Source organism: Streptococcus sp. V940 (assembly GCF_054353495.1).
The window spans coordinates 932,035-1,047,377 of sequence record NZ_JBTHHZ010000001.1 but is presented as its reverse complement, the minus strand read 5'-3'; the positions used below and the strand labels follow the sequence as shown (position 1 = coordinate 1,047,377).

Annotated in this window: 100 protein-coding genes, 2 tRNA genes, 1 other RNA gene and 1 other annotated feature (2 of these 104 only partly in view); of the genes, 77 read left to right on the top strand and 26 right to left on the bottom strand. The window is 40.0% G+C overall.

All coding sequences use genetic code 11. The annotated features are described in order from the left end of the window. Positions 1-272 carry the 5' portion of a threonine--tRNA ligase gene (gene thrS, locus ACXYSM_RS05240; RefSeq protein ID WP_458634602.1) on the bottom strand. The gene continues 1,672 nt to the left of window position 1, outside the view, so the window shows 272 of its 1,944 coding nt (coding positions 1-272); it begins with the start codon at positions 270-272; the stop codon falls past the left edge of the window. A gap of 311 nt (positions 273-583) precedes the next feature. Then, the gene (locus ACXYSM_RS05235; protein ID WP_458634601.1) at positions 584-958 is read right to left on the bottom strand and encodes a hypothetical protein; all 375 of its coding nucleotides are present in this window, start codon (positions 956-958) and stop codon (positions 584-586) included. Positions 959-1,163: 205 nt separating this feature from the next. Here ACXYSM_RS05235 and rpsO point away from each other — a divergent pair, with 205 nt between their 5' ends. The 7 genes from rpsO to ACXYSM_RS05200 all read left to right on the top strand — a co-directional run bounded on the left by rpsO (position 1,164) and on the right by ACXYSM_RS05200 (position 8,464). Further along, on the top strand, positions 1,164-1,433 hold the full coding sequence (rpsO, locus tag ACXYSM_RS05230) for a 30S ribosomal protein S15 (RefSeq protein ID WP_458634600.1): 270 nt from the start codon (positions 1,164-1,166) through the stop codon (positions 1,431-1,433). Positions 1,434-1,830: 397 nt separating this feature from the next. Further along, positions 1,831-2,877 (top strand): FecCD family ABC transporter permease, encoded by a 1,047-nt coding sequence (locus ACXYSM_RS05225; RefSeq protein WP_458634599.1) that lies wholly within the window; start codon positions 1,831-1,833, stop codon positions 2,875-2,877. 1 nt (position 2,878) lies between these two features. Next, on the top strand, positions 2,879-3,634 hold the full coding sequence (locus tag ACXYSM_RS05220) for an ABC transporter ATP-binding protein (RefSeq protein ID WP_281137421.1): 756 nt from the start codon (positions 2,879-2,881) through the stop codon (positions 3,632-3,634). 22 nt (positions 3,635-3,656) lie between these two features. Further along, positions 3,657-4,667 carry an ABC transporter substrate-binding protein gene (locus tag ACXYSM_RS05215; RefSeq protein ID WP_458634598.1) on the top strand — a complete coding sequence of 337 codons (1,011 nt, stop codon included), beginning with the start codon at positions 3,657-3,659 and terminating at the stop codon, positions 4,665-4,667. After that, positions 4,648-5,343 carry an alpha/beta hydrolase-fold protein gene (locus ACXYSM_RS05210; protein ID WP_458634597.1) on the top strand — a complete coding sequence of 232 codons (696 nt, stop codon included), beginning with the start codon at positions 4,648-4,650 and terminating at the stop codon, positions 5,341-5,343. Before ACXYSM_RS05215 ends, ACXYSM_RS05210 begins: the two co-directional genes overlap by 20 nt. Before the next feature lie 150 nt (positions 5,344-5,493). Continuing rightward, positions 5,494-6,837 (top strand): DEAD/DEAH box helicase, encoded by a 1,344-nt coding sequence (locus ACXYSM_RS05205; RefSeq protein WP_458634596.1) that lies wholly within the window; start codon positions 5,494-5,496, stop codon positions 6,835-6,837. Positions 6,838-7,078: 241 nt separating this feature from the next. Further along, positions 7,079-8,464, top strand: coding sequence for a VWA domain-containing protein (locus tag ACXYSM_RS05200; protein WP_458634595.1), 1,386 nt, complete (start codon positions 7,079-7,081; stop codon positions 8,462-8,464). Between the two features lie 139 nt (positions 8,465-8,603). Here the strand turns inward: ACXYSM_RS05200 and guaA are convergent, their stop codons facing one another. Continuing rightward, positions 8,604-10,166 (bottom strand): glutamine-hydrolyzing GMP synthase, encoded by a 1,563-nt coding sequence (gene guaA, locus ACXYSM_RS05195; RefSeq protein ID WP_458634594.1) that lies wholly within the window; start codon positions 10,164-10,166, stop codon positions 8,604-8,606. Between the two features lie 140 nt (positions 10,167-10,306). Between guaA and ACXYSM_RS05190 the strand changes: the two genes are divergently transcribed. Together ACXYSM_RS05190 and metK are read left to right on the top strand one after the other, a co-directional pair. Next, on the top strand, positions 10,307-11,005 hold the full coding sequence (locus tag ACXYSM_RS05190) for a GntR family transcriptional regulator (RefSeq protein ID WP_006153641.1): 699 nt from the start codon (positions 10,307-10,309) through the stop codon (positions 11,003-11,005). A gap of 236 nt (positions 11,006-11,241) precedes the next feature. Beyond that, a complete protein-coding gene (gene metK / locus ACXYSM_RS05185) occupies positions 11,242-12,432 on the top strand; it encodes a methionine adenosyltransferase (protein WP_458634593.1) in 1,191 nt (396 codons plus the stop codon). Positions 12,433-12,482: 50 nt separating this feature from the next. On the opposite strand, the gene ACXYSM_RS05180 is transcribed toward metK, so the two are convergent. From ACXYSM_RS05180 to ACXYSM_RS05160, 5 genes are all read right to left on the bottom strand, one after another. Next, positions 12,483-13,112: a GNAT family N-acetyltransferase gene (locus ACXYSM_RS05180; protein WP_458634592.1), complete on the bottom strand. Its 630-nt coding sequence runs from the start codon at positions 13,110-13,112 to the stop codon at positions 12,483-12,485. A gap of 172 nt (positions 13,113-13,284) precedes the next feature. Next, on the bottom strand, positions 13,285-13,584 hold the full coding sequence (locus ACXYSM_RS05175) for a DUF1827 family protein (protein ID WP_458634591.1): 300 nt from the start codon (positions 13,582-13,584) through the stop codon (positions 13,285-13,287). A gap of 63 nt (positions 13,585-13,647) precedes the next feature. Then, entirely contained in the window at positions 13,648-14,097 is a 450-nt protein-coding gene (locus tag ACXYSM_RS05170) for an NUDIX hydrolase (RefSeq protein ID WP_414277103.1), read from the bottom strand. Between the two features lie 89 nt (positions 14,098-14,186). Next, positions 14,187-16,436 carry an ATP-dependent Clp protease ATP-binding subunit gene (locus ACXYSM_RS05165; protein WP_458634590.1) on the bottom strand — a complete coding sequence of 750 codons (2,250 nt, stop codon included), beginning with the start codon at positions 16,434-16,436 and terminating at the stop codon, positions 14,187-14,189. Between the two features lie 240 nt (positions 16,437-16,676). Continuing rightward, entirely contained in the window at positions 16,677-16,907 is a 231-nt protein-coding gene (locus tag ACXYSM_RS05160; RefSeq protein ID WP_004253825.1) for a DUF1797 family protein, read from the bottom strand. A gap of 205 nt (positions 16,908-17,112) precedes the next feature. On the opposite strand from ACXYSM_RS05160, the gene ACXYSM_RS05155 reads away from it, so the two are divergent. The 5 genes from ACXYSM_RS05155 (at position 17,113) to ACXYSM_RS05135 (ending at position 27,974) form a co-directional block, all read left to right on the top strand. After that, positions 17,113-17,796, top strand: a complete 684-nt coding sequence (locus ACXYSM_RS05155) for an amino acid ABC transporter permease (protein WP_004253828.1) — start codon at positions 17,113-17,115, stop codon at positions 17,794-17,796. Next, the gene (locus ACXYSM_RS05150) at positions 17,796-18,530 is read left to right on the top strand and encodes an amino acid ABC transporter ATP-binding protein (protein ID WP_458634589.1); all 735 of its coding nucleotides are present in this window, start codon (positions 17,796-17,798) and stop codon (positions 18,528-18,530) included. The genes ACXYSM_RS05155 and ACXYSM_RS05150 overlap by 1 nt, the downstream gene beginning before the upstream one ends. Positions 18,531-18,662: 132 nt before the next feature. Continuing rightward, positions 18,663-19,520: a bifunctional methylenetetrahydrofolate dehydrogenase/methenyltetrahydrofolate cyclohydrolase gene (locus ACXYSM_RS05145; RefSeq protein WP_458634588.1), complete on the top strand. Its 858-nt coding sequence runs from the start codon at positions 18,663-18,665 to the stop codon at positions 19,518-19,520. A 236-nt stretch (positions 19,521-19,756) separates the two neighbouring features. Next, on the top strand, positions 19,757-26,995 hold the full coding sequence (locus ACXYSM_RS05140) for an SIALI-17 repeat-containing surface protein (RefSeq protein ID WP_458634587.1): 7,239 nt from the start codon (positions 19,757-19,759) through the stop codon (positions 26,993-26,995). Between the two features lie 130 nt (positions 26,996-27,125). Continuing rightward, on the top strand, positions 27,126-27,974 hold the full coding sequence (locus ACXYSM_RS05135; RefSeq protein WP_458634586.1) for an NAD(P)H-hydrate dehydratase: 849 nt from the start codon (positions 27,126-27,128) through the stop codon (positions 27,972-27,974). Between the two features lie 23 nt (positions 27,975-27,997). Here ACXYSM_RS05135 and ACXYSM_RS05130 read toward each other — a convergent pair whose 3' ends face one another. After that, positions 27,998-28,183, bottom strand: coding sequence for a hypothetical protein (locus tag ACXYSM_RS05130; RefSeq protein ID WP_314945719.1), 186 nt, complete (start codon positions 28,181-28,183; stop codon positions 27,998-28,000). A 121-nt stretch (positions 28,184-28,304) separates the two neighbouring features. Between ACXYSM_RS05130 and ACXYSM_RS05125 the strand changes: the two genes are divergently transcribed. From ACXYSM_RS05125 to pyk, 15 genes are all read left to right on the top strand, one after another. Continuing rightward, positions 28,305-30,755 carry a bifunctional DnaQ family exonuclease/ATP-dependent helicase gene (locus ACXYSM_RS05125; protein WP_458634585.1) on the top strand — a complete coding sequence of 817 codons (2,451 nt, stop codon included), beginning with the start codon at positions 28,305-28,307 and terminating at the stop codon, positions 30,753-30,755. 33 nt (positions 30,756-30,788) lie between these two features. Next, entirely contained in the window at positions 30,789-32,012 is a 1,224-nt protein-coding gene (locus ACXYSM_RS05120; protein ID WP_458634584.1) for an FtsW/RodA/SpoVE family cell cycle protein, read from the top strand. 10 nt (positions 32,013-32,022) lie between these two features. Continuing rightward, on the top strand, positions 32,023-32,571 hold the full coding sequence (locus ACXYSM_RS05115; RefSeq protein WP_458634583.1) for a DJ-1 family glyoxalase III: 549 nt from the start codon (positions 32,023-32,025) through the stop codon (positions 32,569-32,571). Between the two features lie 110 nt (positions 32,572-32,681). Then, positions 32,682-33,245 (top strand): HAD family hydrolase, encoded by a 564-nt coding sequence (locus ACXYSM_RS05110; RefSeq protein WP_458634582.1) that lies wholly within the window; start codon positions 32,682-32,684, stop codon positions 33,243-33,245. A gap of 14 nt (positions 33,246-33,259) precedes the next feature. Beyond that, the gene (gyrB, locus tag ACXYSM_RS05105; RefSeq protein WP_458634581.1) at positions 33,260-35,206 is read left to right on the top strand and encodes a DNA topoisomerase (ATP-hydrolyzing) subunit B; all 1,947 of its coding nucleotides are present in this window, start codon (positions 33,260-33,262) and stop codon (positions 35,204-35,206) included. An 80-nt stretch (positions 35,207-35,286) separates the two neighbouring features. Next, entirely contained in the window at positions 35,287-37,014 is a 1,728-nt protein-coding gene (gene ezrA, locus ACXYSM_RS05100; protein ID WP_458634580.1) for a septation ring formation regulator EzrA, read from the top strand. A 115-nt stretch (positions 37,015-37,129) separates the two neighbouring features. Continuing rightward, a complete protein-coding gene (gene pgdA, locus ACXYSM_RS05095; RefSeq protein WP_458634579.1) occupies positions 37,130-38,524 on the top strand; it encodes a peptidoglycan-N-acetylglucosamine deacetylase PgdA in 1,395 nt (464 codons plus the stop codon). Between the two features lie 88 nt (positions 38,525-38,612). Then, positions 38,613-38,743, top strand: a sequence feature (ribosomal protein L20 leader region). Positions 38,744-38,758: 15 nt separating this feature from the next. Further along, positions 38,759-39,289: a translation initiation factor IF-3 gene (gene infC / locus ACXYSM_RS05090; RefSeq protein WP_458634578.1), complete on the top strand. Its 531-nt coding sequence runs from the start codon at positions 38,759-38,761 to the stop codon at positions 39,287-39,289. Between the two features lie 33 nt (positions 39,290-39,322). Next, positions 39,323-39,523, top strand: coding sequence for a 50S ribosomal protein L35 (rpmI, locus tag ACXYSM_RS05085; RefSeq protein ID WP_001125942.1), 201 nt, complete (start codon positions 39,323-39,325; stop codon positions 39,521-39,523). Between the two features lie 49 nt (positions 39,524-39,572). Then, a complete protein-coding gene (gene rplT / locus ACXYSM_RS05080) occupies positions 39,573-39,932 on the top strand; it encodes a 50S ribosomal protein L20 (RefSeq protein ID WP_000124834.1) in 360 nt (119 codons plus the stop codon). 57 nt (positions 39,933-39,989) lie between these two features. After that, positions 39,990-40,370 carry a lactoylglutathione lyase gene (gene gloA, locus ACXYSM_RS05075; RefSeq protein WP_458634577.1) on the top strand — a complete coding sequence of 127 codons (381 nt, stop codon included), beginning with the start codon at positions 39,990-39,992 and terminating at the stop codon, positions 40,368-40,370. Positions 40,371-40,580: 210 nt separating this feature from the next. Further along, entirely contained in the window at positions 40,581-41,012 is a 432-nt protein-coding gene (locus tag ACXYSM_RS05070) for a hypothetical protein (RefSeq protein WP_458634576.1), read from the top strand. Between the two features lie 163 nt (positions 41,013-41,175). Further along, positions 41,176-44,277 (top strand): DNA polymerase III subunit alpha, encoded by a 3,102-nt coding sequence (locus ACXYSM_RS05065; protein WP_458634575.1) that lies wholly within the window; start codon positions 41,176-41,178, stop codon positions 44,275-44,277. Positions 44,278-44,358: 81 nt separating this feature from the next. Then, on the top strand, positions 44,359-45,366 hold the full coding sequence (gene pfkA, locus ACXYSM_RS05060; RefSeq protein WP_303407130.1) for a 6-phosphofructokinase: 1,008 nt from the start codon (positions 44,359-44,361) through the stop codon (positions 45,364-45,366). Positions 45,367-45,431: 65 nt separating this feature from the next. Continuing rightward, complete coding sequence (pyk, locus tag ACXYSM_RS05055; protein ID WP_281137392.1) at positions 45,432-46,937, top strand: pyruvate kinase; 1,506 nt, start codon at positions 45,432-45,434, stop codon at positions 46,935-46,937. A gap of 309 nt (positions 46,938-47,246) precedes the next feature. On the opposite strand, the gene ACXYSM_RS05050 is transcribed toward pyk, so the two are convergent. After that, positions 47,247-47,319, bottom strand: a tRNA-Thr gene (locus tag ACXYSM_RS05050). 106 nt (positions 47,320-47,425) lie between these two features. Further along, a complete protein-coding gene (locus tag ACXYSM_RS05045; RefSeq protein WP_303407134.1) occupies positions 47,426-48,175 on the bottom strand; it encodes a lysophospholipid acyltransferase family protein in 750 nt (249 codons plus the stop codon). Between the two features lie 131 nt (positions 48,176-48,306). Between ACXYSM_RS05045 and ACXYSM_RS05040 the strand changes: the two genes are divergently transcribed. The 5 genes from ACXYSM_RS05040 to galE all read left to right on the top strand — a co-directional run bounded on the left by ACXYSM_RS05040 (position 48,307) and on the right by galE (position 54,443). Continuing rightward, positions 48,307-50,643: a cation-translocating P-type ATPase gene (locus ACXYSM_RS05040; RefSeq protein ID WP_458634574.1), complete on the top strand. Its 2,337-nt coding sequence runs from the start codon at positions 48,307-48,309 to the stop codon at positions 50,641-50,643. A 101-nt stretch (positions 50,644-50,744) separates the two neighbouring features. Beyond that, positions 50,745-51,422 carry a tRNA (adenine(22)-N(1))-methyltransferase gene (locus ACXYSM_RS05035; RefSeq protein ID WP_458634573.1) on the top strand — a complete coding sequence of 226 codons (678 nt, stop codon included), beginning with the start codon at positions 50,745-50,747 and terminating at the stop codon, positions 51,420-51,422. Further along, positions 51,409-52,206, top strand: coding sequence for a Nif3-like dinuclear metal center hexameric protein (locus tag ACXYSM_RS05030; RefSeq protein WP_458634572.1), 798 nt, complete (start codon positions 51,409-51,411; stop codon positions 52,204-52,206). The genes ACXYSM_RS05035 and ACXYSM_RS05030 overlap by 14 nt, the downstream gene beginning before the upstream one ends. 16 nt (positions 52,207-52,222) lie before the next feature. After that, positions 52,223-53,317 (top strand): NAD(P)/FAD-dependent oxidoreductase, encoded by a 1,095-nt coding sequence (locus ACXYSM_RS05025; protein ID WP_458634571.1) that lies wholly within the window; start codon positions 52,223-52,225, stop codon positions 53,315-53,317. A gap of 106 nt (positions 53,318-53,423) precedes the next feature. Beyond that, positions 53,424-54,443, top strand: coding sequence for a UDP-glucose 4-epimerase GalE (gene galE, locus ACXYSM_RS05020; RefSeq protein ID WP_458634570.1), 1,020 nt, complete (start codon positions 53,424-53,426; stop codon positions 54,441-54,443). 250 nt (positions 54,444-54,693) lie between these two features. Here the strand turns inward: galE and ACXYSM_RS05015 are convergent, their stop codons facing one another. Then, positions 54,694-54,897, bottom strand: coding sequence for a ferredoxin (locus ACXYSM_RS05015; protein WP_006148835.1), 204 nt, complete (start codon positions 54,895-54,897; stop codon positions 54,694-54,696). 45 nt (positions 54,898-54,942) lie between these two features. Here ACXYSM_RS05015 and ACXYSM_RS05010 point away from each other — a divergent pair, with 45 nt between their 5' ends. The 6 genes from ACXYSM_RS05010 to pdxT all read left to right on the top strand — a co-directional run bounded on the left by ACXYSM_RS05010 (position 54,943) and on the right by pdxT (position 58,813). Beyond that, positions 54,943-55,434 (top strand): SAG1386/EF1546 family surface-associated protein, encoded by a 492-nt coding sequence (locus ACXYSM_RS05010; RefSeq protein ID WP_458634569.1) that lies wholly within the window; start codon positions 54,943-54,945, stop codon positions 55,432-55,434. Between the two features lie 8 nt (positions 55,435-55,442). Continuing rightward, a complete protein-coding gene (gene cmk, locus ACXYSM_RS05005; RefSeq protein WP_458634568.1) occupies positions 55,443-56,114 on the top strand; it encodes a (d)CMP kinase in 672 nt (223 codons plus the stop codon). A 138-nt stretch (positions 56,115-56,252) separates the two neighbouring features. Beyond that, positions 56,253-56,591: a zinc ribbon domain-containing protein YjdM gene (locus ACXYSM_RS05000; RefSeq protein ID WP_458634567.1), complete on the top strand. Its 339-nt coding sequence runs from the start codon at positions 56,253-56,255 to the stop codon at positions 56,589-56,591. Positions 56,592-56,593: 2 nt separating this feature from the next. Beyond that, entirely contained in the window at positions 56,594-57,226 is a 633-nt protein-coding gene (locus ACXYSM_RS04995) for a Pr6Pr family membrane protein (protein WP_458634708.1), read from the top strand. 138 nt (positions 57,227-57,364) lie between these two features. Then, positions 57,365-58,240 (top strand): pyridoxal 5'-phosphate synthase lyase subunit PdxS, encoded by an 876-nt coding sequence (gene pdxS, locus ACXYSM_RS04990; RefSeq protein WP_458634566.1) that lies wholly within the window; start codon positions 57,365-57,367, stop codon positions 58,238-58,240. Continuing rightward, positions 58,241-58,813, top strand: a complete 573-nt coding sequence (gene pdxT, locus ACXYSM_RS04985; protein WP_458634565.1) for a pyridoxal 5'-phosphate synthase glutaminase subunit PdxT — start codon at positions 58,241-58,243, stop codon at positions 58,811-58,813. It begins immediately after the preceding gene. Between the two features lie 31 nt (positions 58,814-58,844). On the opposite strand, the gene trhA is transcribed toward pdxT, so the two are convergent. Together trhA and ACXYSM_RS04975 are read right to left on the bottom strand one after the other, a co-directional pair. Then, positions 58,845-59,492, bottom strand: coding sequence for a PAQR family membrane homeostasis protein TrhA (gene trhA, locus ACXYSM_RS04980; RefSeq protein WP_458634564.1), 648 nt, complete (start codon positions 59,490-59,492; stop codon positions 58,845-58,847). Next, entirely contained in the window at positions 59,482-59,937 is a 456-nt protein-coding gene (locus tag ACXYSM_RS04975; protein ID WP_458634563.1) for a DUF1836 domain-containing protein, read from the bottom strand. Before ACXYSM_RS04975 ends, trhA begins: the two co-directional genes overlap by 11 nt. A 134-nt stretch (positions 59,938-60,071) precedes the next feature. On the opposite strand from ACXYSM_RS04975, the gene ACXYSM_RS04970 reads away from it, so the two are divergent. From ACXYSM_RS04970 to trxB, 7 genes are all read left to right on the top strand, one after another. Beyond that, positions 60,072-60,572: an N-acetyltransferase family protein gene (locus ACXYSM_RS04970; RefSeq protein WP_458634707.1), complete on the top strand. Its 501-nt coding sequence runs from the start codon at positions 60,072-60,074 to the stop codon at positions 60,570-60,572. Positions 60,573-60,585: 13 nt separating this feature from the next. After that, complete coding sequence (locus tag ACXYSM_RS04965) at positions 60,586-61,077, top strand: methylated-DNA--[protein]-cysteine S-methyltransferase (protein WP_458634562.1); 492 nt, start codon at positions 60,586-60,588, stop codon at positions 61,075-61,077. 12 nt (positions 61,078-61,089) lie between these two features. Further along, on the top strand, positions 61,090-61,446 hold the full coding sequence (locus tag ACXYSM_RS04960) for a Spx/MgsR family RNA polymerase-binding regulatory protein (protein ID WP_006148818.1): 357 nt from the start codon (positions 61,090-61,092) through the stop codon (positions 61,444-61,446). Positions 61,447-61,602: 156 nt separating this feature from the next. After that, entirely contained in the window at positions 61,603-62,403 is an 801-nt protein-coding gene (locus ACXYSM_RS04955; protein ID WP_447264226.1) for an amino acid ABC transporter permease, read from the top strand. Continuing rightward, positions 62,403-63,146 carry an amino acid ABC transporter ATP-binding protein gene (locus ACXYSM_RS04950; RefSeq protein WP_004253930.1) on the top strand — a complete coding sequence of 248 codons (744 nt, stop codon included), beginning with the start codon at positions 62,403-62,405 and terminating at the stop codon, positions 63,144-63,146. Before ACXYSM_RS04955 ends, ACXYSM_RS04950 begins: the two co-directional genes overlap by 1 nt. A 79-nt stretch (positions 63,147-63,225) precedes the next feature. Next, positions 63,226-63,450, top strand: coding sequence for a DUF4059 family protein (locus tag ACXYSM_RS04945; RefSeq protein ID WP_006152536.1), 225 nt, complete (start codon positions 63,226-63,228; stop codon positions 63,448-63,450). A 65-nt stretch (positions 63,451-63,515) separates the two neighbouring features. Beyond that, positions 63,516-64,427 carry a thioredoxin-disulfide reductase gene (trxB, locus tag ACXYSM_RS04940; protein ID WP_458634561.1) on the top strand — a complete coding sequence of 304 codons (912 nt, stop codon included), beginning with the start codon at positions 63,516-63,518 and terminating at the stop codon, positions 64,425-64,427. 33 nt (positions 64,428-64,460) lie between these two features. Here trxB and rlmB read toward each other — a convergent pair whose 3' ends face one another. Together rlmB and def are read right to left on the bottom strand one after the other, a co-directional pair. Continuing rightward, a complete protein-coding gene (gene rlmB, locus ACXYSM_RS04935) occupies positions 64,461-65,189 on the bottom strand; it encodes a 23S rRNA (guanosine(2251)-2'-O)-methyltransferase RlmB (RefSeq protein ID WP_458634560.1) in 729 nt (242 codons plus the stop codon). Between the two features lie 44 nt (positions 65,190-65,233). After that, positions 65,234-65,845 carry a peptide deformylase gene (gene def / locus ACXYSM_RS04930; RefSeq protein ID WP_458634559.1) on the bottom strand — a complete coding sequence of 204 codons (612 nt, stop codon included), beginning with the start codon at positions 65,843-65,845 and terminating at the stop codon, positions 65,234-65,236. A gap of 147 nt (positions 65,846-65,992) precedes the next feature. Here def and ACXYSM_RS04925 point away from each other — a divergent pair, with 147 nt between their 5' ends. The 5 genes from ACXYSM_RS04925 (at position 65,993) to ACXYSM_RS04905 (ending at position 70,845) form a co-directional block, all read left to right on the top strand. Further along, positions 65,993-67,309: a CapA family protein gene (locus ACXYSM_RS04925; RefSeq protein ID WP_458634558.1), complete on the top strand. Its 1,317-nt coding sequence runs from the start codon at positions 65,993-65,995 to the stop codon at positions 67,307-67,309. 23 nt (positions 67,310-67,332) lie between these two features. Further along, complete coding sequence (locus ACXYSM_RS04920; protein WP_458634557.1) at positions 67,333-68,160, top strand: Cof-type HAD-IIB family hydrolase; 828 nt, start codon at positions 67,333-67,335, stop codon at positions 68,158-68,160. A 1-nt stretch (position 68,161) separates the two neighbouring features. Then, entirely contained in the window at positions 68,162-68,797 is a 636-nt protein-coding gene (locus ACXYSM_RS04915) for an SGNH/GDSL hydrolase family protein (RefSeq protein WP_458634556.1), read from the top strand. Positions 68,798-68,857: 60 nt separating this feature from the next. Next, positions 68,858-69,205: a transfer-messenger RNA gene (gene ssrA, locus ACXYSM_RS04910) on the top strand. A 305-nt stretch (positions 69,206-69,510) separates the two neighbouring features. Continuing rightward, positions 69,511-70,845 (top strand): Nramp family divalent metal transporter, encoded by a 1,335-nt coding sequence (locus tag ACXYSM_RS04905; protein WP_458634555.1) that lies wholly within the window; start codon positions 69,511-69,513, stop codon positions 70,843-70,845. A 79-nt stretch (positions 70,846-70,924) separates the two neighbouring features. Here the strand turns inward: ACXYSM_RS04905 and ACXYSM_RS04900 are convergent. Then, positions 70,925-71,012, bottom strand: a tRNA-Ser gene (locus ACXYSM_RS04900). Positions 71,013-71,173: 161 nt separating this feature from the next. On the opposite strand from ACXYSM_RS04900, the gene ACXYSM_RS04895 reads away from it, so the two are divergent. The 6 genes from ACXYSM_RS04895 to ACXYSM_RS04870 all read left to right on the top strand — a co-directional run bounded on the left by ACXYSM_RS04895 (position 71,174) and on the right by ACXYSM_RS04870 (position 93,051). After that, a complete protein-coding gene (locus ACXYSM_RS04895; RefSeq protein WP_458634554.1) occupies positions 71,174-71,914 on the top strand; it encodes a DeoR/GlpR family DNA-binding transcription regulator in 741 nt (246 codons plus the stop codon). Next, entirely contained in the window at positions 71,911-72,822 is a 912-nt protein-coding gene (pfkB, locus tag ACXYSM_RS04890; protein WP_006152496.1) for a 1-phosphofructokinase, read from the top strand. Before ACXYSM_RS04895 ends, pfkB begins: the two co-directional genes overlap by 4 nt. Further along, on the top strand, positions 72,819-74,774 hold the full coding sequence (locus ACXYSM_RS04885; RefSeq protein ID WP_458634553.1) for a fructose-specific PTS transporter subunit EIIC: 1,956 nt from the start codon (positions 72,819-72,821) through the stop codon (positions 74,772-74,774). The genes pfkB and ACXYSM_RS04885 overlap by 4 nt, the downstream gene beginning before the upstream one ends. A gap of 141 nt (positions 74,775-74,915) precedes the next feature. Further along, positions 74,916-77,204: a DNA translocase FtsK gene (locus ACXYSM_RS04880; protein WP_458634706.1), complete on the top strand. Its 2,289-nt coding sequence runs from the start codon at positions 74,916-74,918 to the stop codon at positions 77,202-77,204. A 327-nt stretch (positions 77,205-77,531) separates the two neighbouring features. After that, entirely contained in the window at positions 77,532-84,383 is a 6,852-nt protein-coding gene (locus ACXYSM_RS04875; protein WP_458634552.1) for a SpGH101 family endo-alpha-N-acetylgalactosaminidase, read from the top strand. Positions 84,384-84,537: 154 nt separating this feature from the next. Beyond that, positions 84,538-93,051 carry an SIALI-17 repeat-containing surface protein gene (locus ACXYSM_RS04870; protein ID WP_458634551.1) on the top strand — a complete coding sequence of 2,838 codons (8,514 nt, stop codon included), beginning with the start codon at positions 84,538-84,540 and terminating at the stop codon, positions 93,049-93,051. Positions 93,052-93,195: 144 nt separating this feature from the next. Here the strand turns inward: ACXYSM_RS04870 and ACXYSM_RS04865 are convergent, their stop codons facing one another. Continuing rightward, positions 93,196-93,597, bottom strand: a complete 402-nt coding sequence (locus tag ACXYSM_RS04865) for a DUF6556 family protein (protein ID WP_006153423.1) — start codon at positions 93,595-93,597, stop codon at positions 93,196-93,198. A gap of 136 nt (positions 93,598-93,733) precedes the next feature. On the opposite strand from ACXYSM_RS04865, the gene ACXYSM_RS04860 reads away from it, so the two are divergent. The 10 genes from ACXYSM_RS04860 to ACXYSM_RS04815 all read left to right on the top strand — a co-directional run bounded on the left by ACXYSM_RS04860 (position 93,734) and on the right by ACXYSM_RS04815 (position 103,975). After that, complete coding sequence (locus tag ACXYSM_RS04860) at positions 93,734-94,876, top strand: cysteine desulfurase family protein (protein ID WP_458634550.1); 1,143 nt, start codon at positions 93,734-93,736, stop codon at positions 94,874-94,876. Positions 94,877-94,884: 8 nt separating this feature from the next. Continuing rightward, positions 94,885-96,099 (top strand): tRNA uracil 4-sulfurtransferase ThiI, encoded by a 1,215-nt coding sequence (gene thiI / locus ACXYSM_RS04855; protein ID WP_458634549.1) that lies wholly within the window; start codon positions 94,885-94,887, stop codon positions 96,097-96,099. 122 nt (positions 96,100-96,221) lie between these two features. Next, the gene (locus ACXYSM_RS04850; protein ID WP_458634548.1) at positions 96,222-97,046 is read left to right on the top strand and encodes an alpha/beta hydrolase; all 825 of its coding nucleotides are present in this window, start codon (positions 96,222-96,224) and stop codon (positions 97,044-97,046) included. A gap of 21 nt (positions 97,047-97,067) precedes the next feature. Continuing rightward, the gene (locus ACXYSM_RS04845) at positions 97,068-97,808 is read left to right on the top strand and encodes an esterase family protein (RefSeq protein WP_075567841.1); all 741 of its coding nucleotides are present in this window, start codon (positions 97,068-97,070) and stop codon (positions 97,806-97,808) included. A 12-nt stretch (positions 97,809-97,820) separates the two neighbouring features. Further along, positions 97,821-98,984, top strand: coding sequence for an ATP-grasp domain-containing protein (locus ACXYSM_RS04840; protein ID WP_458634547.1), 1,164 nt, complete (start codon positions 97,821-97,823; stop codon positions 98,982-98,984). Between the two features lie 304 nt (positions 98,985-99,288). Then, positions 99,289-100,158, top strand: a complete 870-nt coding sequence (gene gla / locus ACXYSM_RS04835) for an aquaglyceroporin Gla (RefSeq protein ID WP_458634546.1) — start codon at positions 99,289-99,291, stop codon at positions 100,156-100,158. A 163-nt stretch (positions 100,159-100,321) separates the two neighbouring features. After that, positions 100,322-100,855 carry a YutD family protein gene (locus ACXYSM_RS04830; protein ID WP_006148789.1) on the top strand — a complete coding sequence of 178 codons (534 nt, stop codon included), beginning with the start codon at positions 100,322-100,324 and terminating at the stop codon, positions 100,853-100,855. A 16-nt stretch (positions 100,856-100,871) separates the two neighbouring features. Next, a complete protein-coding gene (gene rlmN, locus ACXYSM_RS04825) occupies positions 100,872-101,957 on the top strand; it encodes a 23S rRNA (adenine(2503)-C(2))-methyltransferase RlmN (RefSeq protein WP_458634545.1) in 1,086 nt (361 codons plus the stop codon). A 1-nt stretch (position 101,958) separates the two neighbouring features. After that, positions 101,959-102,432: a VanZ family protein gene (locus ACXYSM_RS04820; RefSeq protein WP_458634544.1), complete on the top strand. Its 474-nt coding sequence runs from the start codon at positions 101,959-101,961 to the stop codon at positions 102,430-102,432. Between the two features lies 1 nt (position 102,433). Next, positions 102,434-103,975 carry an ABC-F family ATP-binding cassette domain-containing protein gene (locus tag ACXYSM_RS04815; RefSeq protein ID WP_074324219.1) on the top strand — a complete coding sequence of 514 codons (1,542 nt, stop codon included), beginning with the start codon at positions 102,434-102,436 and terminating at the stop codon, positions 103,973-103,975. A gap of 102 nt (positions 103,976-104,077) precedes the next feature. Here ACXYSM_RS04815 and ACXYSM_RS04810 read toward each other — a convergent pair whose 3' ends face one another. From ACXYSM_RS04810 to ACXYSM_RS04790, 5 genes are all read right to left on the bottom strand, one after another. Continuing rightward, on the bottom strand, positions 104,078-105,370 hold the full coding sequence (locus tag ACXYSM_RS04810; protein WP_458634543.1) for a hypothetical protein: 1,293 nt from the start codon (positions 105,368-105,370) through the stop codon (positions 104,078-104,080). A gap of 111 nt (positions 105,371-105,481) precedes the next feature. Then, positions 105,482-105,721 carry a zinc-ribbon domain-containing protein gene (locus ACXYSM_RS04805; RefSeq protein WP_458634542.1) on the bottom strand — a complete coding sequence of 80 codons (240 nt, stop codon included), beginning with the start codon at positions 105,719-105,721 and terminating at the stop codon, positions 105,482-105,484. A gap of 27 nt (positions 105,722-105,748) precedes the next feature. Then, positions 105,749-106,555 carry a peptidylprolyl isomerase gene (locus ACXYSM_RS04800; RefSeq protein ID WP_458634541.1) on the bottom strand — a complete coding sequence of 269 codons (807 nt, stop codon included), beginning with the start codon at positions 106,553-106,555 and terminating at the stop codon, positions 105,749-105,751. Between the two features lie 206 nt (positions 106,556-106,761). Next, positions 106,762-106,986, bottom strand: a complete 225-nt coding sequence (locus tag ACXYSM_RS04795) for a helix-turn-helix transcriptional regulator (protein ID WP_458634540.1) — start codon at positions 106,984-106,986, stop codon at positions 106,762-106,764. Between the two features lie 2 nt (positions 106,987-106,988). Next, positions 106,989-107,585: a DUF3796 domain-containing protein gene (locus ACXYSM_RS04790; RefSeq protein ID WP_458634539.1), complete on the bottom strand. Its 597-nt coding sequence runs from the start codon at positions 107,583-107,585 to the stop codon at positions 106,989-106,991. Positions 107,586-108,064: 479 nt separating this feature from the next. Here ACXYSM_RS04790 and rpsP point away from each other — a divergent pair, with 479 nt between their 5' ends. The 5 genes from rpsP to ACXYSM_RS04765 all read left to right on the top strand — a co-directional run bounded on the left by rpsP (position 108,065) and on the right by ACXYSM_RS04765 (position 110,316). Next, the gene (gene rpsP / locus ACXYSM_RS04785; RefSeq protein WP_006596292.1) at positions 108,065-108,337 is read left to right on the top strand and encodes a 30S ribosomal protein S16; all 273 of its coding nucleotides are present in this window, start codon (positions 108,065-108,067) and stop codon (positions 108,335-108,337) included. A gap of 19 nt (positions 108,338-108,356) precedes the next feature. After that, on the top strand, positions 108,357-108,596 hold the full coding sequence (gene kphA, locus ACXYSM_RS04780) for an RNA-binding protein KphA (RefSeq protein WP_003001620.1): 240 nt from the start codon (positions 108,357-108,359) through the stop codon (positions 108,594-108,596). A 141-nt stretch (positions 108,597-108,737) separates the two neighbouring features. Further along, complete coding sequence (gene rimM, locus ACXYSM_RS04775) at positions 108,738-109,256, top strand: ribosome maturation factor RimM (protein WP_458634538.1); 519 nt, start codon at positions 108,738-108,740, stop codon at positions 109,254-109,256. Then, positions 109,246-109,965, top strand: coding sequence for a tRNA (guanosine(37)-N1)-methyltransferase TrmD (gene trmD / locus ACXYSM_RS04770; protein WP_006148775.1), 720 nt, complete (start codon positions 109,246-109,248; stop codon positions 109,963-109,965). Before rimM ends, trmD begins: the two co-directional genes overlap by 11 nt. A 12-nt stretch (positions 109,966-109,977) precedes the next feature. Beyond that, positions 109,978-110,316, top strand: coding sequence for an ATP cone domain-containing protein (locus ACXYSM_RS04765; RefSeq protein WP_004253071.1), 339 nt, complete (start codon positions 109,978-109,980; stop codon positions 110,314-110,316). Between the two features lie 29 nt (positions 110,317-110,345). Here the strand turns inward: ACXYSM_RS04765 and ACXYSM_RS04760 are convergent, their stop codons facing one another. After that, a complete protein-coding gene (locus tag ACXYSM_RS04760; RefSeq protein WP_458634537.1) occupies positions 110,346-110,666 on the bottom strand; it encodes a hypothetical protein in 321 nt (106 codons plus the stop codon). A gap of 92 nt (positions 110,667-110,758) precedes the next feature. Here ACXYSM_RS04760 and ACXYSM_RS04755 point away from each other — a divergent pair, with 92 nt between their 5' ends. After that, positions 110,759-110,974, top strand: a complete 216-nt coding sequence (locus ACXYSM_RS04755) for a YdbC family protein (protein ID WP_004253080.1) — start codon at positions 110,759-110,761, stop codon at positions 110,972-110,974. 51 nt (positions 110,975-111,025) lie between these two features. Here the strand turns inward: ACXYSM_RS04755 and ACXYSM_RS04750 are convergent, their stop codons facing one another. Together ACXYSM_RS04750 and gor are read right to left on the bottom strand one after the other, a co-directional pair. Beyond that, the gene (locus tag ACXYSM_RS04750; protein ID WP_004253081.1) at positions 111,026-111,565 is read right to left on the bottom strand and encodes a biotin transporter BioY; all 540 of its coding nucleotides are present in this window, start codon (positions 111,563-111,565) and stop codon (positions 111,026-111,028) included. A gap of 140 nt (positions 111,566-111,705) precedes the next feature. Further along, on the bottom strand, positions 111,706-113,052 hold the full coding sequence (gene gor, locus ACXYSM_RS04745; protein WP_458634536.1) for a glutathione-disulfide reductase: 1,347 nt from the start codon (positions 113,050-113,052) through the stop codon (positions 111,706-111,708). A 239-nt stretch (positions 113,053-113,291) separates the two neighbouring features. Here gor and ACXYSM_RS04740 point away from each other — a divergent pair, with 239 nt between their 5' ends. The 3 genes in view from ACXYSM_RS04740 to ACXYSM_RS04730 are tightly spaced (at most 1 nt apart) and all read left to right on the top strand, a layout consistent with a single transcriptional unit that may run on beyond the window. Then, the gene (locus ACXYSM_RS04740; protein ID WP_458634535.1) at positions 113,292-114,479 is read left to right on the top strand and encodes an efflux RND transporter periplasmic adaptor subunit; all 1,188 of its coding nucleotides are present in this window, start codon (positions 113,292-113,294) and stop codon (positions 114,477-114,479) included. Further along, positions 114,463-115,164: an ABC transporter ATP-binding protein gene (locus ACXYSM_RS04735; protein ID WP_458634534.1), complete on the top strand. Its 702-nt coding sequence runs from the start codon at positions 114,463-114,465 to the stop codon at positions 115,162-115,164. Before ACXYSM_RS04740 ends, ACXYSM_RS04735 begins: the two co-directional genes overlap by 17 nt. A gap of 1 nt (position 115,165) precedes the next feature. Continuing rightward, positions 115,166-115,343, top strand: partial view of an ABC transporter permease gene (locus ACXYSM_RS04730; protein WP_458634533.1) — the 5' end (the start) only. 1,082 nt of this gene lie beyond the right edge of the window; 178 of the gene's 1,260 nt are visible here — the first part of the coding sequence; the start codon lies at positions 115,166-115,168; its stop codon lies off the right edge, out of view.

Here is a 115,343-nt window from a genome sequence, read left to right as displayed (position 1 = left end):
TGAATGTCTGGGAAAAGGCGACGAGCAGCTTGAGCGAACAAGTGAGCAGCTGAGTGACGCAAGATTGGAAGAGCATCTTCGTGATCGGGTGTCACGATTTCGATGCTTCCGTCTTCAGTAATAGCACGAGTGGTGTCAATCAATTTGCCGTTAAACTTACCAGCAAGAGCTTTTTTAGCTAGGGAATTGCTGATAGATTGGGCAATTTCAAAAGTAGTAACGCCAGATTCGAATTCACGAACAGCGCCATCTGGGAAAGTAATTTGAATCATGATTTTCTCCTTATAATCTTTTAAATATCTTAGTTATAGTGAAACTCTTTTTGATTTCTTCATCAAAAAAACAAAAAAGCGACATCCTAAAAAGGACGTCGCAACGTGGTTCCACCTTCATTTATGTTCCTCAAAAAAGAGGGACACCTCTGATTGGCTCTAACGTGGCCACCGTTTTATGTTTGCATAAAAGTCAGTAGAGTAGTATCAGTATAGTCTTCCTATGCGTTCTCAGCAACCACGCACTCTCTGGTAAAAAGGTTCTAAGTGACTTGTCTCTATGCATTATTATAGCATGATTGCGAGATTTTTCAAGGTTTTTGTGAAAGTTTTTTATTTTTCAGTTTTTGCACTATATTCTTAATAGCGACACCGACAGCCATACCCGCGAGGGCAAAGATTTCATAGGCTAGGAAGTAGAGAAGGATAAATTCTCCGAAAGTAATGATGGTAAAGCAAAAGAGTAAGCCAACTCCAATTAACCACCAAACTGAGAACTTGAAACGATAAGAGTAGAATAGTGATACTATGAAAGTCACCAGTGGAGAGAAGATAATAACGTTGCCGATGGTGAGCTCCTTTAAGGTAGAGTTGACAGAAATAGTCCATAATAACAACTCATAAAGTGGCCAATAAAAGAATAATATGACCAGATAGTAGGGGAGATATTGCGAGAATTTACGCATGGTAATCACCTCTCTTTTCAAGATGTCAACTTAGATATCCTTCCTATAACTATTATAGCACTTTTGCGGTAAGAATAGTAAATCAGTTGACAAAGAACTTAGTTCTTGGTAGAATAAGAAATGTCGTAAAGACAAATAACTTCTTCTTGGTTACAGGCATGCCAACCTGTCACTCGGATGAAGCCAAATAAAAAGGAGAAACATCATGGCAATCTCAAAAGAGAAAAAAAATGAAATCATTACACAATATGCACGTCACGAAGGTGATACAGGTTCAGTAGAGGTTCAAGTTGCTGTCCTTACTTGGGAAATCAACCACCTTAACGAACACATCAAACAACACAAAAAAGACCACGCTACTTACCGTGGATTGATGAAGAAAATCGGTCGCCGTCGTAACTTGCTTGCATACTTGCGTAAAAACGACGTTAACCGTTACCGTGAGTTGATTAACTCTCTTGGACTTCGTCGCTAATCATGATGCTAAGGGCGTTAAAAATCCGTATGAAAATAGGGAAACGACACCGTGTTCGATGAACACAAGGAGTTTCATCTTTTTCACTAGGATTTTAGCCCGAGCTCAAATCAGCTCTCTGACTTCAGAGGGCTTTTTATTTTCGTCACCATACCTCGATATACTCAAGTATAATCTTCGGTTACGGTTCCTAGAACTGTAAGGTAAAATAAACCAGACATGTCTCCCTTTAGGGAGATTTTTTGTTTCACCAGGATTTTAGCCCGAGCTCAAATCGCCCTCTGACTTCAGAGGGCTTTTTTATGTGCATTTTTCTAGTCTTGCTCATGATTTAGAAATGTGGTATACTATTTATTAAAATTGTCTAAATTTTTAATTTTTGTCAAAGGAGGGTTTCATGCTTTCCAAATTTTCTGGAAGTCATCAAAACCTGAGATATTGTTTTTTACTAGCTATTCTGTTAGGAGCATTGGGAATCTCTCTGTTTCTGGCAGTTTCTATGGGTTCTGTTCAAATTAGTTTGAGTGATACCTATCGGATAATTTTGAGTCAGTTAGGGGCTCCTTTTGAGATAGGAGACATTTCAAAGTCTACGCTTGCTATTGTTTGGAATATGAGATTGCCACGGGTTTTTCTTGCTTTGATTGTGGGTGCAGGCCTTTCCATGTGTGGTAGTGTCATGCAGTCAACTGTCAACAATCCAATAGCAGAGCCCTATGTATTAGGAATTTCAGCCGGGGCAACCTTTGGAGCAACTTTGAGTATTATTCTTGGATTTAAAGTTATGATTGGTCTAGGTTCTTTCCTAGGAGCGATTTTAGCAACAGTTGCAGTTCTTCTCATTGCGTCTATGCAGGGCAGGATGACAACTTCTAGCCTCATTTTATCAGGGACGGTTGTCAATGCACTATTTTTGGCTTTTTCAAACTTTATTATCTCTATTGGGGCCAATGCTGATAGCGTTATGACCATCAAGTTTTGGACCATGGGTTCTTTAGCGGGGACCTCATGGGCTCACTTAACCTTACCAACTATAATCGTGGGAATCGCCTTTTTATTTTTCTCTACACAATACCGTGTTTTCAATGCCATGATGATGGGAGATGAGGCGGCTTTGACTTTGGGAATTCCCTTGCGTTTTTACTGGTATCTCTATGTGACGATTGTAGCTGTGATGACAGCTATCTTGGTATCGACCTGTGGGATTATCGGTTTTGTCGGTTTGATTACACCTCATCTAGCCCGAAGTTTGGTAGGGACAAATTATAGAAGACTTTTTCCGATAGCAACCTTACTAGGCGCCCTCTTTGTCGTCTGGGCAGATGTCTTTGCTCGCGTTCTGATTCAAAATGCTGAACTTCCGATTGGTATTTTCACGGCCCTAGTAGGTGCACCTTTCTTTATCTACATGGTTGCAAGTAGACGAAGGGAGGTGAGAGTCTGATATGGACTTAATGTGCCAGGATATTCACTTTGGAATCGGAGAAAAAAAGATTCTCAAAGGAGTCTCACTTAAACTTGAGGGAAACCAATTTCATACTATTTTGGGACCAAATGGAAGTGGAAAGACCAGCTTGCTGAAACTCTTCTATCGACAGGAAAAGCCGAATCAGGGCTTGATTTCTTTAGATGGGAAGCCTCTAGACCAAATGAGCGTCAAAGAAACGGCAAAGCAGATGGCTGTCATCACGCAGTTTAATCAACTTCAGTTTGATTGTACGGTTGAGGAGATTGTCATGCTGGGTAGAACACCCCATCTCTCTTTCTTGCAAAAGGAAAAAGATAGAGACTTTGCTTTGGTTGAGGATGCTTTGGTCAAGGTAGATCTGCTTGAAAAGAGAAATCGACTCTACTCTTCTTTGTCAGGAGGAGAGAAGCAGCGGGTTCTGTTAGCACGCGCCTTGGCCCAAGAGCCGACCCTCTTGCTCTTAGATGAACCGACCAATCATTTGGATATCAAGTATCAGCTAGACTTATTGACCATTGTCAAAAATCTTCAGATCAATGTGCTAGCTGTCTTGCATGATATTCAGCTAGCTTGTCGCTATTCAGACTATCTCTACCTAATGAAAGAAGGGGAGATTGTTTACCAAGGTTCTCCAAAAGAGACCATCACACCCGAGTCAGTGCAGGCTGTCTATGGCGTTCAAAGTAAGGTAACTTGGACAGAAGATCAGCAAGCCATGATTCACTATTTATAAAAATTAAAAGGAAAATAAAAACATGAAAAAAACACTTAGTATTTTACTTGTAACAGTAGCTACCTTATCTTTGGCAGCTTGTGGTAACGCATCTAAAGAAACAGCAAAGGCACCGGCTACAACAGAAGCTAGTCAAAAAGCTAATACAGAAACCAGCTATCCTGTAACTATCAAAACTTATGATGCTAAAGGAAATGAAGTCGAACAAGTCTTTGAAAAGGCACCTGAAAAGGTCATCACCAACAACCTCTCAACAACTGAAATCCTACTTGAACTCGGTTTGCAAGATAAAATTGCTGGCATGCTCAATCCTGATAATGCTGTAACTGGTAAATACAAGGATGCTATTGAAGCCATCCCTCACATTGGTGATAAAAAATCTGTCTCACAAGAAACAGTTCTTTCTTATGAACCAGATGCCTTGATGGGACGCAACATGATGTTTTCTGAAAAGTCAATGGGAACCATTAGTGCTTGGAATGAAAACAAAATCCCTGTTTATACGCAAAAAGCTTCACTTTCAACTATCCAACAAGATTTAGGAAATATCGTAGAAGATGTGAAGAATCTTGGTACCATTTTCAATGTCCAAGACAAGGCGAATCAATACGCAGAACAATTACAAGCTAAAATCGATGCGGTTAAAAAAGCTAACCCAGAAACACAGGGTGAAAAGAAAAAAGCTTTGATTATGGTGGCCTACAATGACGAAACCTTTGGTGCCTACAAGTCAGCCCTTCAGGAAAGCTTGCTTAACCAACTTGGTTATACCAATGTCGCAACGGGAACTTCTGGTTTGACCTTGGAAAATCTAGTATCAATGGATCCAGAGTTGATTATCTATGTAACTAGTGACCGTAATCAAAAGTTAGATGAAAAAGCAGTGGATTTGATGAAGGCAAATGCTGTTTTGGAAAATGTACCAGCAATCAAGAATCAAAAAATCATGACTATCTCTTACGATGAGTTGATGGACTACGGTCCTGCAGTGATTGATTCCCTTGAAAAAATCAATGACTTTATCAAGAAATAAGGAGTTTAACTGGGAAGGGATTCGAGTTAGGGTCAGTCTTCCTTCAAACTATGATCCTAAACAAGCCTATCCACTTGTGCTTTTAAATGATGGACAATTGGACTATTTGTCAGACTTGTCTCAATCTGTAATTTTAGTGGGTTTGATTCCAGAAAGCCGTCTGAATGACTTTACACCTTGGAAAGCTAGTGCTTTAAAAGAAGGGGCTCCGGATTTTGGTGGGAAGGTAGAAGCCTATCATGAGAAGCTCTTTCAAGGAATTCTAACAACTCTAAAAAAAGCCTACTTGATTGATGAAAATAGGATTGCATATGGTGGTTATTCACTGGGTGGTCTTGCTGCTATCTATAGTCTTTACAGTAATCATCTCCCCTTGGCCTGTATCTTCTCTATCTGTGGTTCTTTCTGGTATCCAGACTTTACAGAATTTTGTAGGGAACATGATTTGATACAGAACCAGAGCCGTATTTATCTGCAAAATGGGCAGACAGAAGGTGCCAATCATTCCAATCGTCTGTCTAAGGCTCCTATTTATGCCAGAGACATTCATGATCTGATTTCAGAGAAAGTGCCTTCGACTTATTGCACATTTGATGCTTATGGGCATCATGAAGCTCTTAAGGAACGTTATCACTATTTTTGTGATTGGCTGAGAGACGAGTGGAAGCTCAAGTAACCCTATAACACTCCTTGTTCATCGCAACGAGGAGTGTTTCTCTTGTATGCTTGTCCTTAGAATTTTCAAGCGATTACCCTTGACGGAAATCCCTCCCTGTAATAAACTAAATTATGGTATAATGAGAAGATAGATAGAATCGAGGAAATTATGTCATTTACACAATTTAAATTTAAAAAATATATAGAAGAAGCCTTGGAGGAGTTGAAGTTTACGACTCCTACCGAGGTTCAGGAAAAGTTGATTCCTATTGTCCTGGCAGGTCGTGACTTGGTTGGTGAATCAAAAACAGGTTCAGGTAAGACTCATACCTTCTTGCTTCCAATTTTCCAACAGTTGGATGAAGAGAGCGATAGCGTGCAGGCAGTTATCACAGCTCCAAGTCGTGAATTAGCGACTCAGATTTACCAAGCTGCTCGTCAGATCGCAGCACATTCAGATGTTGAGATTCGTGTTGTGAACTATGTTGGTGGTACAGATAAGGCTCGCCAAATTGATAAACTGGCAAGCAACCAGCCCCATATCGTTATAGGAACACCAGGTCGTATTTATGACTTGGTCAAGTCTGGTGATTTGGCTATCCATAAGGCTAAGACCTTTGTAGTCGATGAAGCTGATATGACCTTGGATATGGGATTCTTGGAAACAGTTGATAAGATTGCAGGTAGTCTTCCTAAGGACTTGCAGTTTATGGTCTTTTCAGCGACTATCCCACAAAAATTACAACCATTTTTGAAGAAATACTTGTCAAATCCTGTCATGGAGAAAATCAAGACCAAGACAGTTATCTCTGATACCATTGACAACTGGTTGATTTCGACAAAGGGTAGAGACAAGAACGCTCAGATTTATGAGTTGACTCAAGTCATGCAGCCATATCTCGCTATGATTTTTGTCAATACAAAAACTCGTGCGGATGAATTGCACACCTACCTAACAGCTCAAGGCTTGAAGGTGGCTAAGATTCATGGAGACATTGCTCCTCGTGAACGCAAACGGATCATGAATCAGGTGAAAAATCTTGATTTTGAGTATATCGTAGCAACTGACCTGGCTGCGCGTGGGATTGACATCGAAGGTGTCAGCCACGTTATCAATGATGCCATTCCGCAAGACCTGTCTTTCTTTGTTCACCGTGTTGGACGAACTGGACGTAATGGTCTACCAGGTACAGCCATCACCCTCTATCAACCAAGTGATGACTCTGATATTCGTGAGTTGGAGAAATTAGGAATCAAGTTTGTACCTAAGGTTGTTAAAGATGGAGAGTTCCAAGACACTTATGACCGTGACCGTCGTGCCAATCGTGAGAAAAAGCAGGAAAAACTGGATATCGAAATGATTGGGCTGGTCAAAAAGAAAAAGAAAAAAGTCAAACCAGGCTATAAGAAGAAAATCCAGTGGGCGGTCGATGAAAAACGCCGTAAAACCAAGCGTGCTGAAAGTCGTGCCCGTGGACGTGCAGAACGTAAAGCTAAGCGTCAAACGTTTTAGAATTGAGACAGTAGAACCAAGTGGTTTTACTGTTTTTTTTGACTCTTAAAGCCTAAGATAGTATAAGTAAAAATCGCTAATTAATTTGAATAGCAAAAAAAATGTCTTAGAGACTGATGCTATAGGATTTTTAATCAATACTTTGATTCCAGAAAATATTTGAAAATATTCTTAATTTATGTTATTCTAAAAAAAACAGATTTTAAAAAAATATTAAATCTGTTAAAGAAAAGAGGTCATTATGGCAAAAGGAATGTTTAAGCAAGAACGTTTTTCGTTTCGTAAAATGAAAGTTGGATTGGCATCTGTGGCTATCCTCTTTGCTTTTGCACAACTTGGACAAGTTTCGGCTGATGAAACTAGTAAAGTTTCGTCAAGTGAAATTACTAAGGTAACTGAGGCACCAAAAGTAGTTGAAGAAGTCAAATCGCCTATTGAAGTTGCAACTGAAGAAATTGCAGCAGAAAGTGAGAAACCTGTTGTAAAAGAATCAGAAGCAAAACCAGGCGATTTAATTGATGTTTCTACCAAACTATCACCTATTGATGTCAAAGAAAGTCAAGAAGGCAATCAAAAAGTCCATGTAGAAACAGCGACTGCAGAAGTTTCAAAAACAGAAGTGATTGCATCTAAAGATGAGACAATTCCGGCACCAGCAACGACGACTACTGAAGGTACAGTAACTGGCAAGGATGAAAAAGGAAATACATTTACTCAGTACGAACGAGTAGACAAGACAACAACTGTGGAAATAACTAAAACACCACCAACAGTAAAAAAAGCAGGAGCAGCTGATATTGTTTTCGTGGTTGACCGTTCAGGGTCTATGGGTGGAACTATTAATACTGTTCGTAAAAATGTCAATGAGTTTGCAAGAAATCTTGCCAAAGATGGAGTGGCAGCACGTTTTGGATTAGCTACCTTTAGTGATGAAGTTTTTGGACGTAATAGAGGAAAAACAGATGAAGGTACAATTTTAACAAAATTTAACGAATCTTATTTTACATCTGACCCAGCTGAACTTGAAAAAGCCTTAGCAGGCATTAAGATTGCAGATGGTGGAGATTTCGCTGAAACATCTTCACCTGCTCTAACACAAATTGTTTCAACCTATGACTGGTCTAAGTCACCAAAAAATAAAAAGTTTGTCGTATTGTTGACAGATGCTCCAATGAAGCAAGATGCCTCAGTCCCAACTATTGCCGAGACACTTGCGTCTTTAAAAGCAGCAAATATTGAAAGAATTGTTGCAACTTCGACATCTTTTGGGACCGATATTAGCTATAAAGATTTTGTATCTGAAGGTCGATTAATGAAAATTGACAGTAACTTGGCTGACTCTTTAACTAAGGATGCAGCTTCATGGATTGTGGAAACAGTCGGTGAAGGCCGTCAATACAAGGTAACAAAAGACAACTACCAATTCTACTTGGAACGTCGTACAACTGTGCCAGTTTTGGAGCAGAAAGAAACTCCTAAACCAGCACCTACTGCCTACAAACCAGAACCGGCTAAACTTCCTGAAACAGGAAGCAATGATACAAGAAATCAAAGTCTCATGGGACTTGGTCTATTGTTCGCTGGACTTGGATTAGCCCTAGGAAACAGAAAATCTAAAGAACAGTAAGATAAATTAATAAAAACAAAACACCTGAGTAGAGCTATATTGGCTTTTTCAGGTGTTTTTTGATTATGAGTTTTGGTACTAACAAGAAAATAAAAACGCTGAAATCATTGATTTCAAGCGTTTTTTTGAATGACTTACTCTACTCCCACTCAACGGTTGCAGGTGGTTTACTTGTGATATCATAGACGATACGGTTAACGTGGTCGACTTCGTTTACGATACGAACAGAGATTTTTTGGAGAACCTCCCAAGGAATCTTAGCGAAGTCAGCTGTCATACCATCGATAGAAGTGATGGCACGGATAGCGATGGTGTAGTCGTAAGTACGACCGTCACCCATAACACCTACTGAACGAACACCAGTATTAACAGTGAAGTATTGCCAGATGTCGCGGTCAAGGCCAGCTTTAGCGATTTCTTCACGAAGGATAGCATCTGACTCACGAACAGTTTCAAGTTTTTCTTCAGTGATTTCACCCATGACACGGATCGCAAGTCCTGGACCTGGGAATGGTTGGCGCCATACGATGTGGTCTGGCATGCCAAGTTCTGTACCAAGAGCACGAACTTCATCCTTGTAAAGAGTGTTAAGTGGCTCGATGAGTTCAAACTGCATATCTTCTGGAAGTCCACCAACGTTGTGGTGAGACTTGATAGTTTGAGCAGTATCAGTACCTGATTCGATAACGTCTGTGTAAAGTGTTCCTTGAGCCAAGAATTTCACATCTTTTAGCTTGCTTGCTTCGTCATCAAAGACATAAACAAATTCATTACCAATAATCTTACGTTTTTGTTCAGGGTCAGATACACCAGCCAATTTATCAAGGAAACGTTTGGCAGCATCTGCCTTAACGATGTTCAATCCAAACTTACCACCAAGCATATCCATAACTTGGTCAGCTTCCCCTTTACGGAGTAGACCATGGTCTACGAAGATACAGATCAATTGGTCTCCGATAGCTTTTTGGAGAAGAACCCCAACTACAGAAGAGTCAACACCACCAGAAAGTCCGAGAAGAACACGTTTATCTCCAACTTTTTCACGGATTTGTTTGATTTGCATCTCGATGAAGTTATCCATAGTCCAGTCACCTTTGGCACCACAGATATTCAAGGCAAAGTTACGAAGGATATCATAGCCGTAAACTGAATGACGGACCTCTGGGTGGAATTGGATACCATAGATTTTCTTGTCTGGATTTTCAATAGCTGCATAAGGACAGTCGGCTGATGTACCAGTACGGACAAAGTCTGCAGGAATTTCTGTAACAGCATCTCCGTGACTCATTAAGACAAGTTGCTCATCTGGAGTACCCGCAAAAAGAGCTGATTCTGTGTGAGTCAATGTTGATTGACCGTATTCACGGTTACCAGCATCACCTGCAGGAACAACCTTACCACCAAGCTTGTGAGTCAATAGCTGCATACCATAGCAGATTCCCAAAATCGGAATTCCAAGTTCAAAAATCTCTGGATCAATATCAAACGATCCTTCTTCGTAAACAGAGTTTGGACCACCTGAAAGTACAATCCCGATAGGATTGATAGCACGGACTTCGTCAGCCGAAATCTTGTGACTTTTTAGTTCTGAAAAGACACCAATCTCACGGATACGACGTGAGATGAGTTGGTTGTACTGGCTACCATAGTCCAGTACGATGATCTTTTCGACATCTTGCAAATCAGTTGAAATGTTGCTCATCTTTTCCCTTTCTTGAAAGAAATATCTTCTTGAATATTCTATCATAAAAGGGTTAGAATTACCAACCAAACAAGTGCGGTTTGACTTTTCCCTATGAGATAGGGTACAATGGAAAAAATAAAGAAAAGAAGTGATCAAGCATGTTACCAGCTTATATGAAAATCCATGACCAAATCAAGAAAGACATTGATGAGGGAAGTTGGAAAATTGGGGAAAGACTTCCAAGTGAGCGAGATTTAGCAGAAGAATTTGCCGTTAGCCGCATGACCTTACGTCAAGCAATCTCTCTTTTGGTTGAAGAAGGGGTTTTGGAACGACGTGTAGGTAGTGGGACCTTTGTTTCAAGCACACGTGTTCAGGAAAGAATGCGTGGAACAACTAGTTTTACGGAGATTGTTAAAGCTCAAGGGAAAACTCCGTCTAGTCACTTGATTTCTTATCGTCGAACCATTCCAAATGAGCAAGAAGTGGCTAAACTTGGTTTACTGCCAACTGACAATATCATTCGTATGGAGCGTGTTCGTTATGCGGATAAGGTTCCTGTTGTCTATGAAGTGGCGTCGATTCCTGAGAAATTTATCAAAAATTTCAAAAAAGAAGAAGTAACCAAGCACTTCTTTCAAACCTTGCAGAAACATGGTTATCGGATTGGTAAATCTCACCAGACCATATACGCACGTTTAGCCAAAGAAAAGATAGCTCATTACTTAGAAGTTGAAAAAGGGCATGCTATTTTAGGTTTAACTCAGGTTTCTTACTTTGATGACGGAACGGCTTTTGAGTATGTAAAGAGCCAATACGTCGGGGAACGTTTTGAATTTTATCTAGAAAATAATTAGTTTTGACATCACTCTTGAAGTAGCAACCCATCTACTTTAAGAGTTTTTATTTGATTAAGATTGGAAAACATTTTCCGAGTGAGAAAAATAGTAATCCAACGAGTAATTTTTAAAAATTCGTGTTATAATAGTTAAGTTATATGGTCCCGATAAGGTGGTAGGATTGTTTGCAAAGACTCTTCCTACCAGTTCTTTGTAACTCTATAACGAATATTTTTTAAGGGGGGACATTTTTTATGTCAGAACGTAAACTTTTCACGTCTGAATCTGTATCTGAGGGGCATCCAGATAAGATTGCAGACCAAATTTCAGATGCTATATTGGATGCTATTTTAGAGCAAGATCCAGAAGCACACGTTGCTGCTGAAACAGCTGTTTATACTGGTTCAGTACATGTTTTTGGTGAAATTTCAACCAATGCCTATGTCGATATTAACCGAGTGGTTCGTGATACTATTGCAGAAATCGGTTATACCAATACAGAGTACGGTTTTTCTGCGGAGACGGTAGGAGTTCACCCATCCTTGGTAGAACAATCACCAGATATCGCTCAAGGGGTTAATGAAGCCTTGGAAGTTCGTGGGAATGCGGACCAAGATCCACTTGATTTGATTGGAGCTGGAGACCAAGGTCTCATGTTTGGTTTTGCAGTTGATGAAACTGAAGAACTCATGCCATTGCCAATCTCACTCAGCCACAAGTTGGTTCGTCGCTTGGCAGAGCTACGTAAGTCTGGTGAAATTAGCTACCTTCGTCCAGACGCTAAATCTCAAGTTACGGTTGAGTATGATGAAAATGACCAGCCAGTGCGCGTGGATACAGTTGTTATTTCAACCCAACACGATCCAGAAGTCAGCAATGAACAAATCCATAAAGATGTAATCAACAAGGTCATCAAGGAAGTGATTCCAGCTTCTTACCTAGATGATGAGACTAAATTCTTTATCAATCCAACAGGTCGTTTTGTTATCGGAGGTCCTCAAGGGGACTCAGGTTTGACGGGTCGTAAGATCATCGTGGATACCTATGGTGGTTATTCACGTCACGGTGGTGGTGCCTTCTCTGGTAAGGATGCGACTAAGGTTGACCGTTCCGCTTCTTATGCAGCTCGCTACATTGCTAAAAACATTGTTGCTGCAGGTCTTGCTAAGAAAGCAGAAGTGCAATTGGCTTACGCCATCGGTGTCGCTCAACCTGTATCTGTCCGTATCGATACTTTCGGTACTGGGACAGTCGCAGAAAGTAAGCTTGAACAAGCAGCGCGTCAAATCTTTGACCTTCGTCCTGCAGGAATTATCCAAATGCTAGACCTCAAACGTCCAATCTACCGTCAAACAGCGGCTTATGGACATATGGGACGTACAGATATTGATCTTCCATGGGAACGCTTGGATAAGGTAGAAGCCTTGAAAGAAGCCGTTAAGTAAACTAAAAAAAGATTGGTCCTTAGACCAATCTTTTTTATGTTAAAAATTAGTTATCCAGGGTTTTTTACAAAAGCCCAGTTTCCAATAGATTTTGTTCCGTATTCTAACATCATCGTATCTAGTAATTCATACTTGTTTTTTTCATAGAAGCAAACATTTTTTTCAGTACTAGTAATCAAGCCCAAGCGTTTGCAGCCTTTGGATTTAAGATAAGGTTCAACACCTTCTTGTAGAAAAGCACTCCCGATTCCTTGGTTTTGACTAGAAGCGTTTACACCTAACATCATCAAATACCAGTCAAAATTTCCTGATCTTTTCAAATGCTGTTCGGAACGTTCCACCAAATCAAGATATCTCAAGAGATTGCGCGGAGTAATAAAACGGAAAAGCTTGACCATACCATTCAGCAAATAAGATAGAATGGAAAAATCCTTTTGTTGCAGGAGGGCAACGGCCATGATTTCCCCGTCTTGTTCAGCTATCAGACAGGTCTCTCCTTTGATATAGAGTTTGGTCAGAAGGCTATCCAATAATTCTAAGAATGCTGGGTAATATTCTGTTTTTTTTAAATCATCTTTGATAAGAGTCATGAAAGGGTAGTCCATAAAGGCATCAGCCAACACTTTTCCAATTTTTTGATATTCATCTAGCCTGGCTTCTCTGTATACTATTTCTTTCATATCAAACTCCTTCATTAAAATCTCTCTATCTATTATAACGAAATTTCTCATATTTTTCGATTGAAATGTGAAATTTTCACAAAAAAGCTTTATTCACAATAATTTATTTAAAGATATAAACAAGAAAAGGTATTAAAAACCCCCGCAGTTTTAACTGTAGGGTAGATTAATTCTATTTTGTAGGGATTGAAATCTCAATCAATTTATCAGAATAGAGGGTTTTAATATTTGCCTTATCAATAGCCTGTTGATTAATTTTACGACTGAGGAAAAATTCTTTGATTTTTTCCATTTCTTTTTCACGGATTGCCCGATGTTTATTGGAAATGAGGATTTCGTAATGAAGTGGAGCCTGAGTAAAAATAACATCTGTATTTCCCGCAGAATAAACCTCTACAAGCGTTGCGTCGGTACATTCTAGCTGACTTTTAACAAGTTGCGAGTGTGAATTTGTAGTATTGATAAGCTTCATAGGGATTCCTCCTGTATTTCTATGTCTATTATAGCACTTTTTGGGAAATTTGGTAAAGATAGTTTAAATTTGATGTTGTTTTTTCCAAGCTTCAATCGCCCATTTGTGACTTCCACGTTTTAAGTTAGCAATAGCTTCATCGATTGGGAACCAAGCTAAGTGATTGAAGTCCTCGAGAGGTTTTTGGATTTCTTGATAAGAAGTAGCTTCGTAGAGATAGGCTGGATTGTAGTAGTAGGTATCACGATGTCTAGAATAAAAATATTCATCAGCTTGCCCATAGTAGGTGCCGATTTCAGCTGTAAATCCTAATTCTTCAATCAATTCTCGTTTGAGAGCTTCAAGGTGATTTTCACCTTCTTCGATTTCACCTCCTGGTAAGAACCATGCACCATTTGGAGCTTGTACGAGGATAATCTTTTCATGATTTGCATCAGGTATGACTGCATAAACGCCATATCTATTTTTGTAGGTAACTCCCTCTTTTTTTTCTCCAAATGCTGGATTTGTCATAAAGTTCTCCTTCGTGAGTGCGCTTTCTTTCTATAATAGTAAAGAATGTTCTTACTGTCAAGTAAGAACATTCTTTTGTATGTGAGGAACTAGTCGTCTGACTCAACTGTTTCTATTTTATTTTTTGGCTTAATCAGGATTTTCCCCTTACTTGTCATGACTGCCTTGAGCTCTTTTTCGCTTGGATTTTCAAGGTAATAGTCCGTAATGGCATCTTCGATATAGTCCTGAATAGTTCGACGTAGTGGACGAGCTCCCATTTTTGGATCGTAGCCAAGGTCTACAAGTTTTTCTTTCACCTTATCTGTAACTTCGAGATGGATGTTGTTGCTTGAGAGTCGTTTATTTACATCATCCAGCATGAGGTCAACGATTTGAAGGAGATTTTCCTTGCTGAGAGCCTTGAATTCGATAATCCCATCGAAGCGGTTCATGAACTCAGGGCTAAAGAAGTTGCCTAATTCTCCAAGGACAGAGTTAGTACGACCTTCTCTAGCTGCACCAAATCCAACACTAGCTTCAGCTTTGCCTGTACCTGCATTTGAGGTCATGATAATAATGGCATCCTTAAAGCTAACGGTTCGCCCTTGACCGTCCGTTAAACGGCCGTCATCTAAGACCTGAAGGAACATGTGCATGACATCAGGATGGGCTTTTTCTACTTCGTCTAGTAGAATAAGTGAATAAGGATTGCGACGGACTTTTTCAGTCAGTTGTCCCGCTTCATCGTAGCCAACATAGCCTGGAGGGGCACCGACGAGTTTGGCAACGCTATGTTTTTCCATGTATTCGCTCATATCAAAACGAATCATGCTATCAGCAGAACCAAAAAGCTCAATAGCTAGTTGTTTAGAAAGTTCTGTTTTACCGACACCAGTAGGACCAACAAAGAGGAAACTACCGATTGGACGGTTTGGAGTTCCAAGGCCAACACGGTTACGGCGGATAGCCTTAGCAATCTTATCAACTGCATCATCTTGACCAATAACATGAGCCTTGAGATCATCTGCTAGGTTGATGAGTTGAGATTGCTCTTTTTCTTTCAAATCACCAACTGGAATATTAGTTTTTTGCTCAATAATATGTTCAATCGTCTTTTCACTGATAATTGGAGTATCCTGATCCGTTACTTTTGTCTTTTGCATTTCTTTATATTTAGCAATCTGGTCACGGAAGTAGGCAGCTTTCTCAAAATCTTCATCTCGAGTGGCTTGGGCCTTAAGATTTTCGGCTTCGATTAGGCGTTGATCAATAACCTTAGGATCAACAAAGTTTAGCGTTAGGTTCATTTTAGAACCAGCTTCATCCAGAAGGTCGATGGCTTTGTCTGGTAAGAAACGATCTTGGATGTAGCGGTTAGAAAGAGTAGCAGCGGCTTCAATAGCAGCGTCTGTATAATGAACGTGGTGATAATCCTCGTATTTCTTTTGAATACCTTTGAGGATAGTGATAGTTTCTTCCACTGATGGTTCATCAACCTTAACAGGTTGCATACGTCGTTCTAGGGCAGCATCTTTTTCAATGATGCGGTATTCATTGAGAGTAGTAGCACCAACAAGTTGAAGTTCGCCACGAGCAAGGGCAGGTTTGAGGATGTTTCCTGCATCCATATTACCGTCTCCAGCAGAACCAGCACCAACGATTTCATGAATTTCGTCGATAAAGAGGATAATATCCTCACGTTTTCGGATTTCCTCCATGAGTTTCTGCATGCGTTCTTCAAACTGGCCACGAATTCCTGTACCTTGGACAAGACTAACGACGTCTAAGCGAATGACTTCTTTTCCTTGAAGTTTATGGGGAACGTCACCATCAACAATTTTCTGAGCGAGACCCTCAACAACTGCTGTTTTACCAACACCAGGCTCACCGATAAGAACAGGATTGTTTTTGGTTCTACGGTTAAGAATTTCAATGACACGGATGATTTCTTCGTCACGACCGATAACAGGGTCTACATTTCCACGACGAGCAATCTCAGTTACATTGATACCGTACTCTTCCAAGAGTCCTTTTTCTTGACTAGGAGGAGGTGTTTGAGCAGGCCCTCGATTTTGGGAACCGTAACCACCATTACCACCATATCCACCACCTGACTGGGTTGGAGGAACATTGTTATTTGAAGAAGGTCTAAAGTTATTCAGATCGTTAAAGAAGTCTCCAAATGGATCAAAATCACGATTGTTTAAATCTGTAATCCCTTTAAATAGGCTATTGTTAGGATCCGTTTTGATAATTTTGTAGCAATTTTGACAAAGGTCGATTTGCTTTTGTTGTCCATTGATATTGGTATAAAGATGGATTGTTGAGTCATTGATTTTGCAGTTTTGACAGAGCATACCTCTACCTCGTTTCTTTCTCTGCTTTGACTAAAACGAAAAGGTCAAAAATAGTCAAAGTTCTTTAGTTTCATTATATCATGATTGAAGGGGAAAGCAAGTAAAAAGATTGAGTCCTAGAACTCATGATAAGAGAGTTTTGTAAATGAAATATAGGGATAAAAAGAAAAATCCTATTTGTCATGCAAAAAGGATTTTCATTGGTCAAAGCAGTAGACTTCTCCGGCATTTATTCAACAATTAGTATAAAAGTTCGTAGATTTCCATCGCAATGAGGTCGATGCTATCAAATGTATATGTTTCACGAGCTTCAACGTCACGAAGTGTAAAGAGTGGTCCGTTTTCTTCGTCGTGGTTAAAAGCAACCTCTGCGACAACAACTCCTTCGCGTTCAAAGTTACGTTTTAAGTTACCACCATCTTTAGTCATTGCTTCTAAGCGATTGATGATTCTAACCAAATGTGATTCCATTTTGATTCTCCTCCATTTCTTATCTTTACTATTTTACCATAAACAGACTCGACTTGACTAGAAAAAAACTAAGATTTCTCGCTATTTCTCTCGTCTTTGAAAATTTATTGAAAATATTAGGAGAAAATGTTGAATTTTTATGCAAAATATGTTATCCTTATACAAGTTTTAAGTTTAAATATTAAAAACAGAAAGTAGAGTATCCATGAATTTTTCTTTTTTACCGAAATATCTACCATATTTTAACTATGGTGCCGTTGTAACAATTATCATATCTATCTTGGTGGTCTTCTTGGGGACCATTCTAGGAGTGCTGTTGGCCTTTGCACAACGTTCAAAAATTAAACCACTTGCCTGGTTTGCTAATCTATATATCTGGGTCTTCCGTGGGACGCCGATGATGGTGCAGATTATGATTGCATTTGCCTTGATGCATATTAGTGCTCCGACTATTCAAATTGGGATCTTAGATGTTGATCTGACTCGTTTGATTCCAGGGATTTTGATTATCTCTATGAATAGTGGTGCCTATGTATCAGAAACGGTTCGTGCGGGGATTAATGCAGTGCCAAAGGGACAATTAGAAGCAGCTTATTCACTAGGTATTCGCCCTAAGAATGCCATGCGCTATGTCATTTTACCCCAGGCTATCAAAAATATCTTACCTTCTCTAGGAAATGAGTTTATCACTATTATCAAGGATAGCTCGCTCTTATCAGCTATCGGGGTTATGGAGTTGTGGAATGGAGCTACTACGGTGTCAACAACCACCTACTTACCTTTAACTCCACTTCTATTCGCAGCCTTTTACTACTTGATTATGACCTCTATCTTGACGCTGGCCTTGAAAGCTTTTGAAAATCGTATGGGACAAGGAGATAAGAAATAATGACTGAAACACTTATAAAAATTGAAAACCTTCATAAAAGTTTTGGAAAAAATGAAGTTTTAAAAGGGATTGATCTTGAAATCAAAAAAGGGGAAGTAGTGGTCATTATTGGACCATCTGGTAGCGGTAAGTCAACCCTCCTTCGCTCGATGAATCTCCTCGAAGAGGCTACAAAAGGAAAGGTTATCTTTGAAGGTGTTGACATTACGGATAAGAAAAACGACCTCTTTGCTATGCGTGAAAAGATGGGAATGGTTTTCCAACAATTCAATCTCTTCCCAAATATGACAGTCATGGAAAACATCACGCTTTCTCCTATTAAAACAAAAGGCGAAAGTAAGGAAGTTGCTGAGAAGAGAGCCCATGAGCTCTTGGCAAAGGTTGGTTTGCCAGATAAGGCAGATGCTTATCCACAAAGTCTGTCTGGTGGGCAGCAACAACGTATCGCTATCGCTCGTGGTCTTGCTATGGAGCCAGATGTCCTACTCTTTGATGAACCGACTTCTGCACTAGACCCAGAAATGGTAGGAGAAGTACTAGCAGTTATGCAAGAACTTGCTCAGTCAGGAATGACCATGGTTATCGTAACGCATGAAATGGGCTTTGCTCGTGAAGTAGCAGATCGTGTCATCTTTATGGCTGATGGTGTCGTTGTCGAAGACGGAACTCCAGAGCAAGTCTTTGAACAAACCCAAGAACAAAGAACCAAGGATTTCTTGAGTAAGGTTTTGTAAGAATACCATGAAAAGCTCCAAGTGGGCTTTTTCTTATAGTTTCAGACTATAGGGTATCTTAGGTAAGAAGTGTTAGAATGCCGAACGATTTTCTGTTATAATAGAGAATATTTGTTAGAAAAGAGAAAATACATGACACAGATGATTGATGGAAAGGCTTTGGCAGCTAAGCTACAAGGCCAGTTGGCTGAAAAAACAGCCAAATTAAAGGAAGAGACAGGTTTGGTTCCAGGATTGGTCGTTATTTTAGTTGGGGACAATCCTGCTAGCCAGGTTTACGTTCGTAACAAGGAACGTTCAGCTATCGCAGCGGGCTTCCAAAGTGAAGTTGTACGTGTTCCAGAGACTATTACTCAAGAGGAATTGTTGGAGTTGATTGCCAAATACAACCAAGATCCAGCATGGCATGGAATCTTAGTCCAGTTGCCATTACCAAAACACATCGATGAAGAAGCTGTTTTACTAGCTATTGACCCTGAAAAGGATGTGGATGGTTTTCATCCTCTCAACATGGGACGCCTCTGGTCTGGTCACCCAGTTATGATTCCTTCAACACCTGCAGGGATTATGGAGATGTTTCATGAATATGGGATTGACTTAGAAGGTAAAAATGCGGTCGTAATTGGTCGTTCCAATATTGTCGGAAAGCCTATGGCTCAGTTGCTCTTGGCTAAAAATGCAACTGTAACCTTGACCCACTCTCGTACCCACAATCTAGCCCAAGTAGCTTCTAAAGCCGATATTTTGGTAGTAGCCATCGGTCGCGCCAAGTTTGTGACTGCTGACTTTGTCAGACCAGGTGCTGTTGTCATTGATGTGGGGATGAACCGAGATGAAAATGGCAAGCTCTGTGGAGATGTTGATTACGATGCTGTTGCACCAATTGCTAGTCATATCACCCCTGTACCTGGTGGAGTTGGTCCAATGACCATTACTATGCTGATGGAGCAGACTTATCAGGCTGCTTTAAGAACGCTGGATAGAGACTAATCTCTACTACAATCATTCATAAATTTTTAAAAAGCAAGTTCTAAAAAGTGCTTGCTTTTTTTGATCTATTTCTACTAAAATTCCAGTAAAACTTCCACAAATTATTGAAAAACTTCTACTATTTTGATATATTAAAAGTGTCAATATGTATATGCAAAAATAAGTAAGCGTCTAGAGGGAGGTTTATTTTTTGAGGAGAAATGTAATCGCTTACTAAAACTTAGAAAGGAACCATAATGGATAAGAGATTTTTTGAAAAACGGTGTCATTTTAGTATTCGTAAATTTGCTATTGGTGCGGCTTCGGTTATGATTGGAGCTAGTATCTTTGGTCTTCAGGTAGCACAAGCAGCTGAAACTGAAACGTCAAGTACCACTGAAGAAACAATTCATCAAGTTCAACCTTTGGATAAACTTCCAGATGATCTAGCTGCAGCCATTGCAAAAGCGGAGCAAAATGGCCCACAAGATTCCGCTACCGAAAAAGAAGAAAAAGATACGGATGAAGCAGCAAAACCAGTAACTGAAGATAAAGTAACTGAAGAAACAAGTCCTAAGAAAGAAAAGGAAGTAGAAGTAGTTAGCCCTAAGGAAGAAAAAACTGAAAAACCAGCTACTGAAGTGAATGAGAAAGAACCTACAGTGGCTGAAGTGAGTACTGAAAAGCCGGCAGTTTTGGAAGAACATACTGTTGAAGCGAATCAGAACAAACCGGCAGCTGACCATAAGCCTAAGGAAGAAAAAACAGCGCCAACAGACTTACCTCAAGTTACCAAAGAGAAAGAAAAAGAAGACCAACTTTTACAGGAAAGAAAACAAAATTTTAACAAAGATTGGTATTTTAAATTAAACGCTCAGGGTGATTTCTCTAAGAAAGACGTGGATGTTCATGATTGGTCTAAGTTGAACCTTCCACATGACTGGAGTATCTATTTTGATTTTGATCACAAGTCTCCTGCTCGAAATGAAGGTGGTCAATTAAATGGTGGTACCGCCTGGTATCGTAAAACCTTTACGGTTGATGAAGCTGCCAAGGACAAGGATGTTCGGATCAACTTCGATGGAGTTTACATGGACTCCAAGGTTTATGTAAATGGTAAATTTGTCGGTCATTATCCAAGTGGTTACAATCATTTTTCATATGACATTACTGAATTTTTAAATAAGGATGGTAGTGAGAATACCATTGCTGTCCAAGTAACCAATAAGCAGCCAAGTAGTCGTTGGTACTCAGGAAGTGGTATCTATCGTGATGTGACGCTTAGCTACCGTGACAAGGTGCAAGTGGCTGAGAATGGCAATCACATTACAACTCCGAAATTAGCTCAACAAAAAGATGGCAATGTTGAAACACAAATCCAAAGCAAGATTAAAAACACTGCTAAGACTCTAGCCAAGGTATTTGTAGAGCAACAGATTTTTACCAAAGAAGGTAAGGCTGTTTCAGATTTGGTTCGTTCTGTAACCAAGAACCTAGCAGGAAATGAGACAACAGACTTTAAGCAAACAATCTTAGTCAACAAGCCAACTCTCTGGACAACAAAAAGCTACCATCCTCAGCTCTATGTTCTGAAAACTAAGGTCTATAAAGAAGGTCAGCTAGTTGATGTGACAGAAGATACTTTTGGTTATCGTTACTTCAACTGGACAGCTAAAGAAGGTTTCTCTCTCAACGGTGAGAGAATGAAATTCCATGGGGTTAGTATTCACCATGATAATGGTGCTTTGGGGGCAGAAGAAAACTATAAGGCAACCTACCGTAAATTAAAACTCCTGAAAGATATGGGAGTTAACGCTATCCGTACGACTCACAATCCAGCAAGTCCACAGTTGCTTGATGCTGCGGCAAGTCTAGGACTCTTGGTGCAAGAAGAGGCCTTTGATACTTGGTATCGTGGTAAGAAAACTTATGACTATGGACGTTTCTTTGACCAAGATGCGACTCACCCAGAAGCTAAGAAGGGTGAAAAGTGGTCTGATTTTGATCTGAGAACCATGGTTGAACGAGATAAAAATAATCCTTCAATCATCATGTGGTCGCTCGGTAATGAGGTTGATGAGGCTGATGGTGGAGAACGTTCACTAGAAACAGCCAAGCGTTTGAAAGCTGTTATCAAAGCAATTGATACAGAGCGCTATGTGACTATGGGTGAAAATAAATTCAGTCGTGCTTCTACAGGCTTGTTCTTAAAATTAGCAGCAATCATGGATGCTGTAGGTATGAACTATGGGGAGCGTTTTTACGATGCTGTTCGTAAAGCCCATCCAGATTGGTTAATCTACGGTTCTGAAACTTCTTCAGCAACTCGAACTCGTGATTCCTACTTTTATCCTGCTAAAAATCTCTATCACGATAATCGTCCAAATCGTCATTATGAACAATCTGACTATGGTAATGACCGTGTAGCCTGGGGTAGAACAGCTACTGAATCTTGGACCTTTGACCGTGATCGTGCTGGCTATGCAGGTCAGTTCATCTGGACTGGTTTTGACTATATCGGTGAGCCTACACCATGGCATAACCAAGATAATACACCAGTGAAAAGCTCTTACTTTGGTATCATTGATACGGCAGGCTTGCCTAAGAATGATTTCTATTTATACCGTAGTGAGTGGTATAGTGCTAAAGAAAAACCAACTGTTCGTATCATGCCTCACTGGAATTGGACGGATGAAACGCTCAAGGAACGTAATATGCTTATCAATGGCAAGGTTCCAGTTCGGACCTTCTCAAATGCTGCTAGCGTAGAATTGTTCTTGAACAACCAGTCCCTTGGTAAGAAAGAATTTGTTAAGAAAACAACTGAAGATGGTCGCCCTTATCACGAGGGAGCTAAACCAAGTGAATTGTATCTTGAGTGGTTGGTGGACTATAAACCAGGCACCTTAACTGCTATTGCTCGTGATGAAAATGGTAAAGAGATTGCGCGTGATAGTGTGGCAACAGCAGGGGAACCTGCTAGAGTTCGTCTCACCAAGGAAGAACATGTCATCACTGCAGACGGCAAAGATTTGTCTTATATCCATTATGAAATCGTTGATGAAGATGGCAATGTCGTTCCAACTGCTAATAATCTTGTTCATTTCAATCTTCACGGGCAAGGGCAAATCGTTGGTGTGGACAATGGGGAACAAGCTAGCCGTGAACGTTATAAAGCTCAGAAAGATGGCACATGGCAGAGAAAAGCCTTCAATGGTAAAGGTGTTGTCATTGTAAAATCTACTGAAAAAGAAGGGAAATTTACTCTTTATGCTGATTCTGCAGGTTTAGCTTCTGATCAGGCGACGGTTACAACCGTTTCAGGCAAAAAAGAAAATCGTCATTTTGTCGCTTTTGCCCCTGTTAAAGCGACTACTGATGTCAGCGAAAAACCTAAATTGCCGGAAACTGTGACAGCTATTTATAGCGATGGTAGTGTCGAAGAAAAAGCTGTGGTTTGGGCAATCCCAGATGATCTCCTTACAAGTGCTGGTGAGAAAAAGGTTCTAGGTAGTGTGGAAGGAATAGAAGCTAAGGCTGAAGCCCTTGTTAAGGTCATCGCACTTGATAAGTGGTTGCCTAAAGTTGCAACTGTTCCAGTTGGTACAGCTGTAGAAGATTTGGATAAAACGGTAACGGCTGTTTTGTCAGATGGTAACTTGGTTGATGCGGATGTCGTTTCTTGGACCTTGAAAGATCCTGCTGCTTTGTCAAAAGAAGGTGGACGAACTGAAGCAACTGGTAAATTAGTAGGCAATGACTACGAGGTGACAGCAACCTTTATCGCAAGTAATCAGGAAACCGAAAGTACTGTTACAGGTCTCACGGTTGGAGATAAGACTCTTGAAAACTTTGAGCCTGGAAAGACCTACTACCGAGTATCCCTTCCTTACAGTGCTGAGATTCCAAGTGTCGGAGCACAAACAAGAGGCTATCAGGTAACAGTTCAACAAGCTTCAGCAGCTAATGATTATCAGGCTTCTGTATTCTTGAGTGACCAGAAGGGCGATTTAGTTCAAACTTATTTGATTCAGTTTGTGAAAGAAGCCCCTGCCTTGACACGCTTGGAAGTAAGTGTAGAAGGTAAAGAAAATGCAACAGAAGATCAAATCCTTCCTTATCATGTCATTGGGCATTACGAAGATGGTTCACAGACTGAATTTTCAGCATCAGATATTCACTTGGATGCTAGTTCTACTGATGGTGGACATCTTGAAGTAAACGGACAAAACTTGCTTCTTTACACTAAAGGTAGTGTGACGCTCACTCCTCGTATTGAACATCAAACAGAGAAGACACAATCTGTAGCCACCGTAGTGGTCATCAAAGAAAACAAAGTAGCTAAGAAAATTGTTAAGCTTCATCCTGTTTCAATCTCTACAGATATCAATCAGCAACCGAATTTGCCTGATCAAATCGGAGCAGAATTTGACCAAGGTTTGCCTCGTAAGCTAACTGTAACTTGGGACAAGGTGGATGAAAAAGAACTCGCTAGCTATCATAGCTTTACCCTAAAAGGTCATGTAGAAGGAACAGACATTGAAGCTATTGCAAATGTGACTGTTGAAGGATTGCAAGTCGCAGAAGAAATCAGCCTCCCTCTTCCTAAGGGTGAAACGGTTCAATTACCAGCTAACGTTCGTGCCTACCATTCTAATGGAACAACTGTCTATAATGATGTCGTTTGGGATAAGGTGCCAGCTAACTTTAGTCAAACTGAAGGAATCTTTGAAATCAAAGGTCAATTGGTTGGTAGCTCTCTGACCACCAAGGCTCATGTTCGTGTTTCCAGTCAGGTTGTTGCGGGAAATAATATCTCTAAACAATGGACAGGTTCTCAATTACCAGCAGCTATCGTATCCAATACTGGTGGAGATGATTCTGCCAATACTCTGAACGACTTGACCGTCTCAAGAGCCAATACAGATGTCAAAAATCGATGGACAACATGGCAAACAAATACAGATAATGATTGGGCATCTATCTTGTTTGGTAACTCAGGCGATTTAACCAAGCGCTTTGTAGACAATCTTTCAGTTGATTTCTATACAGATGGTGCGATTGGACTTCCAAAAGAATATGTTATTGAATACTACGTTGGTCAAGAAATTCCAGATTTGCCAACTGATGTCAATCATGCTCAAGGAGATGCCAACCATCCATTTAACAATGCTGCCAACTGGAAAGAGGTTGAACATCTCAAAGCTCCAGGTCAATTATCCGCAAGTCAAACTAACCACTTTACGTTTGACAAGGTTGAGACCTATGCCGTTCGTATTCGCATGAAGAAGGCAAATGGAACGGATGGTGTCGGTTTGACCGAAATCACTATCTTGGGAAATAAAGTCCCAGCTGCTTCAAGTTCAGAAATTTCTATTAGAGTAGACGGTCAGAAGCTAGAACATTTCAATCCAGCTAAGACAGACTATCATATTCCGCAAACTAGTAAGGAGATTACTGCAACAGCAAGCGACAATGGTTTGGTAACAATTGTCCCTGCTACAAGCCCAGAAGGAGCAACACGTCTCATTTTGAAGGCAGAAGACGGAACCATCTTGAAAGAGTACCGCATTTTCCGTGATGGTCAAAAAGAATCTACGAAACCAGTAGCTGCCGAAAATGCTGCCATGACATTAAGTGTTGGAGATAAGCTTCAATTACCTACAGAAGTGACAGTCTACTATCCATCAGAAACAGATTGGGCTACAGATAAACTAGCTGTAGAATGGGATGAAGTGGCTGAACATGCGACAGACCAGGAAGGTACCTTTGAAGTGCTTGGTCATATCCTAGGAACAGACCTGACAACTAAGATACAAGTGACCGTTTTGGCAAGAGGAAATCAGGTTATCTCTGAGAATGCAAGCAATAATGCGACTGACTCTAAAGCCTTTGCCTCTACTACAAACGATACCGATGCTGCTTCTAATGATAGAATCTTCTATATCAACGATGGGCGATTTAATGAGGATGGACGTTGGACTAACTGGTCTCGTACTCCAAAAAATCAGGAAGTGTCGGTAGGGGTTCTCTTTAAGAAGAACGGTCAGATTACAGCTCGGTCTGTAGGAAAAGTAGCAATTCAGTTCTTCAAAGACAGTGGAACAGATGCACCAGCGACAATGGTACTCGAAAGATATGTTGGACCAACTTATTCTGAACCAAGCACCATTTCACGTTATGAAGAAAATGCTGATCATCCATTTAACAAGGCAGAAAATTGGCAAGAAATTCCTTATAAGGCATCTGGAGCAATCGAGGCTGGTAAGCCAATCGAATTTACCTTTGATCCGATTCAGACAACCGCTATTCGCGCACGTATGACTCGCAAATCAACCACTAATGGTCTCGCAATGGTCGAGTTTAGTGCCTATTCTCCAGCTAAAGCCAGTGATTCAGAAACACCTGCAGTGACAATTTCAATTAATGGAAAAGCATTGGAAAACTTTGATCCTGCGGTTTCAGAATATCGATTAACCGCTAATGGAGCGAAACCAGAGGTGACTGCCCAAACAAGCGGTCACGGTGTAGCGACTGTCGTTGAGTCAAATCAAGATAATCTTCCAACTCTTGTTAGACTCCTTGCTAAAGATGGTAGTCTTGTGAAAGAATATCGACTTCACTTTGAAGCTGGTTCAGAAGCTAGTCATGCAGTGGATGATCAAGCTCTTGTTTTAGACCGTCCAAGTCTAGAAGTTGAGAAAGCTGTCATTCCATTCAAGGAAATTATTCGTGAGAATAGTGACTTAGCCAAAGATGAACGTCGTATCGTCACAGAAGGTCAAAATGGAGAAAAAGTAGACTATGTCGAAGTATTGGGAACAAGTCGTAAGGTTGTTCATACTGAAACAAGAGAAGCAAAAGATCAAATTGTTGAAGTAGGAGTGAAAGCAATTGTTACAACTAGCAAGGGTGAAGTTCCTGCTCCAGTTCTTGAAATTCCAGAGTACACGGACCCTATTGGAACTGTAGGTGAGGAGCCAGCCCCAATAGTAAAAGTCCCAGAATATAGCAACTCTATCGGTACTGCAGGAGACCAAGCAGCCCCAATTGTTGAAGTTCCAGAGTTTAAAGGCGGAGCTAATTGGGTCGAAGCCGCTAAAAATGAAGTTCCAGAGTTCAAGGGCGGAGCTAATTGGGTTGAAGCCGCTAAAAATGAAGTTCCAGAGTTCAAGGGCGGAGCCAATGCTGTGCAAGCAGATAAAAACGAGCTCCCAGAATACACAGGAACTCTAGGAACCGCAGGAGACCAAGCAGCTCCAACAATCGATAAACCTGTTGCAGATATTCGAGGTTTATCTGATAAACCTTCAGAAACTCAGGCTTCTGCTGAGCAGACTCAGGTTTCACAAGTTCTTGGAAATGCTTCGGAAAAAGCAGACTCAGCAAGACTTCCAGAAACTGGGGAAAGTCAATCTGATACAGCAATTTTCCTAGCAGGTCTAAGTCTAGCCTTATCAGCAGCATTCCTAAATGGGAAACGCAAGGAAGAATAATGATTCATAACTCACTATTCTCAAAAAGCTGATTATTATAAAAAAAGGAGAAGACTATATAGTCTTCTCCTTTATTAATTGGGTAGTGAGGTGTATAATGAAAGTAAGAGAAAGCATGAAGGAGTAGCTTATGAAAGTCATTGATCAAGCTCTACTGAAAAAAGTGCTCATCGAGCGTCCTCGTTCTAGTCATAAGGGAGACTACGGTCGTCTTCTCTTGATTGGGGGAACGTATCCCTATGGGGGAGCGATTATTATGGCTGCTTTAGGGGCGGTTAGAAGTGGCGCAGGCTTGGTGACAGTAGCAACGGATAAAGAGAATATTTCAGCTCTGCATAGCCATCTGCCAGAGGCTATGGCTTTTGACCTTGGTGATAAGCAATTACTTGAGCAACAGTTGCAGAAGGCTAATATTGTCTTGCTTGGACCTGGACTAGTGGATGATGAGCGTGGAGAAGAGCTTCTCCAAACAGTTTTTGATCATTTAGACCAAGACCAGACCCTCATACTAGATGGTGGTGCCCTATCTATTTTTGCTAAGAGGGGGATGAAATTTCCTAAAGCTAAACTTGTTTTAACTCCACACCAAAGGGAATGGCAAGTCTTGTCAGGCTTAGATTTGGATTCCCAAGGAACTGAGGAAACAGGAGAGACTTTGAAGAAATTTCCTTCAGGAACGATTCTTGTTCAAAAAGGTCCTGCTACTCGAATTTGGCAAGCTGGTCAAACTGATTGTTATCAATTGAGTGTTGGCGGCCCTTATCAGGCGACTGGGGGAATGGGTGATACTCTGGCTGGGATGATTGCTGGCTTTGCAGGGCAATTTCCCCAAGCAAATCTCTATGAAAGAGTGACAGTAGCGACCTATCTACATTCAGCAATTGCTCAAAAATTATCTGAGGACAACTTTGTAGTTCTGCCAACCACGATTAGTCAACATATTCCTGCATTCATGAAAAAAATACAAAAAGACACCTGAAAATATCAGGTGTCTTTTGATGATTAGAAGAGGCCTTTGACCTTATCTACAAGACCGTCAATTCCTTCTGATCCTGAGACCAAAGCTTGTGCTTGGCTTAGGTACTCACCGAGTTGATCCTTGTTTTCTTCAACAAATGTTTTTGCTGCAGAAAAATCTTTGTTCTCAATGAGTTCTTTTACTTGATTAAACAAATCTAACGGGTTCATGAATTCCCTCCTTTTCTACAATTCAATTCAATCATTTTTTTTCAAATCTTGCAAAAAACTTGACTCTTCAAATAAAGTTCAGGGGTGTCAAATGGTGCAAATTTTGATATAATTTTTAGTGATGAATTTTAGAAATAATCGGTATGTGGTTGTAGATTTAGAAGCTACAAGTACCGGAAGCAAGGCAAAAATCATCCAAGTGGGAATTGTAGTCATTGAAGATGGTGAGATTGTTGAACAGTATGCTACTGATGTCAACCCTCATGAACGCTTGGATTCTCATATCAAAGAATTAACGGGTTTGACTGATAAACGTTTGGCAAAGGCTCCAGAGTTTTCTCAGGTGGCTGAAAAAATTTTTGAACTGGTCAAAGACGGTGTTTTTGTTGCGCACAATGTTCAATTCGATGCTAATTTATTGGCAGAATTCCTCTTTTTTGAGGGTTATGAATTGCGCACGCCTCGTATCGATACAGTGGAGTTGGCTCAAGTATTTTACCCTCAGCTTGAGAAGTATAATCTCGGCATTCTTTGCCAAGAGTTGGGGATTCCTCTAGAGCAAGCCCATACAGCCCTATCTGATGCCCAAGCAACAGCAGAACTCTTTCTTTGTATGAGACAAAAGATGTTTGGACTGCCAAAAGGGTTGTTGGAGCGCTTATTGAGTTTATCAGACAGCTTACTCTATGAATCTTACCTAGTCATCGAGGAAGTTTATCAGAAACAGTCTCTCCTTGTTGAGCATGATTTGGTAGAGGTGCAAGGTTTATTTTTAAGAAAAGAAAAACCTCTTCTTTCTCCGAGAAAGTTATCTAAAGATTTCCAGACCAATATTGCCTTGTTGGGGTTAGAAGAGAGAGTCACACAAGAAAACTTTGCCCAAAAGGTTCAAGAGTTTTTAGAAGGGGAAGACATATCCTTCATTCAGGCCCAAACAGGAATCGGGAAAACCTATGGTTATCTGCTACCAGCCTTGTCGTTTGAAAATGAAGGGGGAATCCTGCTCAGTGTTCCGACTAAAATCCTTCAAAATCAGGTGATGCAAGAGGAGGCTAAAAGGCTAGAAGAGATTTTCCATATTTCCATTCATAGCCTGAAAGGACCTCAGAATTATTTGAAGCTAGATGCCTTTCATGCAGCGCTAGAGGAAGAAGAGTCCAACCGTCTGTATACTCGTTTTAAGATGCAACTCCTAGTTTGGTTGACAGAGACAGATACAGGAGATTTAGACGAAATTGGTCAGCTTTATCGCTACCAGCAATTCTTACAGAACTTGGTACACGATGGCAACCTTCACAAAGACTCTCTCTTTTGGTTGGAGGATTTTTGGAAACGAGGTCAGGAAAAGGCTCGTTCCTGCAAGTTGCTTGTGACCAATCATGCTTACCTCGTTACTCGACTTGAAGATGATCCTAGTCTCTTAGAAGGGCGTCTCTTGATTTTAGATGAAGCCCAGAAAATCTTGTTGACATTGGAAAATCTTTCTCGAAAATCTTATTTGCTAACAGATTTGGTGGAGCAACTAGATCAAGCTCTATCGAGGGAAGAAGGTATGCTTCAAAGACGCTTGCTAGAAAGTATTCGTTTTGAAGTTTCTTACCTACTCGATCAGTTCTTATCTGGTAAACGTAGGATGTGTCCAGCTAGTAGCGTTGACAAGCTCCGACAAGATTTTTCTGAGTTGAATTTACCAGAATTTAAAGACTATCAGAGATTTTTTACATCTGAGGGAGAATTTTGGTTATCGACTTCAGATGTGTCTAGTAAGAAGGTTGAAATCACTTCTAGTCGCAATCATCGTTTGCTCTTTTCTCAGATTTTCCCAGAAACCTGTCAGCTATTAGGAATCTCTGCAACCCTTGAAATTAGTAGTAGGGTTTCTTTACCAGAATTGTTAGGTTTTCCTCAAGCGGCCTTTTACTGCATGAACGAACACTTTCAGGAAAATCAGGAAATCTTGTTGGTGAATGATTTTCCGTTGGTGACAGAAATTTCATCCGAGGAATATGCACAAGCAATTGTAGAAGTTTTAGAAGAATTGTTCCAGCTTGAAGAACCCATTCTAGTTTTATTTACTGCAAAAGATTTATTGTTGCAAGTTTCAGATGCTTTGAGGGTTCCCCATCTGGCCCAGTACAAGCACGGTGAACCTGCCCAATTGAAAAAACGCTTTGAAAGAGGCGAGCGTGAGCTCTTGCTTGGGGCTGGAAGTTTTTGGGAAGGTGTCGATTTTTCAAGACATCCTCGAGTGATTGAAGTGGTGACTCGTTTACCTTTCCAAAATCCAGAAGATCCCTTTACGAAAAAGATGAATCAAGAACTTCGTTTGGAAGGGAAGAATCCTTTTTACGATTATCAGCTTCCTATGGCTATTATTCGTCTTAAGCAAGCGATTGGACGAACCATGCGTCGAGTGGGGCAACGCTCTGCAGTTCTGATTCTAGATAGCCGCATGGCAAGTAAACGCTATGGTAAGCAAATCAGCAAGTCTTTGGCTCGAAGCAATCGTGTTAAAGTCATTAGCAGAGAGCAAATTTATATCAAAGCTCAAGAATTTTTAAATAAACAATGAAATGAATACCTGAAAGAATGAAGGAGGCCTTTTATGAAACGTTCTCTCGACTCTAGGGTCGATTATAGTTTAATATTACCAGTATTTTGTTTGTTGGTGATTGGAGTTGTAGCTATTTATATAGCAGTTAGTCATGACTATCCAAAAAATGTTTGGCCCATACTTGGACAACAACTGGCTTGGATATCGCTAGGGATTGTTTTTAGCTTCATAGTCATGTTTTTTAACACAAAATTTCTCTGGCAGTCCACGCCTTATTTATATGGACTCGGTCTAGCCTTGATGGTCTTGCCTTTAGTCTTCTACAACCCGAGTTTAGTAGCTGCAACTGGTGCGAAAAACTGGGTGTCAATCGGTGGTTATACACTCTTTCAACCCTCCGAATTTATGAAGATATCCTATATTTTGATGTTGGCATACGTTATCGTAACCTTTACCAAGAAACATAAAGACAAAGAACGAACGATTGGTTTAGATTTTCTATTGATTTTGTGGATGATTATATTCACAATGCCAGTTATGGTTTTACTAGCCTTGCAAAGTGACCTTGGAACAGCTATGGTTTTTGTTGCAATCTTTGCAGGACTTGTCTTATTGTCTGGTGTTTCTTGGAAGATTATTATTCCAATTTTTGTAGCAGTTGTATCGGCGATTGCAGGATTCCTAGCAATCTTTATCACAAAAGACGGGCGTGCCTTTATGCATCAGATTGGGATGCCAACTTATCAGATAAATCGTATCCTAGCTTGGCTCAATCCCTTTGATTACGCCCAGACGACTACCTATCAACAGGCGCAGGGTCAAATCGCGATTGGTAGCGGTGGAATTTTTGGGCAAGGCTTTAATGTGTCTAATCTCCTTATTCCAGTCCGCGAGAGTGACATGATTTTCACAGTAATTGCGGAAGATTTTGGATTTATTGGTTCAGTTGTAGTGGTTGCACTATACCTACTGCTCATCTATCGCATGTTAAAGATTACCCTAAAATCCAATAATCAATTTTATACCTATATCTCAACTGGATTTATCATGATGCTCTTGTTCCATATCTTTGAAAATATTGGTGCGGTTACTGGTCTTCTTCCTCTGACAGGGATTCCTTTGCCATTTATTTCCCAAGGAGGATCCGCTATTATCAGTAATCTAATTGGTGTCGGTTTGCTGTTATCGATGAGCTACCAAACCCATTTGGCTGATGAAAAGAGTGGTCGAACAAGATTCAAACGTAAAAAAGTTGTGTTGAAAAAAGTGAAATAAGGAGGTCGCTATGCCTAAAGTTGCAGTTATCCTAGCAAATGGTTTTGAAGAAATTGAAGCCTTGACGGTCGTCGACGTCTTGCGCCGCGCAAATATCACCTGCCATATGGTAGGATTTGAAGATAAAGTGACAGGTTCACATGCTATCCAAGTTCAAGCTGATCGAGTGTTTGATGGTAATTTATCAGAGTATGATATGATTGTACTTCCAGGAGGTATGCCTGGTGCTGCCCACTTGCGGGACAATGAGCAATTGGTCTCTGAGCTTCAAAGATTTGAGGAAACCGATAAAAAAGTAGCAGCTATCTGTGCTGCTCCAATTGCTTTGAATCGAGCTGGTCTCCTAGAAGGAAGAAACTTCACCTGCTATGATGGAGTCCAAGAACAAATTGCTGACGGTCACTACCACAAAGAAACAGTCGTAGTGGATGGAAATGTTATCACTAGCCGTGGGCCAGCAACAGCTTTAGCCTTTGCTTACCACTTGGTTGAAACATTGGGCGGAGATGCTGAGTCTCTAAGAAATGGCATGCTCTACACAGACCTATTTGAAAAATAATGAACAAACTGAGGAGAATCTTTCTTGATGGAGAAGATTCTTCTCTTTTTTAATGGCAAAAACCAAGGTAAACATCGCTTTTTTTTATAAAAAATGGTATAATGAAGGGTATGAAATATCACGATTACATCTGGGATTTAGGTGGAACCCTGCTTGATAATTATGAAACTTCTACAGCAGCTTTTGTAGAAACATTAGCAGAGTTCGGGATTGAGCAGGAACACGATAGTGTTTACGAGGCTTTGAAGGTTTCGACTGCCTTTGCTATCGAAAAGTATGCTCCAGGTATTGAAAACTTTCTTGAAAAATATAAGGAAAATGAAGCCCGAGAGCTTGAACATCCAGTTTTGTTTGATGGGATTCCTACTTTTTTAGAAAATATTTCGGACCAAGGTGGCCGTAACTTCTTGGTTTCTCATCGAAACGATCAAGTATTGGAGATTTTAGCGAAAACTGAGATAGCTCCTTACTTTACAGAAGTAGTGACGGCTAGTTCAGGTTTTAAACGCAAGCCTGATCCTGAATCGATGATTTATTTACGTGATAAGTATCATATAACGTCAGGTCTAGTCATTGGTGACCGTGCCATTGATGTAGAAGCAGGACATGCTGCAGGCTTAGATGCCTATCTCTTTGAGGATGTTGTGTCCTTAAAACAAGCAATAGACATGTAAGAAAAAGGGGAAAAATGACAGAAGATATTAAAAACCAACAGGCACAAGATTATGATGCCAGTCAAATTCAAGTTTTGGAAGGTCTGGAAGCTGTTCGTATGCGTCCAGGGATGTATATTGGTTCAACTGCCAAAGAAGGTCTTCACCACCTAGTCTGGGAAATCGTAGATAACTCTATCGACGAAGCTTTGGCGGGATTCGCTAGTCATATCGAGGTCTTTATTGAACCAGATGATTCGATTACAGTTATCGATGATGGTCGTGGAATTCCTGTTGATATCCAAGAAAAAACAGGACGTCCTGCCGTTGAAACAGTCTTTACTGTTCTTCACGCCGGAGGGAAATTCGGCGGTGGCGGATACAAGGTATCTGGTGGACTCCATGGTGTAGGGTCATCAGTTGTAAATGCTCTTTCTACTCAGTTGGATGTTCGCGTTCATAAAAATGGAAAGATTCACTACCAAGAATACCGTCGTGGACATGTTGTTGCAGACCTTGAGGTGATCGGGGATACGGATAAAACAGGAACAATCGTTCACTTTACTCCAGACCCAGAAATTTTTACTGAGACAACTACATTTGATTTTGATAAATTAAATAAACGTATTCAAGAGCTAGCCTTTTTGAACCGCGGGCTTCAAATTTCTATTACTGACAAACGTGAAGGACTTGAACAAACCAAGCATTATCATTACGAAGGTGGGATTGCGAGCTACGTTGAGTACATCAACGAAAACAAGGATGTTATCTTTGATACACCAATCTACACAGACGGTGAGATGGATGATATCACAGTTGAAGTAGCCATGCAGTACACAACGGGTTACCACGAGAATGTCATGAGTTTCGCCAACAATATTCATACCCATGAAGGTGGAACACATGAACAAGGTTTCCGTACAGCCTTAACTCGTGTTATCAATGACTATGCTCGTAAAAACAAACTTCTAAAAGATAACGAAGATAACCTAACAGGTGAGGATGTCCGTGAAGGATTGACAGCCGTTATCTCTGTGAAGCATCCAAACCCTCAGTTTGAAGGGCAAACGAAAACTAAACTTGGGAATAGTGAAGTTGTCAAGATTACCAACCGCTTGTTCAGTGATGCATTTTCTGACTTCCTTTTGGAAAATCCACAGATTGCTAAGCGCATCGTAGAAAAAGGTATCCTAGCAGCTAAGGCTCGTGTGGCAGCAAAACGTGCACGAGAAGTGACTCGTAAGAAATCAGGTTTAGAAATTTCAAATCTACCAGGGAAACTAGCTGACTGTTCATCAAATAATCCAGCTGAAACGGAACTCTTTATCGTCGAAGGAGACTCAGCGGGAGGTTCTGCAAAATCAGGACGTGACCGTGAGTTTCAAGCTATCTTGCCTATTCGTGGGAAAATCCTTAACGTTGAAAAGGCAAGTATGGATAAAATCCTTGCTAATGAAGAAATTCGTAGTCTCTTCACAGCAATGGGAACAGGATTTGGTGCAGAATTTGATGTCAGCAAGGCTCGATACCAAAAACTGGTTATTATGACGGATGCCGATGTCGATGGAGCTCACATCCGTACCCTCTTGTTAACTCTGATTTATCGCTATATGAAACCTGTTTTAGAGGCGGGTTATGTTTATATCGCTCAACCACCTATTTACGGTGTTAAAGTTGGTAGTGAGATTAAAGAATATATTCAACCAGGAGCAGACCAAGAAACTCGCTTACAAGAAGCTTTGGCTCGCTACAGTGAAGGTCGTTCCAAACCAACCATTCAACGTTATAAAGGTCTTGGAGAGATGGATGACCACCAACTTTGGGAAACTACCATGAATCCTGAACATCGCCTCATGGCTAGAGTATCAGTAGATGACGCTGCTGAAGCAGATAAGATTTTTGATATGCTCATGGGGGACCGCGTGGAGCCTCGTCGAGAATTTATCGAAGAAAACGCTGTGTACAGTACTCTTGACGTATAAAAAAATTGGGAAATAGTTCCCAAGGCTTGAAAAATATGATATAATCATTACAATTGTGTCAAGTATAAAAGGAGTTTGATATGTCAAATAATCAGTTGATTATTACTTTGATTGGAATTGCTGTCCTGCTTCTGATTGCTTTTGCAGTAGCCATTTTGCTACGTAAACGTAATGAGAGTAGACTTGCAGCCCTAGAAGAAAGAAAAGAAGAATTATATAACCTTCCTGTTAATGATGAGGTAGAGGTTGTTAAAAATATGCATCTGATTGGTCAAAGTCAGGTTGCTTTTAGAGAATGGAACCAAAAATGGGTAGATTTGTCTCTGAACTCTTTTGCGGATATTGAGAATAACCTCTTTGAAGCTGAAGGATACAATAACTCATTCCGTTTCTTGAAAGCTAAGCACCAGATTGATCAAATTGAAAGTCAAATCCAACTTGTTGAAGAAGATATTGCAGCAATTCGTAATGCCTTGTCTGAGTTGGAAAAACAAGAGTCAAAAAATAGTGGACGCGTTCTACATGCTCTAGATTTATTTGAGAAACTACAAAATACTGTAGCTGAAGATTCTGAAAAATATGGTCAAGCTCTTCCAGAAATTGAAAAACAATTGGAGAACATCCAATCTGAGTTTTCTCAATTTGTAACCTTGAATTCATCTGGAGATCCAGTTGAAGCAGCAGGCATTTTAGATAACGCTGAAAATCATATTTTAGCTTTGACACATATCGTTGAAAGAATTCCAGCGATTGTCACTAAGCTTACTACTGAATTGCCAGAACAACTTGAAGATTTAGAAGCTGGTTACCGCAAGCTTTTAGATGAGAACTATCATTTTGTAGAAACAGATATCGAATCTCGTCTTCAACTTCTCTATGAAGCCTTGAAGAATAATCACGAAAATATCCGTACATTGGAGTTGGACAATGCAGAGTATGAAAATGCTCAAATCCAAGAAGAAATCAATGCACTTTATGATATTTTTACACGTGAAATTAAAGCGCATAAAGCTTTTGAAAAATTGGTTGCTACCCTTCCTACTTATCTTAACCACTTGAAAGAAAATAATCAGGTCTTGGTTAAAGATATTGAACGTCTTGGGAAAACCTACTTGATTTCTGAAAGCGATGTAAATCGAGTTCGTCGTCTTCAAGCTGATATCTCAGCTTTGAATGCTACAATCGAAGAATTAACAAATGACCAAACAGAAGTTTCAGAAGCATATTCTGTATTACTAGAACGCTTGGAAAATGTCCAAGCTACGTTAAAAGATATTGAAGACAGCCAAATTGGTGTTAGTGAGCGTCTAGTTCAGATTGAAAAAGATGACATCAATGCTCGTCAAAAAGCAAATGTCTATGTCAACCGTCTGCATACGATTAAACGCTACATGGAGAAGAGAAATCTTCCAGGAATTCCACAAAAATTCTTGAAGCTCTTCTTTGATGCAAGTCACAGTACAGAAGACTTGATGGCTGAGTTGGAACAAGCACAAGTAAATATCGAATCTGTAAATCGTATCCTTGAGATTGCGACAAATGATATGAATATGTTGGAAGAAGAAACATACAGTATTGTCCAATATGCGACACTTACGGAACAATTGCTTCAATATTCAAACCGCTACAGATCATTTGATGATCGTATTCAACAAGCTTTCCAAGAAGCTTTGAATATCTTTGAAACAGCCTTTGATTATAAAGCATCTTTCGAAAAAATCTCTCAAGCATTAGAAGTAGCTGAACCAGGTGTGACAGAGCGCTTTGTTACTTCTTATGAGAAAACAAGAGAAAGTATCCGTTTCTAAATTATAAAAGAATCCTAGATTTTCCTAGGATTCTTTTACTTTTCTTTACCTAATTTAAATATTTTTATACCATGTTTTCATTGAAATTATAGTTCATATTTGATATGATATGACTATGACAAAAAAGAGATTACCCCAGAATAAAGTAAAGAAGAAAAATAATAAAAAGCTTGGCATTCTTGTCTTGCTTTTATTTCTAACAATGTTAGCACTCGGTAGTGTGGTTACCTATAAAGTGTTTAACAAACAAGCCTTTGAACAGAAAATTGAGAACCTCAAGAAGGAAAAAGATGCTGCCTACTCCCAAGGAAGTCAAAAAGAGCATTTCCGTAAAGAGAAATCAGAAATTATCACCTATTATCCACTAGTCGGAGATGGCGTGATTACCTCTGTCAAAGATATCATCGTAAAAGACATTACTGACAAAGTAGAAGGTAAAGAACAGTTAATTTTTTATTACTCAGAAAAAGGGGATTCCTCTTTAACTGGGGTTGAAAATCGTTTGATTAAAAAACAGGCCTATGACTTGGCAAATTCTAATGTCGTCGAATTAGAAAATACTACTTTAGACCAGCTGTATCTGAAAGAGGACGGCTCTATCTTTACCTTGGATCAATTCTTTACAGACCCATCCACAGCCAAAGAAAAAATCCTTGAGGGAGTTAAGTCAACTCTCCAAGATAAAAAAGTAGATCAATCAGTTGTTGACCAAGTTTCAGCTGATTTCTCAGCTGCAGAATTGTCAAGCTGGAAGTTTGCCTATAAAGATAGTCAATTGGTTCTATATCCAGTCAAAGCAATGACTAATGTAGAAGAAATAGCAATGCCTATTTCAGATTTCTTTGATTATATTCAAACATCCTATCTAACAGAAAAAGATGCTGAACTTTATAAAAAAGTTCAAGCAGAAAAACATAAAAAAGTTGTAGCCTTAACCTTTGATGATGGTCCAAATGCAACAACAACTCCACAAGCCTTAGATATTTTAGCTAAGTACAAAATCAAAGCTACCTTCTTTGTCCAAGGGAAAAATATTGCAGGTAATGAAGCTATCCTCAAACGTATGCAGGCTGAGGGGCATGAAGTCGGAAATCATAGTTGGAACCATCCAGTTTTAACACAACTCTCATTAGAAGATGCTAAGAAACAAATTACGGATACAGAATCAGCAATCACTAGTGTGCTCGGAAAGAGTTCAAAATTGATGCGCCCACCATACGGTGCCATCTCAGATGATATCCGTAATAGTCTCGATTTGAGCTTTATTATGTGGGATGTCGATAGCTTAGACTGGAAGAGTAAAAACGAAGCTGCTATTTTAACAGAAATTCAACGTCAGACGACTGATGGTTCTATTATCCTTATGCACGATATCCATCAAACATCTGTTAACTCATTGCCAAAAGTTATTGAATATTTGCAGGGACAAGGGTATAGCTTTGTTACAGTCTCTGAGTTACTAGGGAATCATGTAAAACCACATGAGATATACTATTCTCGTAACCAATAGTTGAAATTAAATTCAAATATTAGAAAAAAATTAAAAAAGATTATTTTTATCTTGACAAGTAGGGAAAAACTTGATATCATATACAAGATGAGAAAAGCAGAAGTGAGAACTTCTCGCCTTGCGACTAACGTTGTCTGGCCCCTACAGATCAAGTTTCAGAAATGAACTATAATCATGTAGTGCGGATTTGCGTTAGCAGGTCCGCTCTTGTTTTTCTCTAAAATAAAAAAAGAGGTGAAAACCATAGCAAAGCAAGACTTATTCATCAATGATGAAATTCGTGTACGTGAAGTTCGCTTAATCGGTCTTGAGGGCGAACAATTGGGTATCAAACCACTTGGTGAAGCGCAAGCACTTGCGGATGAAGCTAATGTGGACTTGGTTCTCATTCAACCTCAAGCTAAACCTCCTGTTGCGAAAATTATGGACTACGGTAAGTTCAAATTTGAGTACCAGAAGAAACAAAAAGAGCAACGCAAAAAACAAAGCGTTGTGACCGTGAAAGAAGTTCGATTGAGCCCAGTTATTGATAAGGGTGACTTCGAAACAAAACTTCGCAATGCTCGCAAGTTCCTTGAAAAAGGAAACAAAGTAAAAGTATCTATTCGCTTTAAGGGTCGTATGATTACCCATAAAGAGATTGGTGCAAAAGTTTTAGCCGATTTCGCTGAAGCAACTCAAGATATTGCTATCATCGAACAACGTGCTAAAATGGATGGTCGTCAAATGTTCATGCAGTTGGCCCCAGCAACTGACAAGAAATAATCTGTCAGAAAGTTAAAAAAAGGAGAAAATATCATGCCAAAACAAAAAACACACCGCGCATCAGCTAAACGTTTCAAACGTACAGGTTCTGGTGGACTTAAACGTTTCCGTGCTTACACTTCTCACCGTTTCCACGGAAAAACTAAGAAACAACGTCGTCATCTTCGTAAAGCATCTATGGTGCATTCAGGAGATTTCAAACGTATCAAAGCAATGCTTACTCGCTTGAAATAATCGCGTATTTGTAAGTTAACAATTCTAGGAAATATTGGAGGAAATATAAATGGCACGTGTTAAAGGTGGCGTTGTATCACGCAAACGTCGTAAACGTATTTTAAAATTAGCAAAAGGTTACTATGGAGCTAAACACATCTTGTTCCGTACTGCAAAAGAACAAGTAATGAACTCTTACTACTATGCATACCGTGACCGTCGTCAAAAGAAACGTGACTTCCGCAAATTGTGGATCACACGTATCAATGCGGCAGCTCGTATGAACGGACTTTCATACTCACAATTGATGCATGGTTTGAAATTGGCTGAGATCGAAGTTAACCGTAAAATGCTTGCTGACTTGGCTGTTAACGATGCAGCAGCTTTCACAGCTCTTGCAGATGCAGCTAAAGCAAAACTTGGTAAATAATTATTCATAAGACTGGTGCAAGTTTGTCCCAGTCTTTTTTAAAACAAAGGAGAAAAAATGGCTTCAAAAATGCTACATACTTGCTTGCGAGTCGAAAATCTTGAAAAATCAATCTCTTTTTATCAAGATGCTTTTGGTTTTAAGGAATTGCGTCGTCTGGACTTTCCAGAACATGCTTTTACCATTGTTTATCTAGGTCTTGATGGTGATGATTATGAATTGGAGTTGACTTACAACTATGATCACGGACCATATGTTGTGGGTGACGGTTTTGCGCATATCGCTCTAAGCACACCTGACCTTGAAGCTCTTCATAAAGAACATAGTGACAAAGGCTATGAAGTAACAGCACCTAATGGACTTCCAGGGACTCAACCAAACTATTACTTTGTCAAAGATCCAGATGGATACAAGGTAGAAGTGATTCGTGAAAAATAATAAAAACTCCTTATCTATCAAATTAAGTTAGGCAATCTCACCTAACTCAGAAAAAACTTGATAGGGAGTAGTGTAGGTCATTTATGTTAGTTTCTTTCAGATAAATGTTGTAGTTTATCTGAGGCTAACATAGATGGCTTTTTCAGTCTAGCTTAATTTTACAAATTGGGATATAATAAAAATAACTTAACAAATTAGTTGGAGAACAAAATGTCAGACCAAAATCCAAATGAAGAGCTAAACAAAGAAGATAAACTAATTGTAGAGAATAATTCAGTTGAAGATATGAAGAATGGTCCAAAAGCAGTCAAGAAACCTTCGACTCTTCTATCTTTCTCATTTTATTTGGCACTTACCTATATTCTTCTATTTATAACTCTTGCTTTATTTACTGCTCCATGGGGATTTGTATTCTTGATTTTTCTAGGTCCTAATTTAATTGCTTACGCTATAGCAACTGTCTTAACAAGGGTAGGAATCAAGAAAGTAAATAAAACCGTCTTGTATACGAGTGCAGGATTTTATTTGCTTTCAGGACTCTTAGCATTCGATCCGGATTGGCAGATGTTTAGGGTCTTTCCTTATCTCTCACTCGTTCTAGTTCTAATCGGAATATTTTTAACGAAAGATAGAGATAAGTAAGTTAAGAAAGCCTTAGACGATCATCTATTTTAGACTTGTTTAGAAGAACTTTTAAAACCACAGCTTTTCACTGGCTGTGGTTTTTATCTTGGTCCTTATAAAGAAACTGTGTTTCTATTTTTAAAATGGTATAATAGAAAAAGAAAAAGGGAGGTGAGAAAGAATGATTGCCCAACTGGATACGAAAACTGTCTATAGTTTCATGGAGAGTATGGTTTCAATCAAGAGATATGTCAGCCTAGGAAAAGAATATGGCTATTCATCACTTGGAATCATGGATGAAGATAATCTCTATGGAGCCTATTATTTCATCAAAGAATGCCAAAAACAGGGAATGCAGCCTTTATTAGGTCTTGAGATGACAGTTTATCATAAAGAAGAAGTGCTCAATCTACGTTTTCTAGCTCTCTCAAACCATGGTTATCGAAACCTGATGAAGCTGTCGTCTTTAAAGATGACAGGTAAAAAAGAATGGGCTGATTTCTCTTCCTATCTTGAAGATATTTGTGTCATTGTTCCTTACTATCCTGAAGTTGATTCCTTGGACTTAGGGCATGACTACTATATCGGAGTGTATCCAGATACACCTCAATTGAATGTTTCTCACCCCATTCTCCCTCTTTATCGTGTTAACTCTTTCGACTCTGAGGATTTAGAAGCTCTCCAGATGCTTAAAGCGATTAAAGAGAACGTGACCTTGAGAGAGGTTGATGTTCAATCGCAACAGGGCTTGTTTTTACCGGCTGCCCATCTTGAACAGATTTTCCAAGAGAAGTTTCCAAACGCATTGGATAATCTTGCAAGATTGATTAAGGAAACTTCCTACGAGATTGATAGTAGTCTCAAACTTCCACGTTTCAATCCAGAGAGACCTGCTGTTGAAGAACTTCGGGAAAGAGCTATTCAGGGACTGGAGCAGAAAGGGTTATGGAATCAGGTTTATCAGGCTCGTTTAGAAGAAGAGTTGTCAGTGATTCATGATATGGGATTTGATGATTATTTCTTGGTTGTTTGGGATCTCTTACGTTTTGGCCGTTCTCAAGGTTATTATATGGGGATGGGACGCGGATCCGCAGTTGGAAGTTTAGTAGCCTACGCCCTAGATATCACTGGAATTGATCCTGTAGCTAAGAATCTTATCTTTGAACGCTTCTTGAATCGTGAACGCTACACCATGCCAGATATCGATATTGATATTCCAGATATCTATCGTCCAGAGTTTATTCGCTATGTCCGTGACCGTTATGGTAGTATCCATGCTGCTCAGATTGTCACTTATTCGACCTTTGGAGCCAAGCAAGCCATTCGAGATATCTTCAAACGTTATGGTGTACCTGAGTATGAGTTGACAGCTATTACCAAAAAAATTGGTTCTAAGGATACTCTAACGACAGCCTATGAAGGAAATCTAGGTTTTAGACAAATCATTCAGAGTAAGATTGAGTACCAAAAGGCCTTCTCTATTGCTAAAAAGATAGAAGGCTATCCACGACAGACCTCTATCCATGCTGCTGGAGTCGTTATTAGTGACAAAAATCTAACAGATTACATTCCTCTCAAGTATGGAGAGGATATGCTCATTACTCAGTATGATGCTCATGGAGTTGAAGGGAATGGCTTGCTCAAGATGGATTTCTTGGGCCTACGAAACTTAACCTTTGCTCAAAAAATGCAAGAGCTCTTACTTGAAACCCAAGGGATTTCACTAAGGATTGAGGATATTGATCTTGAGGATAAGGCAACCTTAGCGCTCTTTGCAGCTGGTAAGACCAAGGGGATCTTTCAGTTTGAGCAACCTGGAGCAATACGCTTATTGAAACGAGTGAAGCCACAAAACTTTGAAGAAGTAGTGGCGACGACTTCCTTGAACAGACCAGGTGCGAGCGACTATATCGATAACTTTGTGGCCAGAAAACACGGCAAAGAAAAAGTGACCGTTCTTGACCCAGTTTTGCAAGATATCCTAGCCCCAACCTATGGCATCATGCTTTATCAAGAACAGGTGATGCAAGTAGCTCAGCGTTATGCTGGTTTTAGCCTTGGGAAAGCCGATATTTTGCGTCGTGCCATGGGGAAAAAGAATGCTGCAGAGATGCACCGGATGGAAGAGAGTTTTATCCAAGGTGCACTCGAAAAAGGGCATGGAAAAGAAGAGGCTCAAGAGGTCTTTGCTGTAATGGAGAAATTTGCTGGTTATGGTTTTAACCGTTCGCATGCTTATGCTTATGCAGCTTTAGCTTTTCAGCTTGCTTATTTCAAAACACATTACCCGTCAATTTTCTACCAAGTGATGTTGAACTATGCGAGTAGTGATTATATTGTAGATGCTTTGGATATGGGCTTTGAATTAGCACCGCTTTCTATCAATACGATTCCATTTCAAGATAAGTTAGCAGATAAAACAATTCATCTAGGTCTTAAGAGCATTAAGGGAATGCCTCGTGATTTTGCCTATTGGATTATAGAGAATCGTCCATTTTCTAGTATTGAAGATTTTATCACACGATTGCCGAAAAATTATCAAAAGGAGAGTTTATTAAATCCTTTGGTAGAAGTTGGTTTGTTTGATACCTTTGAAAAAAATCGTCAAAAAATCTTAACCAACCTACCAAGTCTATTTATCTTTGTAGAAGAGTTAGGTAGCCTCTTTGCAGATTCTAGCTATAGTTGGACAGATACAGAGGATTTTTCAAATATTGAGAAATTCCAAAAAGAGCAGGAATGGTTAGGAGTTGGAATCAGTCAACATCCATTGATAACCTTAGCAAAGAATCCTTTGTATCCAATCGTGAGTCTATCTGAACTTTCCGAAGGTCAGATGGCTACTGTACTCGTTGAGATTCAATCGATTCGTGTGATCCGAACAAAAAAAGGTGAAAACATGGCCTTTTTGAAAGTTAGTGATAGTAAAACAAATCTGGAGGTTACTGTTTTTTCTAATCAGTATCGCCAATTTAAAAATCTCTTACACGAAGGTAGTTTCTATTATCTAAACGGAAAAGTTCAGGCTAGGGACGGACGTCTTCAATTAGTTTTGAATGATCTAAAAGAGGCAGTGAGTGAACGTTTTTGGATTCAAGTTGCCAATCATAATCACGATTCTGAAATTTATCATATTTTAGAACAGTATAAGGGACAAATTCCCGTGATCATACGTTATGAAAATGAACAAAAAAATGTTCTTTTGCCTGGTTATATGGTTGCAAAAGACGCGGACTTACAAGAATCTTTAAAACAGATTGTCATGAAAACGATTTATCGTTAAAAATCAATGAAAATAAAAGAATTTTGATTTTAAATATGGTATAATCAGTTAGAATGTTAAAAGAAAAAGGAGCAAAACCAAATGAAACGTATTGCTGTTTTGACTAGTGGTGGGGACGCCCCTGGTATGAATGCTGCCATTCGTGCAGTTGTTCGTCAAGCAATCTCAGAAGGAATGGAAGTTTTTGGTATCTATGATGGATACGCTGGTATGGTTGCTGGTGAAATTTATCCACTTGATGCTGCTTCAGTAGGAGACATCATTTCACGTGGCGGTACTTTCCTTCACTCTGCTCGTTACCCTGAGTTTGCGAAACTCGAAGGTCAACTTAAAGGGATTGAGCAATTGAAAAAACACGGTATCGAAGGTGTCGTAGTTATCGGTGGTGACGGTTCTTATCATGGAGCTATGCGCTTGACTGAGCATGGATTCCCTGCTATTGGACTTCCTGGAACAATTGATAACGATATCGTAGGTACTGACTTTACAATCGGATTTGACACGGCAGTAACAACTGCAATGGATGCAATCGATAAGATTCGTGATACATCATCAAGTCACCGTCGTACTTTCGTAGTTGAAGTAATGGGACGTAACGCAGGTGATATCGCTCTTTGGGCAGGTATTGCAACAGGTGCTGACGAAATCATCATCCCTGAAGAAGGTTTCAAATTTGAAGATATCGTAGCAAGCATCAAAGCTGGATATGAACACGGTAAGAAACACAATATTATCGTTTTAGCAGAAGGTGTCATGTCAGCGGCTGAATTTGGTCAAAAACTAAAAGAAGCTGGCGATACAAGTGACCTTCGTGTCACAGAACTTGGTCACATCCAACGTGGTGGTTCACCAACTGCTCGTGACCGTGTATTGGCATCTCGTATGGGCGCACACGCTGTTAAACTCCTTAAACAAGGAATCGGTGGTGTTGCTGTCGGTATTCGTAACGAGAAAATGGTTGAAAATCCAATTCTTGGAACTGCAGAAGAGGGGGCTTTGTTTAGCTTAACAGCTGATGGTAAGATTGTTGTCAATAACCCTCACAAAGCTGATATTGAACTTTCTGACTTGAACAAGAGCTTGTCATAATCAACTTTAACTAATCTAGTAAAATGACCATAAAAGGTCGAATTATATAAAGGAGTCACAAAATCATGAACAAACGTGTAAAAATCGTTGCAACCTTAGGTCCTGCGGTAGAAATCCGTGGTGGTAAAAAATTTGGTGATGATGGGTATTGGGGTGAAAAACTTGACGTTGAAGCTTCAGCACAAAACATTGCTCAATTGATCGAAGCTGGAGCTAACACTTTCCGTTTCAACTTCTCACACGGTGACCACCAAGAACAAGGTGACCGTATGGCAACTGTTAAACTTGCAGAAAAACTTGCAGGTAAAAAAGTTGGTTTCCTTCTTGACACTAAAGGTCCAGAAATCCGTACTGAATTGTTCGAAGGCGATGCTAAAGAGTACTCTTATACAACTGGTGAAAAGATCCGTGTTGCTACTAAACAAGGAATCAAATCAACTCGTGAAGTGATTGCTTTGAACGTTGCTGGTGGTCTTGATATCTACGATGATGTTGAAGTTGGTCATCAAGTCTTGGTTGACGATGGTAAATTGGGTCTTCGTATTTTCGCTAAAGACGATGAAACTCGTGAATTTGAAGTAGTTGTTGAAAATGACGGTATTATTGCTAAGCAGAAAGGTGTGAACATCCCTAACACGAAAATTCCTTTCCCAGCACTTGCTGAGCGCGATAACGCTGATATCCGTTTCGGTTTGGAACAAGGTATTAACTTCATCGCGATTTCATTTGTACGTACTGCAAAAGACGTTGAAGAAGTTCGTGCCATCTGTGAAGAAACTGGTAACGGTCACGTTCAATTGTTCGCTAAGATCGAAAACCAACAAGGTATCGATAACTTGGATGAAATTATTGAAGCTGCTGACGGTATCATGATCGCTCGTGGTGACATGGGTATCGAAGTACCATTCGAAATGGTTCCAGTTTACCAAAAAATGATCATCACTAAAGTGAACGCAGCAGGTAAAGTTGTTATCACAGCAACAAACATGCTTGAAACAATGACTGAAAAACCACGTGCAACTCGTTCAGAAGTATCAGACGTATTTAACGCTGTTATCGACGGAACTGACGCTACAATGCTTTCAGGTGAGTCTGCAAACGGTAAATACCCACTTGAATCAGTAACAACAATGGCTACCATCGACAAGAACGCACAAACTCTTCTTAACGAATACGGACGTTTGAACTCAGATACTTTCGAACGTAACTCTAAGACAGAAGTTATGGCTTCAGCTGTTAAAGACGCTACTAACTCAATGAATATCAAATTGGTTGTTACCCTTACTAAGACTGGTCACACAGCTCGTTTGATTTCTAAATACCGTCCAAATGCTGATATCTTGGCATTGACATTTGACGAATTGACTGAGCGTGGATTGATGTTGAACTGGGGTGTTATCCCAATGTTAACTGAAGCTCCATCATCAACTGATGATATGTTCGAAATCGCTGAACGTAAAGCAGTTGAAGCAGGTCTTGTAGAATCTGGTGACGATATCGTTATCGTTGCAGGTGTGCCACTTGGCGAAGCTGTTCGTACAAACACAATGCGTATCCGTACAGTACGTTAATCTAACATTAAAAACCTATCATTTCAGGCTTTACAGCTTGTATGATAGGTCTTTTTTTGTTTCATAAGGTCCAGAACCCGATTTGTTTAAGAAAAGAAAAAACTCTCTGGAAAAACCAGAGAGTGTGAGAGGCATCTCCATGTGAGAAACTGGTTCACACAATTTCTCAAGGTCCGCTCCTGCGTTATGACCTCCTTTGCGCAATTGTAGCTTTCGCTACATATCGACTCATCGCAGACTTTATTTTACTATAGGGTTAATACTTTGTCAAGAAAAAAACAGCTCCCCAGATAGGAACTGCTGAATTGATGCTAATTGCCGGGATCGAACCGGCGACCTCATCCTTACCATGGATGCGCTCTGCCTACTGAGCTAAATCAGCTTACTTTGAAAGTATACTATAGATTTAAGCTTTTGTCAATATGCTAATTAGTATGCTAATTCATTGGAAAAGCCCAAGTAATAAACTTGAGCTTGTGAAGATTAGACTATTGTAATTGCTCTCTCTTTTTATCTGGGTTCCAAACAAAACTTGCAACAAAGGTAAAGAGTATTGTCAGAATTCCGATTACAATTGCGAGAATCAAGGCAGGAATACGGATGAGCCACCACAGTGGATTTGGCTTTTTATTGTTGTGCCATTGTTTTGTTTCCTCATCCAGGCGTTGAAACTCAGATTGGATGCGGTCTGCAACCATCTCAATTCCCTCATCATTCATCTTTTTAATATCTGAGATATCAATCGGATTTCCGAAGTTCATATCAATACGTTCACGGCTGATAAGCCCTTTTAGAGTCATAGGACCAGTATAGGTAACAGGCATGATGCGAACCTTAGCCATCTTTGCAATGAGGGCTACACCACCCTTAACATCGTTAGAATGACGACTACCACTAGGAAACATAATCAGTGAGCGATTGCTCTTTTTAAGAACATTAATTGGATATTTGATAGCAGAAGAACCTGGGTTATCACGGTCGATAGGGAAAGCACCACACATGCGAATCCACCAACCAAAGATGCGATTTGAAAAGAGTTCTTTTTTTGCCATAAAGACAAACTGCTTTGGTTTTGTTGCAAAAGCCATATAGACTGGATCCCACCAGGTACGGTGTGGCGCAACAAGGATATAGTTTTCATCTAAACTTGGAATTTTTTCAGTATTGTGAAAGTGAGCATTTCCGTTGATTGACCATAGAATCAACATAACCAGCCCACGCAGATAAGTATAAAACATGATGTCTCCTTCAGTTTTCTTTCTTTTATTATACCTTATCATACTAGGACAGGCAAATGTTTTTTGTTTAGGCGGAATAGTTTTTTATATGAAATTAGAAATATTCAAAAAAAAATGATATGATAGAATTTATGGATAAAAATAAAATTATGGGATTAAGCCAATCAGAAGTCAAAGATCGTCAGAAACAGGGACAGGTCAATGATTTCCAAGCTTCAGCTAGTACTAGTACATGGCAGATTGTGAAGAGAAATGTCTTTACTTTATTCAATGCTTTAAACTTTGCTATTGCCTTAGCGCTCGCCTTTGTTCAAGCTTGGAGCAACCTAGTTTTCTTTGCGGTTATCTGTTTTAATGCATTTTCTGGGATTGTAACTGAGCTACGAGCTAAACATATGGTTGATAAACTCAATCTCTTGAATAAAGAAAAAATTACGACAATTCGTGATGGACAAGAGATCGCTTTGGACCCCGAAGAACTTGTTTTAGACGATGTGATTCGCTTGTCAGCAGGAGATCAGATTCCAAGTGATGCGATTGTATTAGAAGGTTTTGCAGAAGTCAACGAAGCCATGTTAACGGGTGAGAGCGACTTGGTGCAAAAAGAAGTAGAAGACTTAATGTTGTCGGGTAGCTTTCTTGCAAGTGGTTCTGTCCTCGCTCAGGTACATCATGTTGGGGCGGATAACTATGCTGCTAAACTCATGCTTGAAGCTAAGACAGTGAAGCCGATTAACTCTCGTATCATGAAATCGCTAGACCAGTTAGCCGGCTTTACTGGGAAAATTATCATTCCTTTTGGTATTGCTCTCTTGCTTGAAGCCTTGGTCTTAAAAGGTCTGCCACTCAAGTCTTCTGTAGTCAATTCATCTACAGCTCTTTTAGGAATGCTGCCTAAGGGAATCGCCCTTTTGACCATCACCTCTCTCTTGACTGCTGTTATCAAGCTTGGGTTGAAAAAGGTTTTGGTGCAGGAGATGTATTCTGTTGAGACCTTGGCGCGTGTGGATATGCTCTGCTTGGATAAGACAGGGACAATCACCCAAGGGAAGATGCAGGTTGAGACGGTCCTTCCTCTGACCCAGGATTATGACAAGAATGCTATTGCCAAAATACTAACCAGCTATATGGCACACAGTGAGGATAAAAATCCAACTGCCCAAGCTATTCGAAAGCGTTTTGCGGGAGAGGTAGCTTATCCGATGATTTCTAGCCTTCCATTTTCAAGTGATCGAAAATGGGGAGCAATGGAGTTGGAAGGTCTAGGAACTGTTTTCCTAGGCGCACCGGAGATGTTGTTGGATGCTGAAGTTCCTGAAGCTAGAGAAGCTCTTAAACGAGGATCTCGTGTCTTGGTGTTAGCGCTCAGTCAAGAAAAACTTGACCATCACAAGCCACAAAAACCATCTGATGTTCAGGCTTTGGCTTTACTTGAGATTCTAGATCCGATTCGAGAAGGTGCTGCTGAGACTTTAGACTATCTTCGTTCTCAGGAAGTGGGATTGAAAATTATCTCTGGTGATAATCCAGTCACTGTTTCAAGTATTGCCCAAAAAGCAGGTTTTGCAGACTATCAGAGCTATGTAGATTGTTCGAAAATTAATGATGAAGAATTAATAGCCATGGCTGAAGAAACAGCCATTTTTGGACGTGTCTCTCCTCATCAAAAGAAACTAATCATCCAAACTCTGAAAAAAGCAGGACATACTACAGCAATGACAGGGGATGGTGTCAACGATATCCTAGCTCTCCGTGAGGCAGACTGTTCCATTGTTATGGCTGAAGGAGACCCAGCAACTCGTCAGATTGCAAATCTGGTCCTCTTGAATTCAGATTTCAATGATGTTCCTGAGATTCTCTTCGAAGGTCGTCGTGTGGTCAATAATATTGCCCATATTGCTCCGATTTTCTTGATTAAGACAATCTATTCCTTCTTGCTAGCAGTTATCTGTATTGCCAGTGCTTTGTTGGGACGTACTGAATGGATTTTGATTTTCCCATTCATTCCGATTCAGATAACTATGATTGACCAGTTTGTGGAAGGATTCCCACCGTTTGTATTAACTTTTGAACGAAATATCAAACCTGTGGAACAAAACTTCCTCAGAAAATCCATGCTTCGAGCTTTACCAAGTGCCTTGATGGTAGTCTTTAGTGTTCTCTTTGTTAAAATTTTTGGAACCAGTCAAGGCTGGACCGACATTGAAATTTCGACACTTTTGTATTATCTATTGGCATCGATTGGTTTCATGTCTGTAGTTAGAGCTTGCTTGCCATTTAGCTTGTGGCGTGTGCTATTGATTATTTGGTCAGTTGTAGGTTTCCTTGGAACAGCTCTATTCCCAAGAATCCAAAAATTGCTTGAAATTTCAACCTTGACTGGTCAAACATTGCCTATCTATGGCATTATGATGCTCGTCTTTATTGTGATGTTCATACTGACAAGTCGTTATCAAGTTAAAAGATAAAGAAAGACTGCAATCCATGATTGCAGTCTTTTTTAGGTGCAGGATTGCCAGATAAAATATGGTATAATAAAGGGAAATAGAGTTTTTGAAAGTGAGAGAAGATGATTTCAAAGAGATTAGAAACAGTAGCTTCTTTTGTTCCCCAAGGAGCTGTTTTGCTGGACGTCGGTAGCGACCATGCTTATTTACCTATTGAATTAGTTGAAAAAGGTCATATTGAAGCTGCCATCGCGGGTGAAGTTGTAGAGGGACCCTATCAATCTGCAGTTAGAAATGTTGAAAGTCATGGCTTAACTGAGAAAATTCAGGTTCGTTTAGCCAATGGTTTAGCAGCTTTCGAAGAAAGTGACCAGGTTTCTGTTATCACTATTGCTGGGATGGGAGGTCGCTTGATTGCTACGATATTAGAAGAGGGCTTTGACAAACTAGCCAAGGTTGAGCGATTGATTCTTCAACCCAATAATCGTGAAGATGAGTTACGTTCTTGGTTACAAGAGCATGGATTTCAGATTGTAGCTGAAAGTATTTTAGAGGAAGCTGGAAAATTTTACGAGATTCTAGTTGTGGAAGCTGGAGAAATGAAATTGTCAGCAAGTGACACCCGTTTTGGTCCTTTTCTATCTAAAGAACTTAGCCCCGTATTTGTCCAAAAGTGGCAAAGAGAAGCAAGTAAGCTCGAATTTGCCCTTAGTCAAATCCCAGAAAAAAATCATGAAGAACGTCAAGTTTTAATAGATAAAATTCAAGCAATCAAGGAGGTGCTCCATGAAAGCAAGTGAAGTCATTAACCGATATGAAGCCTATTGTCCTCAAGAATTTTCTATGGAAGGCGATAATCGTGGACTGCAGATTGGAACTTTAGACAAGGACATCCAAAAGGTCATGATTGCCCTTGATATACGTGAAGATACAGTGGCAGAAGCTATTGAAAAGGGTGTAGATTTGATTATCGTTAAGCACGCGCCTATCTTCCGTCCGATAAAGGACTTGGTTGCTAGTCGCCCTCAAAATCAGATTTATATCGACCTCATCAAGCACGACATTGCAGTCTACGTCAGCCATACCAATATTGATATTGTTGAAAACGGCCTTAATGACTGGTTCTGCCAACTATTGGATATTAAGGATACAACTTTTCTACAGGAGACAGGTCCTGAACGTGGCATCGGGCGTATTGGCAATATTAAACCTCAAACGTTTGAAGAATTTGCTAGTCGTGTTAAGGAAGTATTTGGTCTAGATAGTCTTCGTATGGTGTACTATAAAGATACTGATTTGCAAAAAACAATCTCAAGAGTAGCTATTTGTGGTGGCAGTGGGCAGTCTTTCTACTCTGATGCTTTAGCAAAAGGAGCTCATGTTTACATTACTGGTGACATCTATTACCACACTGCCCAAGATATGTTGTCAGACGGATTGTTGGCTCTGGATCCTGGCCACTATATTGAAGTTCTCTTTGTTGAAAAAATTGTAGCGTTCCTGAATGAATGGAAGGAAGAGAATGCTTGGTCTCTAGAGGTTATCGCAAGTCAAGCGTCCACCAATCCATTCCATCATATCTAGTTAGAAGGTAAAGACAATGAAAAAAGTTGCCATTGTAGGTGCAGGAATTGTAGGGGCCACAGCTTCCTACTATCTTTCTAAGGAAGCTGATATCGAAGTAACTGTTTTTGATAATGGAAGTGGCCAAGCAACCAAGGCCGCGGCAGGAATTATTAGTCCCTGGTTTTCTAAACGACGCAATAAGGCTTGGTATAAGATGGCGCGCCTAGGAGCTGATTTCTATGTAGATTTATTAGCTGATCTAGAAAAATCGGGTCAAAAAGTTGATTTTTACCAAGGTTCTGGTGTCTTTCTTCTTAAAAACGATGACTCTAAGCTAGAGGAGCTCTATCAACTGGCTCTACAACGTAGAGATGAATCTCCCTTGATTGGAGAATTAGCTATTTTGGACCAAGCGACTGCTAGTAACTTATTTCCCGGTCTAGAGGGATTTGAACGTTTACTCTATGCTTCTGGTGGAGCTCGAGTAGATGGGCAACTCCTAGTGACTCGCTTACTGGGAGCCAGTCAAGTGAAGGTCATAGATAAAGAGGTCAGTCTAATCCCCCTATCATCGGGCTATCAGATAGACAATCAAATGTTTGACCAAGTCATCTTATCCACAGGAGCTTGGCTTGGCCACATCTTAGAACCCTTAGGATATGAGGTAGACGTTCGTCCTCAAAAGGGGCAACTTCGAGATTACCAAGTGCCACAAGACATGGGAGCTTACCCTGTAGTTATGCCGGAAGGTGAGTGGGATTTGATACCATTTCACGGCGGTAAATTATCTCTAGGAGCTACCCATGAAAATGACATGGGATTTGACCTAGCAGTTGATGAGAATTTGCTCCAACAAATGGCTGAAGCAGCAAGTTCGTTTTATCCTAGCTTAAAAGATGCAATGATAAGTGGTGAACGTGTGGGGATTCGAGCTTATACGAGTGATTTTTCGCCGTTTTTCGGACAAGTGCCAAACTTGTCAGGAGTATTTGTTGCGAGTGGATTAGGATCGTCAGGATTGACAACTGGACCCATTATAGGCTATCACCTAGCCCAAATGCTTCAAGGGGAAAGTGGAGTCTTGGATCCAGCGGATTATCCGACTGAAAGATATATTAAAGAGAAATAATCGTAAACTTTTTACCTGATTTTTACGATAGGATTAGGATAGCAAATGACTTTCCCTATCAAAAATGGTAAAATGAAAAAAATAATTCAAGAATAGAGGAAAAATGATGCAAGAAAAGATTTTGGTAACAGGTGGAGCAGGTTTTATCGGAACTCACACTGTCATTGAACTGGTCCAAGCTGGACATCAAGTTGTCGTGGTGGATAACTTGGTTAACAGTAGCCGTAAAAGTTTAGAAGTAGTCGAAAGAATCACTGGGGTAGAAATTCCTTTCTACGAAGCAGATATTCGTGACACAGATACACTTCGCGATATTTTCAAACATGAAGAGCCAACAGGTGTGATTCATTTTGCTGGTTTGAAGGCAGTTGGTGAGTCAACTCGTATCCCACTTGCCTACTATGATAACAATATTGCTGGTACAGTTAGCCTTTTGAAGGCAATGGAAGAAAACAACTGTAAGAACATTATCTTCAGTTCTTCAGCAACAGTTTATGGAGATCCACATACTGTTCCAATCCTAGAAGATTTCCCACTTTCAGCTACCAACCCTTATGGCCGTACCAAGCTTATGCTTGAAGAAATCTTGACAGATATCCATAAAGCAGATTCAGAGTGGAACGTTGTCTTACTTCGTTACTTCAACCCAATTGGTGCGCATGAGAGTGGTGACCTAGGAGAAAATCCAAACGGCATTCCAAATAACCTTCTACCGTATGTAACACAAGTCGCAGTTGGTAAGTTAGAACAAGTTCAAGTCTTCGGAGATGACTACGATACTGAAGATGGAACAGGTGTTCGTGACTATATCCACGTCGTTGACTTAGCCAAAGGACACGTTGCCGCCCTTAAGAAGCTTCAAAAAGGCTCAGGACTTAATGTGTATAACCTTGGGACTGGAAAAGGCTACTCAGTTCTTGAAATTATCCAAAATATGGAAAAAGCTATTGGACGCCCAATTCCATACCGTATCGTTGAACGTCGCCCAGGTGATATCGCAGCCTGCTACTCAGACCCAGCAAAAGCTAAGGAAGAGCTAGGTTGGGAAGCTGGACTTGGTATTACAGAAATGTGTGAAGATGCATGGCGTTGGCAAAGCAAACATCCAAATGGATTTGAAGACTAATCGTTTGATTAAACAAAAAAAGAGGAAGTAATTCCTCTTTTTTTATAACTTTATATGTGGTTGAAATAAAAATTTGATTAGTGCTTAAGTGATAGAAAAATGTCTTAAAAGAACAGTTTATTTATTATTGAAATCCTGGAACAAATAAAAGTAAAATTGTATAAAAATAGCTAGCAAAAGACTATAATTTTCTAGAAAAATATGCTAAACTAGAGGGAGTGGAAATTAGAGATTGATGTTCCACCAAATTTTAAGATTCATCTATAATCAGAGCACGAGTAGGGCAATTTTTAACGGCTTCTAAAATGTCGTCGTTGCAAGCAATTTCTCGCTCTAATTGCTCAGATTCATCGTAAAAACGGACGATACCATTATCATGGTAATCAAATAATTCTGAATAAGTTTGGCAGAGCCCACAAGCGATGCAACGTTCAGGTATAAGTCTAATCTTCATATTTATATTGTAATAAGAAACTAAAAAAAACTCAAGGAGTAAGGTATGGAAAAGGAACCGTGGCAAGAAGATATTTATGAAAATCAAGAAGAGGAATCAAGAACTGAACGCCGTCAACGAAACAAAAAAGGTTCAGGTGTCGTGGCCAATCGTATTTTAACAGTTCTAGCTATTCTCTTCTTTGTGATTGTTGTTGGGATGGTAGTTGTATTGGTCTACTTGTCATCAGGCGGAAGTGATCGCACTTCAGCTTTGAAAGATTTTTATGATTCTTCGGCTCCAAAAGTAGAAGAAGTTACAACAGTGGCTACTACTGCTCAGCCAACAGAGTCAACAGAAGCAGAGACAACTCAAAAAGAACATACAGAGGCACGTACTGATTCTGAAGGAACTATTACAGTTTTACCAGGAGAAGGGGAAGCGGCCATTGCGGCTCGCGCTGGAATCTCTATTGCTCAACTTGAAGCCTTGAATCCTGGTCATATGTCTTCAGGAACTTGGTTTGCAAATCCTGGTGATGTCCTTAAGACAAGATAGGAGTGACAATGAAAACAATTCAGATTGCGATTGATGGGCCAGCTTCCAGTGGTAAGAGTACAGTAGCTAAGATTATTGCTAAGGACTTTGGCTATACTTATCTGGATACAGGCGCTATGTATCGTGCGGCGACTTACATCGCATTGAGAAACCAAATTAGCCCAGATGAGCCATCTCAACTTCTTGAATTATTGGAACAATACCCGATTAGTTTTGGCCGAGCTGAAACAGGAGAACAGCTTGTTTTTGTTGGAGATGTAGATGTAACAAATCCAATCCGAGAAAATGAAGTAACCAACGCTGTTTCTACTTTTGCAGCAATTCCAGCTGTTCGTGAAAAATTGGTAGCCCTTCAGCAAGAAATTGCCCGACAAGGTGGTATCGTTATGGATGGCCGCGATATTGGAACAGTAGTCTTGCCTCAGGCTGAATTGAAGATTTTTCTAGTAGCATCTGTAGATGAGCGTGCGGAACGTCGTTACAAGGAAAACCTTTCAAAGGGAATCGAAACAGATTTGGAAACTTTGAAAGAAGAGATTGCTGCGCGTGATTATAAAGATAGTCATCGTGAAACTTCGCCCCTTAAACAAGCTGAGGATGCAATCTATTTGGATACGACTGGCCTCTCTATTTTAGAAGTTGTTGAAAAAATTAAATTAGAAGCTCAAAAACATTTATAAGAACTATAAAACGATAAACTGAATTTCGGTTTGTCGTTTTTTACCATAATTTGTCAAATAGTCTGTTTTAAGGTATAATAGTTGCTGTTGAAGAAAATTTGACATTCAAATAATCATAAATTTTTTTAAGGAGATAACATGAGTCAATTACCAAATTGCCCAAAATGTAATTCAGAATATGTATATGAAGATGGCGCACTTCTCGTTTGTCCAGAATGTGCTTACGAGTGGAATCCTGCTGAACAAGCAGAAGTTGAAGAAGGCATTGTTGCTATTGATGCAAATGGAAATAAACTAGCTGATGGAGATACAGTTACCTTGATTAAGGACCTTAAGGTCAAAGGGGCTCCTAAAGACATCAAACAAGGAACTCGTGTGAAAAATATCCGTATTGTTGAAGGTGACCATAACATCGATTGTAAAATTGATGGTTTTGGTGCTATGAAGCTAAAATCAGAATTTGTGAAGAAGATTTAATGATGTTACAAAATAAAAAAATTATATTTTATAGTCGTATCTTTTTATTTATAGCAGCCTTTACTGGTGTATACTTGGAGATTACCAAACGCGGTGGATTAGGGATGTTGCTTTACTATACAGTCCTTTCCAACCTGTTGGTTGTACTCTTTACAGCTTATCTTTTGTTCAAGATGCGTAGTGGAGGTGATAGTTGGCAGAGTCCAGGTATTTTGCGACTCAAAGGTGGTGTCACCATGAGTATCATGATTACTTGTGTTATCTATCATTTCATGTTAGCTCCCTTGACGACAGATTTTTACCGTTTGGAAAACTTCCTTTGCCATTATATTGTCCCCCTCTGGTTTTTAGCAGATACAATTATTTTTGATAAGAGTCGTCAATATAAGTTAGTTGATCCCATGCTTTGGACTAGCCTTCCTTTGCTTTATATGATTTTTGCCCTCTTAAACGGTTTTGTTCTAAAGATGGCTGTCCCAAATGCTAAGGATAGTCCCTTCCCTTATTTCTTTTTGAATGCTCCCAAACATGGATGGGGCTTTGTCTTTAAATGGGCAGCCACTATCTTTGTTGCTTATATGATTTCAGGATATCTATTTTATCTATTGAAGAGCATTAAAAGATCAAAGAAATAAAAAGTACTCCTATGCGGGTGCTTTTTTTATTAGCAATAATTGTACCCGGACAAATCAATTTTTTTTATCTTGTACTTGAGTCATTTCTACCTTAAAATAAAATTGTAGCTACCAATACAACTATTGAGGATGAAAAAAATGACTGAAAATCGTTATGAATTAAATAAGAATTTAGCACAGATGCTTAAAGGTGGCGTCATCATGGATGTCCAAAACCCTGAACAGGCAAGAATTGCTGAGGCTGCAGGTGCGGCAGCAGTTATGGCTTTGGAACGAATCCCAGCTGATATTCGTGCAGCGGGTGGTGTCTCTCGCATGAGTGATCCAAAGATGATTAAGGAAATCCAAGAAGCAGTCAGCATTCCAGTTATGGCTAAGGTTCGAATTGGGCATTTTGTTGAAGCTCAGATTTTAGAAGCTATCGAGATTGACTATATCGATGAGAGCGAAGTTCTATCTCCAGCTGATGACCGTTTCCATGTGGACAAGAAAGAATTTCAAGTTCCTTTTGTCTGTGGTGCTAAAGACCTAGGAGAAGCCTTGCGCCGTATCGCTGAAGGAGCTTCTATGATCCGTACAAAAGGGGAACCAGGAACAGGGGATATCGTTCAGGCGGTTCGTCATATGCGTATGATGAATCAAGAAATTCGCCGCATTCAAAACCTCCGTGAGGACGAGTTATATGTTGCTGCCAAGGACTTGCAAGTCCCTGTAGAATTAGTTCAATATGTCCACGAAAATGGAAAATTACCAGTTGTTAACTTTGCCGCTGGAGGAGTCGCAACACCAGCGGACGCTGCTCTTATGATGCAGCTAGGTGCAGAAGGTGTGTTTGTTGGCTCAGGGATTTTCAAATCAGGTGATCCTGTTAAACGTGCAACAGCAATTGTCAAGGCTGTTACCAATTATCAGAATCCTCAAATTCTGGCTCAAATCTCGGAAGACTTGGGAGAAGCCATGGTTGGTATCAATGAGAATGAAATCCAAATTCTCATGGCGGAGCGAGGAAAATAGATGAAAATCGGAATTTTGGCCTTGCAAGGTGCCTTTGTAGAACACGAGAAAATGCTTGCTCAACTAGGAGTTGAAAGTATTGAACTGCGAAACCTAGAAGATTTTCAGCAACATCGAATTGAGATATCAGGTTTGATTTTGCCAGGAGGTGAGTCAACGGCCATGGGGAAACTGTTGCGAGATCAGCAGATGCTCATTCCTATAAGAGAGGCTATTCTCAATGGTTTACCAGTCTTTGGAACTTGTGCAGGTTTAATTTTGCTAGCAAAACAAATTACTTCTAAAGAGGAAAGCCATCTAGCGACTATGGACATAGTAGTAGAGCGCAATGCCTATGGACGTCAGCTAGGAAGCTTTTATACAGAAGCTGACTGCAAAGGCGTTGGTAAAATTCCAATGACTTTTATCCGTGGCCCGATTATCAGTAGTGTTGGTGACGGTGTTGATGTTCTAGCGATTGTGAACAATCAAATCGTTGCGGCACAAGAAAAGAATATGCTGGTAACCTCCTTTCATCCTGAATTGACAAATGATCTTCGTTTGCATCAGTACTTTATGAATATGTGTAAATAAAAAAAGAGGTTGGGATTTTCCAACCTCTTTTTTACATGTAATAAACAATAGCGATATATTGCAAAGCTGAAGCTGCCAAGATAAACAGATGCCAAATCATGTGGAAGTATGGTTTTTTCTTCGCATAGAAACCAGCTCCAACTGTGTAACAGAGTCCACCAGATACCATGAGGCTCCAGAAGATAGGAGTTGTCTGGCTGATGATTGCTGGTAAGATAGCCAAAACGAGCCATCCCATGATGAGATAGAGAATGAGACTAAATTTTTCATTGACTTTCTTGGCAAAGATTTTATAGAGGATGCCAAAGATGGTTGTTCCCCACTGAATGGCGATAATGAGATATCCAAACCAGTTATTCATCAGAGTCAAAACGACAGGAGTATAAGAACCTGCAATGGCAACATAAATCATGGAATGGTCAATAATGCGTAGGACATACTTGTGAGTCGAACCATAAGCCATCGAATGATAAATAGTTGATGATAAGAACATGAGAAAGAGGCTAATAACGAAAATCGAAACACCAATGGATGATAAAAATCCGTGAACTTCATAACTGTAAGTAGATGAAATCGGAAGTAAGATGAGCATCACCAATGCACCGACAGCATGAGTGACACTGTTAGCAATTTCTTCTCCAAAACTAAGGCGTTTACTAAGTTTGAGACTAGTATTCATTTGGTTCCTCCTTTTCAGATTCTGTGTAAACGAGTGCTAGTGTTTGATGATAGAGTTTGACTGTTTGACAACTTGCTTGGATAATAGGATTGGCTGGGTCAATGTCTTCGTTCATATAGTCCACAAAAGCATTGTAGAGTTCTTCTGAATTAGCATCTGTGTGTAGGGTATTTAAGGTTTGAGCAATTTCTTGGATCGAAAAAACGGACTTAAGAGTCGTAATAGCAATCAAACGGGCAATTTGTTTGCGTTGATATTTTTTCTTTTCAGGTTTACTGATATAACCGTGTTTAACATAGTTGTTCACCATGGATGCTGTCAAACCTTTCTCCTTGTCAGGAGAAGCTGGAGGACAGATTTGATTGACATAGAGCAGAACCTGGTCCAGATAGAGATTGATACTTGGAATTTCTTCCCATTTTGGATAGGAAAAAGTGGTATTCATTTTCAACTCCTTTTTATCTAGTTTTAATAACTAGATTATAAAATATTAGAAATAATAAGTCAAGTTTCAAGTGCTTGTAGAAAGAAATAATTTATGCTATGATGAGAGAAAATAGTATGAAAAGAGGATAAATGATGGAGATTCGCTTAGCCTTTCCAAATGAAGTTGATGCAATTATGCAAGTGATTGAGGGAGCCAAGAAATATTTGGCAGAAGCTGGCAGCACTCAGTGGCAAAACGGCTACCCAGATGCAGATACCATTATTGAAGATATCATCTCTGGTCAAGCTTATGTAGCCCTAGACGAAGGTGACCTCTTAGCCTATGCAGCAGTGACTAAGAGCCCAGAAAAAGCTTATGAAGCAATTTATGATGGCAACTGGGAGGGAAATGAAGCAGAATACTTAGTATTTCACCGTATTGCTGTTGCTAGAGACGCGCAAGGTCAAGGTGTTGCTCAGACCTTTTTAGAAGGCTTGATTGAAGGCTTCGATTACCTAGATTTTCGTTCAGATACGCACGCTAAAAACATAGCCATGCAGCATATCTTTGAAAAACTTGGGTTCCAACAAGTCGGCAAGGTCCCAGTAAACGGGGAACGCTTGGCCTATCAAAAATTAAAATCAAATGTCTAAGAAGTATGTAAAGATGCTATACAAGTCACCGATTGGTCACCTATCTCTGGTAGCAGATGACCACTATTTGTTTGGGATATGGATTGAAGAAGAGAGCGATTTTGAGAAGGGATTATCTGAAAATGGTGTAACTGTTGTTGAAAGTCATCCCATTTTAAATCAAATTACTTCCTATTTAGAGACTTATTTTAAGGGGCAAGATCAAGACTTATCTGAATTACCTTTAGCTCCTGTCGGTAGTGACTTTGAAAAAAGAGTCTGGAACTACTTGCGGGGAATTCCTTTTGGTCAGACAGTTACTTATGGGCAAATAGCTAAGGACTTGCAGGTGGCTTCTGCTCAAGCAGTCGGAGGAGCAGTAGGTCGCAATCCCTGGTCTATCCTTGTACCCTGTCACCGTGTGCTAGGTGCTGGAGGACGTCTGACAGGCTATGCTTGGGGACTCGAAAAGAAGGCTTGGCTTTTGAGGCATGAAGGTGCAAGTTATCAAGAAAATAAAAAATAGAAAGAGAAGAAAATGTTAGAATTTATCGAATATCCAAAATGTACAACTTGTAAAAAAGCTAAGAAAGAATTAGATCAACTCGGACTAGAATATAAAGACGTTCATATCGTTGAAGAGACTCCGAGTGAAAAGGTCATTTTAAACTGGCTCGAAACTTCGGGATTTGAATTGAAGCAATTTTTCAATACTAGTGGAATCAAATATCGTGAACTCGGATTGAAAGATAAGGTTGGAACATTGTCAAACAAAGAAGCAGCCAAACTCTTGGCCAGTGATGGTATGCTGTTAAAACGTCCGATACTAGTTGAAAATGGTCTTGTAAAACAAATTGGCTATCGTAAATCATACAATAACTTGGATTTGAATTAGTTTTTTTCTATCTCCTTGATAGATAAAATATATAACCTCCCACTTTTAAAGTATGATACACTAGAAGGTAGATGAAGTCTGATATGCTCGTAGCAAATATTTTTAATTAGAGCATAAGTATGATAGAATGAATCATTATCTTGAGAGGATGTTTCTATGAATGTTACAACGATTTTAGCATCTGATTGGTATCAAAATTTGATGCAATATATCCCGGATGGCAAACTGTTTAGTTGGCGTTCTGTTTTTGATGGGATTCCAAGAATTCTACAGCAATTACCTACAACATTGATGTTAACAGTATTTGGTGCCTTTTTTGGAATCATGCTAGCCCTGGTCTTTGCTATTGTGAAAATCAACCGAGTTCGATTTATATACCCAGTACAAGCCTTTTTTGTTAGTTTCCTAAAAGGAACTCCAATTTTAGTTCAACTGATGTTGACCTATTACGGAATTCCATTAGCTCTGAAAGCCTTGAATCAACAATGGGGAACTTCTCTAAACATTAATGCTATTCCAGCGGCAACATTTGCGATTGTGGCTTTTGCTTTTAATGAAGCAGCCTATGCCAGCGAAACTCTCCGTGCGGCAATTCTTTCTGTAAATCCAGGTGAGATTGAAGCTGCTCGTAGTCTTGGTATGACACGTGCACAAGTTTATCGTCGAGTCATTATTCCAAATGCAGCGGTAGTAGCGACTCCAACATTGATTAACTCCTTGATTGGCTTGACCAAGGGAACTTCTCTAGCCTTTAGTGCAGGTGTTGTAGAAATCTTTGCTCAAGCTCAGATTTTGGGTGGTGCAGACTATCGCTACTTTGAACGCTTTATCTCAGTCGCCCTTGTATACTGGGTGGTAAATATCGCTATTGAAAATCTTGGTCGCTTTATTGAAAGAAAAATGGCTATTTCCGCGCCAGATACTATCGAAACAGATGTGAAAGGAGAGCTTCGCTAATGATTAAAATTTCAAATTTAAGCAAGTCCTTTTCAGGTCAAACCGTATTAGATCATCTGAATTTAGATATTCAAAAAGGAGAGGTCGTAGCCTTGATTGGTTCTTCAGGGGCTGGGAAATCAACCTTTCTCCGTAGTCTCAATTATCTAGAAACTCCTGATAGCGGAAGTATTCAGATTGATGACTTTAAAGTCGATTTTTCTCAAATTACTCAAGAGGAAATTCTGACTCTTCGTCGTAAACTGTCCATGGTTTTCCAACAGTTTAATTTATTTGAGCGTAGAACAGCGCTAGACAATGTTAAAGAAGGCTTGGTGGTTGTTAAAAAACTATCGGACGAAGAAGCAACTGAAATTGCTAAGGAAGAGCTAGCTAAGGTTGGGCTTTCTGATCGTGAACAGCATTATCCGCGTCACTTGTCAGGGGGGCAAAAACAACGGGTCGCAATAGCGCGTGCTCTAGCCATGAAACCAGACGTCTTACTCTTGGATGAACCAACTTCAGCACTGGACCCAGAATTGGTTGGTGAGGTAGAAAGATCGATCGCTAATGCTGCAAAATCAGGTCAAACTATGGTTTTGGTTAGTCACGATATGTCATTTGTTGCTCAAGTAGCTGATAAGGTTTTATTCTTGGATAAAGGAAAGATTATTGAATCTGGAACACCGGATGAGATTATCAACCATCCTAAAGAAGAACGAACAAAAGAGTTCTTTGCTAGTTACAAACGGACCTATATCTGATATAATAGAAGATAAGAAAAACTCAGTTGGCTAAGCTAACTGGGTTTGCTCTTTAAAAATAATAGAAATGAGAGAGAGCATGCTAGTTCAGCTATTTGCTTTGTATTTAGAGAGTTTGGTTTTGACGATTTTACTAGTCTTGGTTGTCTTAGGGATTTGGATTGGTTTAAGAGCTCTATCAGGTGTGGATAAAACTGCCAAGGAGCGTCAGGCTCACCTCTATGATATGATTATGATTGGAGTTCTAACAATTCCAGTATTGTCTTTTGCAACCATGAGCATCTTGTTGGTTCTCAAGGCGTAATAGTTGTCAAATAGGATTTTATCCGTTAGAATAAGAATAGTTACAACAAGAAAGAAGGAAATAGAATGTACGATACGATTATTATCGGTGCAGGTCCTGCTGGGATGACTGCAGCCTTGTATGCAGCTCGCAGCAATCTCAAAGTAGCTTTGATTGAAGGTGGTCTTCCTGGCGGTCAGATGAACAATACTTCTGACATTGAAAACTATCCAGGTTATGCTAACATTAGTGGACCTGAGTTAGCAGAAAAGATGTTTGAACCTCTTGAAAATCTAGGTGTTGAACATCTCTATGGCTTTGTAGAAAATATTGAGGACCATGGTGATGTTAAGAAAGTAATCACAGACAATGAAGAATTTGAAACTCGCACAGTTATCGTAGCGACTGGTTCAAAACATCGACTCTTAGGAGTTCCTGGGGAAGAAGAACTGAATAGTCGTGGAGTTTCCTACTGTGCGGTTTGTGATGGAGCCTTTTTCCGTGACCAAGATTTGTTGGTTGTAGGTGGAGGAGATTCGGCTGTTGAAGAAGCAATCTTCTTAACACAGTTCGCCAAATCTGTAACCATCGTTCACCGTCGTGATGAGCTTCGTGCTCAAAAAGTCTTGCAAGACCGCGCCTTTGCCAATGAAAAAATCAACTTCATTTGGGATTCTGTTGTCAAAGAAATCAAGGGTGAAAACCGTGTGGAGTCAGTTGTCATTGAAAATGTTAAAACAAATCAAGTGACTGAACATGCCTTTGGAGGTGTCTTCATCTATGTTGGTTTAGATCCAGTTAGCGATTTTACAAAAGATTTACAAATCCAAGATGAGTCAGGTTGGATTGTGACAGATGACCACATGAAGACAAGTGTTGCAGGTGTCTTTGCAGTTGGAGATGTTCGTCAGAAAGACCTTCGCCAAGTTACAACAGCAGTTGGAGATGGTGCGATTGCAGGTCAAGAAGCCTATAAATATATTACTGAACACAGTTAAAAAAAGTTTCCAATCATTTGATTGGAAACTTTTTTATAATCGATTGCGGAAGACCTCGTACATGAGAATAGCAGCAGCAACACTGGCATTGAGACTTTGTACGTGTCCATTCATTGGAATAGTGATCATCTCGTCCACTTGCTTTTTGATGTTACTTGAGATACCTTTTCCTTCATTTCCGATAATGAGGGCGACCTTTCCACTGGTGTTCCATTTATGGCAAGGAGTTCCATTCATATCAGTTCCAAAGGTCCAAAAGCCCTCTTCTTTAAGTTTATCCAATGTTTGGCTGAGATTGTTTACGCGAGCAATGGGGACGTGCTCGATAGCACCTGTTGCTGTTTTTGCTACGACAGGAGTGACGCCGACAGCTCGGTGTTTGGGAATAATAACACCTGAAACATTGGTTGCATCCGCTGTTCTCAAGATAGAACCGAGATTATGTGGGTCTGTTAAACCATCAAGAATTAGCAGTAGTGGGTTTTCTTCTTTACGAGTCTGAGCAAGAATCTGCTCAAGTTCAGTGTAGGCAAATTCAGAAACACGTAAAACGAAGCCCTGGTGGACAGCTCCTTCAGTCATCTCGGAAAGTGATTTTTTTGAAGTCCAAGAGATAGATACTTTCTTTTCAGTTGCCAGTTCCTTGACTTTTTCTACATTCTTACCTCTCAAATCATCTTGGAGATAGAGTTTGTTTCCAGTATTTGCTAACAGTGCTTCGGTAACGGCGTGAACGCCATAGACAATATCATTTGTTTTCATGGCTCTATTATAACATAAAACCCCGTCTTTCAACGGGATTTTCTTTATTCCAGAATGAGTAAACCTTCTTTGACTGCAAAAGGATCCTTTTCATTGATACGATCATAAAACATAACACCATTTAAGTGGTCGATTTCATGTTGTACAACGATGGAGTTGTAGCCTTTTAGCTTGATGCGATGCTTTTCGCCATCTTTGTCAAAGTAGTCGACAGTTACTCGAGCATGGCGGATAACATAACCTGGGACAGTACGATCGACTGATAGACAACCTTCTCCCTCTCCTAGAGCAGCGTCTTGGACTGAGTGTGAGACAATCTTAGGATTGTACATAACAGCTTGTAAGTCATAGGCTTCTTGAGGTGTTTCACCTTCCTCGGTAATATTAGGAACTAAAACAGCAATGATGCGTTTTGAGATATCTAATTGTGGTGCAGCAAGTCCGACTCCTCCACGTAGACCTAACTTTTCAGCCATAACTGGGTCTTGTGAATGTTTCAAAAATTGCATCATTTTCTCACCAAGGATGATATCTTGATCACTTAATGGGAAAGTGACTTGCTCAGCAACTGCACGTAGGGTTGGATTGCCCTCGCGGATAATATCTTTCATGTCAATTAAATGTGAAGCTTTTGTAATACGTTCTATAGCAGACATCTTCTCTCCTTCCTTCCATTACAATTCCATGATAACACAAAATAGTTGAGAAAGAAAGTCACAGAAATTGTTAATAAAGGGAAATAGCTATTTGTCTGTGGTATAATAAGGTAAGGAGACTTGCATCAAAAAGCAAGGAGAAAAGATATGGAAAAACGTAGTAGAAGAATAAAGCAATCAGGATTACCAGTTGTCAGAGAGTCTATCCAATTTTTCAAAAACTATCGACAGTGGAGTAATAAAACCTTTGTTGTTGTGTTGTTGATTGTTGTTGCGATTTCGATGGCTTTGACTTTATTAGCTCAAGGAATTAAGGGAGTTCCATTGTGGAGTAGGAATGCACCTGTAGTGAGTCAGAATTCAGACTCTAAAGGTAAGAATTCCGTAACGGAAGAAGAAACGAGTGTGCGCATCATGGCAAATGGAGACCTCCTCTATCATATTCCGATTTATCGAACTGCCCTAAAGGAAGATGGTACTTATGATTTTCATGAAAATTTTGAGTATGTAAAACCTTGGCTGAAACAAGCAGACCTAGTCATCGGTGACTTTGAAGGAACTGTAAACAAGGACCACTACTTAGGAGGTTATCCTTTATTTAATGCACCTGGAGAAGTCATGGATGCTATAAAGGATGCTGGTTACCAAGTGTTAGACTTGGCTCACAATCATATCTTAGATTCTCAGATTGAGGGAGTTTTTTCAACTGCTGATGCTATCGAAAAAGCTGGAATGACTCCAATCGGAGTTTACACCCACGAACCAAGAGATAAGGCGCCTATCGTCATCAAGGAAGTCAAGGGCATAAAAGTTGCTCTTCTAGCGTATTCTTATGGTTTTAACGGTATTGAAGAATACATTTCTAAAGAAGATTATGATAATCATCTTTCTGATCTCAATGAAGAAAAAATGAAGGCAGAAATAGAAAGAGCTGAAAAAGAAGCAGATATAACAGTCGTCATGCCTCAGATGGGAATTGAGTATCAATTGGAACCAACTGAAGAGCAAAAGGAACTCTACCATAAAATGATTGATTGGGGGGCTGATATTATCTTCGGTGGACACCCTCACGTTGTTGAACCAGCTGAGACAGTCGATAAAGATGGAGATAAAAAACTCATCATCTATTCTATGGGGAATTTCCTATCGAATCAGCGTATTGAAACCATGCAGGATGAGGAAAATGCCAAGTGGACAGAACGTGGCGTTCTCATGGATGTGACTATCAAGAAAAAGGCAGGAAAGACTACAATAGAGACTGCTAAAGCTCATCCTAGCTGGGTTAATAGAACACCAAAAGGAACTTATTCTCCAGAAGGTTATCCACTCTATCTATACCAGACCTATATCTTAGATGATTTCATTGAGGGTGGGAAATATCGTAGCCAGTTAGATGATGAAACCAAGGAACGGATAGACACAGCTTATACAGAAATGAATGAGCATGTAGGTTTGAAATGGTAGCAATGGAGAGCGAGAAGAAAAAGATGGATATTAGAGTAATTGCGACGGATATGGATGGAACCTTGTTGGACCCCAAGGGACAACTGGATCTACCTCGTCTAGAAAAAATTTTGGACAAGCTGGATCAACGTGGCATTCGTTTTGTCATTGCAACGGGAAATGAAATTCATCGTATGAGACAATTACTGGGACATATAGCAGAGAGAGTGGTTCTCGTAGTTGCTAACGGTGCTCGGATATTCGAGAACAATGAATTGATTCAAGCACAAACTTGGGATGATGCCATGGTTGATAAAGCTTTAGCTCACTTTAAAGGTAGAGAATGTCAGGATCAGTTTGTCGTGACTGCGATGAATGGTGGTTTTGTAAAGAAAGGCACTGTTTTTACAGAACTAGATAAATTTATGACTCCAGAGATGATTGAGAAGCTCTATCAACGAATGAACTTTGTTGATGAATTTGACTCTAATCTCTTCGGTGGTGTTCTCAAGATGAGTATGGTTGTTGGTGAAGAACGATCCGAATCGGTTTTGCGGGAAATTAATGACCTATTTGATGGGCATGTGCGAGCTGTTTCCAGCGGTTATGGCTGTATTGATATCTTACAAGATGGGATTCATAAAGCGTGGGGGCTAGTAGAATTGCTCAAACGTTGGAACTTAAAACCTGAACAAATCATGGCCTTTGGTGATAGTGAAAATGACATTGAAATGTTAGAGTTGGCAGGAATTTCATACGCTATGGAAAATGCAGAAGAAGCTGTTAAGAGAGTTGCGACAAAAGTAGCTCCAGCCAACAGTCAGGCAGGTGTTTACAAAGTTTTAGAGAACTGGCTAGAAAGAGGAGAATAACTTGGCAGTACAGCTATTAGAAAACTGGCTCTTAAAAGAGCAAGAGAAAATCCAAACCAAGTATCGTGAACTCAATCAGATTTCGGTAATTGAACCAGATATCATCTTTATTGGAGATTCTATTGTTGAGTATTATCCCTTACAGGAATTGCTAGGGACAACAAAGACCATTGTGAACCGAGGTATACGAGGCTATCAGACCGGACTTTTACTTGATAACCTTGATGCCCACCTCTATGGTGATGCAGTGGATCAAATTGTGCTTTTGATTGGGACCAATGACATTGGAAAAGATGTTCCAATGAGTCAAGCACTAACCAATCTCGAAAGTGTGATTCAAAGTATTTCTCGTGACTATCCGCTGTCACAGATTAAGCTAGTTTCTATTCTGCCAGTTCATCAAGGGGAAGAATACAAACAGACAGTTTATATTCGTACAAATGAGAAAATCAAGGCCTGGAACCAAGTCTATCAAGAGTTAGCTTCTGCCTACATGCAGGTAGAATATGTATCTGTTTTTGAAGAGCTACTCGATCAGGAAGGGCAACTCAAATCAGACTATACAACAGATGGGCTTCACCTTAGTGTTTCTGGCTATCAGGCTCTATCAGAAACCTTGAAAACTAGACTTTTCTAGACATCTACTTGCATTTTTGCTTTTTTAACCTAGATAAGGTATAATATCTTTATAGTCTTTGGGGTCGTTACGGATTCGACAGGCATTATGAGGCATATTTTGCGACTCGTGTGGCGACGTAAACGCTCAGTTAAATATAACTGCAAAAAATAACACTTCTTACGCTCTAGCTGCCTAAAAACCAGCAGGCGTGACCCGATTCGGATTGCTCGTGTCTGATGACAGGTCTTAATTTTAGCGAGATACGATCAAACTTTGTCTAGCAGTTTGATAAGAGATTGATAGACTCGCAGTTCCTAGGCTTGAGTTATGTGTCGAGGAGCTGTTAAAACAATACATAACCTATGGTTGTAGACAAATATGTTAGCAGATGTTTGGACGTGGGTTCGACTCCCACCGGCTCCATTAATAATTTACATTGTTTTGTAAATCTTTCTAAAACGTTGTTTTTACAACGTTTTTTATTTTATTCCTTGGTATTCCTTTTTAGAAAAAGGATACAACATTTTGTCGTATCCTAAATATCAAATCAAGTCCTGAATTTTCTTAAGTTTTTATCATATTTTCTGTTATAATTAAGGTGCCTTAAGAAAAATAATGAAAAAACTAAATGTTTTTCATATAGTTTTCATTGTTTTAATAGTTTAAAGTCAATCTTATTTTTCTCTAATAGAAAATAATGAAAAAGTAGGTTTAGAAAGAGGTAAGTATCTATGTCTTCTCATAAAAAAGTGTCACTCTCTGAGATTAATCAATCTATCGATACTCCAAATAACAATCATTTCTGGCAAAATTTAAAGGCCTTTTTAGGTCCGGGTGCTCTTGTCGCAGTTGGTTATATGGATCCAGGAAACTGGATTACCAGTGTAGTCGGTGGTGCTTCCTATAAGTATAGTCTCTTGTTTGTTATCTTGATTTCATCTCTCATTGCCATGCAACTTCAGCAGATGGCAGGAAAGCTTGGTATTGTAACCCAGATGGATCTGGCTCAAGCAACGGCTCATCATTCACCTAAATGGCTTCGTTATAGTCTATGGGTGATTTTAGAATTAGCCTTGATGGCGACAGACCTGGCAGAAGTTCTAGGTTCAGCCATTGCTCTCAATCTTCTCTTTAAGATTCCGATTATGATAGCCATCCTTTTGACGGTTCTAGATGTCTTTCTCTTATTGCTTTTGATGAAATTTGGCTTTAAGAAGATTGAAGCTATTGTGACAACACTGATTTTAACCATTCTAGCAATTTTTACCTATCTGGTAGCTTTGTCACATCCAAGCTTCCAAGGAATCGTTGAGGGTTATCTACCGAATGCGACCTTATTTGAGAGTCCTTTGCCAGGACATGAAAGTCAATTAACATTAGCTCTGGGGATTGTAGGTGCGACGGTTATGCCTCATAACCTCTATTTGCATTCTTCCTTGTCTCAAACTCGGAAAATCAATCACAATGACAAGGATGATGTTCGAAAAGCGATGCGCTTTATGACCTGGGATTCAAATCTCCAATTATCCTTGGCCTTTGTGGTTAACTCCCTTCTATTAATTCTCGGGGCGGCTCTCTTTTTCGGCCATGCATCCGAGATTTCTGCCTTCTCTCAAATGTATAATGCCTTGCAGGATTCTACTATTGCAGGAGCTATAGCTAGCTCGACCTTATCAACCTTGTTTGCCTTGGCTTTATTAGCCAGTGGTCAAAATTCGACAATTACGGGTACCTTGACTGGACAAATCGTTATGGAAGGTTTCTTGCATATGAGATTGCCTCAATGGTTCATTCGTTTGGCAACTCGTCTCTTTGCCTTGTTGCCTGTCATGATTGTAGCGGTTCTGTTTGGTCATCAGGAAAAAACCTTGGATCAGTTATTGGTCTATTCGCAGGTCTTTCTTTCAATCGCTCTTCCATTTTCAATCTTCCCTCTGATTTATCTAACTTCTAAGAAATCACTGATGGGCGAATTTACCAATGCCAAATGGAATACCATCCTTGGTTATATTGTTTCCATTATCTTAACAATTCTCAATGTGAAATTGTTATTTGATATTTTCTAAGAAATTCACCCAAGTTAGAAAACAAACATATAAGAAAAAAGATACCCAAGATTTCTTGGGTATCTTTTTTGAAAATAAACGGAAGACATGGGATTCGAACCCACGCACGCTTTAACACGCCTACCGCGTTTCCAACACGGCCTCTTAAGCCTCTTGAGTAATCTTCCAATACTTACTAACCTAGTCTACCATAAAGCCTTCTTTCTTGCAAATTTATTTAAAGTTGAGGAGTCAGTGATAGAAATTGAAAGAAAGTGACAAAAAATGCTTGACTTTGATTTTTTTTATGATAGAATGAATAATGTAATCGTTAACAGGAGGTAAACTAATGCTAAAAAGTGAACGAAAACAGTTGATTTTAGAAGAATTGAGTAAGCATAAAATCGTCTCTCTAGAGAAATTGGTAGGCTTGTTAGATACTTCAGAATCAACAGTTAGACGTGATTTAGATGAACTGGAGTCTGAAAATAAACTTCGTCGAGTGCATGGAGGAGCAGAGTTGCCTCACTCCTTGCAAGAAGAAGAAACCATTCAAGAAAAATCTGTCAAAAACCTTCAAGAGAAAAAGTTGATTGCTCAAAAAGCATCTTCCCTCATCAAAGAAAAAGATGTTATCTTTGTGGATGCAGGGAGTACGACAGCCTTTCTCATTAAAGAATTGGAGCGAAAAGACATTACAGTGGTAACCAATTCCATTCACCATGCGGTTCAATTAGTGGATAAGCAAATCCCAACCGTCATTATCGGTGGTGGAGTCAAGATGACAACTGATGCCAGTATCGGAGGAGTAGCTCTCAATCAGATTAACCAACTGCACTTTGATCGTGCCTTTATTGGAATGAACGGTGTAGATGAAGGTTACTTTACAACTCCAGATATGGAGGAGGGCGCCGTCAAGCGTGCTATCTTAGAAAATGCTAAACAGACATATGTTTTAGCAGATTCATCCAAGATTGGTCAGTCTTGTTTTGCTAAGGTAGCTCCTATAAAACGTGCTATTGTCATTACATGCAAGGGTCATGAGCTCTTGTCAGCTATCAAAGAGAAAACGGAGGTAATAGAAGTATGATTTATACAGTCACACTCAATCCATCTATAGACTACATTGTCCGTTTGGACAAAGTAGAAGTTGGTAGTGTCAATCGTATGGATAGTGATGATAAGTTTGCTGGTGGTAAAGGTATCAATGTTAGCCGTGTCTTGAAGCGTTTGGATATTCCAAATACAGCGACAGGTTTCATCGGAGGATTTACTGGAAAATTTATCACAGATACTTTAGCTGAAGAACAAATTGAAACGCAATTTGTCCAAGTGGCAGAAGATACGCGTATCAATGTCAAGATCAAAGCAGATCAAGAAACAGAAATCAATGGGACAGGTCCTAATGTTGAGCCCGAACAACTTGAAGAGTTAAAAGCCATTCTTTCAAGTCTGACAGCAGAAGATACAGTTGTCTTTGCGGGTTCGAGTGCAAAAAACTTAGGCAATGTCATTTATAAGGATTTGATTGCCTTGACGCGTCAGACAGGCGCTCAAGTAGTCTGTGACTTTGAAGGTCAGACCTTAATTGATAGTTTGGATTATCAACCACTTTTGGTCAAACCAAATAATCATGAACTGGGAGCTATCTTTGGAGTGAAACTCGAAAGCTTAGATGAAATTGAAAAATACGCTCGAGAATTGCTAGCTAAAGGTGCTCAAAACGTTATCATCTCTATGGCTGGTGATGGAGCCCTTCTGGTAACATCAGATGGAGCATACTTTGCTAAACCGATCAAGGGAACCGTTAAAAACTCAGTGGGTGCTGGTGACTCTATGGTTGCTGGATTTACGGGTGAGTTTGTCAAATCAAAAGACGCAGTAGAAGCCTTCAAATGGGGAGTGGCTTGTGGAACAGCAACCACCTTCTCAGATGATTTAGCAACTGCAGCATTTATTAAAGAAACTTATGAAAAAGTTGAGGTAGAAAAAAGATGAAAATTCAAGATTTATTGAGAAAAGACGTCATGTTGCTTGATTTGCAAGCAACTGAAAAAACAGCAGCTATCGAAGAAATGATTCATAGCTTGGTTGAACACGGATACGTGACAGATTTTGAAACCTTTAAAGAAGGAATTTTAGCGCGTGAAGCTTTGACTTCTACAGGTTTGGGTGACGGTATCGCAATGCCTCACAGCAAAAATGCTACTGTTAAAGAAGCGACAGTTCTCTTTGCTAAGTCGAACAAGGGTGTTGATTACGAAAGCTTGGATGGACAAGCAACTGACCTCTTCTTTATGATTGCTGCTCCAGAAGGTGCTAATGACACTCACTTAGCAGCCTTGGCAGAATTGTCTCAATACTTGATGAAAGACGGATTTGCTGACAAACTTCGCCAAGTAACTTCAGCTGACCAAGTCATTGAACTCTTTGACCAAGTTTCAGAAAAAGCTCAAGAACCAGCTAAAGCTCCTACAAATGACTCTGCAGACTTCATCGTAGCAGTTACAGCTTGTACAACAGGAATTGCCCACACTTACATGGCCCAAGAAGCTCTTCAAAAGGTGGCGGCAGAAATGGGTGTTGGGATCAAGGTTGAAACCAATGGTGCTAGTGGTGTTGGCAATAAATTGACAGCAGAAGATATTCGTAAGGCTAAAGCTGTCATCATCGCTGCTGATAAAGCAGTTGAAATGGATCGTTTTGATGGCAAACCGTTGGTCAATCGTCCAGTTGCAGACGGTATCCGTAAGACAGAAGAGTTGATCAACTTGGCTCTTTCTGGGAATGCTGAAGTCTACCATGCTGCTAACGGAGCACAAGCTTCAACAGCATCTAATGAAAAACAAAGCCTCGGCGGTGCCTTCTACAAACACTTGATGAGTGGTGTATCCCAAATGTTGCCATTCGTTATCGGTGGTGGTATCATGATTGCCCTTGCCTTCTTGATTGACGGTGCTTTGGGGGTTCCAAATGAAAGCCTTGGGAATCTTGGTTCTTACCATGAGCTAGCTTCTATGTTCATGAAAATTGGTGGCTCAGCCTTTGGTTTGATGCTTCCAGTATTTGCAGGATATGTTGCTTACTCAATTGCTGAAAAACCAGGTTTGGTAGCAGGTTTCGTAGCTGGTGCTATCGCTAAAGAAGGTTATGCCTTTGGTAAAATCCCTTACGCTCAGGGTGGAGAAGCAACTTCAGCTCTTGCCGGAGTGTCATCAGGTTTCCTTGGTGCTCTTGTTGGTGGATTTATTGCTGGTGCCTTGGTTCTCTTGATTAAGAAATATGTAAAAGTTCCTCGTTCACTTGAAGGTGCTAAATCAATCCTTCTCTTGCCACTATTTGGAACAATCTTGACAGGATTTGTCATGCTGGCAGTCAATATCCCAATGGCCGCAATCAATACTGGTATGAACAACTTCCTTGCAGGACTTGAAGGTGGTTCAGCTGTCCTTCTTGGTATCGTTCTTGGAGGAATGATGGCTGTCGATATGGGTGGCCCTGTCAATAAAGCAGCTTACGTCTTTGGTACTGGTACTCTTGCAGCAACAGTTGCAACAGGTGGTTCAGTAGCCATGGCAGCAGTTATGGCTGGAGGAATGGTTCCACCGCTTGCAATCTTTGTAGCAACACTTCTCTTCAAGAATAAATTTACCAAAGAAGAACGTAACTCTGGTTTGACGAACATCGTTATGGGCTTGTCATTCATCACTGAAGGTGCGATTCCATTTGGTGCAGCAGACCCAGCTCGTGCTATCCCAAGCTTCATCCTTGGTTCAGCGGTAGCAGGTGGACTCGTTGGTCTTGCAAATATCAAACTCATGGCTCCTCACGGAGGAATCTTCGTTATCGCCCTTACTTCAAATGCTCTTCTTTACCTTGTCTTTGTCTTGGTAGGAGCAATTGTCAGTGGTGTCGTTTACGGTTACCTTCGTAAACCATTAGAAAAATAATCACAAACACATTCAAATGACTGAACACGAAAGTGGGCAGTCATTTTTTTAACCTCTCGAAAAGTTTCTGAAATATGATATAATAGAAGCATGGCAAACAAGAATACAACCAAAACAAGACGAAGACCGTCTAAAGCAGAATTGGAAAGAAAACAAGCGATTCAACGAATGCTGATTTCCTTAGCTTTGGCTATCTGTTTAATTTTTGCAGCCCTCAAATGGGGAGCTGTCGGAATCACTGTTTATAACCTGATTCGCTTACTCGTAGGGAGTTTAGCATACTTAGCTATTTTCTCTCTCTTGATTTATCTATTCTTCTTTAAATGGATTCATAAACAAGAAGGCTTGCTAGCAGGTTTCTTCTTTATTTTTACAGGCTTACTCCTAATCTTTCAAGCCTATCTTGTCTGGAAGCTTAGTATGGCAAACGCTGTTTTCCAAGTAACAGTTGGACAAATTTTTAAAGATTTAACCAGTTTTCAAGTGACAAGCTTTGCTGGTGGGGGTGTGATTGGGAGTGGTCTCTACATTCCGGTAGCCTTTTTGTTCTCAAACATCGGTACCTATTTCATCGGGGCAATCTTAATCCTAATCGGAGCTCTTTTAATGAGTCCATGGTCTATCTATGATATTGCTGATTTTCTTTCAGCTCGATTAGCTATCTGGATGGAGCGCCGTGAACAGAAAAAACAAGAGCGTTTTATCAAGCGTGAAGAGGAAAAGGCACAAAGAGAAGCAGAAGAGCAAGCAAGACTTGAAAAAGAAAGAGAAGAGCAGGCTTTGCTTGACATGCAGCCTGTAGATATGGAAACTGGAGAAATCTTATCAGACCAACCACTGCAAGAATTTCCTCCACTTCCAGAGGAGGAATGGGTAGAACCTGAGATTATTCTCCCGCAAGCTGATTTTGATTACCCTGAAGAAGGAGACTATCCAGAGGAAGAAGTTTTCTCTGAAGAAGAAGATGATGATGACGAAGAGGTTGAAGTAGATTTTTCTGCTAAAAAGGCCTTGGAGTATAAGCTTCCAAGCTTGCAACTCTTTGCACCTGATAAACCAAAAGATCAGTCAAAAGAAAAGAAAATCGTTCGAGAAAATATTAAAATTTTGGAAGAGACCTTCGCAAGTTTTGGTATTAAAGTGACTGTAGAAAGAGCAGAAATCGGTCCGTCGGTGACTAAGTATGAGGTTAAACCTGCAGTTGGTGTCCGTGTCAACCGTATTTCCAATCTAGCAGACGACTTGGCTCTGGCCTTGGCTGCTAAAGATGTCCGTATCGAAGCACCGATTCCTGGGAAATCCTTGGTAGGTATCGAAGTTCCTAACTCAGAAATTGCAACGGTATCCTTCCGTGAGCTTTGGGAACAATCTCAAACAAAACCTGAAAATCTTCTAGAAATTCCTCTTGGGAAAGCAGTCAATGGTACAGCCCGTTGCTTTGACTTGGCTAAAATGCCTCACTTGCTAGTGGCCGGTTCTACAGGTTCTGGTAAATCTGTTGCAGTTAATGGGATCATCGCAAGTATTCTGATGAAGGCTCGCCCAGACCAAGTCAAATTTATGATGGTGGATCCTAAGATGGTCGAGTTGTCGGTCTACAACGATATTCCCCATCTCTTGATTCCAGTTGTAACCAATCCTCGCAAGGCTAGTAAGGCTTTGCAAAAGGTTGTTGATGAAATGGAAAACCGCTATGAACTCTTTGCGAAAGTCGGAGTTCGAAATATTGCTGGTTTCAATGCTAAAGTTGAGGAATTCAATGCTCAGTCTGAATACAAGCAAGTACCTCTACCTTTAATCGTCGTGATTGTCGATGAGTTGGCAGATTTGATGATGGTTGCCAGCAAGGAAGTAGAAGATGCTATTATTCGTCTCGGACAAAAGGCGCGTGCGGCTGGTATTCACATGATTCTTGCAACCCAGCGTCCTTCAGTAGATGTTATCTCTGGTCTGATTAAGGCAAATGTGCCGTCACGTGTAGCATTCGCTGTTTCTTCAGGAACGGATTCACGTACGATTTTAGATGAAAATGGTGCGGAGAAATTGCTTGGTCGAGGGGATATGCTCTTTAAACCAATTGACGAAAACCATCCTGTTCGCTTGCAAGGTTCCTTTATCTCAGATGATGATGTGGAACGCATCGTAAACTTCATTAAGGCGCAAGCTGATGCGGATTATGATGAAAGCTTTGATCCAGGAGAAGTATCTGAGACAGAAGGTGAGTTTGGTTCTAGCGATGATGCTGGAGATCCACTTTTCGAAGAAGCCAAGGCGCTTGTTATAGAGACACAAAAAGCAAGTGCATCCATGATTCAACGCCGTCTTTCAGTTGGTTTTAACCGAGCAACTCGATTGATGGAAGAATTAGAAATGGCTGGTGTTATCGGTCCGGCTGAAGGAACAAAACCTCGTAAAGTCTTACAACAATAAATTGTTTGAAAATAGAATAAAAATTCAAGAAATTACCTTTAGGAAATTGGAATAATCTTCTCTAATTTTTCGAAGGTGATTTCTTTCTTTTTGCCTAGGATTATAAGTATTTTTGTTCTAAAAAGACTTTCAGGTTGGTCCGATCTTTAGATTTTACTTTTACTAATTTTAACTAATAAAGTATTGATTTTTAAACTAGGTTTTGATATATTAAAATGGTATAAGAAATATTTAAATGTTTAAAAAATAAGCGAAAAAAATGAAGGGGGTTATTTTTTTAAGATAAAATGCAAACGCTTACTTTTTAAGCAGAAAGGAATAAAAATAATGGATAAAAGGTTATTTGAAAAACGTTGTAAATATAGTATTCGGAAATTTTCATTAGGTGTTGCTTCTGTTGTCATTGGTGCAACATTCTTTGGAACAAGCACTGTTTTGGCAGATACAGCACAAACTGGTTCTACTGCAAATATGCCAGCCGATTTAGCAGCTGCTCTGGCAAATGCAAAAAATGATAATGGACATGATTTTGAAGCGCCAAAACCTGGGGAAGATCAAGGTTCTCCTGAAGTTACTGAGGGACCAAAAACTGAGGAAGAAATACTTGCGAAAGAAAAAGAAGCGGTAGCACCATCTGCAACTGAAACAACCGAAAATGAACTTCCAAAAGATTTGCGTGAAAAACTCGATAAGGCTGAAGATAGTGGACATTCTGCTTCAAAAGATGATTTAGCAAAAGAAGATAAAAGTTTAGTTCCAGAAGATGTTGCTAAAACAAAAAACGGTGAATTGAACTACGGTGCGACTGTTGAAATTAAGAGCGAAGCTGGTATTGGTAGTGGGGTTGTTATCGGAGAAAATCTTGTCTTATCAGTATCTCATAACTTTATCAAGGATGTTCCGGATGGCAATAATCGTAAGGTAGCTGATAACATTGATAGTGATAAAGATGTGTATACAGTTTCTTATGAAGGTGCACCAGACGTTAAATTTAGTAAAAATGATGTAAAACACTGGGATCGTGAAGGCTTCCTGAAAGGTTATAAAAATGACTTAGCTATTGTCAAACTTCGCAGTCCTCTTGCAAATGCTCCAGTTGAAGTTGCGGATAAACCATCAACTATCAAGACAGGAGATAAGGTACATGTATTTGGCTATCCAAAAGGAGTGCTCGATCCAATCCTTAATACCACTGTCGAAGATATTAATGACCATGGAGAGGGTGTTCGTGGAATTAGCTATCAAGGAAGTGAACCTGGTGCCAGTGGTGGCGGAATCTTTGATGAAAATGGAAAATTAATTGGGATTCATCAAAACGGTGTATCTGGTAAACGTAGTGGTGGTATTCTTTTCTCACCTGCTCAGTTAGAGTGGATTCAAAACTATATCAAAGGTATTGAAACAACTAAACCAGTGGGTCTAGATGCACTTGATAAACAAGTTGAAGATAAAGAAGAAAAACCAAAAGAGGACAAACCTCAGGAAGAAAAACCAGTTGAAAACAAACCAGCTGAGAATAAACCAGCTGAAGCAGCAACGGAAGAAACTAGCGACGCTACTGCCGAAGTGAAAAAAGAGTGGGACTCAGTAAGCCGTGTGAAAGGGAATGTTGAAGTCGTTGAAGAAGGCGGAGTACGCTACAACAAATTAACTTCAACAACAGCTAACGACAATGGAGCAAACGAAGCTTTATTTGAAAAAGCTGGATTACAGGCGGATGCGGAAGGAAATGTAAGCGTTGACTTAACGTTCAAGGCAAACACTCCTCCAGCTGAAACACGCTTTGGGGTATATCTAAAATATAAAGATAATGATAACAACATCTTTGTTGGGTATGACAAGGGCGGTTGGTTCTGGCAATACAAAGGACCAAATGTAAACACTTGGTATAGTAAGACTCGTGTAGAAGCACCAAATGTAGGTGAAGAAAACCACCTATCTATCGTTTACAAAAAAGACGGTCAATTAAATGCTACAAATAATGGACAAAATTTATTTAGCACAGAAGTCGTTCCAGAAGTTGTCAAGAACTCTTTAGCTGATGTGAATAAAGTTTACCTCAAAGCTGGTACTTACGGTACAGAATTATCTTCTGTATCGATCAAAGCGGATAACCAAGATAACATCAAACCTGAAGAAGAAACTCCAGCTGTGGATGATGGGTTACGTCGCAATGACCAAGATGTTCACTATGAAACTTTACAATCAGAACAATTAAAAGCGATTATCGACACAGCGTTTCCACGTGTTAAAGAATATGAATTAGATGGAAAAACGTTAACAGGTCAAGTTCAAAAATTAGATAAAATGTCAATCAACGGTGTATTAGTCACTCCAGAAGTTCAATACCGTAAGATTGATGACACTACTGCAGAATATGTAATGAAAGTAAGAAACGATGATGAATTCATCAACGCTGAAATCACTGTAAAATTACAATTAGTCGGCAACGAAATGCACTTCGATGTGACAAAAGTAGTGAACAAAAACAATGTCGAAATGGGTAAACCAGTCGACAATGTTCGCAAATTAATCCAAACCATTGAATTCCCAGGAAACACACTTGTTTCTGTTGGTTCTAACAAACAAGGCGCAAAATTCGACGGAGCTCAAATGTCTACAAACACACATAACCGTGGAGACTATCATTTAGACTTGAAAGAAGGCAAGATGAATGAATATACTTACGGCTTCATGTATGGATTTGTTTCTTCTAATGAATTAGCAGCATCTGTTTGGAGTAACTCTCAATTTACTTATAGAGGAAATGACTTTGCACGTTTAACAACAGCGTTAGAACGTGTTGAAGGCGTAAACTACTTAGGTATTCAAAGCTCACCTTACTGGTACCAACGTGCTTATAAGAACTTAGTATTCCCAGAATACACATTAGAATTACCAAGTTCTAAAGTAGTCATTACAAAAGACTTAAACAAAGATAATGTGGTGGACTGGCAAGATGGTGCGATTGCATATCGTAATATCATGAACAATCCTAAAGGGGCAGAATCTGTTCCAGATTTAGTAGCGTATCGTATTGCGATGAACTTCGCATCTCAAGCGCAAAACCCATTCTTAATGACATTAGATGGTATTAAGAAGATTAACTTACACACAGATGGTTTAGGCCAATCAATCCTACTTAAAGGGTATGGTAGTGAAGGTCACGACTCAGGTCACTTAAACTATGCGGATATCGGTAAGAGAATCGGTGGCGTTGAAGACTTCAAGAAATTATTAGCAAGATCAAAAGAATATGGAGCTAAAATCGGTATTCACGTTAATGCTTCTGAAACATATCCTGAATCTAAATACTTCAGTGAAGCTATTTTACGTAGAAACTCTGACGGAACATATATGTACGGTTGGAACTGGTTAGACCAAGGTATCAACATCGATGCAGAATATGACTTAGCTCATGGACGTTTGGATCGTTGGAAAGAGTTAAGAGAAAAATTAGGTGCTGACTTAGACTTCATTTATGTGGACGTTTGGGGTAACGGACAATCAGGAGATAACACTGCTTGGCCAACTCACGTACTTGCTAAAGAATTAAACTCTCAAGGATGGCGTATGGCTATCGAGTGGGGCTTCGGTGCAGAATATGACTCAACATTCCAACACTGGGCAGCTGACTTAACTTACGGTGGATATTCACTGAAGGGTATTAACTCAAATATCACTCGATTCATTCGTAACCACCAAAAAGACTCATGGGTGGGTGACTATCCAAGCTACGGTGGTGCCGCTAACTATCCATTACTTGGTGGATATAACATGAAAGACTTCGAAGGATGGCAAGGTCGAAGCGACTACGAAGGATATATTCGTAACCTCTTCGAAAACAACATCATGACGAAGTTCTTCCAACACTACAAAGTTTCTAAATGGGTGAACGGTGACCCAGTTGCGATGAGCGACAACGGTCAAAACTACAAGTGGACTCCAGAGATGGAAGTACATTTAACAAATGACAATGGGGACGAAGTGAAAATTGTTCGTCAATCAAACGACCCTAATAGCCCAGATTACCGTAAACGTGTCACAACATTAAACGGTCGTGTCATCGAAAATGGTAGAAGCTACTTAGTACCATGGAACTGGGATGAAAATGGTAAAGCTTTAACAGGCGACAAAGAAAAGATGTACTTCTACACAACTGAAGGTGGAACAACTGAATGGACTCTTCCAGAAGATTGGACTGGAGATAAAGTATACCTTTACCGTTTAACAGACCAAGGTAAGAAAGATGTTGTAGAATTAACAGTCGGCGCAGACCGTAAGATTCAAATTACGGGAAATGCGAACCAACCATATGTACTTTACAAAGCTCCTCAAGGCAAAAAGACAATGGTATGGAGTGAAGGTCTACACATCTATGACCAAGGTTTCAACAGCGGAACATTAGATCATTGGGAAAAAACGGGTGACAGCGAACACGCTGAAATCGTGAAATCTCAAGGGGCTAACGAAATGTTACGTATTCAAGGAAACACTGAACGTGTGACATTGAAACAACGCTTAACAGACTTGAAACCAAATACAAGATATGCTGTTTATGTAGGTGTAGATAACCGAAGTGATGCACGTGCAGATATCACAATCCGTGTAGGCGACAAAGTGATTTCTAACTACACTAACAAATCAATCGCGAAGAACTATGTACAAGCACATGCGCATAACACACTTTCAAAGAACGCAACTGTGGATAATACAAGTTACTTCCAAAACATGTATGTATACTTCACAACAGGCGAAGATGTTTCTAATGTGACATTAGAACTTGGACGTGATGCGGATGCAGCAGCAACTTACTTCGATGAAATTCGTGTATTTGAAAATCAATCTGTAATGTACAACGAAAAACACGATACAGGAAATAGTAAATTCAAACAAGACTTTGAAGAAGTGCCTCAAGGTATCTTCCCATTCGTAGTCGGCGATGTTGAAGGCGTACAAGATAACCGTACTCACTTATCTGAGAAACACGAACCATATACTCAACGTGGATGGAATGGTAAGAAAGTCAACGATGTCATCGAAGGCAATTGGTCATTGAAGACGAACGGTTTATCAGGTTATGACAAACTCGTTTACCAAACAATTCCACAAAACTTCCGCTTCGAAGAAGGTAAGACTTATAAAGTAACCTTCGAGTATGAAGCAGGTTCAAATGGAGCATACTCATTCGTTATCGGTAATGGCGAAAATTCTCGTCGTAGTAAATTAACGAAATACGACTTAGAAAACACTTGGGAAAATTCATCAACTCCTAAGAAAGTAAGCTTCTATGTTACTGGTGAAAAAGGTGGAAACACTTGGATTGGTATTTACTCAAATGCGCGTGGTGCCGATACTAAAGGAGCTACAGATAACAACGAAATCAACTTCAAAGGTTATAAAGACTTTATGTTAGATAACCTTGAAATTGAAGAAATTAAGTTAACTGGTAAGATGATCATCGATGAAGCATACGAAAAGAATACTCCAATCGTAAATGGCAACTACAAACAAGATTCATTAAATGCTTATAAAGACGCTGTAGCAGCTTTATTAGAAGCAGACGATGATATTAGTGTGGATGACGCTAAAGCTCTTGTAGAACGCGTTAACGAGGCTAAAGAAAAACTTGCGGTGAAACGTAGCGCTCCAGATTGGGACGATATTCATGATCTTGATGCTCCTTATGAAGAAGCAGATAATGTATGGTATGCATTTGATGGAAATACAAATACTTTATGGCATACACCTTATGGAGTGAATAGCTTAGGAAAACCATTAACAGTAGAGTTCAATAATCCGATGGAATCAACTCGCTTTGAATATGTTCCTCGCCCTTCAGGTCCAAACGGACGTGTGATGAGCGGTAGCCTTACAGTGATTGATGAAAAAGGACAAGAACATAACTTTAGCTTTACTGGATGGGAAAATAATGCGAAAACAAAAGTGATTAACTTCGATGCTCCAATCAAAGTGAAGAAAGCTATCTTTACTGGTAACGAAACATACGGTGATCCTGGACATATTTCAGCAGCGGAATTACGCTTCGTCCTTCCAATTGAAGATGATAAACCATTAGATGAAGCTGCATACAATGCTGAAGTAGAACGTGTTCGTAAGATTGATCGTCAAGATGCGAAAGAATACTTGGCGGCTGTTGAAGCGTACAAGAATGGTCTTGCAGAACATAACTTATTAACTCCAAACGGACTTAATAAATTGGTAGAAGGCTTGAAAGAAATTAAAGAAACTGAAGAGCCAACTCCAGATCCGAAACCAACTCCAGATCCAGAGCCAACTCCAGATCCAGAGCCAACTCCAGATCCGAAACCAACTCCAGATCCAAAACCAACCCCAGATCCAGAGCCAACTCCAGATCCAAAACCAACTCCAGATCCAGAGCCAACTCCAGATCCAGAGCCAACTCCAGATCCAGAGCCAACTCCAGATCCGAAACCAACTCCAGATCCAGAACCAACTCCAGATCCAGAGCCAACTCCAGATCCGAAACCAACTCCAGATCCAGAGCCAACTCCAGATCCAGAACCAACTCCGGATCCAGAGCCAACTCCAGATCCAAAACCAACTCCAGATCCAGAGCCAACTCCAGATCCAGAGCCAACTCCAGATCCAGAACCAACTCCGGATCCAAAACCAACTCCAGATCCAGAACCAACTCCAGATCCAAAACCAACTCCAGATCCAGAGCCAACTCCAGATCCAGAGCCAACTCCGGATCCAGAACCGGAAGTTCTTTCAAGTAAGGGAGAACAGCAACCACCAGTAGTTGAAATTCCTGAATTTACAGGTGGAGTTAATGCTACAGAAGCGACTGTTTATGACATTCCAGAGTTCAAGGGTGGCGTTAATTGGGTTGAAGCGGACAAGAATGAGCTCCCAGAATTCAAGGGTGGCGTTAATTGGGTTGAAGCAGCTAAGAATGATGTTCCTGAGTATAAAGAAACATTAGGTGCAGGAGACAATCAGACAAGTCCAGTTGCAGAAAAACTTGATCAGAAACCAGCTCTAACACCAACACCTGCTATGCAAGCAGCACAAAAAGAAGCAGATCAGTCCAAACTTCCTGAAACAGGTGAAGGCACAACTGAACACCTCTTCCTAGCTGGTCTTACATTAGCAATGTCTGCTCTATTTCTTCAAAAAAGAAAAGAAGATTAAAATATAATAGAGTTTTATACTATGAAAACTCAAACTCCTAACTTATTGTAATGGAGAAAACCAAACACCTAGAGAGGACCTCTTGGTCCTCCCTTTTTAAAAAGGGAAATGATAACGCTTACCCAGTTTAAGCGTTGGAAAGGAAATATAGAAAATGGGAAAACATTTTTTTGAGAGACGGTGTCATTACAGTATACGTAAGTTTGCAATAGGCGCGGCTTCTGTCATGATTGGTGCAAGCATTTTTGGTGCTGGTATGGTTCAAGCAGCAGAAACAGAAGGGCCTGCAGAGACAGAAGGCACGGTGACACAGGTTCAGCCCATGGATAAGTTACCAGCGGATATAGCAGCGGCTATTGAAAAAGCTGAATCAGCTAAACCAACTGATCCTACTGAAACGAATCCGACTGATGCGGAAGCTCAGCCTGAAAATACTGGAGAAGTAGCTCCAAAACCAGCTGAAACTCCAGTTCCTAAGGAAGAAGCAACACCAAAACCAGCTGAAACTCCAAAAGAAGAAGCAGCACCAGTAGCTAAACCAGCAGAAAAGCCAGTTACTAAAGAATTGGTTGAAACTCCAGATGTCAATCATTTGGAAAAGGCTACTGCGACAGCATCAAACCATGAAGCCAACACACCATTTACAGCTGAGAAGGCGATTGATGGAAATCCAGATACTCGTTGGGCAACTGACCGTGATGTTGTGAAACCAACAATCGAATTTAAGCTTGAAAAGACAACCTTAATCAAGCATGTGGAAATTGATTGGGATCGTCGTGTTCGTGGCGAGCAAAATGATCCAAACATCAAATCTTGGAATCTCTATTATGCAGGTCAAGACGAAGTCAATGGATCAGGTCCTGGAGAATGGAAGTTGGCTCATCAACGGACAGGAACTCCGGTTCTAGATGAAAAAGTTGACTTAAAAGAAGCCGTTCAAGCTAAGTATCTTAAACTTGAAATTACAGATTATCAAGCCGGTACTATGCAATGGAAAAATGTGGGTATTCAAGAAATTCGTGCTTACTCAAACATTCCAGACGCTAGCAAACCAACAGATATTCGCCAAGTGACAGAATTAGCTGTTGCTGAAGATGGGAAATCACTTGTCTTGCCTAAATTACCAGGTCAAGTTAGCTTGATTGGAAGCAATAAGCAAGGTGTTATCGACCTAAATAATAAAATCTACACACCGCTGACAGAACAACATGTCAAAGTGATGGTCCAACAAACCAATGATAACCATACCTTCACAAAAGAATTTGAAGTTGTCATTAAAGGCTTGCACGCTGATGAAGGCGTTGGGACCAAACCTGCAGTTGCTCCAGCAGTTCAACAATGGTACGGCACTGATGGTAAAACTTCTATTACTTCAGAAACTGTCATTTCCGTTGGGAATTCTGGGTTTGATAAGGAAGCTAAGTTCTACCAAACTGACCTTGAAAATCGTGGTTTGGAAGTCGCAACCGGTGGTCAAGAAGCGCAAAACCGTATTGAGTTTAAAAAGGTTGAAGACAAGGGTTATGGCAAAGAAGGCTATGGTATCACCATTAAAGATGGAGTTATTACTGTAGAAGCTGCAACCAATACTGGTGCCTTTTATGCAACTCGTACCCTTCTTCAGTTGGGAGAAAATGACTTGCAAAACGGAGAAATCCGTGACTTCCCAAGCTTTAGCCATCGTGGCTTTATGCTAGATACAGGTCGTAAGTTTATCCCTTATGATACGCTTGTGGATATCATGCTCAACATGGCCTACTACAAGATGAACGATCTTCAATTGCACTTGAATGACAACTATATCTTCTTAAAAGATCATTTAGCAGGGAAAAATCTTACTCCTCAAGAGGAACTGGATTATGTTCTTAAAAATGCTAAGACAGGCTTCCGTGTAGAAACTGATGTTGTCGGTGAAAATGGTGAGAAATTAACATCTGACGAGCATTACACCAAGGAAGAAATGCAAGAAATTATCAAGTTAGCTAAAGCTTTGCATATTAACCTTGTTCCTGAAATTGACACACCAGGCCACGCCCTTTCATTTGTTAAGGTCCGTCCAGACTTGATGTATAAGGGCCAACTAAGTGCCAGAAAACACAATGTAGAACGTGTAGCTATGTTGGACTTGGATAACAAGTACGAAGAGACGCTCGCTTTTGTCAAATCAGTCTATGATAAATTGCTCGATGGTGAAGATGCACCACTTCATGGCGTTTCTACTGTTCATATCGGTACAGATGAGTACTATGGAAGTCCAGAAAGCTATCGTCGCTATGTCAATGATATGATCCAGTACATCAAAGGCAAAGGCCTAACACCGCGTATTTGGGGTTCACTCTCTGCCAAACAAGGAACTACACCTGTTGATTGGAAAGATGTAGAAGTTGATATCTGGAGTATCCACTGGCAACGTCCACAGGCAGCAATTGCTCAGGGTGCCAAGATTATCAATATCACAGATATTCCAACCTATAGTGTTCCAAGTGGAAGCAATAGTCAAGGTGGTTATGGGGATTATGCAAACTATGAAACTCAATACAACCGCTGGACACCAAATGACTTCTCAACAGGTGGAGGACCACGCTTAGAAGCCTCTAATCCAAATATCCTTGGTGGTGGTCATGCAGTCTGGAATGACAACATTGACCTCCATGAAACTGGACTTACTTCTTACGATATCTTTAAACGTTTCTTCAAGAGTATGCAGTCTACTGCAGAACGCACTTGGGGTTCAGACCGTGCAGCAAAGACCTATGCAGAACGTATTCAACCAGCAAGTGTTTATGCACCACGTTCAAATCCAGAAAAGACAATAGAAGATAGCGACCTATTCACAATTAAACCAGAAACTATCAAGGAATATCTTGCTAAGAATGTGAAGAAAACAGAAGCAGGTTTGAACTTCGAAAAAGATTCTAGTATCGAAGGTTTAGTAGGTGATGTTGGTCCTAGTCATGTTTTGAAATTGGATGTAACTGTTACAGGTGATGGAGAGCAAGTCTTCTCTACAAGTGGGGACAACCAACTTTATCTTGCGGACAAGGATGGCTACTTAGCTTATAAATTTGAACAATTCCATATTCAATTTGACAAGAAGCTAGAGAAGAATAAACGTTATCAAATCTCTGTTGTTACGAAACCACAAAAAACAGAAGTTTATGTAGATGGCGAAAAGGTTGAACGGATTGCAAATCCAGCTCATCCTCGCTTGGCTCACAATAGCTTGGTACTTCCACTTGAAACAATCGGTGGTTTCCAAGGAATCTTGCATAGTGCAGAGTTGTCAAATGAAGCATTTGTAAACCCACGTTTAATCCCAACAGATCACTTCACAGTTTCTGCAACTAGTCAGGAAACACCAGGAACAGAGACTGAAGGGCCAGTAGAAAAAGCTTTCGATAATGATCCAAATACCTTCTGGCATTCTAAATGGACTGGACATCAAGCTCCATATACCGTTGCAATGAATTTGAACGCTCCTGAAAAAGTCAATGGTTTGACTTATCTTCCACGTCCAGGTGGTGGTAACGGAGTCGTGACCTCTTATGAAATCTATGCTCAAAAAGATGGTCAAATGGTTAAAGTTGCTTCAGGAACTTGGGAAAATAATACTAAAGAAAAAACTGTTAATTTTGCAGCAGTTGAAACTAATAAGGTAGAATTTAAAGTTCTGTCAGGTGTCGCAGGATTTGGTAGTGCCGCAGAAATTCAACTACTCAAGCCACTTTCTGATAGTGAAACTGAAGAACCAGTTGTTCCAGAAAAACCTGTAACTCCTGAGAAACCGGTGACTCCAGAGCCACCAAGAGTTGAAGAGGTGGGTGATGGTACAACTGAACTTGCTGATAGATTTGTAGCCACAAAACCAGCCAGTGATGATGCAATTGCTGCTGCAGCACAAAGTCAAGACTATCTCAAGAAAGAATACAAGGTATTCCCAACACCACAAAAAGTCACTTATGGTGAAGGTGTCACTAAACTTCAAAAACAAGTGAATCTTGTCATGGGTAATCAGCTAGATATTTATACTCGCAACCGCTTGAAGAGTGTACTACAAGATCATCAAATCTCTTATACAAGTAGTCAAGCAGCAGTAGCAGGTGCTACAAATATCTATCTTGGTGTTCATGGTCAACATTCACAGGCTGAAAAAGAAATATCTGGTATTTCTCAAGGACTCTTTGATAAGATTGATGCCTATGCTTTGTCAATTAAGAACAATACAATCTCTATCGTCGGTAAAGATACAGATGCTGTCTTCTATGGATTGACGACTCTTAAACACATGCTTAATGAAAGTGAAGCTCCGGTTTTACGTAATGTAACTGTTGAAGACTACGCTGAAATTAAGAATCGTGGTTTTATCGAAGGTTACTATGGGAATCCATGGAGCAATGCTGATCGTGCTGAATTGATGCGCTATGGTGGTGACTTGAAGTTGACTCAATACTTCTTTGCACCAAAAGATGATCCATATCACAACAAGAAATGGCGTGAACTTTATCCAGAAGAAAAATTAGCTGAAATCCGTGAATTGGCGCGTGTCGGAAACCAAAACAAGACTCGTTATGTTTGGACCATCCACCCATTCATGAACAACCGTATCCGTTTTGGTAACGATGCTGATTACCAAAAAGACCTTGAAACCATTAAGGCTAAGTTCACTCAATTGATGGATGTCGGCGTTCGTGAGTTCGGTATTTTGGCCGATGATGCTCCAAGCCCAGTTGGTGGCTATAATAGCTACAACCGCTTGATGAAGGACATGACAGATTGGTTGACTGAAAAACAAGCAACTTATGTTGGCCTTCGTAAGGAAATGATTTTTGTCCCAGGTCAGTATTGGGGTAATGGTCGTGAAGATGAGTTGAAATCTCTAAATGAAAATCTTCCAACTTCAACTTCTATGACCCTTACTGGTGGTAAGATTTGGGGTGAAGTATCTGAAAGCTTCCTTTCAAACCTTAAGAATAATCTGACTGCAGGAGGTAAGACCTACCGCCCAGTTGCTCTATGGATTAACTGGCCTGTTACAGATAACTCTAAACAACACTTGATTTTGGGTGGCGGTGAGAAATTCCTTCATCCAAATGTGGACCCAAGCCTCCTTTCAGGTATCATGTTGAATCCAATGCAACAATCTGAGCCTTCTAAGATTGCCCTCTTCTCGGCAGCTCAGTATGCATGGAAACAATGGAAGTCTGAAGAAGAAGCTAAGAAAGTAAATGACATCGCCTTCAACTTTGTTGAAACAGGTAAATTTACTGACAGTGAAACATCTGTTGCCTTCCGTGAACTTGGTAAACATATGATCAACCAAAACATGGATGGTCGTGTTGTGAAGTTAGAAGAGTCTGTTGAACTCGCACCAAAATTGGCGGCCTTCATGTCTAAGTTGAAAGCTGGTCAAGATGTCAGTGCAGAGCGTCAAGAATTGCGTGCAGAATTTGCTAAAATAAAAGCTGCAGCACAACTTTATAAAGCATCTGGTGATGAAAAGATGCGTGCTCAAATCCACTACTGGTTGGATAATGCTATTGACCAAATGGATGCTTTGAGTGCTTTCCTAGATGGATCAGAAGCTATTGAAAACAATGATTCTGCTAGACTTTGGGATAGCTATTACAAGGGCTTGAAACTTTATGAACAATCACAAACTTATACTTTCCATTATGTAGACCATGATGAAAGAGCTGAATTGGGTGTACAACATATCCGTCCATTCTTGCTTGGCCTTCGTGAAGTATTGGCAACTGAAGTTCAAAAAGCCCTACACCCAGACCAAGTAATCAGCACCTTTATCACAAACCGTACAGGTGTAGAAGGTGGACTTGCTGAAGTCACTGACGGAGATTTAGGAACACATGCCCTTATCAAATCACCAAACAGCATCCAAACTGGTGACTATATTGGTTTGAAATTTAATAAAGCTGTTCCAATTCAAAACTTGACATTTGCAATGGGAACTCAAGCAAATCCACGCGATACCTTTAACAATGCTAAGGTTGAGTACCTCAATGAAAATGATGAGTGGGTAACACTTTCAGAACCAAGCTACACTGGTAATGAGCCTCTTCTTAAATTTGAAAATCTCAATATCAATGCTAAAGCTGTTCGAATGATTGCAACTTCTGATCGTGAGAACACTTGGTTTGCTGTCCGAGAAATCGCTGTGAACCGTCCTGTAGAAGTAAGTCGTCCTAAACAGGCAGCTACAGTGACCATCAGTCCAAATCTTATGTACAAGTACAATACGACAGTTGCTCAGATTACAGATGGTCGTGACAATACGGAAGCCATGCTGGCAAATGCTGATCGAACAGATACAACTCCAGTCGGTGGTTGGGTTCAACTAGACTTGGGTGGAGTCAAACCTGTAACTAAGGTTCGCCTCGTTCAAGGTTCTGGAGATAAATTGGCAGAAGGCGTTCTTGAGTATTCTACAGATGGTACTTCATGGCAAGAATTGGATCGATTGACTGGTGAACAAACCAAAGAAATTGAAACTCCAATTTCAGCTCGCTACATCCGTGTTCGTAACACCAAGAATATCAATCTATGGTGGCGTATCGCTGACTTCTCAGTTGAAACACGTGCTGGCAATAGCGAGATGACAGATACTAATGTTGAAAGTTTGAAATCAACTCCAGTATATGACAGTCTCGGTCGTTATGACATGCAAATTCCAAGTGGCACTAAGCTTCCAGCTCATAGCTACTTGGGTATGAAGCTAGACCGTCTACACCAGGCTGAAAGCATTCAGGCTATTGGTATTGGAAATCCAGCCCTTGACTTGGAATTCTCTCCAAATGCACAAGAATGGTATCCAGCTAGCCAAGTAACTGATAAGTCCTTGGTGCGTTATGCTCGTTTGGTTAATAAGACTGACCAAGAACAAGCAGTGACAGCGACATCTTTACTCGTTAAGACAAAAGAAGTGGAGCCAACTAAACTTGATTCTACATCTATGGGAATTGATGCCTACTATGGAGCAAATGATGTTCGCAAGATCAAGAATTTGGATCAGTTGTTTGATGGTGTTTACAATAACTTTGTAGAGTTCTCTGACTATGCACGTAAAGATGGTCATATTACCTTGAAACTTGGTAGCGAACGTGAAATCAAGAAGATTAGAGCCTATATCCAAGATGGTACGAAGAACTATCTTCGTGATGGTAAGATTCAGGTTAGTCAAGATGGTAAGACATGGACAGATGTTGTGACAGTAGGTGATGGTGTCGCTAATGAAATGCGCGATGATTCATTGACAGATGGATGGACACATGATTCTAAGATGCCTGGAAATCGCTACATTGAAGGTGAACTTGCAAGTCCAGTTAAAGCTAACTATCTCCGTGTTCTCTTCACTGCTAATTACGATGCTCGTTTTGTTGGATTTACTGAGATAGTTATCAATGACGGCGAATTTGTGAAACCTATCAACGACCCAACTGTTCAAGGAAACGGTGGAGAAAGTCGAGGCAACCTTTACACAAATCTTGTAGATGGCAAAGTCTTGACAAGCTATAAGGCTGAGAAAGACCAGGGTGAGCTAGTTTACCACTTGTCAGAACCAACAGATGCCAACCACATCCGACTTGTTTCTAGTCTGCCTCAAGGAGTAGCAGCGCGTCTACTTGCTCGTACTCTGAAAACAGACAGAGACGGTGCTTGGACAGATTTGGGAGCAATTACTTCAAGCTTCCAAACATTTGCAGTCAGAGATAAGGCTCCGTTGCTTGATGTCAAACTCATTTGGGAAGGTGGCAAGCCAGAGTTCTATGAAATGACGACTTACTACCAAGAACTTTCAGAAGAACCTGAGCAACCAACTCCAGATCCAGAGCCAACCCCAGATCCAGAACCAACCCCAGATCCAGAACCAACTCCAGATCCGAAACCAACTCCGGATCCAGAACCAACTCCGGATCCAGAACCAACTCCAGATCCGAAGCCAACTCCAAATCCAGAGCCAACTCCAGATCCAGAGCCAACTCCAGATCCAAAACCAACTCCAGATCCAGAGCCAACACCAGATCCAGAACCAACTCCAAATCCAGAGCCAACTCCAGATCCGAAGCCAACTCCAGATCCAGAACCAACTCCAGATCCAGAGCCAACACCAGATCCGAAGCCAACTCCAGATCCAGAGCCAACCCCAGATCCGAAACCAACTCCAGAACCTGAAGTTCTTTCAAGTAAGGGAGAACAGCAACCACCAGTAGTTGAAATTCCTGAATTTACAGGTGGCGTTAATGCTGCAGAAGCGGCTGTTTATGACATTCCAGAGTTCAAAGGTGGCGTTAATTGGGTTGAAGCGGACAAGAATGAGCTCCCAGAATTCAAGGGTGGCGTCAATTGGGTTGAAGCGGACAAGAATGAGCTCCCAGAATTCAAGGGTGGCGTTAATTGGGTTGAAGCAGCTAAGAATGAGGTTCCAGAATATAAAGAGCCTGTTGCAAACCCAGTTACACCAATTGCGGATCACAAGCAACCTTCAAGTTCAACAAACCAAAAACAAGAACCAGAAGGACCAAATGCACCAGCGACTGAAGCTAAAGGTCAACTTCCAGCAACTGGTGAGCAAGATTCAGTAGGCTTAGCCTTCCTAGCTAGTCTTGGATTGGTTCTCTCTGCAACCTTTATCAAAAAAGGGAAAGAAGACTAAGTACGAATCTTCATTCGATGCAGAATATCTTGTTTTAAAAAAGAAAAACCAGGGACACTAGTTCCTGGTTTTTTGTGATAAAAATGAAATGAAAAACTAGCAAATAAAAACACCAACAAAGTAACCGTTGGTGTTGAGCAATGTTTAGGATGCTCCGTTATTAGCGCTAACTCCTGCTTCAGTAGTTGGAGTATTTGATGAAGAATCAGATTGCTCATTTTTCTGAGAATTGTCATCTGATTTTGTATCTTCTTTCTTGCTAGGTGTTTGAACTTCTTCTTTTTGAGTTGTTTCTTGATTATTAGACTGACTTTGTGCAGGTGCATTGGATTCAGCGGGAGCTTCCTTTTGAACTTCCTTGATAATGGTTGTTTGTGGAGTCGTATCTTTATGATCCTTGTTTTTATCCAAAGCATTCATGATAGTGATACTAGCTGTAATCAAACCAAGGATACTGGCTAAAGTTGCAATTGTTTTTTGAAAGACGGTAAAGCCTTTTTTGATATGTTCAGTTTTAGGTTTTGATTTTCTGCGATAGTTAGACATAATTTCTCTCCTTTACCATGATTTATTATACCCAAAATCTTTAAAAAAAACTTAAATGAACCTGAACGGCATTTCTTGTCGCCTGAACTGTTTCGTGTTACAATAGAAGGAGTGATTTTAGAAAGTGTGAGAAACAATGATTTACTTTGATAATTCGGCTACGACCAAGCCTTATCCTGAAGTACTTGAAACTTACATGCAGGTGTCTGCAAAAATTATTGGTAACCCATCTAGCCTTCATCGTTTGGGTGATCAGTCTACCAGAATTTTAGAAGCTTCTCGTCAGCAGATTGCAAATTTAATTGGTAAGAAAAGCGAAGAAATCTTCTTTACCTCTGGTGGTACCGAAGGAGATAACTGGGTTATCAAAGGTGTCGCTTTTGAAAAAGCTCAGTTTGGTAAACACGTTATTGTGTCAGCAATTGAGCATCCAGCAGTTAAGGAGTCTGCTCTTTGGCTTCAGACTCAAGGATTTGAGGTGGATTTTGCACCAGTAGATGAGCAAGGTTTTGTGGATTTGGAGATATTAGAAAGTCTAATACGACCTGATACCACACTTATTTCCATCATGGCTGTTAACAATGAAATCGGCTCCATCCAACCCATCCAAGCCATTTCAGAACTATTAGCAGATAAGCCAACGATTTCCTTCCATGTTGATGCGGTTCAAGCTTTAGCTAAGCTTCCGACAGAAAAGTATTTGACTGACCGAGTGGATTTTGCGACCTTCTCTAGTCATAAATTCCACGGAGTTCGTGGTGTTGGATTTGTTTATATCAAGTCTGGCAAGAAAATCACCCCCCTATTAACTGGTGGTGGCCAAGAGCGTGACTATCGTTCAACAACTGAGAATGTAGCAGGAATTGCAGCAACAGCCAAGGCACTGCGTCTAGCTATGGAAAGATTGGAATTGTTTTCTAACAAAACGAGTCAGATGAAGGCAGTTATCCGTCAAGCCCTTCTTGAATATCCAGATATTTTTGTTTTCTCAGGTGAGGAAGACTTTGCTCCTCATATTCTGACTTTTGGGATTAAGGGTGTCCGTGGTGAAGTCATCGTTCATGCATTTGAAGACTATGATATTTTCATTTCCACAACCTCTGCTTGCTCGTCCAAGGCAGGAAAACCTGCTGGGACCTTGATTGCCATGGGGGTTGAAAAAGATAAGGCCCAGTCAGCGGTACGCCTTAGTTTAGACCTAGAAAATGACATGAGTCAAGTTGAGCAATTTTTGACCAAACTAAAATTAATCTACAATCAAACTAAAAAAGTAAGATAGGAGTATTCATGCAGTATTCAGAAATTATGATTCGCTATGGTGAGCTTTCAACCAAAGGCAAAAACCGTATGCGTTTCATCAATAAACTACGTAATAATATCTCAGACGTTTTATCCATCTATCCTCAAGTCAAAGTCACTGCTGATCGCGACCGTGCCCATGCTTATTTGAATGGTGCTGATTATGAACCAGTAGCTGAGTCTCTTAAACAAGTTTTCGGGATTCAAAACTTTTCACCAGTATATAAGGTTGAAAAATCTGTCGAGGTTCTTAAATCTGCTGTCCAAGAGATTATGCGGGACATCTATAAGGAAGGCATGACCTTTAAGATATCTAGCAAACGTAGTGATCACAACTTTGAACTGGATAGTCGAGAACTCAACCAAGTTCTTGGTGGTGCTGTTTTTGATGCCATTCCAAATGTACAAGCCCAGATGAAAAATCCAGATATCAATCTGCAAGTGGAGATTCGTGAAGAGGCGGCTTATCTTTCCTATGAGACCATTCGTGGTGCTGGTGGTTTGCCAGTTGGTACTTCTGGGAAAGGTATGCTGATGTTATCAGGAGGGATTGACTCTCCTGTAGCAGGTTATCTTGCACTAAAACGTGGTGTAGATATCGAGGCTGTTCACTTTGCTAGTCCACCATATACTAGCCCAGGTGCCCTCAAGAAAGCGCAGGATTTGACCCGTAAATTGACTAAGTTCGGTGGAAATATCCAGTTTATCGAAGTGCCTTTCACTGAAATCCAAGAAGAGATTAAGGCTAAGGCCCCAGAAGCTTACCTCATGACTTTGACTCGCCGCTTTATGATGCGGATTACCGACCGTATCCGTGAAGTGAGAAATGGTTTGGTCATCATCAATGGTGAAAGTCTTGGTCAGGTAGCTAGCCAAACCTTAGAAAGTATGCAGGCTATCAATGCCGTGACCAATACACCAATTATCCGTCCAGTTGTAACTATGGATAAGTTAGAAATCATCGATATTGCTCAGGAAATTGATACCTTTGAAATTTCTATCCAACCATTTGAAGACTGTTGTACGATTTTTGCACCTGATCGTCCGAAAACAAATCCAAAGATTAAGAATGCCGAGCAGTATGAGACACGTATGGACGTTGAAGGATTGGTTGAGCGAGCAGTAGCTGGAATTATGATCACAGAAATCACACCACAAGCTGAAAAAGATGCTGTCGATGAATTAATTGAAGATCTTCTTTAATGCGAATAACTGAAATTCCTAAGAAAAAGTTAGTTTTTATCCTAAATTTGGACGAAAACCGACTTTTTTCTATTTTTGTGCTATAATAAGATAAAATTTTGAATATAGAGAGTTTTCTGACAATGAATCAATCCTATTTTTACCTGAAAATGCGAGAGCATAAATTAGTGGTTCCTTACACAGGAAAGGAGCGACGGGTACGTGTGCTTCTTCCTAAAAACTATGAGAAAGACACGGATCGAACTTACCCAGTTGTCTATTTCCACGATGGACAAAATGTCTTTTATAGTAAGGAATCTTACGTTGGGCATTCCTGGAAGATTATTCCTACCATTAAGCGAAATCCTGATATCAGTCGCATGATTATCGTGGCTATTGATAATGATGGCCTAGGACGGATGAATGAGTACGCAGCATGGAAATTCCAAGAGTCTAATATTCCTGGTCAACAATTTGGTGGTAAGGGAGTCGAGTATGCTGAGTTTGTCATGGAAGTGGTCAAACCCTTTATCGATGAAAACTATCGGACAAAATCAGACCGCAAGCATACTGCCATGATTGGTTCTTCTCTGGGTGGCAATATTACCCAGTTTATTGGCTTGGAGTATCAAGACCAGATTGGGTGTTTGGGAGTGTTCTCATCAGCCAACTGGCTTCACCAAGAGGCCTTTGATCGCTATATGGAGCGTAAAAAACTATTACCTGATCAACGAGTCTTCATCTATGTCGGGACGGAAGAAGCAGATGACACGGATAAGACCCTTATGGCTGGTAATATTAAGCAGGCCTATATTGACTCTTCTCTTAGCTATTATCATGATTTGATAGCAGGAGGAGTTGAGTTGGAAAATCTCTCTCTCAAGGTTCAGGCTGGAGCCATTCACCATGAAGTGCCATGGTCAGAAAATCTTCCATCTTGCCTACGCTTTTTTGCAGAAAATTGGTAATTAGTATAAAGGAGACAGGATATGCATATTGAACATCTTAGCCACTGGAGTGGTCATCTTAACCGTGAAATGTATGTCAATCGATACGGACATGGAGGCATCCCAGTTGTTGTCTTTGCTTCTTCAGGTGGTAGCCACAATGAATACTATGATTTTGGAATGATTGATGCTTGTGCATCCTTTATTGAAGAAGGTCGCGTGCAGTTCTTTACCCTTTCAAGTGTAGATAGTGAGAGCTGGCTTGCGACTTGGAAAAATAGTCATGATCAAGCTGAGATGCACCGTGCCTATGAACGATATGTGATTGAAGAAGCTATTCCTTTTATCAAGCACAAGACAGGCTGGTTTGACGGTATGATGACAACAGGATGCTCTATGGGAGCTTACCATGCACTTAACTTTTTCCTTCAGCATCCAGATGTCTTTACCAAGGTAATTGCCCTCAGTGGTGTCTACGATGCTCGTTTCTTTGTTGGAGATTACTACAACGATGATGCTATCTATCAAAATTCACCAGTAGACTATATCTGGAATCAAAATGATGGTTGGTTTATTGATCGTTACCGTCAGGCTGAGATTGTGATTTGTACTGGACTAGGTGCTTGGGAACAGGATGGCCTGCCTTCTTACTACAAGTTAAAAGAAGCCTTTGACCAAAAACAAATTCCTGCCTGGTTTGCAGAATGGGGGCACGATGTTGCCCATGACTGGGAATGGTGGCGTAAACAAATGCCATATTTTCTCGGTCATATGAGTCTATAAAAGGAGTTGCTTATGAATTATCTTGTAATTTCACCCTATTACCCACAAAATTTTCAGCAATTTAGTATTGAGCTAGCCAATAAAGGAATCACAGTTCTAGGGGTTGGGCAAGAACCCTACGAACAACTAGATGAACCATTACGCAATAGCTTGACGGAGTACTTCCGAGTTGATAATCTTGAAAATATCGATGAGGTTAAACGAGCAGTTGCCTTTCTTTTCTATAAGCATGGTCCAATTGACCGCATTGAATCACACAATGAATACTGGCTAGAGTTGGATGCTGCCCTTCGTGAACAGTTCAATGTTTTTGGTGCCAAACCAGAAGATCTCAAGAAGACTAAGTTCAAGTCTGAAATGAAGAAACTCTTCAAAAAGGCAGGAGTTCCCGTTGTGCCAGGTGCTGTTATTGAAACAGAAGCAGATGTGGATAAGGCAGTAAAAGAAATTGGACTTCCCATGATTGCCAAACCTGACAATGGAGTGGGAGCAGCCGCAACCTTCAAACTTGAAACAGAAGATGATGTCAATCACTTTAAGGCTGAATGGGACCATTCAACCGTTTATTTCTTCGAAAAATTTGTCACCTCTAGTGAAATCTGTACCTTCGATGGTTTGGTAGATAGAGATGGAAATATTGTCTTTTCTATGACCTTTGACTATGCTCATACACCCCTTGATCTCATGATCTACAAGATGGACAATTCTTATTACGTTCTCAAAGATATGGATTCGAAATTGCGTAAATATGGTGAGGCAATTGTCAAAGAATTTGGTATGAAAGAACGTTTCTTCCATATCGAGTTCTTCCGTGAGGGCGATGATTATATCGCTATTGAGTACAATAACCGTCCAGCGGGTGGCTTCACTATTGATGTCTATAACTATGCGCATTCCTTGGATTTGTACAAGGGCTATGCAGCTATCGTTGCAGGTGAAGCATTCCCAGAGTCTCCATTTGAAACCCAGTATTGCTTGGCAACATCTCGTCGCGCCAATGCTAACTATGTTTATTCAGAAGAAGACTTGCTCGCTAAATATGGTCAACAGTTCAAAGTAAAGAAAATCATGCCGGCAGCCTTTGCTGAATTGCAAGGAGACTATCTCTATATGCTTACGACACCAAGTCGTGAGGAAATGGAGCAGATGATTAAGGATTTTGGTCAGCGTCAGTAATAGGCTATGAAGAGGCTGGGACAAAAGTCCTAGCCTCTCAATTGTCTTTGGATTGTCGAGCAAGACGCAGTGGTTGAGTGGGCTCTACTTCGCTGATTTCATCAGCTTTTACAGCCCTACTCAACTGTGCGGAGGTGGGACGACGAAATCGAATTCTAACGAATTACCGATTTCTGTCCCACTCTCTTTTTAAAAGCCCTAAATAAAAGCGTTTCCATAGGATTCTTTTAGAAAATCTGTTGCTAAAAGCCTTAAAAATTGATAGAATAGGGATTATCAAAAAAATATTAAGGAGAATCTATCAATGGATTTCACATGGGCAGTCAAATATGCCACTGAATTTTTGGGAACAGCCATCTTGATTATCTTGGGTAATGGTGCAGTTGCCAACGTTGAACTTAAAGGTACGAAAGGTCACCAAAGTGGCTGGCTCGTTATCGCTGTTGGTTACGGTATGGGGGTTATGATTCCAGCTTTGATGTTTGGTAACGTTTCTGGAAACCACATCAACCCAGCCTTCACTCTTGGACTTGCAGTTAGCGGTCTCTTCCCTTGGTCACAAGTAGCACAATACATCATCGCGCAAGTTTTGGGAGCAATCTTCGGACAAGCATTGGTTGTTGCGACTCACCGTCCTTACTACTTGAAGACAGAAAATCCAAATAACATCTTGGGAACTTTCTCAACTATTTCTAGTATCGACCACGGAACAAAAGAATCACGTTATGCAGCAACTGTGAACGGATTTATCAATGAGTTTATTGGGTCATTTGTTCTTTTCTTTGCAGCACTTGGTTTAACAAAGAACTTCTTTGGTGCTGAAGTCCTTCAATTTATGAAGAAAGCTGCAACTCAAGCTGGACAAACTGTTGACTTCTCTGACTTGGCGATTAAGGCTCAAACAGCACCACATACAACAGCAGGTGTTGCAGTAGGTCACTTGGCACTTGGTTTCTTGGTGATGGCTTTGGTTACTTCACTTGGTGGACCTTCAGGACCAGGTTTGAACCCAGCTCGTGACTTTGGACCACGTCTTCTTCACGCAGTACTTCCTAAATCAATCCTTGGTGAACACAAGGGTGATTCAAAATGGTGGTATGCTTGGGTACCAGTAGTTGCACCGATTGCTGCTGCTATTGCCGCTGTAGCACTTTTCAAGTTACTTTACCTATAATATTTAAAAACTGGGTTTTCCCAGTTTTTTCTTTTTAGTACAGTTGTGTCTTATAGAATTAAAGGGTGAAATCGTCAGACTTTTTTCATTTTAAATCAAAAGATGTAAATATGGCAAAAATATGGTAAAATAGAGTATTAAGTAAACGTTAAAAAGGAATATTATGCGTAAAGAAATTGCACCTGAATTATACAATTACAATAAATTCCCTGGTCCAGAATTTCATCTATCTGGAGATAAAGTCGAGGCTGAAGGTTTTACCTTCAACTTGGTTGAAAATAGTAAGGAAGCCTTTGATGCAACAGCTTTTACTCAACGCTTTTCGGAAGTTTTAAACAAGTATGATTATATTGTAGGAGACTGGAGCAATGAGCAGTTGCGTTTGCGAGGATTCTACAAGAATGAGCGAGCTGAAGAATCGCTCGAGAAAATCAGTCGTTTGCAAGATTACCTACTCGAGTATTGTAGCTATGGATGTGCCTACTTTGTCTTAGAAAATGAGACTCCTAAACGAGCACCATTTGACCAAAAAATGCGCAAGAAAGAAGAAGAAAAAGACAACCGTAAAGGGAAAAAGTCTTCTCAAAATAAGAAAAGAAATCATACGGACAAGAGAAATAGACGTCGCCGTAAAGAACAGAAACCTCAGAATGAAGAAAAGGGACAACGTCATTTCGTCATCCGTAAGAAAGACTAGAAAATAAGGAGAAAAGATGAAACCGTCGATTTATAGTTTAACTCGTCGAGGAATGCAAGAATGGGTCTTAGAGCAAGGAGAAAAGAAATTCCGAGCGGATCAAATCTGGGAATGGCTTTACCGTAAACGTGTTCAGACATTTGAAGAAATGACTAACTTGTCTAAGGATTTGATTGCCAAACTCAACGAGCAGTTTGTAGTCAATCCCTTGAAACAACGTATCGTTCAAGAGTCAGCCGATGGTACTGTGAAGTACCTCTTTGAGTTACCAGACGGTATGTTGATTGAGACTGTTCTTATGCGCCAACATTATGGTTTATCAGTCTGTGTAACGACTCAGGTAGGATGTAATATCGGTTGTACCTTCTGTGCGTCAGGTTTGATTAAGAAGCAACGTGACCTCAATAACGGAGAAATTGTAGCTCAAATTATGCTTGTTCAAAAATATTTTGACGAACGTGGTCAAGATGAGCGTGTTAGCCATATCGTTGTTATGGGTATTGGAGAACCATTTGATAACTACAATAATGTTTTGAACTTTATTCGTACCATCAATGATGACAAGGGAATGGCAATCGGTGCTCGTCATATCACCGTATCAACTTCTGGCTTGGCTCATAAGATTCGTGAGTTTGCCAATGAAGGAGTACAGGTTAACCTTGCTGTTTCTCTTCATGCTCCAAACAATGAACTGCGTTCAAGCATTATGAAGATTAACCGTGCCTTTCCAATTGAAAAACTCTTTGCAGCGATTGAGTATTACATCGAGACAACCAACCGCCGTGTAACTTTTGAGTATATCATGCTAAATGAAGTCAATGATGGAGTTGAACAAGCGCTTGAGTTGGCAGAATTGCTGAAAAATATTAAGAAATTGTCATATGTTAACTTGATTCCTTACAACCCGGTCAGTGAGCACGACCAATACAGTCGTAGTCCGAAAGAGCGTGTAATGGCCTTCTATGATACGCTCAAGAAAAAAGGCGTCAACTGTGTTGTTCGTCAAGAACACGGTACAGATATCGATGCCGCATGCGGACAATTGCGTTCAAATACTATGAAACGTGATCGCCAAAAAGCAGTAGCCGAAGTAAATCCATAAGATGAATCGAAAAACATTACTAAGCCTGGGAATCGTGTTATACAGTCTTTGTATCGTCTGTTTTTGTTTTACTCCCCAGCCTCAACTTCCTACAGGAGTGGAAACTCCAGGTATTCAAACTTTTGGACGCCTGGTTTTTCTTTTGACGCCTTTTAACTCCCTTTGGAATCTGGGAGAAGTAACCGGCCCTATACAACTATTTTGGATTTTTTTGCAAAACGCCTTAAATATCCTCTTGCTCTTCCCTTTAATTTTCCAGCTTCTCTATCTCATCCCTAGTCTCAGAGAAACGAAGCGTGTGATTTTGTTTAGCTTTTTATTGAGCTTAAGCATCGAGTGCACACAGCTAGTTTTAGATTTTTTCTTTGATTTTAATCGGGTCTTTGAGATTGATGATTTGTGGACCAATACTTTAGGTGGCTACCTGGCCTGGGTCCTCTATAAACTACTACATAAAAACAAGATAAGGAATTAAAATGAGTATCTTAGAAGTAAAAAATTTAAGTCACGGTTTTGGTGACCGTGCGATTTTTGAAGACGTGTCTTTCCGACTCCTAAAAGGTGAACATATCGGTCTGGTCGGTGCTAATGGTGAAGGGAAATCAACCTTCATGAGCATCGTAACTGGTAAGTTGGTACCTGATGAAGGTAAGGTGGAATGGTCCAAATATGTGACAGCAGGTTATCTAGACCAGCATGCAGTTCTCAAAGAAGGTCAAACTGTGCGTGATGTTTTGCGTACAGCCTTTGACGAATTATTCAAAGCTGAAGCACGTATTAATGACCTTTATATGGAAATGGCAGAAGAGGGCGCTGATATTGATGCCCTAATGGAAGAAGTCGGCGAACTTCAGGACCGTTTGGAAAGTCGTGACTTCTATACCTTGGATGCTAAGATTGACGAAGTTGCGCGTGCTCTCGGTGTCATGGACTATGGTATGGATACGGACGTAACAGCCTTATCTGGTGGACAAAGAACCAAGGTACTCTTAGCCAAACTCCTCCTTGAAAAGCCAGATATCCTACTTCTTGATGAGCCAACCAACTACCTAGATGCTGAGCATATTGACTGGCTCAAGCGTTATCTTCAAAACTATGAGAATGCCTTTGTTCTTATCTCTCACGATATTCCATTCCTCAATGATGTGATCAATATCGTATATCACGTTGAAAATCAACAGTTGACACGCTACTCTGGCGATTACTACCAGTTCCAAGAAGTCTATGCCATGAAGAAATCTCAACTTGAAGCAGCCTATGAGCGTCAACAGAAAGAAATTGCTGATCTCAAGGATTTCGTAGCCCGTAATAAGGCGCGTGTCGCAACTCGTAACATGGCCATGTCTCGCCAGAAGAAATTGGATAAGATGGACATTATCGAGCTTCAAAGTGAGAAACCAAAGCCGTCCTTTGATTTTAAACCAGCTCGTACACCTGGACGCTTTATCTTCCAAGCCAAAGACTTACAGATTGGTTACGACCGCCCACTTACAAAACCATTAAATCTTACCTTTGAGCGCAATCAAAAGGTTGCCATCATTGGTGCCAACGGTATCGGGAAAACAACCCTATTGAAGTCTCTTTTAGGTATTATCCCGCCAATTGCTGGTGAAGTTGAACGCGGTGATTATCTAGAACTTGGCTACTTTGAGCAAGAAGTGGAAGGCGGCAATCGTCAGACACCTTTAGAAGCTGTTTGGAATGCCTTTCCAGCTCTCAACCAAGCAGAAGTTCGTGCAGCCCTTGCGCGCTGTGGTTTGACAACGAAGCACATCGAAAGCCAAATTCAAGTCTTATCAGGTGGAGAACAAGCCAAGGTTCGTTTCTGTCTCTTGATGAACCGTGAGAACAATGTCCTTGTTCTAGACGAGCCAACCAACCACTTGGATGTGGATGCCAAGGACGAACTCAAACGTGCTCTAAAAGAGTATAAGGGCTCTATCCTTATGGTCTGCCACGAACCAGACTTCTATGAAGGCTGGATGGATCAAATCTGGGATTTCAATGAACTAACATAAATAGCCATAAAAAAGCCAAGTCTATATGACTTGGCTTTTTTTACGAGGGTTACAAATAATAGAAGTCGTACTGCTATCAACTTGTTTTAGTATCAAAAATAACTAATTTTTTTGATTTCCTTCGATTACATCCTCCTCAAAGTGTCCCACTCCATCTTCAACAACAAATGGGCAGGTAACTTCAACTTTCTTCTGTATTCTATTTTCATAATAACAATTAATGTTATAAATTCCATCGGAAAATGAGTTTTTTGGTAAAGATAAGAATTTTTCCTTTAAGGTCTCCACAGGGCTACCATTTTCTACCTTGATTTTCGAAAGGTCGAAATCAAAATCGAGAGTAAGACCTTTGTTTTTCATGAGGTCCTTTGTTGTAATATTATAAAAACCAGCTGCGTCAGAATCCCCTTTTTCTCGATTGCTGACAGCCTGCTTAATCATTGCAACATAGTAGTTTTCTAAAGGATATTTTCTAAATTCAAAACTAGAAGCAATTTTTTCTGGTGTATCAAAAAGCTTATTTATTTTGTCAGCAGTAGCATTTTTGATACTATCTTCTTCTTGTTGAAGATTCGGTCTTTCTTTGTATACATCTAGCAAGAAACTGAATTCGTCTTGTTTGACAGTGTGAAACAGTGCCTTTTCTTTGTCATTAAGAAGTGTTTCGAGATCTGTTCCTGAAGGAAGAAAGAAATTTGATAAGTGTTCTCCATTCATTTTATGAATTTTTGCGTCAGTATATTCTTTTAAAATAGTTCCATCCGATAAATTTTCGGTATATGTTAGGTTGTAGACTGTTCCGTTAAACATTTCAATCTCTCTGTGTTTATCAACTAACTCAACCTTTCCCTTAAGCCCAAGTGATTGAAATTCTTCGGCGAAAGAAGGAGTAGTATTTTTAATAGAAGAGGAGGTGGTTGTAATCAGTCCTAGGCAAGTGTATAAAATTACCGTAACTCCAAAGATAAAACCAAGTATGGCCAAAGTATCTTTCCCTTGCCCTAACTTGAACGTCTGATAAATACCGATAAGGAGAATGATAGAGTACACAATACTGGCACAAACTAGTAGTGGATAATTATCAAGGAAATTAAGTGGAGCACCCTTAAAACCTATTATTTGCATGAAAAATCCAATTGTAGCTAGAACTAACTGTACAGTACATGTCTTTTGAATCAACTCATTATCTTCAAAGGAGGCTTTTAATCTTGAAATATCTCTAAAAATAAAAATATTTCCTAGCACAATTCCTGCATATGATGCGAAAAAAGCTGGCCACAAGATTATAAAAGCAAAACCTCCAGAATCATATGTAATCGAATAAACAAAATTAAAGATTAAATACGAAGGCAAGAGTAAACCAAGCCGGAATAGGTTTATTTTATAGGGTTTCATAGGAGAACCTCCTTATTACTGTTAACTGTATTATATCATAACTGGATTAGAAAATAGAGCGTTTACATGTTAGCGTAATTTAAAAAAGATAGGCCCTGTGACCTATCTTTTTTAATAGTTGAGATATTGATCAATCTCAGATTTTTGAATTTCTTTACCGTATTGACAAATCGGGCAAGAAACGAAATAAGTTTTACCATAAGGGAAGAGCGGAATCCAGTAAAGAGTAAACTTACGTCCGTATTCCGTAATTTCCCAAGTACCAACATTGTTACAATGGCCACATTCGATAGCAGTTTGTGTATGTCCCAACACTTTTTGGTAACCTTTTGACCCCCAAAATAGAATCATTTTAACATCTCCTTATAGTTAATGGTGTTATTGTTTACTGAAATCGTAGTCTTTAACAATTTCGATACTGTCGATTGTAATAGCAGTAGTCGGCTTGTCTTTTTCATCTTTTTCAGCCTTAGCAATTTTATCTACAACGTCCATCCCATCGATTACTTGACCAAAGACTGGGTGTTTTCCATCAAGAGTTGGATTTCCGCCTTCTTTGTAGGCTTCGATAATTTTCTTAGGATAGCTACTTGTAGGAAGTTTAGCAGAATAGTCTGTTGTACTTTGGTTGATGAAGAACTGGCTACCATTCGAGCTTGGTTGACCAGTATTGGCCATGGATAGGGAACCACGGATATTATAGAGATATGGGGAGATTTCGTTTTTGAAACCTGTTCCCTTGTCCTTGGTTTTGTCCTTTTCGTGCCAGATAGATTCACCGCCTGTACCATCCCCTTTTGGATCTCCGGTTTGTACCATAAATCCGTCAATCACACGATGGAACGTAACCCCATTGTAGTAGCCTTCCTTAGCGTGAGTAAGGAAGTTTTCAACTGCAAGTGGAGCTAACTTTGGAAAGAGCTTGATGCGGATATCCCCTTGGCTTGTGTGGAGGATAGCTTCAGCCTCATCTTCAGCAACTTCCTTAGAAAGTTGAGGGAAGTTAGCATTTTCGTTAGTTAAGGCGTCTTTCAAATCTTTTTCTGCTTGGGCAGTCGCTTTTGAACTTTCCTCAGCAGCAATCTTAGAATCCACGTAATCATCCCCACGAAGTGCACGTTGGATACTTGTACATCCACCAAGGGCAAATGTTGAGATGAGTAGTAGTGTAGCTAATTTTTTCATGTTGGTCCTTTCAAAATTCATTTCTACCATTGTACCCTAAAAGGAAGTGGATTTCAAATATTAGTGACAAGGTAGTTTAAGAGGAAGTCAACCAAAAAGTGGCTTAATTAGAGATTTTTCTTTGGATGACGGTCGACAATGACCTGGTATTGTTCCAGTATCCGCTCTCCTTTTGGAGTCAATTTGTAGCCACGAATCGAAAAGAATTATGATTCCTCTTTCTGTCTAAGTTCAAAGAGGTCTTCTACTTTCAAATTAAAAACTTGAGCAATTTTAAGAGCCATTTCCAGCGAAGGATTGTAACGGTTATTTTCCAAGTGAAGAATTGTCTCGCGTCGCATGCCGATGAGGTCGGCTAATTCTTGCTGAGTCATGCCCGTGGACTCACGAACAGATTTGAGATTAGTAATAATATTGCTTTCTTTGGGCATACTTATCCTCTCCGTTCCAAGATAAGATAGACAACCGCAAAGATGCAAATCAAGGCAGCTATGCTAATAAAGATCTGGCCAATGTAAAGAGTGAGAGACCCCATATACCCAATGATAACTGCTAGGATCATCAGTGCGCCTAGTATAAAAACAAACATCAAGCTAGCTGCCTTGGATAAATTAGCATAAAAGCGTTCGTCCGGAGTTTCCTTGACATTTTTCAAACAGAAAAAAACAAATACAATCACTTCAATAACGAGTCCAATTCCCAAAATCCATTCTTTAATACCAGAACTTACGCTTGGGGTCGCAACCCAAATCCCTACTGTATAAAAAATGCTTGCTGCAAATAAAAGTACCGTGTAAAGCTTAGCAGACAAGTCAAAAATAGTCTTCCCCTTATCTTTCTGACTCTTATGAGGCCGTGGTTTCATATGTAGCCAGCTCCAAATAGCTATAATTTGACCTGACACTGATATACCAGTAATAACTAACTTGGGTCCCCAACTAAGATTAGAACCAAATAGAACAATAAAATCAATAAAGAGAGCTACGGCAATCATTGCAATGAGGCCACGCATTTTTTGACTTTTTTTCATGATAGACTCCTTTTTTGTGTTATAAATATATCACACTTAAATTTATGTTATAAATATATCACACTTAAGTTTAGAAAGCAAGAATTTATGTGTCAATGAGGAAATTATTTGAAAAAACTTTTTAATAAAAGCCTTCGCTAGTAAAACAACTAAAGAATTCTTTGAAGCAATGCATCGGATTTGGTTTGGATAGCTTCGTTAATAATATTTGATGATAAAGAATCTTTGGAAAATCTAGATACTGTATGGATCTCTACTTTTTTCTTAGACTCTTATAAAGTCTGTCAGAATAAGCTTTGTAGGTGTAGAAGTTAATTTTTTCTTTCTAATTTATCCCTATTAGTCAAAAAAATTTAAAAATTTTAAAGTCTGTCAAGTTTTTTTCTTGACAGGTCTTTAAAATGTGTTATAATAGATCATGTGCTAAATAGCTTGTCTATTTCACCGAAAATTAAAATATAGAAAAGAGAATTATAAAAATGGCAGTTAAAATTCGTTTGACTCGTATGGGTTCTAAGAAAAAACCTTACTACCGTATCAACGTAGCAGATTCACGTTCACCACGTGATGGACGTTTCATCGAAACAGTTGGAACTTACAATCCACTTGTTGAAGAAAACCAAGTAACTTTGAAAGAAGACCGCGTTCTTGCATGGTTGGCTGATGGAGCTCAACCTTCAGATACAGTTCGCAACATCCTTTCAAAAGAAGGTGTCTTGAAGAAATTCCACGATTCTAAATTCTCAAAATAATCAAAAAGTAGGTTGATGTATGGATACGATTGAAAATCTTATTATTGCAATTGTGAAACCTTTGATTTCACAACCGGATGCCTTAACCATCAAGATCGAAGATACTCCTGAATTCTTGGAGTACCACCTTGACCTTGATCCTAGCGATGTTGGTCGAGTGATCGGTCGGAAAGGTCGCACCATTTCTGCGATAAGAACGATTGTCTACTCTGTCCCAACTGAAGATAAAAAAGTAAGAATCGTTATTGACGAAAAATAAAAGGCGGGACATTGTCCCGTTTTTTTTGTAAGAAAATCCATGAATGTTTTTCATAATTAAAGAATCGTTAACCCTTTCTCCAACTTGTGAAAATCCCTGTAACATGATAAAATAAAGGGAGAAACAGATACAGGAGATCAGATGAACTACTTTAACGTTGGGAAAATCGTCAATACTCAAGGTTTGCAGGGTGAAATGCGAGTCTTGTCAGTGACAGATTTTGCTGAAGAACGCTTTAAAAAAGGGGCAGAGCTTGCCTTATTTGATGATAAAGATCAGTTTGTGCGAACAGTGGTCATTGCAAGCCACCGTAAACAAAAAAACTTCGATATCATCAAGTTTAAAGATATGTACCATATCAATGATATCGAAAAATACAAGGGCTACAGTCTGAAGGTTGCTGAGGAGAATCTCAATGACCTCGATGATGGTGAGTTTTACTACCACGAGATTATCGGTTTAGAAGTCTATGAGGGAGATAACTTGATTGGAACTATCAAGGAAATCCTTCAGCCAGGCGCCAATGATGTCTGGGTAGTCAAACGAAAAGGCAAACGAGACCTACTCTTACCTTATATCCCACCTGTAGTTCTCAATATAGATATTCCTAATAACCGTGTGGATGTTGAACTCTTAGAAGGGTTAGACGATGAAGATTGATATTTTAACTCTCTTTCCAGAAATGTTCACACCCTTAGAACATTCCATCGTTGGCAAGGCTCGTGAAAAAGGACTCTTAGATATCCACTATCATAATTTTCGTGACTACGCTGAAAAGGCTCGTCATGTGGATGATGAACCTTATGGAGGTGGTCAAGGGATGCTCCTTAGAGCCCAACCCATCTTTGACGCCTTTGATGCGATTGAAAAAAAGAACCCGCGCGTGATTCTCTTAGACCCTGCTGGGAAGCAGTTCGATCAGGCTTATGCGGAGGATTTGGCGCAAGAAGAAGAGCTTATCTTCATCTGTGGTCACTACGAAGGTTATGATGAGCGTATTAAAACCTTGGTAACCGATGAGATATCCCTTGGAGATTATGTCTTGACTGGTGGAGAACTAGCAGCGATGACCATGATTGACGCGACGGTTCGCTTGATTCCAGAAGTTATTGGGAAGGAAGCAAGTCACCAAGATGATAGCTTTTCATCAGGACTCTTGGAATATCCTCAGTACACAAGACCTTACGATTATCGTGGAATGCTAGTTCCAGATGTTCTTATGAGTGGACACCATGAAAACATACGTCAATGGCGACTCTATGAGAGTCTCAAGAAAACCTACCAACGTAGACCTGATTTGCTGGAAGAGTATGAACTGACAGCAGAAGAAGAGAAAATGTTAGCAGAAATTAAAGAAAATAACAATTAAAAGGAGAAAACTATGCAAGTAATTAAACGTGATGGACAAGTCGCTGATTTTGATCCAGATAAAATCTACCAAGCTATCCTTAAGGCGGCTCAGACAGTCTATGTTTTGACTGACGATTTGCGCCAAAATCTAGCTCAAGTTACTAAAAAAGTTGTGTTGGATTTAGAAGAAGCAAAAGTAGAACGTGCGACTATCAGTATGATTCAATCAATGGTTGAGCACCGCTTACTTGGTGCTGGCTACATTACAATCGCAGAACACTATATCTCTTATCGTTTGCAACGTGATTTGGAGAGAAGCGGTTATGGCGACCACATCGCTGTTCACCTTCATTTTGAACAAATTCGCTAAGATAAAAAGAGTGAGATGATAGAAGCATCTCACTCTTTCTTAAATCTTCTTTTTTGGGCTGTTTGGATAGTAGAAGGAACGAAAGTTACTCTTCGAATATCCGACACTCGAATAATACGGCTGACGTTTTTGGCGAAATTTTTAACGATAATTTGTTGGCGGTCAGTATCATACTTGATAATATCGCCTGTAAAACTTGACTCAGCAAAAATGATGTGTACAGCTGTTTTTTTAGCTAAGGCTTCTTCAAGTCTAGCAATTAGGGGGTCGCTTTTTTCAGGAATGGAATCTTCATGTCCATTGACAAAATCATGAACTTTTCGCAAAGCCTGTTTTAATAAATCTTTCATTCCGGCCTCCCTTCTTTACATCATTATATAAAAATTTTATGAAATCTACAAGATTTTTCGAATAATCAATTGAGAACAAAAAGGAGAAAAACATGGCAGAATTTACATTTGAAATTGAAGAACACTTGCTTACTCTATCTGAAAATGAAAAAGGATGGACCAAAGAAATCAATCGTGTCAGCTTTAATGGTGCACCAGCGAAGTTTGACATTCGTAGCTGGAGTCCTGACCACACCAAGATGGGGAAAGGAATTACCCTCTCAAATGAAGAATTTCAAATCATGGTGGATGCTTTTAAGAATCAATAAACTTTCATCCAAGATTCATTAAAAAGAGGCTAGGGGAAATCCCGGCCTCTTTTATTTGCTTGAAAAATAAGCTTGTGTACGAAGACGTTGGAGTAGTGGTCGGCTGATGAAGCTAATGGCTACAATTTTGGCAAGATCAGGTATGATAAAGGGAATAACACCGACAGCCAGTGCTTTATCAAAAGGCATTCCAGCTAAGAAGTGGAGACTGAGAATACCACCGACAAAAACAAGTGAATCTCCCAAGAGATTTGCAAAGAAAATACGTAATACGCCACTATTGGTGTGAATGAGATAGGAAGCAAGCCCTGCATAGACAAGGTCGAACCAAAGATAACCAGCGCTTGGTCCAACTAAAACATGAAATCCAGCTCCACCGTTAGCAAAGACCGGAAGGCCAATAGCACCAAGTAAGAGATAGAGTCCGACAGAGAGAACAGCTTCCCTTGGTCTAAAAACAGTAGCGATGAGTCCAATAGCAAAGTTTTGCAGAGTGAAAGGAACTGGACCAATCGGCATACTAATTTGTGCCAATACTGCAATCAGTGCAGCCCCGATAGCTGGGATAGCGTAAATGTGTGCTTTTTTCAAAATAGTTAACCTCTTCTATAAATTATAGTAACTATTATACCGAATGAGATATAAATGTCAACCTATTTTAAAATAAAAGGTTACAAATTTGTAACGGCCGATTTAGAGTAAAAAAGAGACCAAGGGGTCTCTTTTTTCTTTTAACGCATGGTTACAAATTCTTCTGAGCCAGTTGGGTGGATAGCGACAGTAGCATCAAAGTCTGCTTTTGTAGCTCCCATCTTGATAGCAACTGCAAAACCTTGAATCATTTCGTCGACGCCATAGCCGATACCATGAAGACCAACAACCTTTTCGTCTGCACCAGCTGTTACGAGCTTGAAGCGAGCTTCTTGACGGTGACTAGTAACGGCAGAATACATAGATGCAAATTTTGAAGTATAGACTTTGATGTTTTCTTGTCCATACTCTTTGATAGCTTCTTCCTCTGTCAGACCGACAGTTCCGATAGCTGGATGTGAAAAGACAACAGTTGGAATAGTTGTATAGTCCATTTTGGCATTTGTTTTGCCATTGAATAGTCTTTCTGAGAGAGTACGACCAGCTTTGATAGCGACAGGTGTTAGTTCTTTTTCGCCTGTAACATCTCCAAGAGCATAGATACCTTCAACGACTGTGTTCTGGTATTCATCAACTTGGATGAAACCACGTTCGTTAAGGGTAACGCCTGCTTTTTCCAGATTTAGTCCTTCAACGTTTGGACGGCGACCAGTTGCCCAGATAACTTGACTGGCAGTATGAGTGCTGCCATCTTCAAAATGAATTCGAATACCTTCTTCGGTTTTTTCAAGTTTAGCAGGAACCTTGTGAGTGTGGAGTTTTAGTCCAGTATTTTCCATTTCTTGAACCAAGCTCTCAACAATATAGCTATCAAATCCACGAAGTGGACGTTCACGACGGACAAATAAATCAGTCTGTACACCAAGTGTATGGAGTACACCAGCTAATTCTACAGCAATGTAACCGGCACCTAGAATAGCTACCGATTCAGGCAACTCTTCCCAAGCAAAGACATCATCTGAGCTACCGCCTAGTTCAGCACCAGGAATAGCAGGGATATGAGGATGAGCTCCAGTCGCAATCACAATATGCTTAGCACGGATCAATTCGCCATTAACGCTGACTGTATGAGCATCAACGAACTCAGCACGTCCTTCAATCAAATCAACCCCGTTGCGCTTGAAGCTTCCATCGTAAGACGAGCGAGCACGGTCAATATAAGCTTCACGATTCTTACGAAGTGTTGCAAAATTAAATTCGTTATTAGTGCTTGTAAAACCATAGTCAGGTCCATATTTGTGGATACTCTCGGCAATTTGTGCTCCATACCACATGATTTTCTTAGGAACGCAGCCAATATTGACACAAGTTCCTCCTAATTTCTTTTCCTCAATAACTGCCGCCTTAGCACCATGTTCACCAGCACGATTCATGGTAGCAATTCCCCCGCTACCTCCTCCGATGGCGATAATATCAAATTCTCTCATAGAAAGCTCCTTTAGTTGTTTTCTAGTCATATTCTATCTTTTTTTGGAAATCAATGCAAAAATCTGCTACGCTTAAATTTCTTAAGAAAATGCTTGCAAAAATAAAAAAGAAGTTGTATTATATAACTAACACAACAATAAAAGATTTAGCAAATATTTTTGGATGGTCAGAAAGCAATTGTTCATTTTTAAGATATGTGCTATAATCTTAATATATGCAATTAAAAAGGAGTATTGATATGAAAAGAAAGTCAAAAGCCAAGAAATGGCCTTTATTTACAGCTATCGGTGTTGCATCAGTTCTTGTAGTGGGAGCGGCTGCCGTTCTTCTATTAAGACAACCAAATCAAGCTGCAACAAAAGATGAAACTGCAAAGATTACTCTTGCAAAAGAGGGTTCAGTAGCTTCATCAGTTCTCTTATCCGGTACTGTGACGGCTCAGAATGAACAATATGTTTATTATGATGCTAGTAAGGGTGACTTGGATGAGGTTTTGGTTTCTGTAGGAGATAAGGTTAGCGAGGGGCAGGCACTAGTCAAGTATAGTAGTACAGAAGCTCAGGCTGCCTATGATGCTGCCAGTCGTGCAGTTGCGAAAGCTGACCGTCATATCAATGAATTGAATGAGGCTCGAAATACCGCCGTAGCAACACCTGTGCTCCCTCAAGCAGGGATTGAAGGTGCTACGGACCAAACCCAAGCACAATCTTCTACATCAGCTACAGCTTCTATCGATTCACAAATCAGTGATGCGCGTGATGTTCGTGCAGACGCGGCGGCGCAACTTGAAAAAGCCCAGGCACAGTTGGATGCCGCTACAGTTTTGAGTACTTTAGAAGGTACAGTTGTCGAAGTCAATCGCAATGTTTCAAAATCTCCAACAGGAAATAGTCAAGTTTTGGTTCATATCGTAAGTAACGATAACTTGCAGGTCAAGGGAGAGCTTTCTGAGTACAATCTTGCAAACCTTTCTGTTGGCCAAGAAGTCACCTTTACTTCTAAGGTTTATCCAGATAAGACATGGAATGGTAAGATTAGCTATATTTCAAATTATCCAAAAAATAATAGTGAAGCAAGCGCAAGTGTTGCGGGATCAAACACAGGTTCTAAATACCCATATACGGTCGATGTAACTAGTGAAATTGGCGATTTGAAACAAGGTTTTTCTGTCAGTGTCGAAGTGAAAAGTATGAGTAAAGCATTGCTTGTTCCTATTACAAGTATCGTCATGGAAGAAGATAAAAACTATGTTTGGATTCTTGATGAAAATCAAAAGGCCAAAAAGGTTGAAGTTGGATTGGGCAATGCAGATGCAGAAAACCAAGAAATCACATCTGGTCTGACAGATGGAGCAAAAGTCATCAGTAATCCGACAGCTTCCTTGCAAGAAGGAAAAGAGGTGAAGACTGATGAAGCAACTAATTAGCCTCAAAAATATCTGCCGTAGCTATCGAAATGGTGATCAAGAGCTTCAAGTTCTCAAAAACATTAACCTTGAAGTTCAAGAGGGAGAATTCGTGGCTATCATGGGACCATCTGGTTCTGGTAAGTCCACCCTCATGAATACCATTGGTATGTTGGATACCCCTACAAGTGGTCAGTATTTTCTAGATGGAAAAGAAGTAGCTGGTTTGGGTGAAAAACAATTAGCCAAGGTGCGAAATCAAGAAATTGGCTTTGTCTTTCAACAATTCTTTCTCTTGTCCAAAATGAATGCTCTCCAGAATGTCGAACTTCCCTTGATTTATGCGGGAGTTTCAGCTTCAAAACGTCGCAAATTAGCAGAAGAGTATTTGGAAAAGGTTGAACTGACTGAGCGTAGCCATCACTTACCATCAGAATTATCGGGTGGTCAGAAGCAAAGGGTGGCCATAGCGCGTGCATTGGTCAACAATCCTTCTATCATCTTGGCAGATGAACCTACTGGAGCCCTGGATACCAAAACTGGAAACCAAATCATGCAACTCTTAGTTGAATTAAACAAAGAAGGAAAAACCATCATTATGGTAACGCATGAGCCTGAAATTGCTGCCTACGCCAAGCGTCAGATTGTCATCCGTGACGGTATCATTTCGTCTGACAGTGCTCAAGTAGAAAAGGAGGAAAACTAAGATGCAGAATCTGAAATTTGCCTTTTCATCTATCATGGCCCACAAGATGCGTTCCTTCCTGACCATGATTGGTATTATCATCGGTGTTTCCTCAGTTGTCGTGATCATGGCCTTGGGTGACTCTATGTCTCGCCAGGTCAATAAAAACATGACCAAGTCTCAAAAAGACATTCATGTCT

Bases quoted from the DNA above. Each gene is read 5' to 3' on its own strand.
- ACXYSM_RS04795 (WP_458634540.1), bottom strand. From the start codon at position 106,986: ATGCCCAAAGAAAGCAATATTATTACTAATCTCAAATCTGTTCGTGAG.
- ACXYSM_RS05010 (WP_458634569.1), top strand. From the start codon at position 54,943: ATGGAAAAGGAACCGTGGCAAGAAGATATTTATGAAAATCAAGAAGAG.
- ACXYSM_RS04870 (WP_458634551.1), top strand. From the start codon at position 84,538: ATGGGAAAACATTTTTTTGAGAGACGGTGTCATTACAGTATACGTAAG.
- ACXYSM_RS05150 (WP_458634589.1), top strand. From the start codon at position 17,796: ATGACTGAAACACTTATAAAAATTGAAAACCTTCATAAAAGTTTTGGA.
- pfkA (WP_303407130.1), top strand. From the start codon at position 44,359: ATGAAACGTATTGCTGTTTTGACTAGTGGTGGGGACGCCCCTGGTATG.
- metK (WP_458634593.1), top strand. From the start codon at position 11,242: ATGTCAGAACGTAAACTTTTCACGTCTGAATCTGTATCTGAGGGGCAT.
- ACXYSM_RS05015 (WP_006148835.1), bottom strand. From the start codon at position 54,897: ATGAAGATTAGACTTATACCTGAACGTTGCATCGCTTGTGGGCTCTGC.
- ACXYSM_RS04895 (WP_458634554.1), top strand. From the start codon at position 71,174: ATGCTAAAAAGTGAACGAAAACAGTTGATTTTAGAAGAATTGAGTAAG.
- pdxT (WP_458634565.1), top strand. From the start codon at position 58,241: ATGAAAATCGGAATTTTGGCCTTGCAAGGTGCCTTTGTAGAACACGAG.
- ACXYSM_RS04800 (WP_458634541.1), bottom strand. From the start codon at position 106,555: ATGAAAAAATTAGCTACACTACTACTCATCTCAACATTTGCCCTTGGT.
- pdxS (WP_458634566.1), top strand. From the start codon at position 57,365: ATGACTGAAAATCGTTATGAATTAAATAAGAATTTAGCACAGATGCTT.
- ACXYSM_RS04975 (WP_458634563.1), bottom strand. From the start codon at position 59,937: ATGAATACCACTTTTTCCTATCCAAAATGGGAAGAAATTCCAAGTATC.
- ACXYSM_RS04850 (WP_458634548.1), top strand. From the start codon at position 96,222: ATGAATCAATCCTATTTTTACCTGAAAATGCGAGAGCATAAATTAGTG.
- ACXYSM_RS04830 (WP_006148789.1), top strand. From the start codon at position 100,322: ATGCGTAAAGAAATTGCACCTGAATTATACAATTACAATAAATTCCCT.
- ACXYSM_RS04960 (WP_006148818.1), top strand. From the start codon at position 61,090: ATGTTAGAATTTATCGAATATCCAAAATGTACAACTTGTAAAAAAGCT.
- gloA (WP_458634577.1), top strand. From the start codon at position 39,990: ATGGCTTCAAAAATGCTACATACTTGCTTGCGAGTCGAAAATCTTGAA.
- ACXYSM_RS04885 (WP_458634553.1), top strand. From the start codon at position 72,819: ATGAAAATTCAAGATTTATTGAGAAAAGACGTCATGTTGCTTGATTTG.
- ACXYSM_RS05125 (WP_458634585.1), top strand. From the start codon at position 28,305: ATGAATTTTAGAAATAATCGGTATGTGGTTGTAGATTTAGAAGCTACA.
- ACXYSM_RS04810 (WP_458634543.1), bottom strand. From the start codon at position 105,370: ATGAAACCCTATAAAATAAACCTATTCCGGCTTGGTTTACTCTTGCCT.
- pyk (WP_281137392.1), top strand. From the start codon at position 45,432: ATGAACAAACGTGTAAAAATCGTTGCAACCTTAGGTCCTGCGGTAGAA.
- ACXYSM_RS05135 (WP_458634586.1), top strand. From the start codon at position 27,126: ATGAAAGTCATTGATCAAGCTCTACTGAAAAAAGTGCTCATCGAGCGT.
- ACXYSM_RS04970 (WP_458634707.1), top strand. From the start codon at position 60,072: ATGGAGATTCGCTTAGCCTTTCCAAATGAAGTTGATGCAATTATGCAA.
- gor (WP_458634536.1), bottom strand. From the start codon at position 113,052: ATGAGAGAATTTGATATTATCGCCATCGGAGGAGGTAGCGGGGGAATT.
- rlmB (WP_458634560.1), bottom strand. From the start codon at position 65,189: ATGAAAACAAATGATATTGTCTATGGCGTTCACGCCGTTACCGAAGCA.
- ACXYSM_RS04765 (WP_004253071.1), top strand. From the start codon at position 109,978: ATGCAAGTAATTAAACGTGATGGACAAGTCGCTGATTTTGATCCAGAT.
- cmk (WP_458634568.1), top strand. From the start codon at position 55,443: ATGAAAACAATTCAGATTGCGATTGATGGGCCAGCTTCCAGTGGTAAG.
- rimM (WP_458634538.1), top strand. From the start codon at position 108,738: ATGAACTACTTTAACGTTGGGAAAATCGTCAATACTCAAGGTTTGCAG.
- rpmI (WP_001125942.1), top strand. From the start codon at position 39,323: ATGCCAAAACAAAAAACACACCGCGCATCAGCTAAACGTTTCAAACGT.
- ACXYSM_RS04965 (WP_458634562.1), top strand. From the start codon at position 60,586: ATGCTATACAAGTCACCGATTGGTCACCTATCTCTGGTAGCAGATGAC.
- ACXYSM_RS04790 (WP_458634539.1), bottom strand. From the start codon at position 107,585: ATGAAAAAAAGTCAAAAAATGCGTGGCCTCATTGCAATGATTGCCGTA.
- pfkB (WP_006152496.1), top strand. From the start codon at position 71,911: ATGATTTATACAGTCACACTCAATCCATCTATAGACTACATTGTCCGT.
- ACXYSM_RS05120 (WP_458634584.1), top strand. From the start codon at position 30,789: ATGAAACGTTCTCTCGACTCTAGGGTCGATTATAGTTTAATATTACCA.
- ACXYSM_RS05110 (WP_458634582.1), top strand. From the start codon at position 32,682: ATGAAATATCACGATTACATCTGGGATTTAGGTGGAACCCTGCTTGAT.
- rlmN (WP_458634545.1), top strand. From the start codon at position 100,872: ATGAAACCGTCGATTTATAGTTTAACTCGTCGAGGAATGCAAGAATGG.
- ACXYSM_RS05175 (WP_458634591.1), bottom strand. From the start codon at position 13,584: ATGAAGCTTATCAATACTACAAATTCACACTCGCAACTTGTTAAAAGT.
- ACXYSM_RS04955 (WP_447264226.1), top strand. From the start codon at position 61,603: ATGAATGTTACAACGATTTTAGCATCTGATTGGTATCAAAATTTGATG.
- rpsO (WP_458634600.1), top strand. From the start codon at position 1,164: ATGGCAATCTCAAAAGAGAAAAAAAATGAAATCATTACACAATATGCA.
- ACXYSM_RS05145 (WP_458634588.1), top strand. From the start codon at position 18,663: ATGACACAGATGATTGATGGAAAGGCTTTGGCAGCTAAGCTACAAGGC.
- ACXYSM_RS04950 (WP_004253930.1), top strand. From the start codon at position 62,403: ATGATTAAAATTTCAAATTTAAGCAAGTCCTTTTCAGGTCAAACCGTA.
- ACXYSM_RS04875 (WP_458634552.1), top strand. From the start codon at position 77,532: ATGGATAAAAGGTTATTTGAAAAACGTTGTAAATATAGTATTCGGAAA.
- ACXYSM_RS05000 (WP_458634567.1), top strand. From the start codon at position 56,253: ATGAGTCAATTACCAAATTGCCCAAAATGTAATTCAGAATATGTATAT.
- ACXYSM_RS05130 (WP_314945719.1), bottom strand. From the start codon at position 28,183: ATGAACCCGTTAGATTTGTTTAATCAAGTAAAAGAACTCATTGAGAAC.
- kphA (WP_003001620.1), top strand. From the start codon at position 108,357: ATGGATACGATTGAAAATCTTATTATTGCAATTGTGAAACCTTTGATT.
- ACXYSM_RS04820 (WP_458634544.1), top strand. From the start codon at position 101,959: ATGAATCGAAAAACATTACTAAGCCTGGGAATCGTGTTATACAGTCTT.
- ACXYSM_RS04905 (WP_458634555.1), top strand. From the start codon at position 69,511: ATGTCTTCTCATAAAAAAGTGTCACTCTCTGAGATTAATCAATCTATC.
- trmD (WP_006148775.1), top strand. From the start codon at position 109,246: ATGAAGATTGATATTTTAACTCTCTTTCCAGAAATGTTCACACCCTTA.
- rplT (WP_000124834.1), top strand. From the start codon at position 39,573: ATGGCACGTGTTAAAGGTGGCGTTGTATCACGCAAACGTCGTAAACGT.
- gla (WP_458634546.1), top strand. From the start codon at position 99,289: ATGGATTTCACATGGGCAGTCAAATATGCCACTGAATTTTTGGGAACA.
- ACXYSM_RS05210 (WP_458634597.1), top strand. From the start codon at position 4,648: ATGACTTTATCAAGAAATAAGGAGTTTAACTGGGAAGGGATTCGAGTT.
- ACXYSM_RS04995 (WP_458634708.1), top strand. From the start codon at position 56,594: ATGTTACAAAATAAAAAAATTATATTTTATAGTCGTATCTTTTTATTT.
- ACXYSM_RS05160 (WP_004253825.1), bottom strand. From the start codon at position 16,907: ATGGAATCACATTTGGTTAGAATCATCAATCGCTTAGAAGCAATGACT.
- ACXYSM_RS04735 (WP_458634534.1), top strand. From the start codon at position 114,463: ATGAAGCAACTAATTAGCCTCAAAAATATCTGCCGTAGCTATCGAAAT.
- gyrB (WP_458634581.1), top strand. From the start codon at position 33,260: ATGACAGAAGATATTAAAAACCAACAGGCACAAGATTATGATGCCAGT.
- ACXYSM_RS05140 (WP_458634587.1), top strand. From the start codon at position 19,757: ATGGATAAGAGATTTTTTGAAAAACGGTGTCATTTTAGTATTCGTAAA.
- ACXYSM_RS04815 (WP_074324219.1), top strand. From the start codon at position 102,434: ATGAGTATCTTAGAAGTAAAAAATTTAAGTCACGGTTTTGGTGACCGT.
- ACXYSM_RS05065 (WP_458634575.1), top strand. From the start codon at position 41,176: ATGATTGCCCAACTGGATACGAAAACTGTCTATAGTTTCATGGAGAGT.
- ACXYSM_RS04920 (WP_458634557.1), top strand. From the start codon at position 67,333: ATGGATATTAGAGTAATTGCGACGGATATGGATGGAACCTTGTTGGAC.
- ACXYSM_RS05225 (WP_458634599.1), top strand. From the start codon at position 1,831: ATGCTTTCCAAATTTTCTGGAAGTCATCAAAACCTGAGATATTGTTTT.
- ACXYSM_RS05190 (WP_006153641.1), top strand. From the start codon at position 10,307: ATGTTACCAGCTTATATGAAAATCCATGACCAAATCAAGAAAGACATT.
- ACXYSM_RS05040 (WP_458634574.1), top strand. From the start codon at position 48,307: ATGGATAAAAATAAAATTATGGGATTAAGCCAATCAGAAGTCAAAGAT.
- ACXYSM_RS04845 (WP_075567841.1), top strand. From the start codon at position 97,068: ATGCATATTGAACATCTTAGCCACTGGAGTGGTCATCTTAACCGTGAA.
- ACXYSM_RS05030 (WP_458634572.1), top strand. From the start codon at position 51,409: ATGAAAGCAAGTGAAGTCATTAACCGATATGAAGCCTATTGTCCTCAA.
- ACXYSM_RS04925 (WP_458634558.1), top strand. From the start codon at position 65,993: ATGGAAAAACGTAGTAGAAGAATAAAGCAATCAGGATTACCAGTTGTC.
- rpsP (WP_006596292.1), top strand. From the start codon at position 108,065: ATGGCAGTTAAAATTCGTTTGACTCGTATGGGTTCTAAGAAAAAACCT.
- ACXYSM_RS05170 (WP_414277103.1), bottom strand. From the start codon at position 14,097: ATGACAAATCCAGCATTTGGAGAAAAAAAAGAGGGAGTTACCTACAAA.
- ACXYSM_RS04740 (WP_458634535.1), top strand. From the start codon at position 113,292: ATGAAAAGAAAGTCAAAAGCCAAGAAATGGCCTTTATTTACAGCTATC.
- ACXYSM_RS05155 (WP_004253828.1), top strand. From the start codon at position 17,113: ATGAATTTTTCTTTTTTACCGAAATATCTACCATATTTTAACTATGGT.
- ACXYSM_RS05025 (WP_458634571.1), top strand. From the start codon at position 52,223: ATGAAAAAAGTTGCCATTGTAGGTGCAGGAATTGTAGGGGCCACAGCT.
- ACXYSM_RS05205 (WP_458634596.1), top strand. From the start codon at position 5,494: ATGTCATTTACACAATTTAAATTTAAAAAATATATAGAAGAAGCCTTG.
- guaA (WP_458634594.1), bottom strand. From the start codon at position 10,166: ATGAGCAACATTTCAACTGATTTGCAAGATGTCGAAAAGATCATCGTA.
- galE (WP_458634570.1), top strand. From the start codon at position 53,424: ATGCAAGAAAAGATTTTGGTAACAGGTGGAGCAGGTTTTATCGGAACT.
- ACXYSM_RS05235 (WP_458634601.1), bottom strand. From the start codon at position 958: ATGCGTAAATTCTCGCAATATCTCCCCTACTATCTGGTCATATTATTC.
- ACXYSM_RS05035 (WP_458634573.1), top strand. From the start codon at position 50,745: ATGATTTCAAAGAGATTAGAAACAGTAGCTTCTTTTGTTCCCCAAGGA.
- ACXYSM_RS04805 (WP_458634542.1), bottom strand. From the start codon at position 105,721: ATGATTCTATTTTGGGGGTCAAAAGGTTACCAAAAAGTGTTGGGACAT.
- thiI (WP_458634549.1), top strand. From the start codon at position 94,885: ATGCAGTATTCAGAAATTATGATTCGCTATGGTGAGCTTTCAACCAAA.
- pgdA (WP_458634579.1), top strand. From the start codon at position 37,130: ATGACAAAAAAGAGATTACCCCAGAATAAAGTAAAGAAGAAAAATAAT.
- ACXYSM_RS05070 (WP_458634576.1), top strand. From the start codon at position 40,581: ATGTCAGACCAAAATCCAAATGAAGAGCTAAACAAAGAAGATAAACTA.
- ACXYSM_RS05045 (WP_303407134.1), bottom strand. From the start codon at position 48,175: ATGTTTTATACTTATCTGCGTGGGCTGGTTATGTTGATTCTATGGTCA.
- ACXYSM_RS04860 (WP_458634550.1), top strand. From the start codon at position 93,734: ATGATTTACTTTGATAATTCGGCTACGACCAAGCCTTATCCTGAAGTA.
- def (WP_458634559.1), bottom strand. From the start codon at position 65,845: ATGTCTGCTATAGAACGTATTACAAAAGCTTCACATTTAATTGACATG.
- ACXYSM_RS05165 (WP_458634590.1), bottom strand. From the start codon at position 16,436: ATGCTCTGTCAAAACTGCAAAATCAATGACTCAACAATCCATCTTTAT.
- ACXYSM_RS05180 (WP_458634592.1), bottom strand. From the start codon at position 13,112: ATGAAAGAAATAGTATACAGAGAAGCCAGGCTAGATGAATATCAAAAA.
- ACXYSM_RS05200 (WP_458634595.1), top strand. From the start codon at position 7,079: ATGGCAAAAGGAATGTTTAAGCAAGAACGTTTTTCGTTTCGTAAAATG.
- trxB (WP_458634561.1), top strand. From the start codon at position 63,516: ATGTACGATACGATTATTATCGGTGCAGGTCCTGCTGGGATGACTGCA.
- ACXYSM_RS04945 (WP_006152536.1), top strand. From the start codon at position 63,226: ATGCTAGTTCAGCTATTTGCTTTGTATTTAGAGAGTTTGGTTTTGACG.
- ACXYSM_RS05215 (WP_458634598.1), top strand. From the start codon at position 3,657: ATGAAAAAAACACTTAGTATTTTACTTGTAACAGTAGCTACCTTATCT.
- ACXYSM_RS04840 (WP_458634547.1), top strand. From the start codon at position 97,821: ATGAATTATCTTGTAATTTCACCCTATTACCCACAAAATTTTCAGCAA.
- ACXYSM_RS04865 (WP_006153423.1), bottom strand. From the start codon at position 93,597: ATGTCTAACTATCGCAGAAAATCAAAACCTAAAACTGAACATATCAAA.
- ACXYSM_RS05115 (WP_458634583.1), top strand. From the start codon at position 32,023: ATGCCTAAAGTTGCAGTTATCCTAGCAAATGGTTTTGAAGAAATTGAA.
- ACXYSM_RS04755 (WP_004253080.1), top strand. From the start codon at position 110,759: ATGGCAGAATTTACATTTGAAATTGAAGAACACTTGCTTACTCTATCT.
- ACXYSM_RS05220 (WP_281137421.1), top strand. From the start codon at position 2,879: ATGGACTTAATGTGCCAGGATATTCACTTTGGAATCGGAGAAAAAAAG.
- trhA (WP_458634564.1), bottom strand. From the start codon at position 59,492: ATGAATACTAGTCTCAAACTTAGTAAACGCCTTAGTTTTGGAGAAGAA.
- ezrA (WP_458634580.1), top strand. From the start codon at position 35,287: ATGTCAAATAATCAGTTGATTATTACTTTGATTGGAATTGCTGTCCTG.
- ACXYSM_RS04760 (WP_458634537.1), bottom strand. From the start codon at position 110,666: ATGAAAGATTTATTAAAACAGGCTTTGCGAAAAGTTCATGATTTTGTC.